Consider the following 115,343-nt stretch of genomic DNA (forward strand, 5'->3'; position numbering starts at 1 on the left):
TTTTGATCTTTGAAAACTGAACGAACCAACCAGTACGTCAAAACATTTCTTCTTTATAGAAGAGATTTGAAACAAAGCACATTCGGTGTGCAAATGAGCAAGTCAAACTTAACTTTTATGGAGAGTTTGATCCTGGCTCAGGACGAACGCTGGCGGCGTGCCTAATACATGCAAGTCGAGCGCGGGAAGCGAGCGGATCCCTTCGGGGTGAAGCTCGTGGAACGAGCGGCGGACGGGTGAGTAACACGTGGGCAACCTGCCTGTAAGATCGGAATAACCCCGGGAAACCGGGGCTAATGCCGGGTAATACTTTCTTTCGCATGAAGGAAAGTTGAAAGATGGCTTCTCGCTATCACTTACAGATGGGCCCGCGGCGCATTAGCTAGTTGGTGAGGTAACGGCTCACCAAGGCGACGATGCGTAGCCGACCTGAGAGGGTGATCGGCCACACTGGGACTGAGACACGGCCCAGACTCCTACGGGAGGCAGCAGTAGGGAATCTTCCGCAATGGACGAAAGTCTGACGGAGCAACGCCGCGTGAACGATGAAGGTCTTCGGATCGTAAAGTTCTGTTGTTAGGGAAGAACAAGTACCGTGCGAATAGAGCGGTACCTTGACGGTACCTAACGAGGAAGCCCCGGCTAACTACGTGCCAGCAGCCGCGGTAATACGTAGGGGGCAAGCGTTGTCCGGAATTATTGGGCGTAAAGCGCGCGCAGGCGGTTCCTTAAGTCTGATGTGAAAGCCCACGGCTCAACCGTGGAGGGTCATTGGAAACTGGGGAACTTGAGGACAGAAGAGGAGAGTGGAATTCCACGTGTAGCGGTGAAATGCGTAGATATGTGGAGGAACACCAGTGGCGAAGGCGACTCTCTGGTCTGTTTCTGACGCTGAGGTGCGAAAGCGTGGGTAGCAAACAGGATTAGATACCCTGGTAGTCCACGCCGTAAACGATGAGTGCTAGGTGTTAGGGGGCTTCCACCCCTTAGTGCTGAAGTTAACGCATTAAGCACTCCGCCTGGGGAGTACGGCCGCAAGGCTGAAACTCAAAGGAATTGACGGGGGCCCGCACAAGCGGTGGAGCATGTGGTTTAATTCGAAGCAACGCGAAGAACCTTACCAGGTCTTGACATCCTTGGACCTCCCTAGAGATAGGGATTTCCCTTCGGGGACCAAGTGACAGGTGGTGCATGGTTGTCGTCAGCTCGTGTCGTGAGATGTTGGGTTAAGTCCCGCAACGAGCGCAACCCCTAATCTTAGTTGCCAGCATTCAGTTGGGCACTCTAAGGTGACTGCCGGTGACAAACCGGAGGAAGGCGGGGATGACGTCAAATCATCATGCCCCTTATGACCTGGGCTACACACGTGCTACAATGGATGGTACAAAGGGCAGCGAAGCCGCGAGGTGTAGCAAATCCCATAAAACCATTCTCAGTTCGGATTGCAGGCTGCAACTCGCCTGCATGAAGCCGGAATCGCTAGTAATCGCGGATCAGCATGCCGCGGTGAATACGTTCCCGGGCCTTGTACACACCGCCCGTCACACCACGAGAGTTGGCAACACCCGAAGTCGGTGAGGTAACCTTTATGGAGCCAGCCGCCGAAGGTGGGGCCAATGATTGGGGTGAAGTCGTAACAAGGTAGCCGTATCGGAAGGTGCGGCTGGATCACCTCCTTTCTAAGGATATTACGGAAACGTACTGTGTTGGTTGTTCAGTTTTGAGAGATCAAAGAATCTTTCAACTTGTGAACCTTGAAAACTGGATAAGGAATCATTGTTTCATCTAACGATGAGGCAATTGATGACAAGACATCTAATTGAAATTGTAAACGTCTTTTCACGAAGATAGTTAAGTGAATAAGGGCGCACGGTGGATGCCTTGGTACTAGGAGCCGATGAAGGACGGGACTAACACCGATATGCTCCGGCGAGCCGTAAGTAGGCTTTGAACCGGAGATTTCCGAATGGGGAAACCCGCTGTTCGTAATGGGACAGCATCCTATACTGAATCCATAGGTATAGGAAGGCACACCCGGGGAACTGAAACATCTAAGTACCCGGAGGAAGAGAAAGCAAATGCGATTTCCCAAGTAGCGGCGAGCGAAACGGAATCAGCCCAAACCAGAAAGCTTGCTTTCTGGGGTTGTAGGACACTCCATTGGAGTTACCAAAGAGAAAGATAGATGAATCGATCTGGAACGATCAGCCAGAGCAGGTAACAGCCCTGTAGTCGAAATCTTTCTCTCTCCGGAGTGGATCCTGAGTACGGCGGAACACGAGGAATTCCGTCGGAATCCGGGAGGACCATCTCCCAAGGCTAAATACTCCCTAGTGACCGATAGTGAACCAGTACCGTGAGGGAAAGGTGAAAAGCACCCCGGAAGGGGAGTGAAAGAGAACCTGAAACCGTGTGCCTACAAGTAGTCGGAGCCCGTTAATGGGTGACGGCGTGCCTTTTGTAGAATGAACCGGCGAGTTACGACCGTATGCGAGGTTAAGCAGCAGAAGCGGAGCCGCAGCGAAAGCGAGTCTGAATAGGGCGAGTGAGTATGCGGTCGTAGACCCGAAACCGTGTGATCTACCCATGTCCAGGGTGAAGGTCAGGTAACACTGACTGGAGGCCCGAACCCACGTAAGTTGAAAATTACGGGGATGAGGTGTGGGTAGGGGTGAAATGCCAATCGAACACGGAGATAGCTGGTTCTCTCCGAAATAGCTTTAGGGCTAGCCTCAGAATAGAAAGTCATGGAGGTAGAGCACTGATTGGACGAGGGGCCCCTATCGGGTTACCGAATTCAGTCAAACTCCGAATGCCATCGACTTTGTTCTGGGAGTCAGACCGTGGGTGATAAGGTTCATGGTCGAGAGGGAAACAGCCCAGACCGCCAGCTAAGGTCCCAAAGTGTGTGTTAAGTGGAAAAGGATGTGGAGTTGCTTAGACAACCAGGATGTTGGCTTAGAAGCAGCCATCATTCAAAGAGTGCGTAATAGCTCACTGGTCGAGTGACTCTGCGCCGAAAATGTACCGGGGCTAAACACACCACCGAAGCTGCGGATTGATCTTATGATCAGTGGTAGGAGAGCGTTCTAAGGGCCGTGAAGTCAGACCGTAAGGACTGGTGGAGCGCTTAGAAGTGAGAATGCCGGTATGAGTAGCGAAAAAAGAGTGAGAATCTCTTTCACCGAATGCCTAAGGTTTCCTGAGGAAGGCTCGTCCTCTCAGGGTTAGTCGGGACCTAAGCCGAGGCCGAAAGGCGTAGGCGATGGACAACAGGTTGATATTCCTGTACCACCTCCTTTCCGTTTGAACGACGGGGGGACGCAGGAGGATAAGGAGAGCGCGCCACTGGATGTGCGCGTCCAAGCAGTGAGACGGTCGGATAGGCAAATCCGTCCGGCAACGTTGAGCTGTGATGGGGAGGGAAATATAGTACCGAAGCTCCTGAGTTCACACTGCCAAGAAAATCCTCTAGTGAGGAAAGAGGTGCCCGTACCGCAAACCGACACAGGTAGGCGAGGAGGGATCCTAAGGTGAGCGGGAGAACTCTCGTTAAGGAACTCGGCAAAATGACCCCGTAACTTCGGGAGAAGGGGTGCTCCTCTGCCGAGGAGCCGCAGTGAAAAGGCCCAAGCGACTGTTTACCAAAAACACAGGTCTCTGCGAAGCCGTAAGGCGAAGTATAGGGGCTGACACCTGCCCGGTGCTGGAAGGTTAAGGGGATGCGTTAGCTTATGCGAAGCGTTGAACCGAAGCCCCAGTAAACGGCGGCCGTAACTATAACGGTCCTAAGGTAGCGAAATTCCTTGTCGGGTAAGTTCCGACCCGCACGAAAGGTGCAACGACTTGGGCACTGTCTCAACGAGAGACCCGGTGAAATTATACTATGTGTGAAGATGCACATTACCCGCGACAGGACGGAAAGACCCCGTGGAGCTTTACTGTAGCCTGATATTGAATGTTGGTACAGCTTGTACAGGATAGGTAGGAGCCTTGGAAGCCGGAGCGCTAGCTTCGGTGGAGGCGCTGGTGGGATACTACCCTGGCTGTACGGACATTCTAACCCAGGACCGTGATCCGGTCCGGAGACAGTGTCAGGTGGGCAGTTTGACTGGGGCGGTCGCCTCCCAAAAGGTAACGGAGGCGCCCAAAGGTTCCCTCAGAATGGTTGGAAATCATTCGCAGAGTGTAAAGGCACAAGGGAGCTTGACTGCGAGACCTACAAGTCGAGCAGGGACGAAAGTCGGGCTTAGTGATCCGGCGGTTCCGCATGGAAGGGCCGTCGCTCAACGGATAAAAGCTACCCCGGGGATAACAGGCTTATCTCCCCCAAGAGTCCACATCGACGGGGAGGTTTGGCACCTCGATGTCGGCTCATCGCATCCTGGGGCTGTAGTCGGTCCCAAGGGTTGGGCTGTTCGCCCATTAAAGCGGTACGCGAGCTGGGTTCAGAACGTCGTGAGACAGTTCGGTCCCTATCCGTCGTGGGCGTTGGAAATTTGAAAGGAGCTGTCCTTAGTACGAGAGGACCGGGATGGACACACCGCTGGTGTACCAGTTGTTCCGCCAGGAGCATCGCTGGGTAGCTACGTGTGGTCGGGATAAGTGCTGAAAGCATCTAAGCATGAAGCCCCCCTTGAGATGAGATTTCCCTTTGCTTTAAGCAAATAAGATCCCTCAGAGACGATGAGGTTGATAGGTCCGAGGTGGAAGCGTGGTGACACGTGGAGCTGACGGATACTAATGGATCGATGACTTATCTATCGAAATGATAGTGTTCGTGAAAAGCGTTTCTTCAAAAAGATGTTTCCTTATCCAGTTTTGAGGGTTCACCTCAAACTTTATATTGATGTGGTGGTGAAGGCGAAGAGGTCACACCTGTTCCCATGCCGAACACAGCAGTTAAGCTCTTCAGCGCCGATGGTAGTCGGGTTTACCCCCGTGAGAGTAGGACGCCGCCACGTCATTTAGAAAACCTTCAGGATTATTCCTGGAGGTTTTTTTGTATGTGAACAGCTCGAAAGGAGGTCTTTTTTGTTGGTAATATCAACATTAAATGTTAACCAAACCTTTAAATATATAAAACTTCTTTTTTATGATATGGACGTATAAAGTTGATAGATTGGGTGATACTAAAAGTAATGAAGTAGTGATGAAGGAGAGGAGGGGGATGTATGAGCCGGAAAGATCAGTGCAGCATATGTGAAAAAGAAACAGAAAAGGGAATTTATCTATTAAGAGTCTTTATTTGCGAACAGTGCGAGGACGAAATGATTGAGACTCCTGCTGATGATCCGAGGTATGAGTATTTTGTAAAGCGTATGGCAAAAGCTCATCGTTCAATGATTCCATCTTGAATGAAACAAGTTTAGCAGCTGTGAAGAATACACATCCACCCTCCGTATGAGGGTGGATTTTTTATATGGATCTCTGGCATTGCTTGTATAGAGGTTTTTAGGTACGCTTGAACATGGAAGAAGGTGTTTCCAATGAAACATACGTATGCGCCTCTGTACGAAGCGCTAAAACAAAATAAAAAGCAGGACCCTATATCTTTCCATGTGCCCGGTCACAAATATGGAAAAGTATTTGATAGAAAATACCACGAAGGATTCCGTTCTACATTAGAATTGGATGCTACTGAAGTGGAAGGACTGGATGATCTCCACGCACCTGAGGGCGTGATCAAAGAAGCACAGCAGATGGCCCGTGAGTTTTTTAATAGTGATCATACTTTCTTTCTAGTCAATGGCACGACCGTCGGTAATTTAGCTATGATCTTATCTGCCTGCCGGCCCGGAGAAAAAATGATTGTGCAGCGCAATTGCCATAAATCCGTCCTGAATGGAATCGAACTTGCTGGGGCTTCTCCTATTTTTATTTCTCCCAGGTTCGAAAAAGAAACGGGAAGTCACAGCCTTATGTGTGCAGAAGATATCGAACAGGCATTGAATGATCACCCTGACTGTAAAGCAGTGTTTTTAACCTATCCCGATTATTTTGGAAGAACATACGATCTAGAGAAGATTTCAAATGTCGTCCATAAGCGCAGCATTCCATTGTTAGTGGACGAAGCGCATGGTGTGCATTTCCACTTGGGCTCTCCTTTTCCTCCATCTGCCCTTGCTTTAGGAGCAGATGGTGTGGCTCAATCCGCTCATAAAATGGCACCAGCGATGACCATGGCCTCTTATCTCCATATCCATGGGAACCGTTTGAACTTGGGCAGAATCCGTCACTATTTGCAGATACTTCAGTCCAGCAGTCCTTCCTATCCTTTAATGGCAAGTCTGGATGTAGCCCGTGCCTATTTGGCTTCCTGGGACGATTCGGATAAGGAACGATTGGTTGATTTTATTGAACAGGTAACCTCGTTATTTTTATCCTATCATCATTGGAACGTAACAACGACGAATGATCCGCTGAAGCTGATTTTAGAAGTGGATAAAGGAGAGGGCTTTTATTATGCATCAGCTCTTGAGTCTGTTGGAATTGTACCCGAGCTTGCTACGACGGACCAAGTGTTATTGGTGTTTGGGCTTGCTCCAAGTCTGGATGTCTCCCAATTGGAAGAACGGCTCAAGACCTTGGATTCCCAATTAAAAAAGAAACCGAACCGTGCTACAATAATAAAGGATTCCATACAGTTCCCGGCTGTTCAGGAGCTGGCATACAGCTACTCCCACATGCAGAGACTGGACGTAGAAAAGGTCAATTGGCAAGAAGCTGCAGGTTGTGTAGCAGCTGAAGCGATTATTCCTTATCCTCCCGGGATTCCTTTCATTATGAAGGGAGAACGTATGGATGAGAAACGGATCGATCAAGTGCTCGCTTTAATGGATCAGGGGGCACATTTTCAAAATACAGGCATGGACGAAGGAGTTCTTGTTTTTAAAGGAGAATAGATTGTGAAAGGTTTGTTTGTAAGTTTCGAAGGTGGAGATGGAGCGGGTAAGTCATCCATTTTACGTGAGGTTGGCAAGGAATTAAGGGAACATGGGTATCCCGTCCTTGAAACGAGGGAACCCGGTGGTATACGTATTGCGGAGAAGATTAGAGAAGTGATTCTTGATCCTTCCCATACAGAAATGGATGGAAGAACAGAGGCTCTGCTTTATGCGGCCGCACGCAGGCAGCACCTAGTAGAGAAAGTCATTCCTGCATTAAAAGAAGGAAAAATCGTTCTCTGCGATCGCTTTTTAGATTCGAGTCTTGCCTACCAGGGTGCCGCCCGGGGGCTTGGCATGGAGGAAGTGTTTAACATTAATGCCTTTGCTATTGATGATTATATGCCGGACATAACACTTCTATTTGATATTAAGCCGGAAAGAGGACTTGAAAGAATTGCTGAAAACCAAGGAAGAGAAAAAAATCGTCTTGACCTTGAACATATTGACTTTCACCAGAAAGTTTACGAAGCATATCACCAATTGGCTTCCCAGAATAAGGAACGCATACAGGTGATCAATGCCGACCAGGATTTTGATTTGGTGAGGCAGGAGGCTTCCCGTGTTCTGCATGCCTATTTGACGTCATAACTATCGGCCGATTTGTTATAATAGGAGAAAACACCCAACAGGAGGGTATAATGGCATGAAAATGATCATTGCGGTCGTTCAGGATAAAGATAGCAGCCGATTGACGGATGCCTTAGCTGAAAATGACTTCAAAACGACGAAACTATCGACAACGGGTGGTTTCTTAAGAGAGGGAAATACGACCTTCATGATCGGTTGCGGTGATGATGAAGTGGATGATGCTCTCGATATCATTAGAGACAACTGCAGCCAGCGTGAACAGATGGTCGCCCCGATCTCGCCTATGGGAGGCAATGCAGATTCTTACATTCCAAAACCAGTAAAGGTCGAGGTAGGAGGAGCCACTGTTTTCATCTTGCCGGTAGATTCCTTTTTTCAGTTTTAACTCAGAAGGGGTGCAAGTATGAAAATCAGTCAGGACATACGGACACAGATGGACGGTACGAAAAAACAGACCCCTCATCAGATGAATGGAAAGCCGGGTTTCGATGCGATGGTTCAATCCCAAAGTCGAAAACTTCAGGAAGCTCAATTGAACCGGCTGATGGAAAGTATCACGGCTCAGGGGGAGCGGGTAGCAAGGGCAAGGTCTTTCCGTGACCTAGCCAAATACAAACGTCTCATAAAAGACTTTGTGAAAGAATCTGTTCAATATGGGATGAATTTAAAACACTCTCATAGTTGGAACGCTCAAGGGCAGACCCGTAAATTGACGATTGTGGAGTCGGTTGATGAGAAGCTTGCTGATCTTACAGAAGCCGTGATGGATCAGGAAAAGCGGACAGTCGATTTGCTTGGACTAATTGGTGAAATTAAGGGTTTGCTCATTAATTTATACACGTAAGGACGGAAGTAGTATGCAGACTTGGACACAAATGAAAGACATTCAGCCCCTTGCTGCTCAAATGCTCATGAACAGTTTTAAAAAGGGGCGGATTTCACATGCCTATTTGTTCCAGGGAAACCGGGGAACAGGAAAACGGGAGATGAGCATCCTGTTTGCAAAAAGTATTTTCTGTAAACACCGGGACGGAGCAGAACCTTGTCAAAATTGCAGGGACTGCAAGCGAATTGATTCAGGGAATCATCCCGACCTGCACTGGATCGAGCCTGAGGGACAGTCGATCAAAAAGGAACAGATCCTCCATTTACAAAAAGAATTTACGTATACAGGTCTTGAGTCAAACCGAAAAGTTTACATTATTGTAGATGCAGACAAGATGACTGTCAATGCTTCCAACCGGTTGCTGAAATTTCTTGAGGAACCTAGTCAGCAGACCACGGCGATGTTACTCACGGAAAGTGGACCGACCATTCTCGATACGATCCGATCCCGGTGTCAACTGCTTGCGTTTCAACCGTTGAACGCTGTACGGATAAGGGAAAGGCTTGTCGAAGAAAATGTTTCAGAGTCGAACGCCCGGCTTCTATCAGCGTTAACGAATAATTTGACAGAAGCACTGGCCATGAATGAAGATGAGTGGTTTGCGAATGTGCGAAAACTAGTGATACAATTAATTGAAGTGCTTCAAAATAAACCAAATGAAGGACTTTTGTTTATCAACCATCAGTGGATGCCTCATTTTAAAGAACGAACGCAGCTGCAGCGTGGTCTGGATGTACTTATGCTCTGGTATCAGGACATTATTAACCAACTTTTGGACCGGGAAGAATCAATTATCTTCATAAAAGAGAGAGAAAAGCTGAACCAGGCGGCCATGCGATGGTCAAGACAGTCGGCAGCGCGCAGTTTGAAGGATATTCTTGAGGCGAAACGAAAGATAAATCAAAATGTCCATCCTAATTTAGTGATGGAACAACTTACCCTTCAACTACAGAGGTGATGATCGAATGATCGAAGTTGTAGGTGTCCGATTTAAGCAGGCGGGTAAGGTATATTATTTCGATCCGGGGGGACTGCGGATGACGACCGATGATTATGTCATCGTCGAAACCGTACGCGGGATCGAATTCGGAAAAGTTGTCATTGCTAACAAATCCATAGATGAAGAAGACGTTGTTTTACCTCTTAAAAAAGTCATCCGTATGGCAGATGATAAAGATAAAGTGACGGTGGATGAAAACAAAGACAACGCCGCAGAAGCTTACCGGGTTTGCGAAAAGAAAATCCGTGAACATAAATTGGACATGAATCTTGTGGATGTCGAATATACGTTTGATCGTAACAAAGTCATCTTCTACTTTACAGCAGATGGCCGCGTGGACTTCCGTACCTTAGTTAAAGATCTTGCATCAGTTTTCAAGACGAGGATTGAACTGCGCCAGATTGGTGTCAGGGACGAGGCAAAAATGCTCGGAGGAATCGGTCCATGTGGACGAATGCTTTGCTGTTCAACGTTTTTAGGTGATTTCGAACCTGTTTCAATAAAAATGGCCAAGGATCAAAATCTATCCTTGAACCCAGCGAAAATATCAGGCCTTTGCGGCCGCTTAATGTGTTGTCTCAAGTATGAAAATGATGATTATGAAAATGCGAAGAAAGAGCTTCCTGACCTCGGCGAGAGCATTGCAACATCTTTCGGTAAAGGAAAAGTTGTCGGCCTGAACATGTTGGAGCGTATGGTGCAGATTGAATTCCGCGACCAGGAACGTGTCCTTGAGTATTCTCTTCAGGAGCTGATCGATGAGGGAGTTCTTCAAACCGAAGCCTCAGAATAAAGGGTGGAGTCGAGCGTGAACAAGAAAGCCATATTTGAACAAGTATCCCATTTTGAAAGTCAGATCGGTGAGCTTTATGAACAGCTTGGCGATTTGAAAAAACAGCTGGCTTACCTTTTAGAGGAAAACCAGCATTTATCGCTTGAAAATCATCACTTGCGACAACGGTTGGAGAAAGAGAATGAAAAAGAGCAGTCTTCCCAGGATTCCAAACAGGACAAAGGAGCAGTCGTCGGTGAAGGCTATGATAATCTCGCGAGGCTTTACGAAGAAGGTTTTCACATTTGCAACCTCCATTTTGGAAGTCCAAGAGATGAAGATTGTCTCTTTTGCTTATCTTTCTTGAACAAAAAGAAATAATTCCAGGTCCAAGCCTTTCCTTGCTCGTCCGAGGAAGGGCTCTCTTTATATCAAACGGGGGTTGTGGAATATATATGTAGAGGAAGACGGGGGACATAAGTTCCGTGAAGGTTTAAGTGGACGAGGGCCGGAAGATTATCACGGAATTTTCTTTGTTGCATGTTCCATGGCAGCTTTCTGAATATTAATGATGCTCTGTACGAGCAATCGTGCAGTAAGGCATCGTTCCTCTACCAGTAGTATGAGTTCTGGGAAACTGCGAGATTCCTGCGGGTATAGAGTTTCAGATGAGACCCCGATGAGCGGAGATCGAGGGAACTCAACAACGGTTTCCAAGCACTCATTCCGCTATATATGAGCAACGAAACCGCCAAAGTAAAGAAAGGTAAGGTACCGTACCGGAGAATTTCACGGAAGAAAGGAACGCAGAAATGGTTCAATTATATGGAGATGAACGAATTGATTTTTTATTAGCGAAAGAGAATATGCGGATTATACAGAGCCCGAGTGTGTTTGCCTTTTCATTAGATGCTGTATTGCTCGCTGACTTTACCTACGTGCCTAAAACACGAGGCAAAATTCTTGATTTATGTACCGGAAACGGTGTGGTGCCGCTATTTTTATCTACACGGTCCAAGGTCCCGATCACAGGCGTTGAAATCCAGGAGCGGCTTTACAATATGGCTATGCGAAACATTCAGTTGAATCAACTGGAAGATCAATTGGATATGATTCGAGGAGATCTAAAAGATATGCCTGCCTATTATGGCAATGATAAATTTGATCTTGTCACATGCAACCCTCCGTATTTTCCAACACCAAAAGCGGACGAACAAAATTTGAATGAGCATTTGGCAATCGCCAGGCATGAGATTCACTGCAGCTTGGAAGATGTCATAGAGTCATGTAGCCGCCTAGCAAAATCAGGGGGGAAGGTATCCATGGTCCATCGTCCTGAACGCCTGGTTGAAATTATCCAGTTATTCAAGACATACAAGCTGGAGCCGAAACGGATGAGGCTCGTCTATCCGAAAGAAGGAAAAGAGGCGAATATTCTGCTGATTGAAGGTGTGCGGGATGGAAAACCAGGTTTAAAAATCCTTCCCCCATTGTACGCGCTCACACCAGAGGATGAATACACGGGTGAATTAAGGGAAATTCTTTATGGAGAATAACCATTATGTGTACATGCTCAAATGTAAGGACGATACGCTCTATACCGGTTATACGAATGATTTAGAGGCTAGATTGGAAAAACATCGGAGCGGAAAAGGCGCGAAGTATACGAGAGGAAGAGGTCCGCTCCTGCTGGAAGCTTTTGCGATTTATCGTACCAAATCCGAGGCCCTTCAGCAGGAGTACCGTTTGAAACGAATGACACGTAAGGAAAAAGAGCGTTGGATTGAACGAAATAAGGAAGGGGTGAGCACGAATGAATGTACAAAAGAGTTTTATGAGTCATGATCGGGGGACATTATATATCGTACCTACCCCTATAGGTAATTTGGAGGATATGACTTTCCGGGCCGTCCATACATTGAAAGAAGTGGAGATCATCGGGGCCGAGGATACACGGAATTCCAAAAAACTGCTCAACCATTTTGAAATTTCTACACACCTTGTCAGTTACCATGAACATAATAAGCACACGAAAGGCCCGGAACTAATAGAGAAACTACTGAATGGACAGAATATCGCAATCGTCAGTGATGCCGGGATGCCGGGCATTTCAGATCCAGGTACTGACCTCGTTCAAAGAGCTGTAGAAGTAGAGGTCCCGGTCGTTGTTCTTCCTGGAGCGAATGCAGCTTTGCCTGCTCTTGCAGGTTCAGGGCTGCCGACAGAAGAGTTTTATTTTTATGGGTTCCTTCCAAGGAAAAAGAAAGATCGTGCGGCTGTGTTGGAGGACCTTCAATCGATTCGAGCCACGTTAATTTTTTATGAATCCCCTCATCGGTTGAAGGAAATGCTGGCTCATGTCTACGATGTTTTTGGAAATCGAAGAGCTTCCTTAGTCCGGGAACTTTCGAAACGTTATGAGGAATATGTCAGGGGAACAGTGGGAGATTTAGTCGATTGGGCTCAGACTGAACAAGTCCGTGGAGAGTTCTGTGTCGTCATTGAAGGTTCTGATGAAGTGGAGTCGAAGGATCATCAGTGGTGGGCTGAACTTTCTGTCGTTGATCATGTCGATCATTATGTAGAAAGCGACGGCATGAAGAACAAAGATGCCATCAAACAAGCGGCGCTGGACAGGAAAATTCCGAAGCGGGAGGTTTATCAAGCTTATCATGTAGAGGAATAAGACGTTGAAAAAACCCCTTACTGTCAGGCCTGTGAACAGTAAGGGGTTGCTTAACATATGTCTTTTCTCTCGTGAAACCAGTCAATCGTCTCTTTTTTTATTTATCTCTAATCTAATATTATTTAAGGTTGTCTTGTAATTCGTGAAGGAGCATCTGTGCGCCTTCCTTGCTTAGGACAAGATTGCCATTTGCCAGTTTCATATTCTCATCAGAAACTTCCCCTGTGACATGGCAAGTCATGTTGGGCTTATATTTCTTTAGAACGATGCGGTCGTCGTCCACATAAATCTCCAACGCGTCCTTTTCGTTAATTCCTAGTGTGCGTCGAAGTTCGATCGGAATCACCACGCGACCGAGCTCGTCCACTTTACGTACAATGCCTGTAGATTTCATTTTTCTGTCTCCCCTCAATCAAAAGTTTTCTGTCATGTTTCGACATATGTCTCGACAATATAGTACCAACCATTCCCAGACGTGTCAATTACTTAAAAAGGGGTATGAATTTCCAATTCCACATACTGGTGCAGGTATTTAAAATGGGTGAGGGAAGCTTTTGACCCAGGCCTCTTCACCGTTCACCCTAATCCTTTCATCCCAGATATGGTTGGTTTATCCAACCTATCTATATACATTTTATTTTACCAGAGTATTTACAGATGTGAAATCTAATGTTTGGTTATTTTGACAGTTTTACGTAAAATTCGGTATATTTTAATGTTAGGAATGGAAATAAAGGAGATAAATCGCTAGAATGATACCATGACCTTTTATGGCTGATGGTATAAAGATATTGAGGAGGGAACAGGATGCCTGAGGAAAAAAATACATTTTATATAACAACACCTATCTATTATCCTAGTGGTAATTTGCATATTGGACATGCATACACGACTGTAGCGGGCGACGCAATGGCGCGGTATAAACGCTTGAGAGGCTACGATGTCATGTATTTGACCGGAACGGATGAGCATGGCCAGAGATCCAGCGCAAGGCAGAAGAGAAGGGGGTAACCCCGCAAGCTTATGTGGATGATATCGTGAGCGGGATCAAACAGTTATGGGATAAACTTGATATTTCCTATGACGATTTCATTCGTACAACAGAAGACCGCCACAAAGCAGTCGTTGAAAAGATTTTTGATTACTTGATGAAAAAAGGCGACATTTATCTAGACGAATATGAAGGATGGTACTGTACACCGTGTGAATCCTTCTTCACAGAACGTCAACTTGAGGACGGGCGCTGTCCGGACTGCGGCGGAGAAGTGGAGAAAGTTAAAGAGGAATCTTACTTTTTCAAAATGAGCAATTATGTTGATCAATTGCTTGAGTTCTATGAAAAGAATCCAACATTCATTCAACCGGAAAGCCGTAAAAATGAAATGATCAATAATTTCATCAAACCAGGACTTGAAGACTTGGCGGTCTCCCGGACGACCTTTGACTGGGGTGTCGGCGTACCTGGTAATGAAAAGCATGTCATTTACGTTTGGATCGATGCATTAAGTAACTACATCACAGCGCTCGGTTACGAAAGTGATGATGATTCCAAATATCAGAAGTATTGGCCGGCAGATGTACAGCTGGTCGGGAAAGAAATCGTTCGGTTCCATACCATTTATTGGCCGATTATGCTGATGGCTCTGGATCTTCCTCTGCCGAAGCAAGTATTTGCTCATGGCTGGATATTGATGAAAGATGGAAAGATGTCCAAATCGAAAGGCAATGTTGTAGATCCTGTCCAGCTTAGTGATCGCTATGGACTCGATGCCCTGCGTTATTATCTGCTTCGTGAAGTTCCATTCGGCTCTGACGGCGTCTTCACACCAGAAGCATTCGTGGAACGGACGAATTACGATCTGGCCAATGACCTTGGAAACTTACTGAATCGAACGGTTGCCATGATCAGCAAATATTTCGATGGGCATATTCCAGCGTTAGCGCTTGGTGAAGATGAATTCGACCAAAGCCTTGAACAGCTTGCGCAAGAAACGAGAATTTCTGTGGAAGACTCGCTTGAGAACATGGAATTCTCAGTGGCGCTTGCCGACCTTTGGAAATTCATAAGCCGTACGAACAAGTATATTGACGAAACACAGCCGTGGGTACTTGCGAAAGATGAGAATCAAAAAGAACGTCTGGGCAATGTGATGGCTCATCTGGCTGAGTCGCTGCGTCAAACGGCCGTTATGCTGCAGCCATTCCTGACTCAGACTCCTGGGCGTATCTTCCAGCAGCTTGGGATTACGGAAGATGAGCATAAATCATGGGAGAGCCTCAGCCAATTCGGAATTATTCCTGCAGGCACTGCTGTCCAGAAAGACCAGCCGATTTTCCCTCGTCTCGATGCTGGGGAGGAAACACAGATCATCAAAGATATGATGAAGAAATCGGCTCCTCAACAGGAAGAAAAAAAAGAAGAGAAAAAGGATGAAGCGGAAGAAGTAACGATCGACGACTTCATGAAGCTGGATTTCCGAGTAGCTGAAGTATTAAAAGTGGATAAGGTGAAAAAGGCAGACAAACTGTTGAAAATCCAGTTGGATCTCGGGTATGAACAGCGACAAGTTATTTCCGGCATTGCTGAACATTATACGCCCGATGATCTTGTTGGCCGAAAAGTCATTTGTGTAGCCAACCTGAAACCGGTCAAACTTCGTGGTGAAAGGTCTGAAGGGATGATATTAGCGGGAGAAGATGACAAAGGACTGTCTCTTGCCTCTGTGGATCAGACCTTGAGCAATGGTACGAAAGTGAAATAACACCTACAAAAAAGGGAAGGCTCTCCATAGTGCTTTCCCTTTTTTTAAATGACAGCTTTAACATAGTCTGAATTAAGAAATGTAGTAAAGGTGGGAAATGGAATGTTATTTGATACACATGTGCACTTGAATGCTGATCAATTTGATGAGGACCTTGAAGAAACGATTGCAAGAGCTCAGGAAGCAGGCGTACAGTATATGACGGTCGTAGGATTTGACCGGAAGACGATTCCGAAAGCTCTGGATATTGCTGAAACTCATGAGAATATTTATGCTGCCGTAGGATGGCACCCTGTTGACGCAATAGATATGACGGAAGAGGACCTTCATTGGATCGAGGAATTGTCCGGACACCCTAAAGTTGTAGCGCTTGGGGAAATGGGACTCGACTACCACTGGGATAAATCACCGAAAGATGTCCAAAAAGAAGTGTTCAAAAAGCAGATCCAGCTTGCTAAAAAGGTGAAAATGCCGATCATTATTCATAACCGGGAAGCTACCGATGATATTGTGGATATTCTTAGAGAAGAAAATGCAGCTGAAGTAGGGGGCATTATGCATTGTTACAGTGGTCCTGTGGAAACGGCTATAGAGTGTATAGAGATGAACTTTATGATTTCGCTAGGAGGACCTGTCACATTTAAAAATGCAAAATTACCGAAAGAAGTAGCAAAAGCTGTGGATATGGACCACTTGCTGATAGAAACCGACTGCCCATTTCTGGCCCCTCATCCGAATCGCGGTAAAAGAAATGAGCCTGCTTACGTGAAGCTTGTAGCAGAGCAGATCGCTGAACTGAAGGGGCTTACCTTTGAGGAAGTCAGTGAAAAGACGACCTCGAATGCTCTCGAATTCTTTGGAATCCAGTCGTCATCCTGAGAATTTTGGAAGGTTTATTACAAAACCTATCCAATTGTATGGGAACTGTAACATGTTTGTTATGTTAATTGACTAGGTAAAATTGCATAATAGAGGAGTCGGTGATGGTCAGACTGACTCCTCTATTTTTTATGGCAGAGGATTCATTTGACACGGGTTTGTCACTTGACTACAATAAAACGCGTGCTTTAGAAAGGAGGCCAAAGGATGAAAATAGGAAAAATGTTAAAATCAGCCATTAGTCACATGATGGTATGGGCAACTGTGATTGCCGTCCTATGCATCGCCTTTTTAGTAACCGTTTCGTATGAAGCCACAAAAGCTTCTGTTCAAGTGACGCAGAATGGGCAAAAAGAACTGATACGCACTCATGCTAATACTATTGAAGAATTATTATCAGAGCTCGATGTCACTGTCCAACAACATGATGAATTATCCCATAAGTTATCCGATCAGGTTGAATATGGAATGGATGTAACCTACATAGCATCTAAGTCTATTAATCTAGCCATTGATCGTAACCATACAGAAGAATATTTCACAACAGCCTCTACAGTAGGAGAGTTCTTTGACCAGGAAGGTCTTGAGTTTAAAGAACGGGATCAGGTTTCTCATGATCCGGATACACCGGTTGAGGAAGGCATGGATATAGAGATTCAAAAGGCTTTCCAAGTCACGGTCAATGACGGTGGAGATTCTGAGAAGGTCTGGACGACCGCCTCTACAGTTGAAGAGCTGATGGAAGAAGAAGACATCACCTTAAACGAACTGGATGAGTTGAACCTAAGTAAAGAAGATGAACTTACTTCAGAGGACAAGGTCACGATTACAAGGGTAGAAAAGGTGACCGATATTGTGGAAGAAGAAGTGGACTTTACGGTTGAAACGAAAAAAGACGATGATTTACCGAAGGGTGAAAAGAAAGTCGTTTCCAGTGGGGAAAAAGGGTTGATTACGAAAGAATACGAAGTCATTTTAAAAAATGGTGAAGAAACAAGCCGGGAATTGATGGAAGAAACTGTTGAAAAAGAAAGCAGGACAGAAGTGGTAGCACTTGGTACTAAAGTAGAGAAAAAAGCAGTAGCTTCTGCATCTGCATCTCCCAGCTCAAGCTCATCAAACTCAAGCTCTTCAAGCCAGGCTTCTACGACAGTATCAAGGAACGACACGAGCGGAGCAAAGACATTGTATATGCATGCGACTGCCTATACGGCTAACTGTTCCGGATGTTCAGGCATTACAGCGACGGGGATCAACTTGAAAGCGAACCCGAATAAGAAAGTCGTAGCAGTAGACCCGAGTGTCATACCGCTAGGAAGTAGAGTTTGGGTGGAAGGCTATGGATATGCTGTTGCTGGTGATACCGGAGGAGCCATTAATGGGAATCGCATCGACTTGTTCGTCCCATCTAAAAGTGCAGCTCTTAAGTTCGGATCCCGCAATGTAAAAGTAAAAATATTGGATTAATCAAGACAGCAGAGGATGGATTCCTCTGCTTTTTTCCGTGTATATACTCGTGGTATGCTATGAAGAGATAAGCAGGGAAGGCAACAGGAGGAAACGACGTGAAAATAAAAGAAGTGATTGTTGTGGAAGGGAAAGACGATACAGCCCGGATAAAAACAGCCGTAGACGCAGATACCATTGAGACGAATGGTTCTGCTGTTGATGAAGATGTCCTTGAGCAAATCAAACATGCCCAGTCTAAACGAGGGGTGATCATTTTTACGGACCCTGATTATCCAGGAGAGCGGATCCGGCATATCGTAAGCCAGCATGTACCGGAATGCAAGCATGCTTTTTTACCGAAGGATCAGGCCCGTGCCAAATATGACAAAGGAATCGGGATTGAGCACGCATCGACGGCCGCTATCAAGGAAGCTTTGTCAGCGGTTTATGAGCTTATGGATTTGGAAGAAGGCGAAATCGCCAAATCTGATCTCGTCGATTTTGGTCTTATAGGAGGGCCGAAAGCGTCTAAGCGTCGCGAGCGATTAGGGCGCACTCTCAAAATCGGCAAAACTAATGGAAAGCAGTTGTTGAAACGATTGAACATGTTCCACATTACATTCGACCAGTTAAAAGAAGTGATGGACCAGATAATACAGGAGGAAAGAGATGAACAGTAAAGCCGTAGCTACACCGACAAGAACAAAAGAAATATTGCAGACTTATGGATTCTCCTTTAAAAAGAGCCTCGGACAAAACTTTTTAATCGACGTAAATATCTTGAAAAACATCATAGCAGAGGCGGGGATCGATCGATCGGCAAGTGCTATAGAGATCGGACCAGGAATCGGGGCTTTGACGGAGCAGCTGGCTCAACACGCAGACCGTGTAGTGGCTTTTGAGATTGACCAGCGGCTGCTTCCGATTTTGGAAGAAACCCTCGGGGACTATGACAATGTGGAGGTCATTAATCAGGATATTCTTAAAGCGGATGTGTCACGTGTGATCGCTGACCATTTTAAACCTGGTCAACCGGTTCGCGTCGTAGCCAACCTTCCTTACTACATTACGACGCCTATACTGATGAAGCTTTTGATGGATCGACTACCGATCGACAGCATCACAGTCATGATCCAGAAAGAAGTGGCCGATCGGATGGCTGCGGAACCGAATACAAAAAGTTATGGTTCACTGTCGATTGCTGTTCAATATTACACAGAGGCAGATGTGGTTCTGAACGTACCTAAGACCGTGTTTATGCCTCAGCCAAATGTGGATTCATCCGTTCTGCACTTGAAAATGAGACAGCACCCCCCTGTAAAAGTCTCTGACGAAGAGTACTTCTTTGACATCGTCAAAGCGACGTTCGGTCAGCGTAGAAAAACATTAATGAATAACCTAGCCCGTCATTTTAAAGGTCAGATGGATAAAGAAGAGCTAAGGAATCGTCTGGAAAAGGTCGAAATTGATCCTTCCAGGCGTGGAGAATCCTTGTCTATGCAGGAGTTTGCAGATTTAGCCAACGTTTTGTATAAGTAACGGGTTTTAGACACAAAGCCCATGCTCACACATACACTACAGTAGTGTATAGAGTGAGGTGGGGAAGTGATGATATCAAGTGGAGATCTTGTAACGCGAAAATCCTATCAGCACGACATCATTTTTCGAGTGAAAACAGAGAAGGGACCGCTCTTAAAGTTGATGGGCGAACACGTACGACTTGAGGCCGACGCCCCTCTTGATGACCTTGAAAAGGTGACCGGAGCTGAATATCACCGCCGTAAAAGTGAAGTCGATGAAAAGGAAGCTTATTCCTACCGATTGTTTCGTCAGGATTACAGGCTCCTTAGAGAAAAAAGAGAAGCTGAAGCAGGGAGCGGATATACGAATGAAAAAGAAACAAATTACTTTCAAATACCGCCCCGCATTCTTCATATAGATGGAGATCCGTTATTTTTAAAAAAATGCATAGCTTTGTATGAACAGTTGGGGCTTCAAGTTCATGGACAATACCTGCATGAAAAAGAAATGCCGAATCAAGTCCTGTCTCTAATCGATAAGGTGCATCCGGAAATTGTGGTTTTAACAGGGCACGATTCCTACTCCAAGGCGAAAGGTACCGTTAGAGAGTTGGAGTCTTATCGTCATTCCAAGTATTTTGTAGAAGCCGTCAGAAATATTAGGAGAAAATACCCGAATTTCGATCAAATGGTGATCTTCGCAGGTGCCTGCCAATCCCACTTTGAATCAATTATACGGGCAGGAGCGAACTTTGCGAGTTCCCCGGCCAGGGTCAATATTCACGCCATCGATCCAGTTTATGTGGCGGCGCGTGTGGCCTATACTTCATTTATGGATCATATTAACATTTGGGAAGTCATCCGCAATACTGTAAGCGGAGAAGACGGCCTTGGAGGGATGAAACCAAAGGATTGCTCCGCATCGGGATGCCCTACACTGAAAACCAAACAGAAGATACAATTAAAGAACCATGAAAAAGGCCGTCATATTACCATGACGGCCTTTTTCATAGTTCTTCAACGAAACGGCAGGATTGTTGAAGACTCCGTTTCGAGAGGGTTCGGGGTTTTTTATCGGGTGGGGTGCCAGGGGTGGCTGGGAAGCTACTCGCTTTCCTGTGGGGAGTGCCGAGCTTCCTCGGGATACACCCAAGGGGATATCGCCGGTCTCCTTTCTCCCACGGGAGTCTCCCAGCTTCCCAATCCCCCCATTCCAAGAGGGGGGAAACGAACCCCTTTACTAAAGTTGGAGGGTCTTCCACTACCCCGATTGTGTAGGCATAAAACGCTATGTATCAAGATTTCCGGGGTCAAGTACCTTGGCTTGGGCGTAGGTTCCTTAGTAATCTCACCAAATAGAATAGCTGATGATTCATGAAGTGGTTTCGAGACACTGATATAGCCAAGGGGCTGCGAGTCATCCCCCCAACCCCTAACTACCGCACAAACATCCCGAAAATGAGTCTTCAAGAAAAAGGAGCTTTAGTGATAGAGGTTGTATGTAAAAGGGGCGTAACAAAATGAAAAAAGCTTACATACTTTTCCTCGAAATGGATATGCTAACCAGGACCAATTATTTATATCATTCTGTTGCATTGTGAATGATCAATTGGTATAATTAATAATTTTATTTGACTTTGTCCCAGGTCTGTGATATTCTAATATACAGTGAGGTGGAGTGCAGTGGCTAAAACGTTAGTAGAAATCAAGCAATCCCTTGAAGGGCAAATTGGTAAACGCCTAACTTTGAAAGCAAACGGCGGACGCCGTAAAACAATCGAGCGATCCGGTGTACTGGCAGAGACATACCCTGCTGTTTTCATTGTAGAGCTGGATCAAGAAGAAAATGCTTTTGAACGTGTATCTTACAGCTATGCAGATGTACTTACAGAAACAGTCGAATTGAACTTCGATGACCTACAGACTATGGCACTTGAGCAGTGAACCTACCGTTTGCTGCTTTTTTATTTTGTCTACAAAGATCAATATCATTCACATAACTGAAGAAGGAATCATTACCATCCTTACATACAACTCCCTTGCTTGTCCGTTTCATGTTTCGCACATACTAACGATGTCGTAGCTTTGGTGAAAGCGAAAGGAGCTGAGGACGATGGGACGTAAGCGCAGCATGATGTCCGATTCGTTTAAAGAAGAGATCGCGAAAGAACTTGGGTTTTACGACAAGGTTGAAAAAGACGGATGGGGCGGCATTTCTGGGCGGGATGCCGGCAATATGGTAAAACGAGCAATTCAAATGGCAGAAGAACAAATGGTGAAGAACCAAAAGTAAAACTTTTCCCCTGGCGCTTTTTGCTCCAGGGGCTTTTTCCTTTCCTGCGCAACCCCACCTCTTCCTGTCAAATATGGTACAATGCTTTCAGAATCATAGGAAAAAGAGGTGCTTGCATGCAGATACTTGAAAAAGCTCCTGCTAAAATCAATTTGTCCCTTGATGTTTTACATAAACGTCCGGATGGATTTCATGAGGTAGAGATGGTCATGACGACTGTGGATCTTGCTGATCGCATTGAATTGACCCTCCTCTCTGAAGATGAAATCAAAGTGGAGTCTGAAAGCCGCTTTGTGCCGAATGATGAGCGTAACCTGGCTTACCGGGCGGCTCAATTGTTGAAGGAACGTCTTGGCGTCCGTCAGGGAGTGAAGATTTTTATTGAAAAGAACATTCCAGTGGCTGCTGGACTTGCCGGTGGAAGCAGTGATGCTGCAGCTGTTTTAAGAGGTGTTAACCGGCTGTGGGAGTTGGGGTTGAGTCTTGATGAACTCGCAGAACTCGGAGCGGAAATTGGTTCTGATGTTTCTTTTTGTGTGTTCGGCGGAACGGCTCTGGCAACCGGACGTGGGGAAAAAATTCATCACTTGCCTGCTCCACCCCCGTGCTGGGTCGTTCTTTCAAAGCCGACGCTTGGGGTATCCACTCAATCGGTTTACAAGAGCCTTGTACTGAAGGAAGCTGACCACCCGGAAACAAAAGCGATGGTCAAGGCCTTGAATGAAGGAAACTACCATGACATTTGCAGGAATGTAGGGAATACCCTCGAAGGTGTGACGCTCAAGATGCATGAAGAGGTCGGACAAATTAAAGAACAGATGAAGCATGCAGGAGCGGACGCTGTCCTTATGAGCGGAAGCGGACCTACCGTCTTTTCTTTAGTGGAACACGACGCCCGTGCCCAAAGGATTTATAACAGCCTGAAAGGTTTTTGTACGGAAGTTTACATGGTCCGGATGCTCGGATATCGAGAATCACTTGATAAATAACGTACGAATTTGTTATATTTAATGAAAACATTCGGATTTAGAGGTGTCTTTTTATGAAAAGAAGCGAAAGACTTGTCGCCATGACTCATTATATTCTGGATCGACCACGAGAACTGATCTCCCTTCCATTTTTCTCTGAGAAATACGATGCTGCCAAATCTTCCATCAGTGAAGATTTAGGAATTATTAATAAGATGTTTAAACACGAAGGGATTGGCTATTTGGAAACGATCTCCGGAGCCGCAGGGGGCGTAAAGTACATTCCTGCCTTTTCGAAAGAAGAAAGCTACCGGTTCGTGGAAGAGTTATGTGGAAAGCTGCAGGACCCCGCGCGTCTTCTACCGGGCGGCTACTTGTTTATGAGTGATTTGCTTGGGGACCCTGAAACCACTAGGAATATCGGCAAGTTATTCGCTTCTGCTTTTCGTGATCGAGATATTGACGTTGTCATGACGGTGGCAACGAAAGGAATCCCATTGGCTTATGCAGTCGCCTCTTACTTAAATGTCCCGGTTGTCATTGCAAGGAGAGACCCGAAAATCTCTGAAGGGTCGACGGTAAGTATCAATTATGTCTCCGGTTCGACCAGGAAGATTCAAACGATGGTTTTGACTAAGAGGTCGCTTCCTCAAGGATCGAGAGTATGCATCATTGATGACTTTATGAAGGCAGGCGGAACGATCAATGGGATGCGTAACTTATTGATGGAGTTCGATGCTGAATTAGCAGGAATCGGTGTTCTTGCTGAAGCGGAAGATGAAGAGGAAGAACGCGTTGTCGATGATTATTTGTCGGTCGTACAAATTATGAATGCTGACGAACGCCATTCTTCCATCGAAGTACGCCCAGGAAACTTATTGGAGAATATTTGAAATATAAGATAAGAATGGAAGAAAGCCCTCATCCTTTTGTATGAGGGCTTTCTTCATGTTTTTTTCTCGAATATACAGAATGATAAAAAATTTTTAGAAAAATTAGCAGGAATTTTTGCCGTTTTGTGGAATTTGTCTTACATAAGTTCTTTTGTATAAAAGGTGGTGAATTTAATGGAAGTAACTGACGTAAGACTGCGACGCGTGAATACCGATGGAAGAATGCGAGCAATTGCTTCTATTACCTTGGACCAGGAGTTTGTTGTCCATGACATACGGGTGATTGATGGCAACAATGGGTTGTTCGTGGCGATGCCGAGCAAGCGGACTCCGGATGGGGAGTTCCGGGATATTGCACACCCGATAAATTCAGGTACTCGTGGAAAGATCCAGGATGCTGTACTTGAAGCTTATCACCGTGCTGGTGATGAGGAAGAAGCTGAGGTGGAATTCGAAGAAGCCGGCGCTTCCTAATACTTACGCACAACAAGAGTCTAACCGAACCTGGTTAGGCTCTTTTTTTAGTGGAAGATGAAGGTGAATTTCCCATCCATGTTCCTCCCCTAAATGTTGAAATACACGTTGTATTGAGATATGATTCAAAGTGGATATTTAGGATGGAGGTACGTTCATGACTAATCGATATGCTGTCGTTCTAGCCGCTGGTCAAGGCACCCGCATGAAATCGAAACTTTACAAAGTTTTGCATCCAGTTTGTGGGAAGCCGATGGTCCAGCATGTTGTCGACCAGTTGAATACATTGGATTTGCAGGAATTGATTACGGTTGTAGGTTTTGGTGCTGAAAAGGTTCAGGACCAGCTTGGTGAAGATAGTCATTATGTCATCCAGGAAGAACAATTGGGAACAGGCCACGCTGTTTTGCAGGCGGATGATATTTTGGCAGATAAAGACGGAACGACTGTTGTCGTTTGTGGAGATACGCCATTGTTAACAGGAGAAACCCTTCAAAAACTTCTGGATCATCATGATGCAGAAGGGGCGAAAGCAACGATTCTGACGGCGCATGCCCAAGACCCTCACGGATATGGACGTGTTATTCGTGGCGGAAATGGACAAGTGGAACGCATCGTTGAGCAAAAAGATGCTTCTGAAGGAGAACAGGCCATCCAGGAAATTAACACAGGGACGTATTGCTTCGATAATGCAATGTTGTTTGATGCTCTTCAAAACGTTTCCAATGATAACGTTCAGGGTGAATACTACCTGCCGGATGTCGTTGAAATTTTGAAGGATCAGGGAGAAACCATTAGTGCCTATCAAACGCCTGAGTTTTCCGAATCTCTTGGGGTCAATGATCGTGTGGCATTATCCAAAGCGGAAAAACTCATGAAACAACGGATTAACGAGCAACATATGAGAAATGGAGTTACGCTGGTTGATCCCGAACAGACATACATTGGACCTGATGTGACTATTGGAAGAGATGTTGTCATTTATCCTGGCAGTGTAATAGAAGGACAGACGGTCGTTGAAGAGGATTCGGTCATCGGACCTCATTCGACCATTACCAATTGTCACGTGGGGAGTGGAACGGTCATCAAGCAAAGTGTTGCCGCAGATAGTAAAATCGGTGCGCGTGTCCAGGTCGGTCCTTTTGCGCACATCCGCCCTCAATCCGACCTTGGCGACGAAGTGAAAGTTGGAAACTTTGTTGAAGTGAAGAAAGCGTCCTTCGGCAATGGAAGTAAAGCTTCCCACCTCAGCTATATCGGAGATGCTGAAGTCGGTACAGGCGTCAACATTGGTTGTGGAACGATTACCGTCAACTACGATGGAGAGAACAAGCACCTGACGACCATTGAAGATGATGCGTTTATCGGCTGCAATTCAAATTTGATTGCTCCCGTAACCGTAGGAAAAGGATCTTATGTAGCGGCAGGGTCTACCATCAATAAAGATGTCCCGTCAGAGGCTTTATCGATCGCCCGTTCCCGCCAGACGAACAAAGAAGGCTACGCAACTAAAATGAAATCGATCAAAAAAGATTAACGGAGGGTTCCATCCATGTCTACTGGATATAAGGATTCAAAACTTAAAGTATTCTCACTCAACTCAAATCCTGAATTAGCGAAAGAAATTGCTGATAATATCGGAGTCGAGCTAGGTAAATGTACAGTCACTAGCTTCAGTGACGGAGAGATTCAAATCAACATCGAAGAAAGTATCCGTGGTTGTGATGTGTATGTTGTCCAATCCACATGTGAACCTGTTAATCAACACATCATGGAACTCCTCATCATGATCGATGCATTAAAGCGCGCATCTGCAAAATCGATCAACATTGTTATGCCTTATTACGGGTATGCACGTCAAGATAGAAAAGCACGTGCCCGTGAACCGATTACTGCGAAACTAATCGCTGATCTACTGGAAACAGCAGGAGCGTCCCGTGTCTTGATGCTTGACCTTCACGCGCCACAGATTCAAGGGTTCTTCAATCTTCCAATCGACCACCTTGTCGGTGTCCCGATTCTTTCCGACTACTTTGAGGAAAAGAATTTTGATGATGTTGTTGTTGTCTCTCCAGACCACGGGGGAGTAACACGTGCTCGTAAGATGGCTGACCGTCTGAAAGCACCGATCGCGATTATTGATAAGCGTCGGCCACGTCCGAACGTCGCAGAAGTGATGAATATCGTCGGGAACATTGAAGGGAAAACAGCGATTTTGATTGATGACATCATTGATACGGCAGGCACGATCACTCTTGCTGCGAATGCGCTTGTTGAAAATGGTGCGAAAGAAGTATTCGCGTGCTGTACACACCCTGTGCTGTCCGGTCCTGCCATCGAACGTATTGACAATTCTAAAATTAAAGAGCTTGTGGTTACAAACACGATTCCACTTGGCGAAGAGAAATCAAGCGGGAAGATTACAGAGCTGTCTGTAGCCGGTTTGATCAGTGAAGCTATTATCCGTGTTCATGAACGTCAATCCATTAGTATTTTATTTGATTAATTTTGAATAAGCAGGTTTAACTCTTGTTTTTAACGGGAAACTGAATAAATGATTGGTAAATTACTGGAGGTTGATTAATTTGGCTATTACATTAAAAGCAAATCAAAGAGAAAATCTCAAGCAATCTGTCACCCGTGATATTCGACTGGAAGGAAACATTCCAAGTGTCGTATACGGGAAGGATAAAGAACCGATCACGGTTGCTGTTAACAGCATAGAGTTACTTAAAACCGTTCGTGATGAAGGTAAGAACGCGATCATCTCTCTTGATATTGAGGGGAAAGACACAGTAGATGTCATGCTTCATGAATATCAGGTTGATCCATTGAAAGATGAATTGATTCATGCAGATTTCTATATTGTAAACATGTCCGAAGAAATGGACGTAGAAGTTCCTGTGCGCTTGGAAGGAGAAGCAGCAGGAAGCAAAGAGGGCGGTGTCGTTCAGCAGCCGCTTTACGACTTGGCTGTACGTGCGAAGCCTCGTGAAATACCGGAAGAAATCGTTCTGGATATTTCAGAACTGAACATTGGTGACAGCATTATGGTGAGCGACCTGAAAGAAGGCCGTAATTACGAGATTACCGAAGATGAAAATACAACGATCGTCTCTGTTACTCCTCCGGAAGAAATGCCGGAAGAGGAACCTGAGGCAGACACTGATGCTGAACCTGAAGTGATTAATGAAAAATCAGAGGATGCAGAAGAAGAAGAGACCCAAGAAAAAGAATAGTAATCGTTGTATGAAAGGGGCGTGGCCGTGTAGGCCCGCCCTTTTTAATCGTTTGATCACTAAACCTGTCCGATGTCATAAGTCCACCGACTGTTGTAAAGGTCTTTACTGCTGTCGGTAGGCTTATGATTTTGTTATACGCATTTCTTATTCTGGTTTAATCCTTTCGCTTAAGGGGATGGTATAAATGGATGAAGGTTTGGAACGATCTTCTTAATATTGGAACGCATTCTGACATCTTTCCGCGTGTCAATTTGATATAATGAATCAATAGTAAAATGAAAGTAAAGGAAGTTATGTATGAAGTGTATTGTTGGCCTTGGGAATCCAGGGAAAAAGTATGAGGAAACACGCCATAATATTGGTTTTATGATTATAGATGAACTAGCTTCGCGAAATCATTGGTCGCTCAGCCAGAAGAAATTCCATGGGTTATTCACAATGGAACGTTTCAATGGCGAAAAGGTTATTCTTCTGAAACCCCAGACGTACATGAATTTATCAGGTAATTCCTTAAAGCCTTTGATGGAATTTTATGATATTGACCTGGAAGATGTATTAGTGGTTTATGACGATTTGGATCTTCCGCCAGGGAAAATCCGGTTACGTAAAAAAGGTGGGCATGGAGGCCATAACGGGATCCGCAGTATCATTGATCAATTAGGAACGAAGGAATTCAAACGTCTCAGGGTAGGCGTTGGGCGTCCGGAAGGCTCAAAAACAGTCATTGATCATGTGCTGGGCGGTTTTTCTATAGATGAACAACCTGCCGTTGAAGAAAGTGTCAATTATGCAGTAAAAGCATGTGAATCGTGGATAGAGCGCCCGTTTAACGAAGTGATGAATGATTTTAACGTAAAATGACCAGTGGAATGGGGTCGTATAACAGACCCTGATGACGGCAAAACTATGTACCATCAACCCTTCGAGGAGGATGGAAATGAAAATACGATACTTTTGCCGTCATTGTGAAAATCAAGTCGGAGAATTGGATGCTGCGCATGTGGATGTGTCTCAGCTGGGCTTTGATATTTTGAACGATCAGGACCAGGAGCAAATGGTTCATATGACAGCGAGCGGCAATATGGACATTCGGACCATTTGCGACTCGTGCAAAGAATCATTAGACGACAATCCACATTACCATGAGCTAGATTTTTTTATACAGTAAATCTTGATTTCTGAAGGTTGCAGAAATCTGGGTGGTGGAGGAATTCGTTATGCAAGGAATTAAGGATTATTTATTGCCACAGGATGATATTCATTCTGTTATTGAAGGTTTCAAAACTGGAATGAATGAACAGATGGTGGCCGGTCTGTCCGGTGCTTCAAGAAGTTTGATGATATCCCTGCTTCAAGAGTCGTTGGAACGGCCGGTCATTATTGTGACTCATCAACTGATCCAAGCTCAACAACTGTATGACGATATGCAGGAATTGAGCGAGGCGGATCACGTCCATCTTTATCCGGTCAATGAATTGATCGCATCGGAAATTGCCGTGGCGAGCCCTGAGCTTAGGAGTCAGCGGATCGACGCGTTGAGTCAATGGCTGTCGCAGGAAAAAGGGATTCTTATTGCACCTGTGGCTGCATTGAAGCGAATGATGCCACCGAAAGCGTACTGGGAGCAAAGTCAGCTCCCTTTTCGTGTTGGGGAAGAAATCAATCTTGATGAATACTTAGAACGCATGGTAAACATGGGTTATGAACGGACGGAGATGGTAGCGACGCCCGGAGAATTCTCTGTGCGAGGGGGGATCATGGATATCTATCCTCTTACAGCTGAGTTTCCGTATAGAATCGAATTGTTCGATACAGAAGTGGATTCAATTCGGACCTTTGATTCTGAAAGCCAGCGCTCCCATCAAAAGTTGGATTCTGTCCTGATTGGACCAGCGACAGAGCTCCTGCTGAAAGATGAGGACTTTGCAAGAGCTCATGACCGTCTGGAAAATGCGCTCAGCCATTCTTTGAAAAAATTGACCAAACAAGAGGCGAAAGAAACGCTGGCCCGCGTAGTAGAACACGATTTAGATCTTTTGAAAGCGAAAGAACATTTTCAGGAAATATATAAATACATCGGATACTTTTATGAAGAACCTGTCAGTCTATTAGACTACCTCCCTGAAACCGGACTCGTCATTCTTGATGAAATGAGCCGGATTCAGGAAACGGCCAACCGTCTCGATCAGGAAGAAGCGGAATGGCACAACAGCATGTTGGAAGCTAATCAGGCGGTAAGGAACCTGAACATATCTTTTGATTGGCAGGATGCCTGGATGAAAATTGAGCACCCACGCCTTTATCTTTCTGTGTTCATGAGGCATATTCCGAACACGCAGCCGGAGAATATCGTTAACCTATCCAGCAGGCAGATGCAGCAGTTCCATGGTCAAATGAACCTTTTAAAAAATGAAATGGATCGCTGGGAGAAGCAGGATTATTCGGTGGTTATACTAGCTCCGGATGAAAAGAGAAAATCAAAAATTGAAGGGGTTCTTCAGGATTACGACATGGAAGCTGTCGTAGCCGAAGGCGATGTAAAGCTGCCTTTGGTGAAGCCTACGATTATTACAGGAAATATAAGCCACGGATTCGAGTGGCCGATGCATAAGCTTGCGGTTATGACAGAAAATGAGCTGTTCAAGAAGCGGACGGCAAAACCGAAGCGTAAACAAAAGATGTCCAATGCTGAACGGATTAAAAATTACCAAGAGTTGAAAGTGGGCGATTATGTTGTCCACGCAAGCCACGGAATTGGTAAGTATTTAGGAATTGAAACCTTGAAGATGGGCGGGAACCATAAGGACTTCCTTATGGTGAATTATTCTGGTAACGATAAGCTGTATGTTCCGATTGATCAGATCGATCTGATTCAGAAATATGTAGGGTCTGAAGGGAAAGAGCCGAAAGTCTATAAGCTTGGCGGCAGTGAGTGGAAAAAGGTAAAAAGCAGAGTTCAGTCGTCTGTCGAGGATATTGCCGACGACTTAATCCAGCTTTACGCGGAACGCGAAGCTTCTAAAGGTTATGCGTTCAGTGAAGATGGGGAGATGCAAAAGGACTTTGAGGCTGCTTTTCCATACGAAGAAACCGAAGACCAAATCCGCTGTATCGAGGAAATCAAAGCGGATATGGAACGTGTGCGCCCAATGGACCGGCTCCTTTGTGGAGATGTTGGTTATGGAAAGACGGAAGTCGCAATACGGGCAGCATTCAAAGCAATTGTTGAAGGTAAACAGGTAGCGCTGCTTGTACCGACTACGATTCTGGCTCAACAGCATTTTGAAACCCTTCAGGAGCGTTTTCAGGGCTTTGGAATCAACATCGGACTAATGAGCAGATTTCGAACAAAAAAACAGCAGAAAGAAACGACTGACCGGTTGAGGAAAGGTCTAGTTGATGTGGTCGTAGGGACGCACCGGATCTTATCCAAAGATATGCAGTTTAAGGATTTAGGTTTACTCATTGTCGATGAAGAACAACGTTTTGGAGTGAAACATAAAGAGAAAATCAAGCAACTGAAAAACAACGTGGATGTACTGACCTTGACAGCAACGCCGATTCCAAGGACACTCCATATGTCCATGCTGGGTGTTCGTGATTTGTCGGTCATTGAAACGCCACCGGCCAACCGTTTTCCGATCCAGACGTATGTGCTGGAATACAATCCGATCTTTTTAAGGGAAGCTGTGGAAAGGGAAATGGCCCGCGGCGGGCAGATATTCTTCCTGTTTAACCGTGTAGAAAATATTGAGCGTATGGCTCAGCAGATTGCTGAACTCGTCCCTGAAGCCAGAGTCACTTTTGCCCATGGGCAGATGAATGAAACAGAGCTTGAGAATGTGATGTTCTCTTTCCTTGAAGGCGAATTTGACGTGCTTGTCAGTACGACAATTATCGAGACAGGTGTGGATATTCCAAATGTGAATACGCTCATCGTTTACGATGCGGATCGCATGGGGCTCAGCCAGCTGTATCAGCTGCGTGGCCGGGTAGGCAGGTCTAACCGGGTGGCTTATGCGTATTTCACGTATCAGAAGGACAAAGTATTAACAGAAGTTGCCGAAAAGCGTCTGCAGGCGATTAAGGAGTTCACTGAATTAGGTTCAGGGTTCAAAATCGCTATGCGGGACCTGTCCATCCGTGGAGCCGGAAATTTGTTAGGGTCCCAGCAGCACGGATATATTGATTCTGTCGGTTTCGATATGTATTCTCAGATGTTGAAGGATGCGATCGAAGCGAAGAGGCAAGGGAAGGAACCGGAACAGGTCCAGCCGTTCCAGCCAGAGCTTGATTTAATGCTCGATGCGTATATCCCGGATGAATATATCACAGACGAAAAACAGAAAATTGATATGTATAAAATGTTCCAGGCGATTGAGGATGATGAAGATATCCGGGATTTACGTGATGAACTGATTGACAGGTTTGGGGATTACCCTCAGGAAGTCGAGAACTTGTTCCGCGTGTCTGCGATCCGCCTGCAAGCGAAGCGTTCGAGAATCGAAAATGTCACAGAGAAGAAGAAGAAACTCGAATTGTTGATGGAGTCTGAACAAAGTCAGCAAATTGATGGCACTAAATTGTTCGAATTTGCTAATCGATATGGACGGATGGTCCAGCTTGGCACCGAAGATTCACAATTGAAAGTGACCTTTACATGGGACCGTAAGACCGAATTCAAACGATATGAGCTTGTCGAAGAGTTTATTAGTAAGCTCCCTGAGATGATGAGACAGGTGACCACAGCATAAAGAAACCTCATCCCTTCCGAGGGATGAGGTTTCTTTAATTGTGGAGACAAACATATATTTCGGCTCCTTCCTATAAGCTCACCGTGTCTAAGCGGTCGCCTCCACATCCGGTGAAGTCCAGTTCCGGTGCCTAGCTTCTCGAGGTCATATGCAAATCATCATTGTGAGGAAAAAGCACCTCACAAAAGATGTTTCGCATATGCTTGTCGAAGCTATCCAAGGCACCTCCACATTCCAAATCGTCCAGTTCCGGCTCCCAGACACTCGAGACATAAGTCAATCCACTCCATGGAGAAAGAGCACTCCATTACGTGTCTTGTCTTATGCTTGTCGTGTCTAAGCGGTCGCTTCCACATCCGGTGAAGTCCAGTTCCGGTGCCTAGCTTCTCGAGGTCATATGCAAATCATCATTGTGAGGAAAAAGCACCTCACAAAAGATGTTTCGCATATGCTTGTCGAAGCTATCCAAGGCACCTCCACATTCCAAGTTTACATTTTTTATGAAAAAATCCATCCAAAGGGTGTATAGGTTTTTATTGCTGTATCCATACTATCTTTAATCACCCGCTTGTTCTGCTTGCGCTTCAACAGGAATAGATAGGCAGTCATCACAGAAAAGGAGGCAGCATATAGAATGAAAGCAACTGGTATTGTTCGCCGTATTGATGATTTAGGACGTGTTGTTATTCCGAAAGAGATCCGTCGTACGCTGAGGATCCGTGAAGGGGATCCTTTAGAAATCTTTGTAGACCGTGAAGGTGAAGTAATTCTGAAAAAGTATTCACCTATCAGCGAGTTGGGTGATTTTGCAAAAGAATACGCAGAAGCGCTCAGTGAGTCTTTAGAAGCTCCTGTGTTGATATGCGATCGTGATGAGTATATAGCGGTGGCGGGAAGTGCGAAGAAAGAATATATGAATCGTTCCATCGGTTCGAAAATTGAAGAGGTTATGGATGCGAGGTCCATGTCATTTGAGAAGCATCCGGATCCGGTAGAATTGATCCGGGGACAGGAAGAAGATGTGATCTCATATCTTATTTATCCTATCATTGCGCAAGGGGATCCCATCGGCTGCGTCGTCGCCTTCAATAAAGAAGGCTCTCCATTGGAAGACGGAGTCGCTAAAGCTGTACAGACAGCTGCCAGTTTTTTAGCCAAACAAATGGAGTAGCAAGCAAGGTCAGGTCCGGGCGGGTAAGGGATCTGGCCTTTTCTTATGATATAATGAATGTTCTGAATACATATAAATTAGAAAGGGTCCGTTATGGCCAAACTACGTTCACGCTCTGTTCTGAAAGGAGCATTTTTATTAACATTATCCGGGTTGATCAGCAAGGTCATCAGCGCGGGATATCGAGTTCCGCTGCAAAATATGACCGGAGATCTCGGTTTCTACATCTACCAGCAAGTCTATCCCATCCTTGGGATTGCATTGATCTTAGCGCTGTACGGTTTTCCTGCAGCCATTTCTAAAATCGTTTCAGACATTGGAGAAGAGGACGCTTCTCTGTCTGTCCCATCCTTTTTCCTGCCCGTGTTCTTTTGGGTCATGCTTTCGTCCGGGGTTATCTTTGTAACAGGCTTCCTATTTTCTCCATGGATTGCTTCCACCATGGGAGATGAACAATTAGCACCTTCTCTTCAAACGGCCTTTTCAGCATTTTTGTTTGTCCCCTTTGTTTCCGTCCTTCGTGGCGTGTTTCAAGGACAGAACGACATGGCTCCTACGGCTGTATCCCAGATTGTGGAACAAGTGGTCAGAGTAGGGGTGATCATCAGTTCCGCCATTTTAATCCTGAAGGGGGCCGACATCTATAGTATTGGAATTGGAGCATCCATCGGATCGATGACAGGGTCCGCTGCTGCTTTTATATGGTTGTTCTATTGGCTGATGAAAAGACAGAGCATGTGGACGTGGAAGCGTTGGGAAACCAAACGGTCCTATAAACAGACCATTTTTCTTCATGGAACGCTGATTTGTTTGAACTATATGCTGCTGCTATCACTTCAGCTCGTCGATGCTTTCACATTGGTTCCTTTACTTCAACAAGCCGGGATCGCACTTGAAGACGCCCGGGTATGGAAAGGTGTATTTGATCGTGGCCAGCCGCTCATACAGCTTGGAACGGTCCTCGCATCTTCTTTGGCTCTTGCCCTTCTCCCTTCGGTGACAAGAATGAAGATGAAGGCTTCTCCGCAAAAAGTAAAGACATCCATTGAGCGGGCGGTGAAAATGACACTGATCCTCTCTGCTGGTGCAACCGCGGGGTTGATCTTCTTATTTCCATCTATCAACTTCTCTTTCTTTCAAGATGAGAGCGGAAGTGGTGAACTGAGGGTGTTAATGCTAGTCATCATCGGAAGTTCTTTATCCATTACACTGTCATCAATCCTGCAGGGGCTGGGGTATATGAAACAGACGGCCTTGACGATTGCCGGAGGGATCGTCGTGAAATGGATCGGGAATGCGATTCTGATTCCGGTCTTTGACCTGCACGGTGCTGCAGGGGCATCTGTGATGGCTGTGACTTTTGTTTTGATTGGAAATATCGTAATCTTAAGGAAAGAGGTTCCTTGGAGGAAATGGGGAATGCTTCCCTGGAAAGGGATTCTATTTTCGATTCTTGGAATGATGCTCGGTCTATGGATTGTCCAAATGCTTGCCTCCTCCATTTTCGATCTGGACGGGAGGCTTCCGGTCTTTATCTATACTTTGATCCTCACGGGCTGTGGGGCCTTCATTTATGCAGTTATTCTTCTTAGAGCAGGAAGCTTCACGGACGAAGAATTGAATCGTCTGCCTTTTCATAAGGTCGTAAGGAAACTTTTGCCGAAAGGAATGAATCAATGAACACCATAACAATCATCGGACTCGGGGCTGCCGATATGAACCAGCTCCCACTCGGTGTCTATCGCGAACTGACAAATCAACAAACCTCCCTTTATGCAAGAACGTTAGATCATCCAGTTATCGAGGAACTTGTGAAAGAGGGAGTGATGTTTGAAAGCTTTGATATGATTTATGAATCTCATGAGCAATTCGGAGAAGTTTATCAAGAAATCGTCACCCGTCTGCTTGATTTATCCGAAGAAAAGGATGTCTACTACGTTGTCCCTGGACACCCCATGCTTGCTGAGCGGACGGTCCAGCTGTTAATCCAGGAAAGAGATAAGGGAAACGTCGACCTTGATGTGAAAGGGGGACAAAGCTTCCTGGATGCTACATTTACAGCATTGGAAATCGACCCGATCGAAGGGTTTCAATTCGCAGACGCTACACACTTGAAACGGGAGGAGCTTCTGTATTTAAACCACCTGATCTTATGTCAGGTCTATGACTCTTTAATCGCTTCAGAAGTGAAATTGACACTGCTTGAGGATCTACCGGCCGATTACCCGGTTACGATCGTTACGGCTGCCGGGAGTGACCGGGAAGAAGTAAGGACTGTTCCCCTGGAAGAGTTGGATCGCTCGGTGGAAGTGAATAACTTAACGAGTGTTTATGTTCCACCGGTCAAAAAAGAAGCTCTTAATCATCAGTTCTTCCGTCTCAGAGAAGTAATCAAAATATTGAGAAGCCCGGAAGGCTGTCCATGGGACCGTAAGCAGACACATGAATCCTTGAGAAAGTACATGATCGAGGAAGCGTATGAATTCATTGATGCGGTTAACCGTATGGACGATGATCATATGGTAGAGGAGCTCGGAGACGTCCTGCTTCAGGTCATGCTCCACAGCCAAATCGGAGAAGATGAAGGATATTTCACAATTGATGACGTAATAGTATCGGTAACGGAAAAAATGATCCGCAGGCACCCTCATGTTTTTGGAGAGACGAAGGTAGGGTCTTCAGAGGAAGTCCTCTCGAACTGGGAAGCCATCAAAGCGGAGGAAAAGGGGGCGAAGCCGTCTTCCTTCCTTGATTCCGTCCCTGAAAGTTTCCCAGCACTTCTTCAGGCTGAAGAGTTGCAGAAAAAAGCTGCGAAAGTAGGCTTTGATTGGGACACCGCAGCCCCGGTCATTGATAAAGTGGAAGAAGAATGGCAGGAGTTCAAAGAAGCACGCACTTCCGGCAACCGCGAAGAAATGGAAAAAGAATTCGGAGACTGGTTGTTTGCGATGGCGAACCTCTCCAGGCATTTTAACATCAACAGTGAAAATGCCCTTCAGCGGACAAACCGGAAATTCAGGATGCGCCTATCTTCCATGGAAAAAGAAGCGGAGGCAGAAGGCCGTCAACTAAAGGATTATGATTTAGATTCATTAGAGGAATTATGGATAAAAGCGAAAGCAAAACTTAAAGGAGCGGAATGAACTATGCGTTTGGATAAGTTTCTGAAAATCTCCCGTTTGATCAAAAGACGTACGTTAGCTAAAGAAGTAGCTGACCAGGGACGTATCAGCATCAATGGAGCACAGAGTAAAGCGGCAAGCAACGTGGCCGTCGGGGATGAACTGACGATTCAGTTCGGACAGAAAGTTTTGACCATAGAAGTGAAATCATTGAAAGAGAACGTCACGAAGAATGAAGCGGCTTCCTTATATGAAATCAAAAAAGAAGAACCTGTAAATCAGTCGTAATGAGAACCACTGCCAATGGGGCAGTGGTTCTTCTTCATTCGTTCTGTAAATCATGATTTTTTAAGCGAGTCATTTCCCGTCATCTTTCACAAACCTTGTAACGAGGAAGGCACAGCATTATTCTAAAGTTCTAATCTTCTCGGTTTTCTCATAGCTTGTACTAGAGAAGGGGGCTGTGAAGAAATGGAAGGTTATGAGAAAAATCAGGGCATACGCAGTCAGCAACCGGCCGAACATAATGTGAAAGTATGGAATAGAAGAAATATAGAGATTTCCGGGGTGAAAGAGGTCGACAGCTTCGACAGCGAAGAATTTCTTCTCCAAACTTCGATGGGTTATCTTGTGATCCGTGGCCAGAATCTCCAAATGAAAAACCTGGATCTTGATTCCGGAGTGGTATCGATCAAAGGGAAGATGTATGAAATGACCTACTTGGACGAGCAACAAGGGGAGAAAGCTAAAGGTTTGTTTAGCAAGCTGTTCAAATGACCCTCACTACCCAGTTCGTCACCATCCTTGCCATGATTGGCGGAGGGATGTTCGTCGGAGCTTCTATGGACACCTTCGAGAGATTTTTTGGCAGGCGGAAAAAAAACTGGCTTGAAATTGTTTATCAGCTGTTCTTTTGGCTATTTCAAGCTGCTTTTCTCTTTTATTTATTGTATCTGGCTAATTATGGCGAGTTGAGGGCCTATGTTTTTGTTGCCGTTGTTTGCGGTTACGCTGCTTATCGTGCATTGTTTCAGAACCTTTACTTAAAAACGCTTGAAATGTGGATCCGGATTATGATGTCTGTCCTGCGTTTTTTGAAGAAGACGATCTATTATTTAATTTTTCTCCCCTCGAAATCCATCATTTTCCTTATTATTTCTTTACTTCTTGGCGTTTATAAGATACTTTTAAAGGGTATCATTATATTGTTTCTTGTCGTATTTTATCCAATTCGCCTGGTTTTTCGAATCATTTGGCGACTCCTGCCGAAAAACATGAAAAAATACTTAAGTGATTTAGCAGGGTTTTTGGATAAAATAAAGAATACAATGAACAATTGGATGAAACGAATTAAGAAGTAAAGGAGGCCTACTTTCATGGCAAAGAGACAAACGGAGTCTGTGGCACGCCTGGATTCTACATACATGCAGCACTACGATGCCTATATGGACAGACACCAACGCAAGAAAAAGCGCTTAGTCCGCCGTCTCGTTATGTTTGCCCTGTTAGTGTCGATTGTTGCTGGCTCCATGGTGTTTTATTCTATGAAACAACACTCCTTGTATGCAGATAAGCAGGAAAAGTATGAACAGTTGCAACAGGAGATGACCGCTTTGGAAAAAGAGGAAAAAGGTTTGGAACAGGAAATCGAGCTTCTTAAGGATGAAGAGTACGTACTGCAGATTGCAAGGACGAACTATTTCTTCTCGAAAGAAGGAGAAATTATCTTTAAAATGCCTAATGAGGACCCGTCTTATTGACACTCTTTTCAAAGCTTATATATAATATATAAGAAGATACTTTTTATCGAAAACTTAAGGAGGAGCATTTTTTTTATGTCAATTGAAGTAGGCAGCAAGCTGCAGGGTAAGGTAACAGGAATCACTAATTTCGGAGCGTTCGTTGAGCTTCCAGATGGAAAGACGGGTCTCGTTCACATTAGTGAAGTTGCCGACAACTATGTAAAAGATATTAATGAGCACTTAAGCCAGGGCGACCAGGTGGACGTGAAGGTCATTAATGTCGGAGATGATGGAAAGATTGGTCTTTCCATTAAGAAAGCAAAAGAGAACTACGGGCGTCGCCCACAAAAACCTCGTAAACCGGCTGAGTCATTTGAACAAAAGATGAACCGTTTTATAAAGGATAGTGACGAACGTCTGGCATCACTGAAGAAGCACACGGAATCCAAACGTGGAGGTCGAGGTGCTAAAAGAGGATAGCTTGCTGTCTAGGACAATGAGTAAAAGGTGCACGTCTTCATAAATAAAAAGCAGATCCATTACGGATCTGCTTTTTTGTATGCACTCATTTCTTCCGCTAAAGCTCCCGTTTGTGGAAGACTCAGCTTCGAGATGTTCCGGGGGTTCATTGCCTGGTTGAGCGTTAGGGGTGGTTGGGAAGCCACTCGCTTTCCTGCGGGGATGGCGGCAAGCCTCCTCGGACTTCGTCCTGTGGGGTCTCGCCAGCCCATCCATTCCCGCGGGAGTCTCGCAGCTTCCCAACCACCCCTTTCATAGTAAGGAGAAACGACCCCTATACCTAGAGGAATTGTTCCCTCTTCCCCATATTAAGGCAGGCATAAAGTGCTCTGTATCAAGCTTATAAAATCTGAATGCCTGCTGTGGAGAGGTTATATCATCTACTTTCCTCAGTCATTCAAGCTGATTGTTCCAGTAGTGATTTAGAGAATCTGCCATGGCAAAGGGGCGGAGGGGAATGGCGAGACTCCTGCGGGAAGAGAGTGCTTGGTGAGACCCCGCAAGGCGTTAGCCTGAGGAGGCTCACCGCGCTCCCGCGGAAAGCGAGTCATTCCCCGCAGCCCCTATCCACAACACAGAAGTCTCGAAATCAAGTCTTCAACAATCCTGCCATATTGTTTAATAAGTATAATATGTAAAATAAAGAAAAAAGTCGCGTCTCTTTATTAGAGACGCGACTTTTTTAGGACAAGAATGTTTCTGATGACCCGTACGGGATTCGAACCCGTGTTACCGCCGTGAAAGGGCGGTGTCTTAACCACTTGACCAACGGGCCGGTATGTACGAGAAAAATAATGGTAGCGGCGGAGGGGATCGAACCCCCGACCTCACGGGTATGAACCGTACGCTCTAGCCAGCTGAGCTACACCGCCATTTAGTTGATTGCTTTCTCTGAAGCAACAAAAAATATATTACACTATGATAAATAAAGTGTCAACAAGAAATAAAAATATCAGATAACTCTGTCTATTTCGCTAGGGAATGAGGCAGATATTTAGGAGGAAGGGGGTGCTGGTCAGGGATAATTTGTAGAAACGACCTTTCTTCTTGTGGAAACTATCGAAGTTTTTGTTTCTGCTCTCCTGTTGTTTTGACAAAATGCTTCTTCTGGGTGTGGTTTAATAGGTTTCACAAAGAAGGAGTGATAAAAATGTTAGGTACTGTATCAAAGCGAGAAAGTCGTCAATCCGCCGTCCGAGGATCTGGAATTGTGAAAGGGTTACAAAAGGCTTCATTCGGTACTTTTTCCTTCATGGCAAACAAAGGGGTCTTTCACATGGTGCTGGCCCTGTTACTTGGACGAGCGATCATATTATCATCAATGGCCCCTTTTGGAGTAGCGTTCGTTGCGGTGATCTGGTGGCTAAAGCGTCCGCTTGTGATACCCGTTACGATAATGATGGCTGCCGGGGCTTCTACATACAGCTACGGTCATGCGGGTTTTATTGTAGGGGCGTCGATGACTTTTTTGCTCTTAAGTCTGGGATTGCGCAAAACAAGTCACCCCCAGAAATGGCTGCCAATGGTCGCGTTACTCGCAAGCTTGATTCCGAGAACGGTGAGTCTTGCTTTGCTGGATCGCTGGCAGCTTTATGAACTTACTTTAATGGTGGCGGAAGGTGTACTGGCTTTTATCCTAGTACTCATCTTTATGCAGAGCATTCCGCTTTTAACACCTCAAAGATATCAACCTTCATTAACAAATGAAGAGATTGTCTGTTTGATTATACTACTTGCTTCTGTTTTGACAGGAATGATCGGCTGGCAGGTCCAAGGGGTCGCTGTCGTCGATATATTTGCCCGCTATCTCGTTATATTGATGGCCTATACGGCGGGGGCTGCGATCGGATCTACAGTCGGTGTCGTTACAGGACTGGTGCTAAGTTTATCCAATATGGACCATATTTATCAAATGAGCCTGCTCGCTTTCTCAGGCTTATTAGGGGGCTTGTTAAAAGAAGGGAAAAAAGCCGGGGTGAGCGCTGGACTCATCGTCGGGACCTTACTGATCGGGTTCTACGTAAATAATGGAGCCGGCCTGCCAGATTCGTTGTGGGCATCAGCCTGGGCGGTGGCTTTATTTATACTGACTCCCAACTCTTGGGTGAAGCAGTTATCAAGATATGTTCCGGGAACGGATGAACATCACTCGGAACAGCAAAAATACTTACAAAAAGTGCGGGACGTCACGGCCGTAAGGGTCGGGAAGTTTTCGGACGTTTTTCAGGCTTTATCGAAAAGTTTCACTCATTTAGAGTCTCCAAAGGAGGATAGTGGCGAAGCGGAGGAAGTGGATTATTTTTTAAGTCATGTCACGGAAAAAACCTGCCAATCATGTTTTAAGAAGGAAAAATGTTGGGTCAATCAGTTTGATGACACCCATAACTTAATGACGGATCTTATGCATGAATTGGATGAAAGAGGAGAACCGAGCCGTGTCATGAGAAAGAATGTGGATCAGCATTGCGTCAAACCGCAAAAGTTAATTGATACGATGAACCATGAATTATCTTTTTATCATGCTAATAAAGAGTTGAAGCGTCAAGTTCTGGAGAGCAGGAGGTTTGTAGCGGAACAGCTTCAGGGCGTTTCTGATGTCATGAATAATTTTGCTAACGAAATTGTGAAAGAACGTGAGCACCACGAGCACAAGGAACAGGTCATCTACCATGCCCTGGAACGGATGGGGATGGTTATTCAAAAATTAGAAATTTACTCCTTGGATGCAGGGAACATGGACTTGGAATTGATAGTGGAGATTGATAATTACCGAGGGGAAGGAGCGAAAATTATTGCACCGGTGTTATCGGATATTTTAGGAGAGACGATCGTTGTCACGATGGAGGAGATATCTCCGTATCCGAATGGACGGTGCTATTTATCATTTGGTTCTGCCAAACACTATTCCATCGAGTCCGGAGTTGCGCATGCAGCTAAGGGGGGCGGATTCGTTTCAGGAGACAGCTTTACGATGATGGAACTGGGAAGGGGGAAATATGCATTAGCCATTAGTGATGGGATGGGTAACGGGGAACGTGCTCATGAGGAAAGTATGGAAACGTTGAGGCTGTTAAAACAGATTCTTCAGTCGGGGATCCAGGAGTCTGTAGCGATTCAGTCCATCAATTCCATATTATCGTTAAGAACGAATGATGAAATCTTTTCAACGTTGGACTTAGCTGTGATTGATCTGCATCAGGCTACTTCCAAGTTCATTAAGGTCGGCAGCACGCCGAGCTATATAAAACGGGGAGATAAAATTTTCACGATTGAGGCCGGTAACCTCCCGATGGGTATTATCCCGGATGTGGATGTTGATATGAGGAGTGAGCAATTGAAGGCGGGCGACTTCCTGATCATGATGAGTGATGGCATTTTGGAAGGTCCGAAACAGATCGGCAACGTGGATATGTGGCTCAAGCGGAAAATCAGGGAAATTTCTGAGGATGATCCGCAGGTGATGGCCGATCTTTTATTGGAAGAGGTGATACGGACTCAATCGGGCACGATTGTTGATGATATGACGATTATCGTGGCGCGGATTGATCATTATATGCCGGAGTGGACCTCCATTCCTTCCGTGAAAAAAGAGGCCTGAATGTAGTATAGAATTCCTCCTTTTCGGCGATGATGGAAGCAACGAATCAGGAGGGATATGTACAATGAAACCAGGCCGACTAAAGCAGATTCTTTTATTGACGGATGGATGCTCGAACCATGGAGAAGACCCTGTCGTTGTCGCAGCGCTTGCGAGAAACCAGGGGATAACGGTCAATGTGATTGGCGTTCTTGACGATCGGCAAAGCGGCAAGCCACAAGGGCTTGAAGAAGTAGAATCGATTGCTGAGGCAGGTGGAGGCGTCAGTCAAATTGTATATCAGAAAAGTTTGTCCCAAACCGTGCAAATGGTGACGAGACAGGCCATGACCCAGACGATTCAAGGGGTTGTAAATAAAGAATTACAAGAAATACTCGGAAAAAAACAGACCATTGAAGAACTTCCTCCGGAGCAGCGGGGAGAAGTAGTGGAGGTGGTGGATGAACTCGGAGAGTCCTGCGATCTTGAGGTGCTGGTCCTTGTAGATACAAGTGCAAGTATGCATCACAAGCTTCCTACGGTGAAGGAGGCGCTATTCGATTTGTCTCTCAGTTTGAATGCGAGAACAGGAACGAACCGATTCAGCGTCTATGCTTTTCCTGATCCTAAGAAGATTATTAAAAAAATGGTGGAATGGACACCTGAACTGGGCGAAATACATGGCATCTTCTCGAAGTTGAACAGTGGAGGGTATACACCGACGGGTCCTGCTTTGAAAGAAGCGCTTTATGCGTTCGCAGGTAAACCCCTTCTGGACCAATGGAGAAACGAGGAAGATCCATATGAAGAAACAGGTTTTTGACTTATCCCCTGGAAGTCGAGTAACCGGTAAATGGAGCGGTTGTGTTTATACCATCATCAGAAAAATAGGTGCGGGTGCCTGTGGAACTGTTTTTTTATGTCGTTCCCATCAAGGGGATACGTGTGCCCTCAAATTGGGAGAAGACAGTTCCAGAATGATGTTGGAAGTGAATATGCTCAAAAAGTTCAGTAAGGTCCAAGGGGTGAAACTTGGGCCTTCTTTTGTTGACGTTGATGACTGGGTGGACCGTTCAGGGAAAACCTATCCTTTTTACGTGATGGAATATGTTGACGGCGTACCTTTCGCTCAATTCTTAAAAGGGAAATCTAAGGACTGGATTGGTTTATTGGCTGTCCAGCTACTGACGGATCTAGAAAATCTTCATGAAGCGGGATTTGTTTTTGGAGATTTGAAGACGGAGAATTTATTGATTTCTGAATCCAAGGTGCGCTGGATTGATGTGGGAGGGGTCACGCCTGTTGGGAGAGCGATTAAAGAATACACAGAATTTTACGATCGCGGCTATTGGAATATGGGCTCCAGGAGAGCGGACCCTTCTTATGACCTTTTTGCTGTTACGATGATCATGGTGGAAATGGGCCAGGACAAGAAGTTTTTCAAAGGGAGTCATCCTCAAAAGACGTTGGAAAATAAATTGAATTCATCTCAAGCCCTGAAACCCTACCGACGTGTCATCCAACAATGCTGGAAGGGAAACATACGTAGTGCAGCGGACATGAAAGCCGGTCTATCTGCTATTCTTTTGAAGCGGAAGAATCCCTCACCACCCCACCGCCTTACTCGAAGACGTCATAATAAAACAGAAAATGCGGAACTTACTTTATTTACGGTAGCTTCAGGAATATTTTTCACGGTGTCGATTGTAAGCTTCTTTTTTTAAGCTTTTCATTGCATAAGCTTCTTTGATATGAAAATGTAGAAATAAGTACCTTATCTTTTGAAGTGATTGGGAATAGTGATACGATAGAGAGAGATTCTGACAGAAACAAGGGGGAAACACCTGATGCATCATGCTGTCCATACATTCATCTCCAAACACCGGATGATCGATCCGTATCAGACAGTATTGGTCGCTGTATCGGGCGGACCGGATTCGGTCGCTTTACTGCATCTGTTATCCCGGATGAAAGAAAGGTTATCCCTTCGAATCATCGCTCTTTCTGTCGACCATCAACTACGGGGCAGAGAATCCGAAGCAGACCTTCATTTTGTCGAGAGGGTTTGTCGTGAATGGGGAGTTGAATTTGTTGGAACTTCCTTAGATGTACCCTCTTACAAACGAGAACATCAGAAGGGTACACAGGAAGCCGCAAGAGAGTTGAGGTATGCTTTTTTTGAAAAGATGATGGACCACTACGAAGCGGATGCTCTCGCGATGGGACACCATGGAGACGATCAGGCGGAAACAATAGTGATGCAGCTCATGCGTAATGCTCGCCCTGCATCTGTTCAGGGAATACCAGCTGTACGCCCTTTTGCTTGTGGCAAAATCATTCGTCCATTTCTTATCGTTTCGAAAAGCCAAATCGCTGCTTACCTTGAGCAGCAGTCATTGGAAGTAAGGATGGATCCATCCAATAAGGACACCGCATATACGCGCAATGCCGTCCGGCAGTACATATTGCCTTACATGAAAGAGAGTAACCCTCAATTTCATAAGCATTTGCAAGGATGGAGCGAAAGAGTGAGAGAGGAAAGAGCATACATAAATGAGCAGGCTCAGAAAGTATTGGAAACTGTCCATTTTTCCTCAAATGTTGAGAAATTCGTACAATTTTCAAAACGAACTTTCAAAACATTCCCGCTTGCTTTACAAAGGACTGCCTTTCATCTAATATTGAACTATCTGTATGTGAAGCAAAACGAAGACATTTCTTACTTGCATGAAGAAATGTTCATGAACCTGTTGAATGATGAAAAACCGAATGTTTCTCTCGACTTTCCGGGAGGATTGAAGATCATCCGTGCCTACGATGAGGTCACCTTTTCCTTTGCGAAGGAAGAAGAGCTTAAAAGATATACCTATATCCTGGATGCCGGGGAGGTTCTTCAACTTCCGGATGGATCGGAAATTCGTGCGGATTGGGTTCGTGGAGAACATAAAGCGGACCGTTATACGTATATATGTGATTCCCATCACGTAGAGCTCCCTCTAGTCGTTCGTACGAGACAGAATGGGGATCGGATGCGTCCCACGGGGATGAACGGGTCGAAAAAAGTAAAAGATATTTTTATCGATCAAAAAATCCCTGCAGCTCTGCGAAACACATGGCCAATCGTTACGGATCAGTCAGGAGAAATCCTCTGGGTCGTAGGTTTGAAAAAAGGCGGGGAACGTAAGGACCTTTCATCAGGTACATGGCTTCGGTTACATTATAATGACAAAGCAGACACGTAGGAGGAGCAATCATGCATAACGAAATTGAAAAGGTCCTGATTTCCGAAGAAGAAATCCAGGCGAAGTGTAAAGAGCTGGGAGCAGAGTTAGCCAACGAATATCACGATCGTTTCCCTTTGGCGATCGGGGTGTTGAAAGGAGCTCTTCCATTCATGAACGATCTTCTGAAACGCATGGAAACACACCTGGAGATGGATTTCATGGATGTTTCAAGCTATCACGGAGGTATGGAATCTTCGGGAGAAGTCAAAATTGTTAAAGACCTGGACACGAAAGTGGAAGGTCGAGACATTTTGATTATTGAAGACATTATCGACAGTGGTCGAACACTTGCCTATCTTGTCGATTTGTTCAAATACCGTAAAGCGAAGTCGATCAAAATCGTAACATTACTCGATAAGCCGACAGGTCGCAGTGCGGATATCAAAGCGGATACCGTCGGATTTGAAGTTCCTGATGAGTTTGTGGTTGGATACGGTTTGGATTATGACGAGAAATACCGTAACCTTCCTTATGTGGGAGTGTTGAAGCCTGAAGTTTATGGAGGCTGAAAATCAACTGGCAGGTCTACGTTTGAAAGTGTTTATGTCAAGGGTAATTAGTTGTGTCGTCCGTTTTTGTTATGGTAGTATTTACTATAGTTTTTCTCGTTTGGGAGGAGGTAGGCAATGAACCGGATCTTTCGTAACACCATATTTTACTTACTTATCTTCCTCGTGGTTATCGGCGTGGTCGGTCTATTCCGAGGTCAAGGTGATCCGCAAACAGAATATAATGTGAACGAATTCTACAATAAATTGAATGGTGGAGAAATCCAGGAGATGACGATTCAGCCTGTAAACGGGGTGATTCGTGTCACTGGTACAGAACAAGGAGCTGGAGAAGGCGAAACTTTCGTAGCTCAGCTTCCGGCGAACGATGAAGTGATATCTCAAATCACAGAGACAGCTCAGGAACAGAGTAATTTGACTGTTGAACAAGAAGAGCAGCCAAGTGCATGGGTGACTTTTCTAACGTCCATTATTCCGTTCGTCATTATCTTCATCTTGTTCTTCTTCTTGCTTAACCAGGCGCAGGGCGGCGGAAGTCGTGTCATGAACTTTGGTAAGAGTAAGGCGAAGATGTACTCTGAAGAGAAGAAGAAAGTACGCTTCAAAGATGTAGCAGGTGCAGATGAAGAGAAACAGGAGCTTGTAGAAGTCGTTGACTTCCTTAAAGATCCTCGTAAATTCTCTGCTGTAGGTGCTCGTATTCCGAAGGGTGTCCTGTTAGTTGGACCTCCAGGTACAGGTAAAACATTGCTGGCACGTGCGGTAGCTGGTGAAGCAGGCGTTCCATTCTTCTCCATCAGTGGTTCCGATTTCGTTGAAATGTTTGTCGGTGTCGGTGCATCCCGTGTACGTGATTTATTTGAAAATGCTAAAAAGAACGCACCAGGAATCATCTTCATTGATGAGATTGATGCGGTAGGTCGTCAGCGTGGAGCTGGTCTTGGCGGCGGTCACGATGAGCGTGAACAGACGCTGAACCAATTACTCGTTGAAATGGATGGTTTCGGGGTTAATGAAGGAATCATTATCATTGCTGCGACCAACAGACCTGATATTCTTGATCCTGCGCTTCTTCGCCCTGGTCGTTTTGACCGGCAAATTACAGTGGATCGTCCAGATGTCAAAGGCCGTGAAGCAGTACTTGCTGTACATGCGAAGAACAAACCGCTTTCTGAGAATGTTGACTTGAAGACGATTGCGCTCCGTACACCAGGCTTCTCTGGTGCCGACTTGGAGAACTTGTTGAACGAAGCAGCACTTGTAGCTGCTCGTGGAGACAAGAAGAAAGTCGATATGGATGACGTCGATGAAGCGATTGACCGCGTAATCGCAGGTCCTGCCAAGAAGAGTCGTGTCATTTCTAAGAAAGAACGTGATATCGTTGCCCACCATGAAAGTGGACACACGGTCATCGGTATGGTGCTTGATGATGCGGACATGGTTCATAAAGTTACGATTGTTCCCCGCGGACAGGCTGGCGGTTATGCTGTCATGCTTCCGAAAGAAGATCGTTACTTCATGACGAAACCTGAATTGTTCGATAAGATCACAGGACTGCTCGGCGGTCGTGTTGCCGAAGAAATCATCTTCGGTGAAGTAAGTACCGGTGCACACAATGACTTCCAACGTGCAACAAGTATTGCTCGGAAGATGGTTACTGAATATGGAATGAGTGAAAAGCTTGGACCTCTTCAATTCGGTTCGAACTCTGGCGGTCAAGTCTTCCTTGGACGAGATATCCAGAACGAACAGAATTATAGTGACCAAATCGCTTATGAAATTGATCAGGAAGTGAAGAACTTTATTCAGTATTGTTATGATCGTGCGAAAACGATCCTTACTGAAAACAAAGATAAGCTTGAATTGATTGCGAAGACATTGTTGGATGTTGAAACACTTGATGCAACTCAAATCCGCTCTCTCTTTGATAAAGGTCGTCTTCCGACTGATGAAGAACTTGAAGAAATCGCACGTAAACACAATGCGAAAATCAAGAACAACACATCATCCGACAATGAAGATGTTCGTGTAACCATTCAGTCCAAAGATGATGAACAAACAGAAGAAGCAGATACACCAGAAGAAACAACAGAAGAAACGAAAGAAGATGGCCCTTCTGATTCAGAGGATCGCCGTTCTTAAGTTTTATGCTTCAAAGCCGCACCCCACCCTATATTGGGAGGTGTGGCTTTTTCTGTGTCAGGAAAGAGCGAAAGGCAGGGGTGTTGTGATATGATGGTAGCCGAAGGAAATGACACGGGAGGCTTCATGTATGAATTTTGTCCTTGATGTGGGAAATACCAATACTGTGTTAGGTGTATTTGAAAATAATGCTTTGAAATATCAATGGAGAATAAAAACCGATCGCCATAAAACAGAAGACGAGTTCGGAATGTTGATCAAGTCACTTTTTGATCATGAAGGGCTGAGCTTTGATGATATGGATGGTGTGATAATATCTTCAGTTGTACCACCCATCATGTTTGCACTGGACCGGATGTCACGTTATTACTTTAAGAAGCAGCCAATGATCATCGGTGAAGGAATGGTAGACCACGGCTTGCCTATGAAATATCCGAACCCGAGTGAAATCGGAGCCGATCGAGTAGTGAATGCTGTGGGGGCAATTGATGAGTATCCACTGCCTTTAATTATCATAGACTTTGGCACAGCTACGACTTATTGTTATATTAATGCTGAAGGTGAGTATTTGGGAGGGGCTATAGCTCCCGGGGTTAATATCTCAATGGAAGCTCTTTATGCGAAGGCGGCTAAACTCCCTAAAATTGAAATCAAAAGTCCGGAGCATGTGATCGGTCAAAGTACCGTCGAAGCGATGCAATCAGGCGTTTACTATGGATATGTAGGTCAGGTGGATGAAGTTGTGCGTCGAATGAAAGAGACCTCCGAACAAACCCCGACCGTCATCGCTACTGGAGGACTGGCAAACCTCATTGCCGGTCAATCCAGGACGATCGATCATGTAGATCCATATTTGACGTTGAAAGGTCTTCATAAGATCTATCAAAGGAACAAAGAGAAAAAAGCATTTAAAGGAGAATGAATAGCATGTCAGATTATTTAGTACGTGCCTTAGGTTTCGACGGACAAGTCAGAGCGTATGCGGTTCAGTCAACAGAAACAGTAGAAGAGGCGAGACGCAGACAAGATACTTGGGCAACGACGTCAGCAGCACTAGGACGTACGCTGACCATCAGCGGGATGATGGGAGCTATGCTTAAAGGAGAAGATAAACTTACAGTGAAAATAGAAGGCAATGGTCCAGCCGGCGCCATAATTGCGGATGCTAATTCCAAAGGGGAAGTCCGCGGATATATTAAAAACCCCCATGTCGACTTTGAATCCAATGCACAAGGGAAGTTGGACGTTGCACGTGCTGTAGGTACCCAAGGAACATTGAGCATTGTGAAAGATTTAGGAATGAAAGATCATTTCACTGGCCAGGTACCTCTTGTGTCAGGTGAGATCAGTGAGGATTTCACCTACTACTTTGCGAATTCTGAGCAAGTGCCTTCAGCTGTTGGAGCAGGTGTGCTTGTCGACACGGATTACTCCATCCTTGCTGCCGGCGGCTTTATAATCCAAATGTTACCAGGAGCGGATGAGGAGACGACGAGCCAGATTGAAAAAAGGTTATCTGAAATGCCTGCGATTTCCTCCCTCGTACGCGATGGTAAAACACCTGAAGAGATTCTGCACACGGTACTCGGAGAAGATAACGTACGATTCCTTGATACGATGCCGCTCAAATTCCAATGTCATTGCTCACGTGAACGTGTGGAAATGGCGATTTCAAGCCTTGGTAATGATGAAATTGATCGTATGATTACGGAAGATCACGGAGCAGAAGCAAAGTGCCACTTCTGTAATGAAGACTACCAGTTCAATGTAGAAGAACTTAAAGAACTGCAATCTCAAGATACGGACTCTCCTTCATAATAAAGTCAATGACAGATAGGATAAAAAAAGGCGGAACGGACGTTTCGTCTTTTTCTCTATCATCCTTATGATTGAAATGTTTGACAATTATCATCTTATTCAGTACATTAGGTTTAAATCCTATTAAAATACTTGGTTTTGGGAGTGAGTGTGTTGAGAATCGTAAATAACGTCAGCGAATTAGTCGGTCAAACGCCATTGGTCAAATTGAACGGAAGTGCGGAAGAAGACAGTGCGGATATTTATCTTAAACTGGAATATATGAATCCAGGGAGCTCCGTGAAAGATCGTATCGCCCTCTCCATGATCGAAGAAGCTGAAAAAGATGGCAGCTTGAAAGAAGGAGATACAATCGTAGAGCCGACGAGCGGGAACACAGGAATTGGTTTAGCTATGATCGCAGCTGCTAAAGGCTACAAAGCGGTTCTTGTCATGCCTGATACCATGAGTCAGGAACGTCGCAATCTTCTTCGTGCCTATGGAGCAGAACTTGTACTAACTCCAGGAAGTGAAGGGATGAAAGGCGCCATTAAAAAGGCTGCTGAACTTCAGGAGCAGAAAGGTTATTTCATGCCTCAACAATTTAATAACGAAGCGAATCCACTCGTTCATGAAAAAACCACTGGTCCTGAGATTGTCGAGCAGATGGGAGATCAGCTGGACGCATTTATTGCTGGGATCGGAACGGGCGGCACGATTACGGGGGCCGGTAAGGTGTTAAAGGAAAAGTACCCGGACATTAAAATTTACGCCATTGAACCAGAAGAGTCTCCTGTCTTATCTGGTGGAGACCCTGGCCCTCACAAAATTCAGGGAATCGGAGCAGGATTTGTTCCTGGCATCCTGAATACGGAGATTTATGATGAAGTCGTTCAAGTAACGAAAGAAGATTCTTTCGAAGCTGCCAGAGAAGCTGCCAGAAAGGACGGAATACTAGGTGGAATTTCTTCCGGTTCTGCGATTCATGTAGCAAAACAGGTAGCTAAAAAGCTTGGTAAAGGTAAGAAAGTAGTCGCGGTCATTCCGAGTAATGGTGAGCGTTATCTATCTACACCTCTATACCAATTTGAAGAAGAATAAAATGAAAGAACTGCACCCTTCCTGGGTGCAGTTCTTTTATTTGGAGAAAAACCGGCGGTATGTGATAGAAATTTTGAAATGATGTAAGATAGGGGAAGAGAATGTTGGAAACGAGGGAGATACATGTTTACGGAATGGAAAACTTCTAAAGGAACTTATGATTTAACGAAACAAACGCTTGTTATGGGAATTCTTAATATTACGCCGGACTCTTTCTCTGATGGGGGACTTTACTTTGATCTCGACCAGGCGGTGAAACAGGCGGAGACGATGGTTGAGCAGGGGGCACACATTATTGATATCGGGGGTGAATCCACACGTCCGGGTCATGAACCTGTATCTGAGAAGGAAGAGCTCACTCGAGTCCTTCCTGTCATAAAGGCTGTAGCTGATGCAGTTGAGGTCCCGATCTCCATCGACACGTATAAATCAGGAGTAGCTGAGAAGGCCATTCAGGAAGGAGCCTCCATTATCAATGATGTATGGGGCGGGTGGAAAGACCCCGGGATTTTAGAAGTGGCAGCTGCGCATGACGTCCCGATCGTTTTAACTCATAACCGGGCGGACAGTGATTACTTGTCCTTGATGAATGATTTGAAAAAAGATCTGAAGCAACGGATAAAGGCGGCAGTAGATGCTGGTGTGAACGATCATAACATCATCCTCGACCCTGGCATTGGCTTTGCGAAAACGCAAGCTCAAAACTTAGAAGTGATGCGAAACCTTAGTGATCTGCAGGAACTCGGCTACCCCGTCCTACTCGGCACTTCCAGGAAGTCTTTTATAGGGACTGCCCTGGATCTACCCAAAGGGGAACGGATGGAAGGAACCGGAGCTACTGTTTGTTATGGGGTATCCCAGGGCGTACAAATAGTTAGGGTGCATGATGTACAACCAATCGCCCGAATGACGAGAATGATGGATGTAATGATTGGAAAGGGTGAATAAATTGGATAAAATCTATGTGAACCAAATGGAGTTCTGGGGGTATCACGGGCTCTTTCCTGAAGAGAATAAACTAGGCCAGCGTTTTTATGTAGATCTTGAACTGGAATTGGATCTTAAGCCTGCGGCTGAATCTGATGATATGATGAAATCCATCGATTACGGTGCTATATATGAAGTGACAAAAAGCATCGTAGAAGGAGAGCATCATAAGCTGGTAGAAACAGTGGCCGAAAAAATTGCAAATGGACTATTCGCTGAATTTCCTCGATTAGAGGGTGTCCTGGTGAAAGTTTATAAACCTGATCCTCCAATTCCCGGGCACTATAAGTCCGTTGCCATTGAAATCTACCGGAGACCGCACGCATGAACACGGCGTATATAGCACTAGGTTCAAACATATCCCCGCGGGAAACTTTTTTGGAGGACTCTCTATCTCTGTTGGAAGAACACGAGCAGATCCAACTCCTGAAGAAGTCTGCGGTATATGAGACAGCCCCTGTCGGATATACCGAGCAAAATGACTTCTTGAATATGGCTGTGCAGGTGGACACGACTTTCTCTCCCTTCCGATTGTTAGAGTATTGCCAGAAAATTGAGCAGGAACTGGGCAGAAAAAGAGTGATAAAGTGGGGACCGCGTACGATTGATCTTGATATCCTCCTTTACAATCAAGTGATGATGGAAGAGGAAACGCTAACGATCCCCCACCCTCATATGCATGAACGGGCTTTTGTAATGGTGCCATTAGCTGATGTGGACCCACATGCTTATCTTCCTCATTTACAACAGAAAGCAGGAGAAGTTCTAGGGCTACTTCCTTCCGAAGAAGTGAGGAGTATGAGGGAGTGGGGAAGAGTTTAATATCCTGTCTAAAAGAATCCTGTGCAAAGGGGCGAATACCTTTTCGTGGAAAATACATGCCGCCTTTGGCTTTCAATATTGACACGGTCATGGGACTTTTTTATACTAAACGATAGTTAGATGCTGCCAGTGCCTTTGCTGGCAGTTTTTGTTATTGTAACGGTAACTACCCAAAAAGACCAGGGAATGGAGTGATAGCAATGACAGAAGAACTCAATGAACATATGCGGGTGCGTCGCGATAAGATGAACACTCACCGTGACCAGGGCGTTGATCCATTCGGTGATAAATTCGACCGCACAGATTATGCTCAAGATTTAATAGAAAAGTATGATGAATATACAAAAGAGGAATTAGAAGAAAAACAGTTCCCAGCAACAATTGCCGGACGGATTATGACAAAGCGTGGAAAAGGAAAAGCAGGTTTTGCCCATATTCAGGACTTGACTGGACAAATTCAACTTTACGTCCGTAAAGATGAAATCGGAGAAGAAGCTTACGATAACTTATTCAAATCTGCGGATTTGGGAGATATCGTCGGGGTTTCAGGAGTAATGTTCAAGACAAATGTTGGAGAACTTTCCGTTAAAGCATCTGACTACCAGTTACTTACGAAGTCTCTTCGACCGCTTCCTGAAAAGTTCCACGGTCTGCAAGATGTTGAACAACGCTACCGCCAGCGTTATTTGGACCTCATAACAAACCCGGACAGCCGAGATACATTTGTTCTGCGTAGTAAAATCATTCAATCGATGCGCCGTTACTTGGACGGACTTGGTTTCTTAGAAGTAGAAACGCCTTTGATGCACGGCATCGCCGGTGGTGCTTCTGCCCGTCCTTTCATTACACACCACAATGCCCTGGATATGCAGTTGTATATGCGTATCGCGATCGAACTTCATTTAAAACGTCTAATCGTTGGTGGTTTGGAAAAAGTGTATGAGATTGGACGCGTATTCCGTAATGAAGGTATTTCTACTCGTCATAATCCTGAGTTTACAATGATTGAACTATATGAAGCATACGCAGACTACCATGACATCATGAATTTGACGGAAAATATGGTGGCCCACATTGCAAAAGAAGTTCTTGGTTCTACAAAAGTTTCCTACAATGAACAGGAAATTGATTTGGAACCTGAGTGGACCCGTCTTCATATGGTTGATGCTATTAAAGAAGAAACAGGCGTAGATTTCTGGGAGCAGATGTCTGATGAACGTGCGAAGGAACTCGCGAAAGAACATGGCATTGACATTAAAGACACGATGACTTTCGGTCATATCGTAAATGAATTCTTCGAACAGACTGTAGAAGAGAAGCTTATTCAACCTACCTTCATTTATGGGCATCCGACAGAAATTTCCCCTCTGGCGAAAAAGAACACAGAGGATGCAAGATTCACAGACCGTTTCGAATTGTTCATTGTTGGACGCGAACATGCAAATGCATTCTCTGAGTTAAATGACCCGATTGATCAAAGAGAACGGTTCGAAGCTCAGTTGAAAGAAAGAGAAGAAGGAAACGATGAAGCACATATGATGGACGATGACTTCTTGGAAGCACTTGAATACGGAATGCCTCCAACAGGTGGACTTGGAATCGGCATTGATCGTTTAGTTATGCTTCTGACAGATTCACCATCTATTCGTGACGTTTTATTGTTCCCGCAGATGAGAAACAGAGAATCTTAAGATAACAATCCCTCCGGAGAAACCCGGGGGGATTGTTTTTTAGTCCATTGAAACGATCTTATGGGGAAAGTAATAATTTGAATTATCTTTTTACAGAAAAACTATTGCGTGGTTGGAATAGCCATGGTATATTATTATTTGTCGCGTTAAGAGAGCGGCAAGCCGCAACGGCTTAACAAAATAAATCATTAAAAAGTTGTTGACGAAAACAACCGAAAATGATATATTAATTAAGTCGCTGTTTTGAAGCGGCAAACAACATTTTGATCTTTGAAAACTGAACGAACCAACCAGTACGTCAAAACATTTCTTCTTTTATAGAAGAGATTTGAAACAAAGCACATTCGGTGTGCAAATGAGCAAGTCAAACTTAACTTTTATGGAGAGTTTGATCCTGGCTCAGGACGAACGCTGGCGGCGTGCCTAATACATGCAAGTCGAGCGCGGGAAGCGAGTGGATCCCTTCGGGGTGAAGCTCGTGGAACGAGCGGCGGACGGGTGAGTAACACGTGGGCAACCTGCCTGTAAGATCGGAATAACCCCGGGAAACCGGGGCTAATGCCGGGTAATACTTTCTTTCGCATGAAGGGAAGTTGAAAGATGGCTTCTTGCTATCACTTACAGATGGGCCCGCGGCGCATTAGCTAGTTGGTGAGGTAACGGCTCACCAAGGCGACGATGCGTAGCCGACCTGAGAGGGTGATCGGCCACACTGGGACTGAGACACGGCCCAGACTCCTACGGGAGGCAGCAGTAGGGAATCTTCCGCAATGGACGAAAGTCTGACGGAGCAACGCCGCGTGAACGATGAAGGTCTTCGGATCGTAAAGTTCTGTTGTTAGGGAAGAACAAGTACCGTGCGAATAGAGCGGTACCTTGACGGTACCTAACGAGGAAGCCCCGGCTAACTACGTGCCAGCAGCCGCGGTAATACGTAGGGGGCAAGCGTTGTCCGGAATTATTGGGCGTAAAGCGCGCGCAGGCGGTTCCTTAAGTCTGATGTGAAAGCCCACGGCTCAACCGTGGAGGGTCATTGGAAACTGGGGAACTTGAGGACAGAAGAGGAGAGTGGAATTCCACGTGTAGCGGTGAAATGCGTAGATATGTGGAGGAACACCAGTGGCGAAGGCGACTCTCTGGTCTGTTTCTGACGCTGAGGTGCGAAAGCGTGGGTAGCAAACAGGATTAGATACCCTGGTAGTCCACGCCGTAAACGATGAGTGCTAGGTGTTAGGGGGCTTCCACCCCTTAGTGCTGAAGTTAACGCATTAAGCACTCCGCCTGGGGAGTACGGCCGCAAGGCTGAAACTCAAAGGAATTGACGGGGGCCCGCACAAGCGGTGGAGCATGTGGTTTAATTCGAAGCAACGCGAAGAACCTTACCAGGTCTTGACATCCTTGGACCTCCCTAGAGATAGGGATTTCCCTTCGGGGACCAAGTGACAGGTGGTGCATGGTTGTCGTCAGCTCGTGTCGTGAGATGTTGGGTTAAGTCCCGCAACGAGCGCAACCCCTAATCTTAGTTGCCAGCATTCAGTTGGGCACTCTAAGGTGACTGCCGGTGACAAACCGGAGGAAGGCGGGGATGACGTCAAATCATCATGCCCCTTATGACCTGGGCTACACACGTGCTACAATGGATGGTACAAAGGGCAGCGAAGCCGCGAGGTGTAGCAAATCCCATAAAACCATTCTCAGTTCGGATTGCAGGCTGCAACTCGCCTGCATGAAGCCGGAATCGCTAGTAATCGCGGATCAGCATGCCGCGGTGAATACGTTCCCGGGCCTTGTACACACCGCCCGTCACACCACGAGAGTTGGCAACACCCGAAGTCGGTGAGGTAACCTTTTTGGAGCCAGCCGCCGAAGGTGGGGCCAATGATTGGGGTGAAGTCGTAACAAGGTAGCCGTATCGGAAGGTGCGGCTGGATCACCTCCTTTCTAAGGATATTACGGAAACGTACTGTGTTGGTTGTTCAGTTTTGAGAGATCAAAGAATCTTTCAACTTGTGAACCTTGAAAACTGGATAAGGAATCATTGTTTCATCTAACGATGAGGCAATTGATGACAAGACATCTAATTGAAATTGTAAACGTCTTTTCACGAAGATAGTTAAGTGAATAAGGGCGCACGGTGGATGCCTTGGTACTAGGAGCCGATGAAGGACGGGACTAACACCGATATGCTCCGGCGAGCCGTAAGTAGGCTTTGACCCGGAGATTTCCGAATGGGGAAACCCGCTGTTCGTAATGGGACAGCATCCTATACTGAATCCATAGGTATAGGAAGGCACACCCGGGGAACTGAAACATCTAAGTACCCGGAGGAAGAGAAAGCAAATGCGATTTCCCAAGTAGCGGCGAGCGAAACGGAATCAGCCCAAACCAGAAAGCTTGCTTTCTGGGGTTGTAGGACACTCCATTGGAGTTACCAAAGAGAAAGATAGATGAATCGATCTGGAACGATCAGCCAGAGCAGGTAACAGCCCTGTAGTCGAAATCTTTCTCTCTCCGGAGTGGATCCTGAGTACGGCGGAACACGAGGAATTCCGTCGGAATCCGGGAGGACCATCTCCCAAGGCTAAATACTCCCTAGTGACCGATAGTGAACCAGTACCGTGAGGGAAAGGTGAAAAGCACCCCGGAAGGGGAGTGAAAGAGAACCTGAAACCGTGTGCCTACAAGTAGTCGGAGCCCGTTAATGGGTGACGGCGTGCCTTTTGTAGAATGAACCGGCGAGTTACGACCGTATGCGAGGTTAAGCAGCAGAAGCGGAGCCGCAGCGAAAGCGAGTCTGAATAGGGCGAGTGAGTATGCGGTCGTAGACCCGAAACCGTGTGATCTACCCATGTCCAGGGTGAAGGTCAGGTAACACTGACTGGAGGCCCGAACCCACGTAAGTTGAAAATTACGGGGATGAGGTGTGGGTAGGGGTGAAATGCCAATCGAACACGGAGATAGCTGGTTCTCTCCGAAATAGCTTTAGGGCTAGCCTCAGAATAGAAAGTCATGGAGGTAGAGCACTGATTGGACGAGGGGCCCCTATCGGGTTACCGAATTCAGTCAAACTCCGAATGCCATCGACTTTGTTCTGGGAGTCAGACCGTGGGTGATAAGGTTCATGGTCGAGAGGGAAACAGCCCAGACCGCCAGCTAAGGTCCCAAAGTGTGTGTTAAGTGGAAAAGGATGTGGAGTTGCTTAGACAACCAGGATGTTGGCTTAGAAGCAGCCATCATTCAAAGAGTGCGTAATAGCTCACTGGTCGAGTGACTCTGCGCCGAAAATGTACCGGGGCTAAACACACCACCGAAGCTGCGGATTGATCTTATGATCAGTGGTAGGAGAGCGTTCTAAGGGCCGTGAAGTCAGACCGTAAGGACTGGTGGAGCGCTTAGAAGTGAGAATGCCGGTATGAGTAGCGAAAAAAGAGTGAGAATCTCTTTCACCGAATGCCTAAGGTTTCCTGAGGAAGGCTCGTCCTCTCAGGGTTAGTCGGGACCTAAGCCGAGGCCGAAAGGCGTAGGCGATGGACAACAGGTTGATATTCCTGTACCACCTCCTTTCCGTTTGAACGACGGGGGGACGCAGGAGGATAAGGAGAGCGCGCCACTGGATGTGCGCGTCCAAGCAGTGAGACGGTCGGATAGGCAAATCCGTCCGGCAACGTTGAGCTGTGATGGGGAGGGAAATATAGTACCGAAGCTCCTGAGTTCACACTGCCAAGAAAATCCTCTAGTGAGGAAAGAGGTGCCCGTACCGCAAACCGACACAGGTAGGCGAGGAGAGGATCCTAAGGTGAGCGGGAGAACTCTCGTTAAGGAACTCGGCAAAATGACCCCGTAACTTCGGGAGAAGGGGTGCTCCTCTGCCGAGGAGCCGCAGTGAAAAGGCCCAAGCGACTGTTTACCAAAAACACAGGTCTCTGCGAAGCCGTAAGGCGAAGTATAGGGGCTGACACCTGCCCGGTGCTGGAAGGTTAAGGGGATGCGTTAGCTTATGCGAAGCGTTGAACCGAAGCCCCAGTAAACGGCGGCCGTAACTATAACGGTCCTAAGGTAGCGAAATTCCTTGTCGGGTAAGTTCCGACCCGCACGAAAGGTGCAACGACTTGGGCACTGTCTCAACGAGAGACCCGGTGAAATTATACTATGTGTGAAGATGCACATTACCCGCGACAGGACGGAAAGACCCCGTGGAGCTTTACTGTAGCCTGATATTGAATGTTGGTACAGCTTGTACAGGATAGGTAGGAGCCTTAGAAGCCGGAGCGCTAGCTTCGGTGGAGGCGCTGGTGGGATACTACCCTGGCTGTACGGACATTCTAACCCAGGACCGTGATCCGGTCCGGAGACAGTGTCAGGTGGGCAGTTTGACTGGGGCGGTCGCCTCCCAAAAGGTAACGGAGGCGCCCAAAGGTTCCCTCAGAATGGTTGGAAATCATTCGCAGAGTGTAAAGGCACAAGGGAGCTTGACTGCGAGACCTACAAGTCGAGCAGGGACGAAAGTCGGGCTTAGTGATCCGGCGGTTCCGCATGGAAGGGCCGTCGCTCAACGGATAAAAGCTACCCCGGGGATAACAGGCTTATCTCCCCCAAGAGTCCACATCGACGGGGAGGTTTGGCACCTCGATGTCGGCTCATCGCATCCTGGGGCTGTAGTCGGTCCCAAGGGTTGGGCTGTTCGCCCATTAAAGCGGTACGCGAGCTGGGTTCAGAACGTCGTGAGACAGTTCGGTCCCTATCCGTCGTGGGCGTTGGAAATTTGAAAGGAGCTGTCCTTAGTACGAGAGGACCGGGATGGACACACCGCTGGTGTACCAGTTGTTCCGCCAGGAGCATCGCTGGGTAGCTACGTGTGGTCGGGATAAGTGCTGAAAGCATCTAAGCATGAAGCCCCCCTTGAGATGAGATTTCCCTTTGCTTTAAGCAAATAAGATCCCTCAGAGACGATGAGGTTGATAGGTCCGAGGTGGAAGCGTGGTGACACGTGGAGCTGACGGATACTAATGGATCGATGACTTATCTATCGAAATGATAGTGTTCGTGAAAAGCGTTTCTTCAAAAAGATGTTTCCTTATCCAGTTTTGAGGGTTTTCAAAAAAACTTGAAATTAACCCTTGAAATTTTGCTCAAAGGACAATATAATATATCTTGTCCTTGAAAAAAGGTTTGGTGGTGAAGGCGAAGAGGTCACACCTGTTCCCATGCCGAACACAGCAGTTAAGCTCTTCAGCGCCGATGGTAGTCGGGTTTACCCCCGTGAGAGTAGGACGCTGCCAAGCCTTGATCTTAATTTCATATTAATCCGGAGGATTAGCTCAGCTGGGAGAGCACTTGCCTTACAAGCAAGGGGTCGCAGGTTCGAACCCTGCATCCTCCACCATTTCTTATCAAGTTAGCCGGCCTAGCTCAACTGGCAGAGCAACTGATTTGTAATCAGTAGGTTGGGGGTTCAAGTCCTCTGGCCGGCACCATTAGTTGCCGTCGCTGACTGATATTGATATGAGCCATTAGCTCAGCTGGTAGAGCATCTGACTTTTAATCAGAGGGTCGAAGGTTCGAATCCTTCATGGCTCACCATTCATTTGCGGGTGTGGTGGAATTGGCAGACACGCTAGATTTAGGATCTAGTGCTTCACGGCGTGGGGGTTCAAGTCCCTCCACCCGCACTTTATGCGGAAGTAGTTCAGTGGTAGAACACCACCTTGCCAAGGTGGGGGTCGCGGGTTCGAATCCCGTCTTCCGCTCCAAATTACAACCAAGCTACTTAATATTAACACCAACGTTTAACATAAAACTTGCCAGGCCGGGGTGGCGGAATTGGCAGACGCACAGGACTTAAAATCCTGCGGTGGGTTTCCACCGTGCCGGTTCGAGTCCGGCCCTCGGCACCATAAACAAATATGCGCCCGTAGCTCAATTGGATAGAGCGTCTGACTACGGATCAGAAGGTTAGGGGTTCGACTCCTCTCGGGCGCGCCATTATAACGGGAAGTAGCTCAGCTTGGTAGAGCACTTGGTTTGGGACCAAGGGGTCGCAGGTTCGAATCCTGTCTTCCCGACCATCCCTAAAATAATGGGGCCTTAGCTCAGCTGGGAGAGCGCCTGCTTTGCACGCAGGAGGTCAGCGGTTCGATCCCGCTAGGCTCCACCAATTATCTTTATTTGATCTTTGAAAACTGAACGAACCAACCAGTACGTCAAAACATTTCTTCTTTATAGAAGAGATTTGAAACAAAGCACATTCGGTGTGCAAATGAGCAAGTCAAACTTAACTTTTATGGAGAGTTTGATCCTGGCTCAGGACGAACGCTGGCGGCGTGCCTAATACATGCAAGTCGAGCGCGGGAAGCGAGTGGATCCCTTCGGGGTGAAGCTCGTGGAACGAGCGGCGGACGGGTGAGTAACACGTGGGCAACCTGCCTGTAAGATCGGAATAACCCCGGGAAACCGGGGCTAATGCCGGGTAATACTTTCTTTCGCATGAAGGAAAGTTGAAAGATGGCTTCTCGCTATCACTTACAGATGGGCCCGCGGCGCATTAGCTAGTTGGTGAGGTAACGGCTCACCAAGGCGACGATGCGTAGCCGACCTGAGAGGGTGATCGGCCACACTGGGACTGAGACACGGCCCAGACTCCTACGGGAGGCAGCAGTAGGGAATCTTCCGCAATGGACGAAAGTCTGACGGAGCAACGCCGCGTGAACGATGAAGGTCTTCGGATCGTAAAGTTCTGTTGTTAGGGAAGAACAAGTACCGTGCGAATAGAGCGGTACCTTGACGGTACCTAACGAGGAAGCCCCGGCTAACTACGTGCCAGCAGCCGCGGTAATACGTAGGGGGCAAGCGTTGTCCGGAATTATTGGGCGTAAAGCGCGCGCAGGCGGTTCCTTAAGTCTGATGTGAAAGCCCACGGCTCAACCGTGGAGGGTCATTGGAAACTGGGGAACTTGAGGACAGAAGAGGAGAGTGGAATTCCACGTGTAGCGGTGAAATGCGTAGATATGTGGAGGAACACCAGTGGCGAAGGCGACTCTCTGGTCTGTTTCTGACGCTGAGGTGCGAAAGCGTGGGTAGCAAACAGGATTAGATACCCTGGTAGTCCACGCCGTAAACGATGAGTGCTAGGTGTTAGGGGGCTTCCACCCCTTAGTGCTGAAGTTAACGCATTAAGCACTCCGCCTGGGGAGTACGGCCGCAAGGCTGAAACTCAAAGGAATTGACGGGGGCCCGCACAAGCGGTGGAGCATGTGGTTTAATTCGAAGCAACGCGAAGAACCTTACCAGGTCTTGACATCCTTGGACCTCCCTAGAGATAGGGATTTCCCTTCGGGGACCAAGTGACAGGTGGTGCATGGTTGTCGTCAGCTCGTGTCGTGAGATGTTGGGTTAAGTCCCGCAACGAGCGCAACCCCTAATCTTAGTTGCCAGCATTCAGTTGGGCACTCTAAGGTGACTGCCGGTGACAAACCGGAGGAAGGCGGGGATGACGTCAAATCATCATGCCCCTTATGACCTGGGCTACACACGTGCTACAATGGATGGTACAAAGGGCAGCGAAGCCGCGAGGTGTAGCAAATCCCATAAAACCATTCTCAGTTCGGATTGCAGGCTGCAACTCGCCTGCATGAAGCCGGAATCGCTAGTAATCGCGGATCAGCATGCCGCGGTGAATACGTTCCCGGGCCTTGTACACACCGCCCGTCACACCACGAGAGTTGGCAACACCCGAAGTCGGTGAGGTAACCTTTTTGGAGCCAGCCGCCGAAGGTGGGGCCAATGATTGGGGTGAAGTCGTAACAAGGTAGCCGTATCGGAAGGTGCGGCTGGATCACCTCCTTTCTAAGGATATTACGGAAACGTACTGTGTTGGTTGTTCAGTTTTGAGAGATCAAACGATCTTTCAACTTGTGAACCTTGAAAACTGGATAAGGAATCATTGTTTCATCTAACGATGAGGCAATTGATGACAAGACATCTAATTGAAATTGTAAACGTCTTTTCACGAAGATAGTTAAGTGAATAAGGGCGCACGGTGGATGCCTTGGTACTAGGAGCCGATGAAGGACGGGACTAACACCGATATGCTCCGGCGAGCCGTAAGTAGGCTTTGAACCGGAGATTTCCGAATGGGGAAACCCGCTGTTCGTAATGGGACAGCATCCTATACTGAATCCATAGGTATAGGAAGGCACACCCGGGGAACTGAAACATCTAAGTACCCGGAGGAAGAGAAAGCAAACGCGATTTCCCAAGTAGCGGCGAGCGAAACGGAATCAGCCCAAACCAGAAAGCTTGCTTTCTGGGGTTGTAGGACACTCCATTGGAGTTACCAAAGAGGAAGATAGGCGAATCGATCTGGAACGATCAGCCAGAGCAGGTAACAGCCCTGTAGTCGAAATCTTTCTCTCTCCGGAGTGGATCCTGAGTACGGCGGAACACGAGGAATTCCGTCGGAATCCGGGAGGACCATCTCCCAAGGCTAAATACTCCCTAGTGACCGATAGTGAACCAGTACCGTGAGGGAAAGGTGAAAAGCACCCCGGAAGGGGAGTGAAAGAGAACCTGAAACCGTGTGCCTACAAGTAGTCGGAGCCCGTTAATGGGTGACGGCGTGCCTTTTGTAGAATGAACCGGCGAGTTACGACCGTATGCGAGGTTAAGCAGCAGAAGCGGAGCCGCAGCGAAAGCGAGTCTGAATAGGGCGAGTGAGTATGCGGTCGTAGACCCGAAACCGTGTGATCTACCCATGTCCAGGGTGAAGGTCAGGTAACACTGACTGGAGGCCCGAACCCACGTAAGTTGAAAATTACGGGGATGAGGTGTGGGTAGGGGTGAAATGCCAATCGAACACGGAGATAGCTGGTTCTCTCCGAAATAGCTTTAGGGCTAGCCTCAGAATAGAAAGTCATGGAGGTAGAGCACTGATTGGACGAGGGGCCCCTATCGGGTTACCGAATTCAGTCAAACTCCGAATGCCATCGACTTTGTTCTGGGAGTCAGACCGTGGGTGATAAGGTTCATGGTCGAGAGGGAAACAGCCCAGACCGCCAGCTAAGGTCCCAAAGTGTGTGTTAAGTGGAAAAGGATGTGGAGTTGCTTAGACAACCAGGATGTTGGCTTAGAAGCAGCCATCATTCAAAGAGTGCGTAATAGCTCACTGGTCGAGTGACTCTGCGCCGAAAATGTACCGGGGCTAAACACACCACCGAAGCTGCGGATTGATCTTATGATCAGTGGTAGGAGAGCGTTCTAAGGGCCGTGAAGTCAGACCGTAAGGACTGGTGGAGCGCTTAGAAGTGAGAATGCCGGTATGAGTAGCGAAAAAAGAGTGAGAATCTCTTTCACCGAATGCCTAAGGTTTCCTGAGGAAGGCTCGTCCTCTCAGGGTTAGTCGGGACCTAAGCCGAGGCCGAAAGGCGTAGGCGATGGACAACAGGTTGATATTCCTGTACCACCTCCTTTCCGTTTGAACGACGGGGGGACGCAGGAGGATAAGGAGAGCGCGCCACTGGATGTGCGCGTCCAAGCAGTGAGACGGTCGGATAGGCAAATCCGTCCGGCAACGTTGAGCTGTGATGGGGAGGGAAATAAAGTACCGAAGCTCCTGAGTTCACACTGCCAAGAAAATCCTCTAGTGAGGAAAGAGGTGCCCGTACCGCAAACCGACACAGGTAGGCGAGGAGAGGATCCAAAGGTGAGCGGGAGAACTCTCGTTAAGGAACTCGGCAAAATGACCCCGTAACTTCGGGAGAAGGGGTGCTCCTCTGCCGAGGAGCCGCAGTGAAAAGGCCCAAGCGACTGTTTACCAAAAACACAGGTCTCTGCGAAGCCGTAAGGCGAAGTATAGGGGCTGACACCTGCCCGGTGCTGGAAGGTTAAGGGAATGCGTTAGCTTATGCGAAGCGTTGAACCGAAGCCCCAGTAAACGGCGGCCGTAACTATAACGGTCCTAAGGTAGCGAAATTCCTTGTCGGGTAAGTTCCGACCCGCACGAAAGGTGCAACGACTTGGGCACTGTCTCAACGAGAGACCCGGTGAAATTATACTATGTGTGAAGATGCACATTACCCGCGACAGGACGGAAAGACCCCGTGGAGCTTTACTGTAGCCTGATATTGAATGTTGGTACAGCTTGTACAGGATAGGTAGGAGCCTTGGAAGCCGGAGCGCTAGCTTCGGTGGAGGCGCTGGTGGGATACTACCCTGGCTGTACGGACATTCTAACCCAGGACCGTGATCCGGTCCGGAGACAGTGTCAGGTGGGCAGTTTGACTGGGGCGGTCGCCTCCCAAAAGGTAACGGAGGCGCCCAAAGGTTCCCTCAGAATGGTTGGAAATCATTCGCAGAGTGTAAAGGCACAAGGGAGCTTGACTGCGAGACCTACAAGTCGAGCAGGGACGAAAGTCGGGCTTAGTGATCCGGCGGTTCCGCATGGAAGGGCCGTCGCTCAACGGATAAAAGCTACCCCGGGGATAACAGGCTTATCTCCCCCAAGAGTCCACATCGACGGGGAGGTTTGGCACCTCGATGTCGGCTCATCGCATCCTGGGGCTGTAGTCGGTCCCAAGGGTTGGGCTGTTCGCCCATTAAAGCGGTACGCGAGCTGGGTTCAGAACGTCGTGAGACAGTTCGGTCCCTATCCGTCGTGGGCGTTGGAAATTTGAAAGGAGCTGTCCTTAGTACGAGAGGACCGGGATGGACACACCGCTGGTGTACCAGTTGTTCCGCCAGGAGCATCGCTGGGTAGCTACGTGTGGTCGGGATAAGTGCTGAAAGCATCTAAGCATGAAGCCCCCCTTGAGATGAGATTTCCCTTTGCTTTAAGCAAATAAGATCCCTCAGAGACGATGAGGTTGATAGGTCCGAGGTGGAAGCGTGGTGACACGTGGAGCTGACGGATACTAATGGATCGATGACTTATCTATCGAAATGATAGTGTTCGTGAAAAGCGTTTCTTCAAAAGATGTTTCCTTATCCAGTTTTGAGGGTTCACCTCAAACTTTATATTGATGTGGTGGTGAAGGCGAAGAGGTCACACCTGTTCCCATGCCGAACACAGCAGTTAAGCTCTTCAGCGCCGATGGTAGTCGGGTTTACCCCCGTGAGAGTAGGACGCCGCCACATTATTTCAAAGAACCAGGAGATTATTCTTCTGGTTTTTTTCTATATTAACTCTCATAGACATATAGAAAGGAGGGATAGGTTGAACTGGTCTTACTTTTTTCACGATGAGATCCTTTTATTTGTATTTCGGTTATTTTTTGCCCTCATTCTTTCCGGCCTCATTGGATTTGAAAGAGAAGTCAAAAACCATTCGGCAGGATTCCGCACCCACATTCTTGTAGGTGTTGGGGCATGTATGATGATGCTCCTGTCTTTATACGGGTTTGAATCCTTTATTGATCAATATGAACAAGTTCGATTCGATCCCGCACGTATTCCTTCGTACGTCATTAGCGGAATTGGTTTCCTGGGGGCCGGAACGATTATCGTCAACGGAATGACCATCCGTGGGTTGACCACCGCCGCTTCGATTTGGACAGTAGCTGGAATTGGGCTCGTAGTTGGTGCTGGTATGTATGATGTGGCAACGGTTACTACAATCTTTGTACTCATGAGCTTAGTATTTTTAAATAAGATAGAGAAAGAAAAGTTCAATGGTAACCGGAGAAACATATATCAAGTGACGATTAGTAAAGATGCCCCTGTAAATCATGTGCTGACTGTTTTTGAACAGATGAAGCTGGATGTTCGAAAGATCGACATCGTAGCTTTAGATCAAGAACAAAAAAAGGTCGTGGTCGAATTGAATAAAGGTCAAAAATATGATCGGTCACATCTTTTGGAACGTCTATCTTTGATAGATGGTGTAGAAAAATGTGGACATCAATACTAACCAGCTGTACAGATGACTCTGTGCAGCTTTTTTGTTTTATTTCATGATGAATCGGGGAAACATAGAAGATGTAATTCTTCTAAAACAAACAAGTTGCATGACAAAAGAAAATGAGTATAATAAAATTAAAGTCAAAGATAGTCAAAGTCAAAAGAGGGGGAGGGAGCATGAGGAATATCTCTGATGTTATTGAAGACTACCTGAAGGAGATCTTGGATCAAAACCGGTATCAGGCCATTGAAATCAAGCGTAGTGAATTAGCTGAAAAATTCGATTGTGTACCTTCTCAAATCAATTATGTGATTAAAACGCGATTTACTGTGGAAAAAGGATATATAGTGGAAAGTAAAAGAGGTGGCGGCGGCTATATCCGTATCAGCCGTATTCAACACCGAAAAGGTTCAGAGATGATTGAAGAAGTGATGGAATTGATCAATCCCCATGTATCTCAATCCAAAGCCATAGATATTCTTGAACGGCTGGTAGACTATGAGATCATCACGGATCGTGAAAGCAAATTGATGGCGAGTGTCATTGACCGTGATGTACTTGCTTTTTCTTTACCGCTTCGAGATGAAGTACGCGCGCGTATAATGACAGCCATGTTATTTACTCTTAAATATAAATGTTAAATGGAGAAGGGAGAGATTCATATGGAGTGTCAGGAATGTCATAAGCGTCCTGCTACCGTCCATCTGACTCAAGTGGTCAATGGCCAGAAGTCTGAAATCCATGTATGTGAGCAATGTGCGAAAGACAATGGATACATGAATTATGGAGAAGAAAACTTTACATTGAATGATCTCCTTTCAGGTCTGTTCCATTCCGAAGGACCTTCTCCTTTAAAAGGGAACAACCCACAATCTTATACGCAAAAGCCAAAACTGAAATGTCCGAACTGCGGGCTGAGCTACGAAGAGTTTGCAAGGATCGGAAAGTTTGGGTGTGCCGCCTGCTATAAAACTTTCGATGATCGATTAAACCCGATTTTACGTCGAGTTCACAGCGGAAACACAAGTCACGATGGAAAGATTCCGAAGCGTGAAGGTGGCAACCTGCACCTGAAGAGAGAAGTGGAAGAACATAAAACTAATCTTCGACAATTAATTGAGCAGGAAGAATTCGAAGAGGCAGCGAAAGTTAGAGATAAGATCAGATCTTTAGAAAACAAGCTGCATCGTGGCGAGGATGGTGAAGAGTAATGTCATTACAGAAATTCATGAATGAAGCAATCAGTCCATGGATGAAGCAGGAAGGGCCGGACAGCGATATTGTCCTAAGCAGCCGGATACGACTTGCTCGGAATTTTTCACAACATCCTTTTCCGATTATTGCAACTAAGGAAACTCTGGAAGAAGTTCTGAGGTTTTTCCAACAGGAATTTCAACAGAAATCATTCCGGGATTATGAAGACTTCGAACTGATCCAGATGAAAGATTTGCAGCCTGTGGAAAAAAGGGTCCTGGTGGAAAAACATTTAATCAGCCCGCATCTGGCTGAGAAAGCAGAGAAATCAGCTTCGCTCATTTCACAAAATGAGCAGGTTTCCATCATGATTAATGAGGAAGATCATATCCGCATACAGTTGTATTTCCCGGGCTTTCAACTGGATCAGGCACTTGAACAGGCGAGTCAACTGGATGATTGGCTTGAGGAAAAAGTGGATTATGCTTTTGATGAGAGGCGAGGCTATTTGACGTCATGCCCGACTAATGTGGGTACCGGCATGAGGGCTTCCGTTATGATGCATCTCCCTGCACTGTCCATGACCAGTCAAATCAATCGGATGACGCCTGCGATCAACCAGCTTGGGCTGGTGGTGAGAGGGATTTATGGAGAAGGCAGTGAGGCACTCGGTAATATTTATCAAATATCCAATCAGATGACCCTTGGTAAATCGGAGGAGGATATTGTTGAGGATCTACACAGTGTCGTCAAACAGCTGATTGAACAAGAGCGGAAGGCCCGGGAGGCTTTGATGGCTCGATCCAGCATCCATTTGGAAGACCGTATCTTTCGTTCCTATGGTGTTTTGACCCATAGTCGAATCATAGAATCTAAGGAGGCGGCGAAATGCCTTTCTGACCTGAGACTGGGCATTGATCTAGGATTCATCGATCATATCCCGCGAACGATATTGAACGAATTGATGGTTCTTACACAGCCGGGATTTTTACAACAATACGCCAAAGCTACTCTATCCCCGGATGAAAGGGATGTTAGAAGAGCTTCCCTGATCCGAGAAAGACTTCAATTAGAAAATGAAGAATAATGTTAGGAGGGAATGTCCATGATGTTTGGGCGATTCACAGAAAGAGCACAAAAAGTATTGGCACTTGCACAAGAAGAAGCTGTTCGTTTAGGACATAATAACATTGGTACAGAGCACATTCTCCTAGGATTGGTCAGTGAAGGGGAAGGAATTGCAGCTAAAGCTTTAACAGCTTTAGGTCTTGAATCTTCCAAGATTCAGCAGGAAGTTGAAAAATTGATCGGCAAGGGAGAGAAAGTTTCCCAGACGATTCATTATACGCCACGTGCGAAAAAAGTCATCGAGTTGTCCATGGATGAAGCTCGTAAACTAGGACACTCCTATGTGGGCACTGAACACATTCTCTTAGGATTGATCCGTGAAGGAGAAGGGGTCGCTGCACGAGTACTGAATAATCTCGGTGTAAGCTTGAATAAAGCCCGTCAGCAAGTCTTGCAGCTTCTCGGGAACAATGAGTCTACAGGTGGACAAAATCGCCGTGGAGGTGGAGCAGGAGCCCAGGCTGCCAATGCCAATACCCCGACGCTTGATTCCCTTGCACGTGACCTTACAGCGATTGCAAAAGAAGGCAATATAGATCCTGTCATTGGGAGAAGTAAGGAAATTGAACGTGTGATCCAGGTATTAAGCCGCCGCACGAAAAACAACCCTGTCCTCGTAGGTGAGCCGGGTGTTGGTAAGACGGCGATTGCAGAAGGTTTGGCCCAGCAAATTATGAATAATGAAGTTCCGGAAATCCTTCGCGACAAACGCGTCATGACACTTGATATGGGAACTGTTGTTGCAGGTACGAAATATCGTGGTGAATTCGAAGACCGCTTGAAAAAGGTCATGGAAGAAATTCGTCAGGCAGGGAACATCATCCTGTTTATCGATGAACTTCACACATTGATCGGTGCAGGTGGGGCAGAAGGAGCAATCGATGCTTCCAACATCCTTAAACCTTCACTTGCCCGAGGAGAACTGCAATGTATCGGTGCGACCACTCTGGATGAATACCGCAAGTACATTGAAAAAGATGCTGCTCTTGAGCGTCGTTTCCAACCGATCCAAGTGGATGAACCAAATCTTGATGAATCCATCCAGATTTTACAAGGTCTTCGTGATCGATATGAAGCTCACCACCGTGTGACGATTACAGACGACTCCATCGAATCAGCGGTCCGCTTCTCTGATCGTTACATCACTGACCGTTTCCTACCGGATAAAGCGATTGATTTGATTGATGAAGCGGCATCCAAAGTCCGTCTTCGTTCTTATACAGCTCCACCAAATCTAAAAGAGCTTGAGCAGAAGCTTGAAGAAGTCCGGAAAGAGAAGGATGCTGCTGTTCAAAGTCAGGAATTTGAAAAAGCTGCTTCCTTACGAGACAGCGAACAACGCTTGAGAGATGAATTGGAGCAAACAAAAGATGAGTGGAAGGAAAAACAGGGGCAGGAGGACTCCGAAGTTACCGTTGAAGATATTGCATCTGTAGTATCCACTTGGACGGGAGTACCGGTTTCCAAGATGACGAAAGATGAGAGTGAGCGCCTCCTTCACCTTGAAGACACGCTTCACAATCGTGTCATCGGTCAGGAAGAAGCGGTTAAAGCGATCTCTAAAGCTATCCGCCGTGCCCGTGCCGGTCTTAAAGATCCGAAGCGTCCAATCGGTTCCTTCATTTTCCTTGGACCTACAGGTGTCGGTAAGACAGAACTTGCCCGCGCGCTTGCAGAAAGCATGTTCGGTGAAGAAGATGCAATGATTCGAATCGACATGTCCGAGTATATGGAGAAACACAGTACGTCCCGTCTAGTCGGTTCACCTCCTGGTTATGTCGGCTATGATGAAGGAGGACAATTAACAGAGAAAGTCCGTAACAAACCATACTCTGTTGTACTCCTTGATGAAATCGAAAAAGCGCACCCTGAAGTATTCAACATTTTACTTCAAGTCCTTGAAGATGGTCGTCTGACGGATTCGAAAGGTCGCGTTGTTGATTTCCGTAACACCGTACTGATCATGACATCGAACGTCGGTGCTCAGGAATTGAAGCAAAACAAATATGTCGGCTTCTCCATGGGAGATACCGATCAGGATTATAAAGACATGAAGTCTAAAGTGACAGATGCTCTGAAGAAAGCTTTCCGTCCAGAATTCTTGAACCGTATTGATGAAACGATCGTGTTTCACTCCCTGGAGAGAAAACACATGAAAGATATCGTAACATTGATGGTCGAGGAACTGCGGAAACGCTTGAAGGAACAAGAAATCGACTTCGTCTTGTCCGATGCTGCGATCCAGCATATTGCCGAATCTGGATTCGACCCTGAATACGGAGCACGTCCATTGCGTCGCTCCATTCAGAAGAACGTCGAAGACCTGCTCTCCGAAGAACTCTTGAAAGAGAATATTGCAAAAGGGCAGAGTGTGAAAATCGAAATTGATGACGATAAGAATTTTGTCGTCCACACGCAGCAAGAGTCTACAAATTAAATAGAGGCGTGGGTGTATGACAGACTGGTATCACGAGTGAATGAACGGGTGGGGAGGACCTCTTTCTTCTACATCACAGGTTTCATTCATATAGTGAACAGAGCCTGACAAGAAAAATCGGAAGGGTTTACCTTCCGATTTTTTTCATCTTCCGCTATCCTTTTTATTAGGGTTGATTTAATACAAATGATATGAGTGTGAAACTCATTCACAATCTTTTTCGTATAGAATATTAGAAATAAGGAGCGCGATAATCTTGGCAAAGAGAAAAACGAAGTTTGTTTGCCAGGAATGTGGGTATGAAACACCTAAATGGATGGGGAAATGTCCAGGGTGTAATCAATGGAACACCCTTGTCGAAGAAATGACGGCTGCCCCGTCGAGTTCAAGACATGTGTTTCAAACAAGCTCCACTTCCGCAACAACGAAACCAGAAAAGATTACACAGATAAAATCTCAAAAAGAGCCTCGTATGCCGACAGATATGCCTGAATTCAACAGGGTTTTAGGTGGCGGTATTGTGGCTGGTTCTTTAGTTTTGATCGGCGGGAATGCGGGAATCGGTAAATCCACACTGCTGCTTCAAGTATCTGCGCAAATTGCAAAAAAAGATTTTCCTGTCCTCTACATATCAGGAGAGGAGTCTTCCAGGCAGACGAAGCTCCGGGCTGAACGATTAGACATCACTTCGGATGAGCTCTATGTCCTGTCCGAAACGAACCTCCAGGATGTTATCACTCAAATTGAGACGATTGATCCAAAATTCGTCGTTATTGACTCGATTCAGACGATTTTCAAGGAAGATGTCACGTCTGCCCCAGGGAGTGTTTCACAAGTAAGAGAGTGTACCAGTCAACTGATGAGAATTGCTAAAAGTAAGGGTATTCCTATTTTTATTGTGGGGCATGTTACGAAGGAAGGTTCGATTGCCGGTCCGCGTCTTCTCGAGCATATGGTCGATGCTGTTCTTTATTTTGAAGGGGAACGCCATCACACGTTCAGAATTTTAAGAAGTGTGAAGAACCGTTTTGGAAGCACCCATGAAATGGGAATATTCGAAATGAAGGAGAAAGGCCTGGAGGAAGTGCTAAATCCTTCGGAGATCTTCCTTGAAGAACGATCCCAAGGGGCAGCAGGCTCTATTGTTGTCGCCTCTATGGAAGGGACAAGGCCGGTGCTTGTAGAAATCCAGGCGCTCATCTCTCCAACCGCCTATGGAAATCCACGACGGATGGCTACAGGTCTTGATAACAGCCGAGTCCCATTGTTAATGGCCGTTTTGGAAAAGAGGGCAGGGCTTCTTCTTCAAAATCAGGATGCCTATGTGAAGGTCGCTGGTGGTGTGAAGTTGGATGAGCCGGCGATTGACTTGGCTGTTGCAATCAGCATCGCTTCTAGTTTTAGGAATCAGTCTTCGAATGGAGATGATGTCGTCGTTGGTGAAGTCGGCTTAACGGGGGAAATTCGTAGAGTGGCCCGCATTGAGCAGAGAGTTCAGGAAGCGGCGAAGCTTGGGTTTAAACGAGTGATCATACCGAAGAAGAACATGGATGGGTGGACGCCTCCATCCCAAATCGAAGTCATTGGTGTCAGTACCGTACAGGAGGCAATGAAGGTTACACTGGGGGATTCATAATGGAATGGCATGAAATCAAAGAACATGGAATTGGGGAAATTCTTCAGCTGGTGGCCCCAGGGACGCCACTGCGGGATGGCATAGATAATGTCCTGCGTGCAAAGACAGGTGGATTAATTGTGCTCGGGTATGGGGAGCATATGCGGGACCTTGTGGATGGTGGGTTTCAAATCCAATCTGATTTCACCCCTGCCCACCTTTACGAACTGGCAAAAATGGATGGAGCCCTGATTCTGAATGATGAGGGGACTCGCATCTTATTTGCAAATGCACAGTTGATGCCTGACCCGGACATCCTGTCTACGGAGACGGGGATGCGGCACCGGACGGCGGAACGTGTGGCGAAACAGACAGGCGCCCTCGTGATCGCAATTTCTCAGCGTCGAAATGTGATTACGTTGTATAAAGGGTCCCTGAGATATTCTCTGAAAGATATAGGCGTCATTTTGACAAAAGCTAATCAGGCGATTCAGACGCTTGAGAAGTATAAAAATGTCCTGGATCAGAGCGTAACGAACCTTGGAGCGATGGAATTTGAAAATATGGTCTCCTTCTCAGAAGTTGTCCAAGTCGTCCATCGTATTGAAATGGTGCTCCGGACCAAAACGGAGATTTTGAACTATGTCAATGAACTGGGCACCGAAGGTCGGTTGATTCAGCTGCAGTTGACAGAACTGGTCTCGAATATCGAAGGCGAGGCCGCATTGCTGCTGCGTGACTACAGTAAACGTCCGGATTATGAACCATATTATATCTTGAGAAAAATGCAGGAGGTCACCAATACGGAACTGCTATCAGACGAACAAGTGTTGAAGTTAATGGGTTATTCACCAAGCACCAAGATGTCTGATCCCATCGTCCCAAGAGGTTACAGGATTCTAAGCCGTATCCCGAGACTGCCGGTTCTGATCATCGAACATTTGGTGGAAGATTTCGGGACATTGGAAAAGTTGATTCAAGCCTCTCCTAAAGAGCTTGTTGAAGTTGATGGGGTCGGCGAGGTCCGGGCTATGAAAATACGAGATGGATTGGATCGTATACAAGAACAACTGTTCGTAGACCGGCACATATAAGAATATTGACTTATTTGTGAACAATGTGATATGATAATTTGTTTGATCGTTGACTTAATTTGGAAGTTGTGCTAAGTTAAAAACCATCATTCCTTTTTTATATGGTTAATGGTTCTCAGGTTTGGTCATACTGTGTTTGAGGAGGTGAATACAAGTGCTTAAACGTATTGTACAGTTGTTTATTGTCATAACCGGCGGAACAATCGGGTACCTCTATTTTCCAGAGCTGTTCACAGCCATGGGTCTGACTTGGCAGAATTGGATGCAATCTGTCCTTGGGGCCGTACTAGGAGCACTTATATTATTTTTATTAACTTTTTGGATTGTGGATTATATTGTCGATTTTTTAAGGTGGGTGGAAGATACCCTTGTCCGGGCCCCTGTAGCGGATCTGCTTTTTGGTAGTCTCGGCCTTATTGTCGGGTTGATCATCGCTTACTTGATCAACATCCCTGTACAAGATATCCAGATTCAAGTAGTTAACCAGGTTGTGCCGATCTTTTTAACGTTTTTATTAGGTTATTTCGGCTTCCAGGTAGGTTTTAAACGGAAAGATGAATTTTTGAATATGGTTTCAAAGAAAGAGAAGAAGTTGGAAGAATCTCAAGAAGAATCTACTGTAGACCCTGCATTAGTTCCTAAACGTAAGATCTTGGATACGAGTGTGATCATTGATGGACGTATTGCAGACATTTGTGACACGCATTTCCTTGAAGGAACGATCGTCATTCCTCAGTTTGTTTTGGAAGAACTTCAGCATATTGCCGATTCTTCAGATGGATTGAAGCGGAATCGTGGTCGTCGAGGCTTGGATGTATTAAACCGTCTCCAAAAGGACCTTCCAGTAAATGTTGAAATTTACGAAGGGGATTTTGAAGAGATACAGGAAGTGGACAGTAAGTTAGTGAAGCTTGCCAAAGTCATGGACGGAATTGTCGTGACGAATGACTTTAACTTGAATAAAGTTTGTGAGTTTCAAAATGTTCAAGTCTTGAATATTAATGACCTTGCGAATGCTGTTAAACCTGTCGTTCTTCCAGGGGAAGAAATGACTATTCAAGTCATTAAGGACGGGAAGGAACAGAATCAGGGAGTGGCTTACCTGGATGACGGAACAATGATCGTCGTAGAAGAAGGGAAAGACTTCATCGGCAAGACGATTGAAGTTGTCGTTACGAGCGTACTGCAGACATCTGCCGGGCGCATGATCTTTGCTAAGCCGAAATCACTTGAAAAAGCCTTGTAAAAACGGTATAAACAAATAGAGAATGACAAAAGTGATAACTGTGTGTTATCGCTTTTGTTGTTTTAGGAACGTATTAACGAACGTGGGATGGATACGAATGAAAAAATATACAGCGATTATACTTGCAGCAGGGCAGGGGAAAAGAATGCTCGCTGGACGTAATAAGCAGTTCCTGAATATCGGCGACCGCCCGTTGATTTGTCATACGCTATCTGTTTTTGATGAGGATGATTGGTGTGATGAACTGGTCTTAGTAACCAACGAACGGGAGCGGTCTCAGATGGAGGACCTGCTCAACGAATATCCGCTTCATCAAGAGGTTTCCTTAGTCGATGGCGGGGCAGAGCGGCAAGATAGTGTCTTTGCCGGGTTGAAAGCTGTTCGAAACAGGGATCTTCCTGTGTTTATTCATGATGGGGCTCGTCCATTCGTACAGCACGAACGCTTGCATGAATTGGCTGTGACAGCCAGTGAAAAAGATGCTGCTCTATTGGCTGTCCGTGTAACGGATACAATTAAACAAAAATCAGATCAGCATTTGGAAACATTGGATAGAAGCACGCTATGGGCGGCTCAGACCCCACAGGCCTTTTCTTTTGAATTGATTTATGGGGCGCATGAACAAGCAAACAAAAGCAGATACTACGGCACAGATGATGCATCTCTTGTAGAGCGTTTGGGGAAGGAAGTGGCGATTGTCGAAGGAAGCTATGATAATATCAAGCTGACGAATCCCGAAGACTTACATAAAGCCAATTCTTACTTCGATAACCAACATAAAGGAAAGGTGGAGGATGGCCCTATGTTTCGTGTCGGCCAAGGGTTTGATGTGCACCAATTGACAGAAGGAAGGCCGTGTATCATCGGAGGAATTGAAATCCCATACGAAAAGGGGCTCCTGGGTCATTCAGACGCCGATGTCCTGCTTCATACCATTGCGGATGCTTGTCTTGGAGCGGTGGGCGAAGGAGATATCGGCAAACATTTTCCTGATACGGACCCTGCCTTTAAAGGGGCAGACTCTGGTAAACTGTTGCAGCATGTATGGGATATTGTGAGAGAGCGCGGATATGAGCTTGGAAATATGGATTGTACAGTGATCGCCCAAGCCCCTAAGATGGCGCCTTACATTGAAAAGATCCGTGAAAACATCGCATCTCTCCTTAAGGTAGAGGCAGGAAGGATTAATATCAAAGCGACGACTACTGAAAAACTTGGCTTCACTGGACGTAAAGAAGGAGTCGCTGCTCAGGCGGTTGTCCTTTTGCAAAATAATCAACATTCCTAGATAAAAAATGATAAAATAAGTCAAGGATATAGACCGGAATCAGAAAGGGGAACAATTATGTCAAACGAAGTAAGGGTGCGTTATGCACCAAGTCCGACGGGCCATCTTCACATCGGGAATGCGAGGACAGCCTTGTTCAACTACCTTTATGCTAAAAATGCAGGTGGGAAAATGATTATTCGTATCGAGGATACGGATGAAAAGCGTAATGTCGAGGGTGGCGAAAAGAGTCAGCTCGACTATTTGAGGTGGCTTGGAATTGAATGGGAAGAAAGTGCGGAAAAAGGTGGCGAGTATGGTCCCTATCGTCAAATGGAGCGTTTGGACATCTACAAAAAATACGTAGATGAACTGATGGAACGCGGGCTCGCATACAAATGCTACATGACAGCAGAAGAGCTTGAAGCCGAGCGTGAAGCGCAGATGGCAAGAGGGGAAGCTCCTAAGTATTCAGGTGCTCACCGTGACCTTTCAGAAGAACAAATCACAGCCTTTGAAGCGGAAGGGCGCGAACCGAGTATTCGTATCCGGGTGCCTGAGAATCATACGTACACATTCAACGATATCGTCCGTGATGATATCACGTTTGAATCCAGTGATTTCGGAGACTGGGTCATCGTTAAGAAAAATGGCACGCCTACGTACAATTTCGCGGTAGCTATTGATGACTATCTGATGAAGATCACTCACGTCCTTCGTGGAGAAGAGCATATCTCCAATACACCGAAGCAAATGATGGTGTATGAAGCGTTTGGATGGGAACCACCAAAATTTGGTCATATGACGTTGATTCTTAATGAAGAGCGTAAAAAATTGAGCAAACGTGATGAGCATATTCTTCAGTTCATTGAACAGTACAAGAACCTCGGTTACTTGCCGGAAGCTCTATTCAATTTCATTACTCTACTAGGGTGGTCCCCTGTTGGCGAAGAAGAAATCTTCACACAGGATCAACTTATCGATATCTTTGATGCAGACAGACTGTCAACGTCTCCAGCCGTCTTTGACCCTGCGAAGTTAAAGTGGATGAACAACCAGTATATTAAAGCTTCTGAGCTGGACCGGGTCGTTGATCTTGCCCTTCCACACCTCATCGAAGCCGGACGTCTTTCTTCTGAGATGAGTGAGAATGATCGCCAGTGGGCGCGTGAGTTGATCAGCCTGTATCAGGAACAATTAAGCTACGGGGCAGAAATTGTAGAGTTGACGGAATTGTTCTTCAAACAGGAAATCCAGTATGATGAAGCGGCTATGGAAGTCCTTGAAGGAGAGCAGGTACCGGAAGTGCTGGAAACGTTCAAGAAAAACCTTCATGAATTGGACGAGTTCACACCTGAAAACATTAAAAAGCAAATCAAAGCGGTACAAAAAGAGACAGGCCATAAAGGGAAGAAATTGTTTATGCCTGTACGTGTAGCGACTACAGGTCAAACACATGGACCAGAACTTCCGAATGCCATACACCTGCTGGGCATCGAGACAGTGACCGTCCGTTTGAATGATGTATTAAGCAAGTTGCAAGCTTAATTCGTTCACAAGCGGGAAAGAATATCATATAGTAGAGATACCTATACGAAACGTTGATGAGGAGAAGTAAAAGGCATAACTCTTCCCCAGAGAGAATCACCATGGCTGGAAGTGATTCGAAGAGGAACCTTTGAAATGCACCTCGGAGTCTTTGGCTGAACGAAGAAGTATGCCGGAGCGGGTACCTTCCGTTATCAAGGGCGAAGCGGGGAGAATCTAAATAGCTGATCCCAAGCAGAGTGGAACCACGCTGAACGCGTCTCTGTGCCATTGGCACAGGGGCGCGTTTTTTATGTCAGGGGGAAGCTTTCATTACAAGGAGGGGAGCAAGTATGGGGCTGTTCAAAATGTTCAAAGAAGATGTCGATGTGGTGTTCGACCAAGATCCTGCTGCTCGTTCATATATAGAGGTGATTCTGACGTATTCAGGGTTGCACGCGATATGGGCTCACCGGGTGGCCCATGCTTGTCACAAGCGGAAGTTCTTCTTCCTCGCCCGGCTCATTTCTCAATGGAGCCGATTCTTGACAGGCATAGAAATCCACCCTGGAGCTAAGATCGGCCGACGCTTTTTCATCGACCATGGCATGGGGGTCGTCATTGGGGAAACGTGTGAAATCGGAGATAATGTGACGATTTTCCAAGGAGTGACACTAGGAGGGACAGGGAAGGAAAAAGGAAAGAGGCATCCGACTCTGCTGGATAACTCTCTAGTTGCCACTGGGGCTAAAGTGCTTGGTTCAATCACAATCGGTGAACATTCGAAAGTGGGAGCCGGGTCCGTAGTCCTTCACGATGTCCCGAACAATTCGACCGTTGTAGGAATACCTGGCCACGTCGTGATTCAAGACGGCAAGAAAGTCCAGAAAAATCTGGACCATCATAAACTTCCCGACCCTGTTTATGATCGGCTGGATGAGATGGAGAAAGAAATGGCGGATCTACGCAGACAATTGAACGAAGAAAAAGGAGTGAAGCAACATGGCGATTAATATATACAACACACTGACCAGAAAAAAAGAACCGTTCCAACCGCTGGAAGAAGGAAAAGTGAAAATGTACGTGTGCGGGCCGACGGTATACAACTATATCCATATTGGGAATGCAAGACCTGCCATCGTTTTCGATACGGTGAGGAGATATTTTGAATATAGAGGATATGATGTGCATTATGTTCTCAACTTCACGGATGTCGATGACAAACTGATCAAAGCAGCGAATGAGATGGGTGAAGGGGTTACAGATATAGCCAACCGCTTCATCACCGCTTACAAAGAAGATGTGGGCGCGCTTGGTGTTAAGGAAGCGGTAGATCACCCCCGTGTTACCGAAAACATGGATGAAATCATCCAGTTCATTCAAGGGTTGATTGATAAAGGGCATGCCTATGAAGCTAAGGGAGATGTGTACTTCCGCACCCGCTCTTTCGATCAATATGGCAAGCTTTCTCACCAGTCCATTGATGAACTTCAGTCGGGTTCCAGAATTGAGGTTGGGGATAAAAAAGAAGACCCGCTCGATTTCACTCTTTGGAAAGATGCTAAAGAAGGTGAGATTACTTGGGATAGCCCGTGGGGAAGCGGCCGTCCGGGCTGGCATATCGAATGTTCAGCCATGGCGAAGAAGTACCTCGGTGAAACGATTGATATCCACGCTGGTGGTCAGGATTTAACATTCCCGCACCATGAAAATGAGATCGCCCAGTCTGAATGTCATAACGGAGAGTCTTTTGCTAATTACTGGATGCACAATGGCTATATTAATATCGAAAATGAAAAAATGTCCAAATCACTTGGAAACTTCATCCTTGCTCATGACTTAGTGAAAAAACACGATCCCCAGGTAATCAGGTTTTTCATGTTGAGCGTACAGTATCGTCATCCCATCAACTTCAGTGATGAACTATTAAAAGGTGCAAAAAGCAGCTTTGACCGGATTAAGAATGCTTATGAAAATATCCAGCATCGGAAAGAGTCCGCGATGAGCCTGGAAACAGACGTAAGCGATTGGTTCGACCGATTAGAAAGCTTCAAAAATCAATTCATTAAAGAAATGGATGATGATTTTAACACGGCTAACGCTATTTCTGTACTGTTTGATTTAACGAAAACAGCGAACTTATATCTACAGGAAGATCAGACTCACGAAAAAGTATTGAGCGCTTTTGAGGAATTGTTTGAGGAATTGACTGCTGTCCTTGGCATTCAGCTGAAGGTGCAGGTGGAATTGCTGGATGAGGAAGTTGATGCCCTGATTGAAGAACGGAAGCAGGCAAGAAAAGACCGTAACTTTGAACGTGCTGACCAAATTCGTGATGAGCTGAAAGAGCGCAACATCATTCTTGAGGATACTTCCCAGGGTACAAGATGGAAGCGGGGTTAGAACAATGTCGATGGCTAATGTGAAGCAGATGAAAAGTCTCGCCCTTGCCTATATGGGTGATTCTGTATATGAATTATACGTGAGACAGCACCTCCTGGAAAAAGGGGAAGTGAAGCCTCAGCATCTTCACCAGGCAGCTATTCAGTTCGTGTCGGCCGTCTCTCAGGCGTTCGTAGTTAACAGGTGGCAGGAAGAAGGTTTGTTGACAGAAGAAGAGGAAGCGGTACTCAGGAGAGGGAGGAACGCCAAGTCCGGTTCTGTCCCCAAGAACACCAATGTTCAAACCTATCGCTACTCTACAGCGTTTGAAGCCGTGCTTGGCTTCTTGTATTTATCGGGACAAACCGAGCGGCTGGAAAGGTTGATTGAACATGCCATCAAAACAGTAGAAGAAAGGAGTGGAGCATGATGAATGGAGAGTGGATCATAGGAAAGAATCCTGTTCAGGAAGCAATCAGGGCAGGGAGGCCGATCAATAAAGTGATGGTGTCCGACCAACTGCAGCACCAGGCTTACAAGAAACTTGAGCAGCTTGCCAAAGAACAGGGACTTCTCGTACAAAAAGTTCCGAAGAAGAAAATCGATCAGCTCGTTGATGGAAATCATCAGGGGGTCATTGCATCGGTCGCTGCGTATGAATATAGTGATTTAGAAGATTTATTTGCTAAAGCAGAAGAAAAGGACGAGCCTCCATTTTTTATTATTTGCGACGAAATTGAAGATCCGCACAATCTTGGATCTATTCTGCGAACAGCGGATGCTGCGGGGGCCCACGGAGTTATTATACCGAAGAGGCGCTCTGTTTCTCTAACCGCCACGGTAGCCAAAACTTCAACAGGGGCCATCGAGTATATCCCTGTGGCGCGGGTGACTAACCTTGCCCGGACGATTGATGAATTGAAAGAACGGTTTGTGTGGGTAGTCGGAACCGATGCAGTTGGTACGGAAGACTACCGGAAGCTTGATGGAAAAATGCCGATCGCTCTTGTTATTGGTAGTGAAGGTCGGGGAATGAGCCGCCTTACGAAAGATAAATGTGATTGGACGGTCAGTCTCCCGATGGCTGGAGAAGTGACTTCGTTGAATGCGTCCGTGGCTGCTTCCCTGTTGATGTACGAAGTCTACAGGAAGCGCCATCCGTTAGGGGAGTAATGGATGAACGTCTTAATCGTTGATGGTTATAATATGATCGGGGCCTGGCCGGAATTGAAGAAACTCAAAGAGAAAGATCTCGGGCAGGCCCGGAATTTCTCATTGAAATGTTGGCAGAGTATCAGTCTTATACCGGGGACCGGATTATGGTTGTTTTTGATGCGTATCATGTCCGTGGGCTCGAAAAAAAACATAAAAATTACAAAGTTGAAGTTATTTTTACAAAAGAAAATGAAACCGCTGATGAACGGATTGAAAAATTAGCTGGAACCTTGAATGATGTACGTACTCAAGTGTATGTAGCGACATCGGATTATGCCGAACAACGAACGATTTTCGGGCAAGGGGCCTTTCGAAAATCCGCCAGAGAGCTGTATATTGAAGTGAAAAACATTGAAAACCAAATCGAGAAAGATGTCGAAAGCCAGAACCAGTATTCTTATCAATCAAAGATTCCAATTAATAAAGAGGTGAGGGAACTCTTTGAGAAATGGCGGCGAGGAGATAAATAATTCTGACAACTTGTTGACGCTTTTCAGAATCGTACTGTATAATATTGCTATATTGAGGTAGCACGGTCGGAGGGATCCTGTGTGAGCATCTTACAAACGGAGAAAAGCACCAACGATTTGGATCTTAGTAAGCTTGAAGACGAAGAAGTCGTTGAACGGATTAATCAAGGACAGGTCCAGGCGCTTGATTACTTGATTAATAAGTACAAGAATTTCGTGCGCGCGAAAGCTCGGACTTACTTTCTTATTGGCGCAGACCGGGAAGATATCGTCCAGGAAGGGATGATCGGTCTTTATAAAGCCATCCGAGATTATAGAGAGGGTAAGTTATCCTCGTTCAAAGCTTTTGCAGAATTATGTGTCACCCGTCAAATTATTACCGCGATCAAAACCGCCACAAGACAGAAGCATATCCCGTTGAATTCCTACGTATCATTGGACAAGCCTATTTATGATGAAGAATCAGACCGGACATTACTCGATGTCATTGCTGGTTCGAAAGCGATCGACCCGCAAGAATTGATTGTTAATAAAGAGAAGTTCTCGGACATGGAAGAGAAGATGTCGGAACTGTTAAGTGATTTAGAGAAAAAAGTGCTGACCCTCTACTTGGACGGACGTTCCTATCAGGAGATATCGGTCGAGCTCGATCGACACGTGAAATCTATTGATAACGCTTTACAACGCGTGAAGAGAAAGCTTGAAAAATACTTGGAAATCAATGAAATCACTCTATAAATGCCGGATTGACAGGCATCGGTAAGAGTGCTACATTTAGTGAGTATGTGTAAACCTCTCTAGATTGAGGTGACGGATATTGAGGAAAAAAGTCATATTAGCTTGTACAGAATGTTTAAGTCGGAATTATAGTTCATATATAAATCGATCCAACCAATCCGAACGTCTTGAAGTCCGCAAGTTTTGTAAAAAATGCGGAGCGCATACTTTACATCGCGAGACAAAATAGAGAAGGAAGCCAGTTGGCGCAAGTTTGGGGGTATTACAGCATGTTTAAGTTCTTCAAGAATGTAGCGCGAGAGATGAAGAAGGTGAGCTGGCCAAAAGGTCAGGAACTATCGAAGTATACGATCACCGTTCTATTAACTGTCGCATTCGTAGCTGTATTCTTCGCTATTGTAGATCTTGGGATATCCCAGGTCCTTGAACTCATTGCTCAAGAATAGTAGAGTGGATTTTATGCTATAATAGGAGATAGACTTACAAAAACCCGTTCTGCGGGTTTTTTCATGTTGGAGTAATATTCATCAACTCTAGTATAAGGGAGGGAAGGGCAAGCACTTGTCCTGCGAATATGGAAAAAAGATGGTATGTAGTGCACACGTACTCAGGTTATGAGAACAAAGTTAAAACAAACCTTGAGAAACGCGTAGAATCAATGGGAATGGAAGATAAGATCTTCCGTGTCCTTGTTCCCGAGGACGAAGAAACAGAAATTAAGAACGGCAAGAGGAAAGTGGCGAAGAAAAAAGTCTTCCCAGGCTATGTCCTCGCTGAAATGGTCATGACGGATGATTCCTGGTACGTAGTGAGGAACACGCCGGGAGTGACCGGCTTCGTAGGTTCTACAGGTTCGGGCTCTAAACCGATTCCTTTACTTCCGGAAGAAGTCGAAACCGTGCTTAAGCGTATGGGTATGAACGAGCAGCCGAAAGCAGAGGTTGACTTCGAGGTGAAGGAAAGTGTTAAAGTAACAGACGGACCTTTCGCAAACTTCACAGGATCCATTGAATATATTGATACGGACAAGCAGAAAGTGAAAGTCCACGTGAATATGTTCGGGCGTGAGACGCCGGTAGAGTTAGACTTTACTCAAATAGAAAAATTATAAAATTCATCTCTCCCCTTGCATATTAGAGATAAAGATGCTAGAATTTTTATGTTCTATATGCGCCCCCACGAGGGCGATTGCGTAGATACGCAATGAGTGGGAGGGGTTGAACCCTATTACCACATCACGGACTTTAAGGAGGTGTGTCTCGTGGCTAAAAAAGTTATTAATGTTGTAAAGCTTCAGATTCCTGCAGGTAAAGCGAACCCAGCACCGCCGGTTGGACCAGCACTAGGTCAGGCAGGTATTAACATCATGGGATTCTGTAAGGAATTCAACGCTCGTACACAGGAACAAGCTGGTACGATCATTCCAGTAGAAATCACGGTTTATGAGGACCGTTCCTTTACATTCGTTACGAAAACTCCACCAGCTGCTGTTCTTCTTAAGAAAGCGGCAGGAGTTGAATCAGGTTCCGGTGAGCCGAACCGTAACAAAGTAGCTTCTGTTAAACGCGACCAAGTACGCGAAATCGCAGAAACTAAAATGCCTGATTTGAACGCTGCTGACGTTGAAGCTGCAATGCGCATGGTTGAAGGTACAGCGCGCAGTATGGGAATCACAATCGAAGATTAATCCCACAGCGTCATTTGGAGATAGGAGAAGGTTGCGGAAATGGAGCTTGTGACTCTTTCGCAACCTTTATTCGTGGGAGGAAAATCCGTTAAAACCACAACGAGGAGGAAATTAATAATGGCTAAGAAAACGAAAAAACAACAAGAGCTAGCGAAGCTTGTTGATCGTACGAAAGCTTATGATGTGCAGGAAGCCATCAAGCTTGTAAAAGAAACTGCAAAAGCGAACTTTGACGAAACTGTCGAAGCAGCATTCCGTCTGGGTGTAGACCCTAAGAAAGCGGACCAACAGATCCGTGGCGCAATGGTGCTTCCACACGGTACAGGTAAATCTCAGCGTGTGCTTGTTTTCGCTAAAGGTGATAAAGCGAAAGAAGCAGAAGCAGCAGGAGCTGACTACGTAGGTGAGCAAGACCTAATCAACAAAATCAACCAAGGTTGGTTCGAGTTTGATGTTGTAGTAGCCACACCTGACATGATGGCTGAAGTTGGTAAGCTTGGTCGTGTACTAGGACCAAAAGGTCTTATGCCGAACCCTAAAACAGGTACAGTGACATTCGAAGTAGAAAAAGCTGTTAACGAAATCAAAGCTGGTAAAGTAGAATACCGCGTTGATAAAGCGGCTAACATCCACGTTCCAATCGGAAAAGCATCTTTCGATGAGGAAAAGCTGGCTGAAAACTTCGCAGCAATCACTGATACACTTGTTAAAGCGAAGCCACAAGCATCTAAGGGAACTTATATGCGTAACGCTGCTGTTTCATCCACGATGGGACCTGGAATCAAAGTAGACGTTTCTAGTTACACGAAGTAATAAAAAGTGTTGACTTTCCGTTATCTATCTTATATACTAGGTAGCGTTGTATAAATGAATACGTTATACCGTAGACAGCAGGTGCGGACTTCCGCTTAAAAACCTGCCGAGGTGTGTGATATAAATAGAGCAGCGCAATCTGCCCTGTTCTATGAAACACCTCCATGTCTACATGGAGGTGTTCTTTATGAGTAAAACCTTCGAACGGTATGATGAAAAGTCAATAGGAGGTGGAACAATGAGCAGTGTTATCGAACAGAAGAAACAGGTTGTATCTGACTTGGCTGAGAAGTTCCGCAACAGTAAATCTGCAGTCGTTGTAGATTACCGCGGACTTGATGTAGCAGAAGTTACAGAACTTCGTTCTCAGCTTCGTGAAGCAGGCGTCGATTTCAAAGTGTACAAAAACACAATGGTCCGTCGTGCTGCTGATGAAGTGGAACTATCTGATCTTAACGAAGTCCTACAAGGACCAACAGCTGTCGCTTTCCATGAGGAAGACGCAGTCGTTGCGGCTAAAGTATTGAACAACTTCGCTAAAGATCACGAAAACCTTGAGATCAAAGGTGGAGTAGTAGAAGGTCAGGTAGCAACTCTTGAGCAACTTCAAGAACTTGCAAACCTTCCAAACTACGAAGGTCTTGTATCTATGTTCCTAAGCGTACTACAAGCGCCTATCCGCAACTTCGCATATGCAACGCAGGCGATCGCGGATCAAAAAGAAGAAGAAAGCGCGTAAGTTAGCGTTCGTTTAAACTATAACAACAAAAACTAAGGAGGAAATTTCTCATGTCTAACGAACAAATTATCGAAGCGATTAAAGAAATGTCTGTTCTTGAGCTTAACGACCTAGTTAAAGCAATTGAAGAAGAATTTGGTGTATCTGCTGCAGCTCCAGTAGCTGTCGGTGGCCCTGCTGCAGGTGGCGAAGCTGCTGAAGAGCAAACTGAATTCGACGTAGTACTAGAATCTGCTGGATCTTCTAAGATCAAAGTAGTTAAAGCAGTACGTGAAATCACAGGTGCTGGTCTTAAAGACGCGAAAGAAATGGTTGATGGCGCTCCAGCAAAAATCAAAGAAGCTGTTTCTAAAGAAGAAGCTGAAGAGATCAAGTCTCAGCTTGAAGAAGCAGGCGCAACTGTCGAAGTTAAGTAAGAGAATGTTTAAAGTAAAGCTCGCTGATTTATCGGCGGGCTTTCTTTTTCTTAATAGGCAAAAAGGTTTCTTGTTTGCAGTTATTGAAGAACGCATACAGCTCTGCAAGCTCTAACCCTTGCTATTCAATAGATGAAAAAGAAGGTGTTCGGATTATGTCGGAACATTATTACTCTAAAAAAACAACGACAAGCAGTGATGAAAAGACGTGGGATTTCGAATTGCTTGGACATATGTTCACATTCACCACGGACAATGCCGTTTTTTCTAAGAAGGAAGTAGATTTCGGTTCCCGTCTTATGATTGATACCTTTCAAGAGCCGGGCATCAAAGGGGACTTCCTTGATTTAGGTTGCGGTTATGGACCGGTAGGCTTGTCATTGGCGAAGATGTTTGTAAATCGCCATGTAGTCATGGTTGATGTCAATGAGCGCGCATTGGGTCTTGCGGAGAGAAATGCTGTGAGTAATGCTGTGTCGAATGTGACGATACAAGAAAGTGATCGTTTACAAGGAATCAAAGATCGCGAATTTGCAGCCATTCTTACCAACCCGCCATCCGCGCCGGGAAACAAGTCGTCCATTTAATGTTTGAAGAAGCGAAGCATGCACTCCTTGACGAAGGGGAATTATGGGTCGTTATTCAAAAGAAACAAGGGGCGCCATCGGCAAAAGCAAAACTCGAAGAATTGTTTGGGAATGTTGAGGTCGTTGTAAAGCAGAAGGGGTATTATATCCTGAAGGCTAAAAAGTTTGACTAGCCCTACTACTTGTGCTAGTATTGAAAAATGCCAATATATTCGAAGTCTGTCAAGTCTTTTTTTATAAAGTTGAATAAAAAATTGATAGATGGTCAGAATGGTAAAATCGAACACCGAAAGTAAATGAGGTTTTTATGTATGAAAAGCCTTTTTCTTTTTTGTCTAACGTTAGAGAGAAATGAAGAATCACCATTCGTTAAACGACGAATGTTTAAATAGTGCTTGTGGCAAGATCAACCGCAAGCCTGTTCGGCATGTCTTGCCGGACCCTTTTTTCGTTATTAAAATGCTTGATTTGAGGGGTGAATCAGTTGACAGGTCAACTAGTTCAGTATGGACGACACCGCCAGCGCAGAAGTTATGCACGCATCAGTGAGGTATTAGAGTTACCGAACTTGATTGAAATTCAAACCGCTTCCTATGATTGGTTCTTAGAAGAAGGTTTGAAGGAAATGTTTCAGGATATTTCCCCAATCGAAGATTTCACAGGTAATTTATCATTGGAATTCGTGGATTACAGCCTTGGCGAACCAAAGTATCCAGTCGATGAGTCAAAGGATCGCGATGTAACATATAACGCACCACTTCGTGTGAAAGTACGTCTCTTAAATAATGAGACGGGAGAAGTGAAAGAGCAGGAAGTATTCATGGGAGACTTCCCACTTATGACAGACACAGGTACCTTTGTAATTAACGGTGCCGAACGTGTTATCGTTTCCCAGCTTGTTCGTTCTCCTAGCGTGTACTTTAACAAGAAGATTGATAAGAATGGTAAGAGAGGTTACACAGCTACCGTCATCCCGAACCGCGGAGCGTGGCTTGAGTTCGAAACAGATGCAAAAGATGTTGTACATGTCCGCATCGACCGTACTCGTAAGTTGCCGATCACCGTGCTATTACGTGCTTTAGGATTCGGAACCGACCAGGAGATCATTGATCTTATTGGTGATAACGAATACTTGAAGAATACGTTGGAAAAAGACAATACGGAAAACACAGAGAAAGCACTGCTTGAAATCTACGAGCGTCTACGCCCTGGTGAGCCGCCGACAGTAGAAAATGCAAAAAGCCTGCTTGTTTCCCGTTTCTTCGATCCGAAACGCTATGACCTAGCTCGTGTCGGTCGTTATAAAATGAATAAAAAACTTCACATCAAAGATCGTTTGTTCAACCAGACATTGGCAGAAACGCTGGTAGACGAAGAAACAGGCGAAGTGATCGCTGAAAAAGGGGACAAGATTGATCGTCGCCTATTGAATAAGCTGATCCCTCACTTTGATGATGAAGAAGGTACTTTGAGTGAAGAAACGTTGGACCCGGCAGATGGTGTCCTTGAAGATCCTATTCAGGTTCAGTCAGTCAAGATCGTTGACCCAACCGATCCTGAAGGTGAACGTTCCATTAACGTTATCGGTAATGCCAACATTGACCGTGACGTGAAGAACATTACACCTGCGGATATCCTTTCTTCCATCAGCTATTTCTTTAACTTGCTGCATGATGTAGGTGGAACGGACGATATCGACCACCTCGGTAACCGCCGTCTGCGTTCTGTAGGTGAACTTCTTCAGAACCAATTCCGTATCGGTCTATCCCGTATGGAGCGTGTGGTTCGTGAGCGTATGTCGATTCAAGACACATCCTCCATTACACCGCAGCAATTGATCAATATCCGCCCGGTTATTGCATCGATCAAAGAATTCTTCGGAAGCTCACAGCTTTCTCAGTTCATGGACCAGACGAACCCACTGGCTGAATTGACGCACAAACGTCGTCTTTCTGCATTAGGGCCTGGTGGTTTGACTCGTGAGCGCGCAGGTTTCGAAGTTCGTGACGTACACTACTCCCACTACGGTCGTATGTGTCCAATCGAAACGCCGGAAGGCCCGAACATCGGTTTGATCAACTCCCTTTCTTCTTATGCGAAAGTGAATGAGTTTGGTTTCATCGAAACCCCTTACCGTCGTGTTGATCCTGACACGAACAAAGTAACAGCTCAGATCGACTATCTGACCGCAGATGAAGAGGATAACTATGTAGTTGCACAGGCGAACGCTAAATTGGAAGATGACGGAGCCTTCACGGATGAAGAAGTTATCGCTCGTTTCCGTGGTGAGAACACCGTTGTTAGTCGTGACCGTATCGACTACATGGACGTTTCACCGAAGCAGGTTGTATCTGCAGCGACCGCATGTATTCCTTTCCTAGAGAACGATGACTCCAACCGTTCCTTGATGGGTGCGAACATGCAGCGTCAAGCAGTACCATTGCTCAAACCTGATGCACCGCTTGTCGGTACAGGTATGGAGTATGTGTCTGGTAAAGACTCTGGTGCTGCGGTTATCTGTAGACACGAAGGAGTCGTTGAGCGTGTAGAAGCGAAAGAAGTGCGCGTGCGCCGCATTTCTGAAGTGGATGGTAAAGAGGTTGAGGGAGACCTTGATCGTTACCGTCTGCAGAAATTCATCCGCTCCAACCAGGGAAGCTGCTACAACCAGCGCCCGATCGTTTCTAAAGGCGATCGCGTGAAGCAAGGGGAAATTCTTGCCGATGGACCTTCCATGGACATGGGTGAACTGGCCCTGGGTCAAAACCCGCTTGTCGCCTTCATGACATGGGATGGATATAACTATGAGGACGCTATCATCATGAGTGAACGTCTCGTTAAAGACGATGTGTATACGTCCATTCATATTGAAGAATATGAATCTGAAGCACGTGACACGAAACTTGGACCGGAAGAAATCACCCGCGACATTCCTAATGTTGGTGAAGATGCTCTTCGCGACTTGGACGATCGTGGAATTATTCGCGTAGGTGCTGAAGTAAGTGATGGAGACCTGCTCGTTGGTAAAGTTACGCCAAAAGGTGTGACAGAACTATCTGCAGAAGAACGCCTTCTTCATGCGATCTTCGGTGAAAAAGCCCGCGAAGTCCGTGACACTTCCTTGCGTGTGCCGCACGGTGCAGGCGGAATTGTCCTTGATGTCAAGATCTTCAATCGTGAAGATGGTGACGAACTTCCTCCAGGTGTGAACCAGTTGATCCGCGTTTATATCGTTCAGAAACGTAAGATTTCTGAAGGGGATAAGATGGCTGGACGTCACGGGAACAAAGGTGTTATTTCTAAGATTCTTCCAGAAGAAGATATGCCTTTCCTTCCGGATGGTACACCAGTCGATATTATGTTGAACCCGCTTGGTGTTCCATCGCGTATGAACATCGGACAGGTATTGGAGTTGCACATGGGTATGGCTGCTCGTTTGATGGGCGAAAGAATCGCTACTCCAGTATTCGACGGTGCTCGCGAGGAAGACGTTTGGGAAACACTTCAGGAAGCAGGCATGGCTCGTGATGCGAAAACGATCCTTTACGATGGTCGTACAGGTGATCCTTTCGATAACCGTGTGTCTGTTGGTGTCATGTATATGATCAAACTTGCTCACATGGTAGATGACAAGCTTCACGCTCGTTCTACGGGACCATACTCCCTTGTAACGCAACAGCCGCTGGGTGGTAAAGCACAGTTCGGTGGACAGCGTTTCGGTGAGATGGAGGTATGGGCTCTTGAAGCATACGGCGCTGCTTATACGCTTCAAGAAATCCTTACAGTTAAATCAGATGATGTCGTCGGACGTGTGAAAACGTACGAGGCGATTGTTAAAGGAGATAACGTTCCTGAACCAGGCGTTCCTGAATCATTCAAGGTATTGATCAAGGAGCTTCAGAGTCTGGGTATGGATGTGAAAATCCTGTCTGGTGATGAGCAAGAGATCGAAATGCGTGATATCGAAGAAGAGCAAACCAAAGAATCCGAGAATTTGAACTTAGACGATTAAGATAGAAACACTGCTGTTGCTCGTGTTCTAAGCTTAGGGAAACCTGGATACTAAAAGGGAGGTAGGCCCCTTGCTAGATGTAAATAACTTTGAGTATATGAAAATAGGCCTCGCTTCACCGGATAAGATTCGTTCTTGGTCCTACGGTGAGGTCAAAAAGCCAGAAACCATCAACTATCGTACGTTGAAACCAGAAAAAGACGGTCTTTTCTGCGAGCGAATCTTCGGCCCGCAGAAAGACTGGGAATGTCACTGTGGAAAATATAAACGCGTCCGCTACAAAGGCGTCGTTTGTGACCGTTGTGGCGTAGAAGTAACAAAGGCGAAAGTACGCCGTGAGCGCATGGGGCACCTGGAACTAGCTGCCCCTGTCTCTCACATCTGGTACTTCAAAGGTATTCCGAGCCGTATGGGTCTTGTGTTGGATATGTCTCCAAGAGCCTTGGAGGAAGTGATCTATTTCGCAGCCTATATTGTTACGGAACCAGGAGAGACGGCTCTAGAGAAGAAGCAACTGCTTTCTGAAAAAGAGTACCGCTCCTACCGTGAGAAGTTCGGACAAGGCTTCCAAGCAGCTATGGGCGCTGAAGCTATTCGTAAACTTCTATTTGACATTGACTTGGATGGTGAAGTGGATACGTTGAAAGAAGAGCTGAAGACGGCTCAAGGTCAACGTCGTACGCGTGCCATCAAACGTCTTGAAGTATTGGAATCCTTCCGTAACTCAGGGAACGATCCTTCCTGGATGATTCTTGATGTACTACCTGTCATCCCACCGGAACTTCGTCCGATGGTTCAATTAGACGGTGGACGTTTTGCAACATCCGACTTGAACGACTTGTATCGTCGTGTAATCAACCGTAACAACCGCTTGAAGCGTTTGTTGGATCTGGGTGCACCGACAATCATCGTTCAAAACGAGAAGCGTATGCTGCAGGAAGCTGTCGATGCCTTGATTGACAATGGTCGTCGCGGCCGTCCTGTTACAGGACCAGGGAACCGACCGCTTAAATCCCTTTCTCACATGTTGAAAGGTAAGCAAGGACGTTTCCGCCAGAACTTGCTAGGTAAGCGTGTCGACTACTCCGGACGTTCTGTTATCGTCGTAGGTCCATCCTTGAAGATGTACCAGTGTGGTCTTCCGAAAGAAATGGCCCTTGAATTGTTCAAACCATTCGTTATGAAAGAACTCGTATCCCGAGGTCTTGCCCATAACATTAAATCAGCGAAGCGTAAGATCGAGCGTGTGCACCACGAAGTGTGGGATGTCCTTGAAGATGTCATCAAAGAACACCCGGTCCTACTCAACCGTGCACCAACATTGCACCGCTTGGGTATCCAGGCCTTTGAACCGACTCTTGTTGAAGGTCGTGCCATTCGTCTGCACCCGCTTGTATGTACCGCATACAACGCCGACTTCGACGGAGACCAAATGGCCGTACACGTGCCACTATCCTCAGAAGCTCAGGCAGAGGCGCGTATTTTGATGCTTGCTGCTCAAAACATCCTTAACCCTAAGGATGGTAAGCCGGTCGTTACACCTTCCCAGGACATGGTATTAGGTAACTACTACCTGACTCTTGAGAGAGAAGGCGCGATTGGTGAAGGTATGTTCTTCAAAGACTTGAACGAAGCTTTGATGGCATATCAAAACGGCTATGCCCACCTGCACACCCGTGTAGCTGTTCAGGCTAGCTCTTTGAATAACGAAACATTTACTGAAAAGCAGAATCAGCAGCTTCTACTGACTTCAGTAGGTAAGTTGATTTTCAACGAAATGCTGCCGAATTCGTTCCCTTATATCAATGAACCGACGAAAGAGAACCTGGAAATCAAAACTCCTGATCACTACTTCATTGAGAAGGGTACAGATATCCGTGAAGAGTTCTCTAAACGCGAGGAAGTTTCTCCGTTCAAGAAAGGAATCCTAGGGGATATCATTGCTGAAGTGTTTAAGCGTTTCTCTATCAGTGAAACCTCCAAAATGCTTGACCGCATGAAGGACCTTGGATTTGCTTACTCTACGAAGGCAGGTATTACAGTTGGTGTATCCGACGTTGTCGTACTTCCAGAGAAGCAGGAAATCCTTGATGAAGCCCAGGAGAAAGTTGATAAAGTCTTAAAACAGTTCCGTCGTGGACTAATTACAGAAGAAGAGCGTTATGATCGCGTCATCGAAATATGGTCAGCGGCTAAAGACGATATTCAGAACCGTCTGATGAAGTCCTTGAACCCGCGTAACCCGATCTTCATGATGAGTGATTCCGGTGCCCGTGGTAACGCCTCTAACTTTACGCAGCTTGCCGGTATGCGTGGTCTGATGGCCAACCCGGCTGGACGAATCATCGAACTTCCGATCAAGTCCAGTTTCCGTGAAGGTTTGACAGTACTTGAATACTTCATCTCTACTCACGGTGCACGTAAAGGACTTGCTGATACAGCCCTTAAGACAGCCGACTCTGGTTACTTGACTCGTCGTCTGGTAGACGTCGCCCAGGATGTTATTGTACGTGAAGATGACTGTGGAACAGACCGCGGTCTTCCGGTAGCTGCATTGACAGAAGGCACAGAAGTGGTAGAACCATTAATCGATCGTTTGATTGGACGTACGGCATTCCAGACAGTGAAACACCCTGAAAATGACTTTGTTCTTGTAGAAAGAAACGAAGTCATTTCCGAAGATGTCGCTCGACAAATCGTCGAAGCCGGCATTGAGGAAATTGTCATTCGTACGGCATTCACTTGTAATACGAAGCACGGCGTATGTAAGAAATGTTATGGCCGCAACCTCGCTACTGGTGACGAGGTTGAAGTTGGTGAAGCTGTTGGAATTATCGCAGCTCAATCCATCGGTGAGCCAGGTACTCAGCTTACAATGCGTACCTTCCACACAGGTGGTGTTGCCGGAGATGATATCACACAGGGTCTTCCGCGTATCCAGGAGATCGTGGAAGCACGTAATCCGAAAGGACAGGCTGTCATCACGGAAATCGATGGTACTGTACACGAAATCAATGAAGTCAAAGAGAAGCAAGAAATCGTTGTTCAAGGTGCTGTAGAATCACGTTCTTACACGGCTCCTTATGGTGCCCGTATGAAAGTAACGGTCGGCGATGAAGTGAAAGCTGGTGAACCTCTGACTGAAGGTTCCATCGACCCTAAAGAATTGCTTACCGTACAAGGTCTTGACGGCGTACAGGAATATCTCCTTAAAGAAGTACAGAAAGTTTACCGTATGCAGGGTGTTGAAATCTCTGATAAGCACGTGGAAGTCATGGTCCGCCAGATGCTTCGTAAAGTACGTGTTCTCGATTCTGGTGACACAGATGTACTTCCAGGTTCTCTTCTTGAAATCCACCAATTCAAAGAGGCGAACCAAAAAGCGCTTATGGAAGGCGGCCAGCCGGCTGTCGGCCGACCGGTCATCCTTGGTATTACGAAAGCATCTCTTGAAACAGACAGCTTCCTTTCCGCCGCATCCTTCCAGGAGACAACACGTGTCCTGACAGATGCTGCAATCAAAGGTAAGCGTGATGAATTGCTAGGATTGAAAGAAAATGTTATCATCGGTAAGCTTGTTCCTGCTGGTACTGGTATGACCCGCTACCGCAAAATCCAAGCACAATCCGAACAGCAAAATCAAGAGGTTCCAGAAGCCACGGAAGAAGTCACACATTCTTAAAATAAAGAAGTAGATGTTAACAAGGTGTAAAATTAAAGGAAGCATCAAAAAAACTCACCCGGATGCAGTTGACATGCATTTGGGTGAGTGATAATATAATCAAGGTGCTTCCATTTATCCTTGTTACTTTGGAGGATATGAAGATGTCTTATGAAAAAGTAGCACAGGCTAAATCCGATATAATTATTGGAACCAAACAAACACTGAAAGCCATGAAAAATGGTGAGGTGGTTGAAGTCATAACGGCTGACGATGCAGATCAGACGATGACAGTTAAAGTAGCTAAACTGGCCCAACAACTAAACATTCCTCACACACGGGTGCCATCTATGAAGGAGCTCGGGAATGCATGTGGTATTGATGTTGGTGCGGCTACAGTGGCGATAAAGCAATAAAGTTTTGGCGTCTTACGCGAAAGCTTTGTTTTTTGCCTTTTTATGAACCACCTGGATGTGTGGTATTAAGAAATACGAAGGGAGGATACAAAAATGCCAACGATTAACCAATTGGTACGCAAAGGACGCGTGAGCAAAACAAAGCAAACGAACTCTCCAGCTTTGAACAAAGGTTATAACAGCTATAAAAAGCGTATGACTGATCTTTCTTCTCCACAAAAACGTGGAGTTTGCACACGTGTTGGTACAATGACACCTAAGAAACCGAACTCTGCCTTACGTAAGTATGCACGTGTTCGTCTAACTAACCAGCTAGAGGTTAACGCGTATATCCCTGGTGAAGGTCACAACCTTCAAGAGCACAGTGTTGTTCTTGTCCGTGGCGGTAAAGTTAAAGACTTGCCAGGTGTACGTTATACTGTTGTACGTGGTGCTCTTGACACAGCAAGTGTTGATGGCCGTATGCAAGGTCGTTCCAAATACGGTACGAAAAAACCTAAAGCTAAAAAATAATCGATATGAGAATATCGCTTAAATACAAACAACCAAGAAGGGAGGGGAACATATGCCACGTAAAGGTCCAGTAGCTAAACGTGATGTGTTACCAGATCCGATGTACAACTCTAAGCTTGTTACTCGCTTGATCAACCAAATCATGGTTGACGGTCAGCGCGGAAAAGCTCAAAAGATTCTATACAAAGCTTTTGAACTTGTTCAAGAGCGCAGCGGAAACGAAGCGATGGAAGCTTTTGATGAAGCTATGAAGAACGTTATGCCTGTATTGGAAGTACGCGCTCGTCGTGTAGGTGGTTCCAACTACCAGGTACCTGTTGAAGTTCGTCCAGAACGTCGTCAGGCTCTAGGTTTGCGCTTTATCGTTAACTATGCTCGTCTACGCGGGGAGAAAACGATGGAAGAGCGCTTGGCTAACGAAATTCTAGATGCAGCTAACAACACAGGTGCATCAGTGAAGCGTCGCGAAGAAATGCACAAAATGGCGGAAGCGAACAAAGCATTCGCTCACTATCGCTGGTAATCACCAAAAAAATAAAGGTTCAAACAGGAAGGAGAAAGATGCATGGCTAGAGAGTTCTCCTTGGAAAAGACTCGGAATATCGGGGTAATGGCTCACATCGATGCTGGTAAAACAACAGCGACAGAGCGTATTCTTTTCTATACAGGACGTATCCACAAAATTGGTGAAACTCACGAAGGAGCTTCCCAAATGGACTGGATGGAGCAGGAACAGGAGCGCGGTATCACAATCACTTCCGCCGCAACGACTGCTCAGTGGAAAGGTCACCGTATCAACATCATCGATACTCCTGGACACGTAGACTTCACTGTTGAAGTTGAACGTTCCCTGCGTGTACTTGATGGTTCCGTAGCTGTCCTTGACGCACAATCTGGTGTTGAGCCTCAAACAGAAACTGTTTGGCGCCAAGCTACGACATACGGTGTTCCACGTATTGTCTTCATTAACAAAATGGATAAAATCGGAGCTGACTTCATCTACTCCCTAGGCACATTGCAAGACCGCCTTGGAGCAAATGCGGCAGCTGTTCAACTTCCTGTCGGTGCGGAAGATGAGTTCGAAGGAATCATCGACCTAGTAACGATGGAAGCATACTACTACATGGACGACTTGGGAACACGTGCTGAAGCACGCCCGATTCCTGACGACTACAAAGATCAAGCTGAAGAGTACCGTGGCAAGCTTGTTGAAGCTGTTGCAGAACTTGATGAAGACTTGATGATGCAGTATCTAGAGGGAGAAGAAATCACAAACGAACAGCTTAAGGACGCGATCCGTAAAGCTACTCTAAGTGTTGAATTCTACCCGGTATTCTGTGGATCTGCCTTCAAGAACAAAGGGGTTCAACTTCTAATTGATGGCGTTATCGATTATCTGCCATCACCTCTAGATGTACCTCCAATTGAAGGTCATGTCCCACAAACGGAAGAAGATGTTGTACGTAAGCCTGACGACAACGAGCCTTTCTCTGCATTGGCATTTAAAGTCGCTACAGACCCTTATGTAGGTAAACTGACATTCTTCCGCGTATACTCCGGTACTTTGAGTGCTGGTTCTTACGTGAAAAACTCCACGAAAGACAAGCGTGAGCGTGTAGGTCGTATCCTGCAAATGCACGCAAACTCTCGTGAAGAGATCTCCACTGTATACGCAGGGGATATCGCTGGTGCGGTAGGACTTAAAGATACAGGTACGGGTGATACACTATGTGACGAAAAGAGTCTTGTTATTCTTGAGTCCATGGAATTCCCTGATCCAGTAATTTCTGTTGCTATCGAGCCTAAATCTAAAGCTGACCAAGATAAGATGTCCATCGCTCTTGGTAAACTAGCTGAAGAGGATCCAACGTTCCAAACTGAAACGAACGTAGAAACCGGCCAAACGATCATCGCAGGTATGGGTGAGCTTCACCTAGACATCATCGTTGACCGTCTGAAGCGTGAGTTCAAAGTTGAAGCGAACATTGGTGCTCCACAAGTGGCTTACCGTGAAACATTCCGTGGTAGCGCCCAAGTGGAAGGTAAGTTCGTACGTCAATCCGGTGGTCGTGGACAATTCGGTCACGTATGGGTTGAATTCGAACCTAACGAAGAAGGCGCTGGTTTTGAATTCGTCAACAAGATTGTCGGTGGTGTTGTACCACGTGAATACATTCCATCCGTAGAGCAGGGTATTAAAGAATCTATGGAAAACGGAGTATTGGCTGGCTACCCTATGGTAGACATCAAGGCGACTCTATATGATGGTTCTTACCACGATGTCGACTCCAACGAAATGGCCTTTAAAGTTGCCGCTTCCATGGCACTTAAAGAGGCTAAAAACAAGTGTAAGCCTGTTCTACTTGAACCTATGATGAAAGTAGAAGTTGTTATTCCTGAAGAATACATGGGCGACATCATGGGTGACGTAACTTCCCGTCGTGGACGTGTTGAAGGTATGGAAACTCGTGGTAATGCACAAGTGGTTAAAGCATTCGTTCCATTATCTGAAATGTTCGGTTATGCAACAGCGTTGCGTTCCAACACTCAAGGCCGTGGTACGTACACTATGCACTTCGACCACTATGAAGAAGTTCCGAAGAGCATCTCTGAGGAAATCATCAAGAAAAATGCTGGTGAATAATTGATTTTTTAGACGAGTTAAAGTATAACTTGTAATGTAAGCTTAGGAGTAACATCTGCTTGCTCCTGAGCTGCAATATAAATCTTTAAAACCAAATTTGTTACTTATCTAAAGGAGGAAATATACAATGGGTAAAGAAAAATTTGACCGGTCCAAGTCCCACGTAAACATTGGTACAATTGGACACGTTGACCACGGTAAAACAACTCTAACTGCAGCGATCACTACAGTTCTTCACAAGAAATCTGGTTCTGGTGAAGCAATGGCATACGACATGATCGACGGTGCTCCAGAAGAGCGTGAGCGTGGAATCACAATCTCCACTGCACACGTTGAGTACGAAACTGAATCTCGTCACTATGCACACGTTGACTGCCCAGGTCACGCGGACTACGTTAAGAACATGATCACTGGTGCTGCTCAAATGGACGGCGCGATCCTAGTTGTATCTGCAGCTGACGGTCCAATGCCACAAACTCGTGAGCACATCCTACTTTCTAAAAACGTAGGTGTACCAGCTATCGTTGTATTCTTGAACAAAGTTGACATGGTAGACGACGAAGAGCTTCTTGAACTAGTAGAAATGGAAGTTCGCGATCTTCTATCTGAGTACGACTTCGATGGTGATGACGTACCAGTAGTAAGTGGTTCTGCTCTTAAAGCTCTTGAAGGTGAAGAGAAGTACGAGCAAGCAATCTATGACCTAATGGACGCTGTTGACGAGTATGTTCCAACTCCAGACCGTGACACTGACAAGCCATTCATGATGCCAGTTGAGGACGTATTCTCTATCACTGGTCGTGGTACAGTAGCAACTGGTCGTGTTGAGCGTGGACAAGTTAAAGTCGGTGACGAAATCGAAATCATCGGTATGGCTGAAGAGTCCAGCAAAACTACAGTAACTGGTGTTGAAATGTTCCGTAAGCTTCTAGATTACGCTGAAGCTGGCGACAACATCGGTGCACTTCTTCGTGGTGTAAACCGTGAAGACATCAACCGTGGTCAAGTACTAGCTAAGCCTGGTTCAATTACACCACACACAAACTTCAAAGCTGAAGTTTATGTACTAGCTAAAGATGAAGGTGGACGTCACACTCCATTCTTCTCTAACTACCGCCCACAGTTCTACTTCCGTACTACGGACGTAACTGGTGTTATTCAACTTCCTGAAGGCGTAGAAATGGTTATGCCTGGGGACAACGTTGAAATGACTGTAGAACTTATCTCTCCAATCGCGATTGAGGACGGAACTCGTTTCTCCATTCGTGAAGGTGGACGTACAGTAGGTTCTGGCGTAGTATCTGAAATCACTAAATAATTTCAGTACTTCGAATAAATGGAGCAACAGCTTTTCAGCTGTTGCTCTTTTTTTGGTTTTTGAAAGGCAGGAGGAATGTAATCCTTTTTTATAAAATTCGTCCTCTTCCATGAAAACATTTACTTATGTATGTAGAAGAAGGGTCAATCTGAAGTTTATTAATGCAGAATATATGGTTGAATTTCTTCGCGTGTGATTATGGAAGAAGTTTCGAACTAAATCAGCACATTCTTTACAAAGGACCGGTTGATAATGATCGTAAGATTTGTTTAAATGGACAATGGATTTCATAGAGAAGAACTTATACAGTTGCAAAAGTGATGATTACAGGGATTCCCCTTGAAAAATATGCGATACGTTAGTATAATGTTTTAAGTGTCCGTAATGAAAAGAATTTATGGATTTATCCTTGCAATGAGCGCATTTCTTCTATATAATGAGTAATGTTGGTCATAAAAGGCGATGAAGCGAAAGGTTGTTGATACACCCGGCCCCTTTGCCATGGCTGGTGTTCAAGTTTTTTCGCGGAGAATGTCTATTTCAAAAAATGGGCGAAGAAGGAGGGAAAATAATGGCAAAAGAGAAAATTCGTATTCGTTTAAAGGCGTATGATCACAGAGTACTTGATCAGTCCGCAGAAAAGATCGTTGATACTGCGAAGCGTTCCGGAGCTGATGTGTCTGGTCCGATTCCGCTTCCAACAGAGCGTTCTATCTATACAGTACTTCGTGCAACTCACAAGTATAAAGATGCTCGTGAGCAGTTCGAAATGCGCACTCACAAACGTCTAATCGACATTGTTAATCCAACACCACAGACTGTTGATTCACTCATGCGTTTGGATCTACCATCTGGTGTGGATATCGAAATCAAACTATAAATAAATCGTTAAGATAATAGGAGGTGTAACGGATGACGAAAGGAATCTTAGGACGCAAAGTCGGCATGACTCAAATTTTCTCTGAAAATGGTGAGTTGATCCCAGTAACAGTCGTTCAGGCTGAGCCAAACGTTGTTCTTCAAATGAAAACAATGGAAAACGACGGTTACGAAGCGATTCAACTAGGTTTTGCTGATGAGAAGTCAAATCGCTTGAAGAAAGCTGCTCAAGGGCACGCTGAAAAAGCAAGCACAACACCTAAGCGCTACGTTCGTGAATTCCGTAATTCTAACCTTGATGGCTATGAACTTGGTCAAGAGGTTAAAGTTGATATTTTTGAAGCTGGTGACGTAATTGATGTTACAGGAACATCCAAAGGTAAAGGTTTCCAGGGTGCCATCAAGCGCCATAACCAATCTACTGGACCTAAAACCCACGGTTCCCGTTTCCACCGTCGTTCCGGTTCTATGGGACAAGGTGCTGACCCATCTAAGGTCTTCAAAGGCAAAGGTCTTGCAGGACAAATGGGTGGCGAAACTGTAACTCTACAAAACCTTGAAGTAGTTAAAGTGGACGCTGAGCGTAATTTGCTACTGATCAAAGGTAATGTACCAGGTGCGAAAAAATCTTACGTTAAGATTTCAAGTGCAATTAAGGCTAGCAAATAATAAACGAAGGGAGGATATGTCATGCCTAAAGTAGCACTATTAAACCAAAGCGGTTCTAATGTTGGTGAAATCGAACTTAATGAATCTGTTTTTGGGATTGAACCTAATACTCACGTATTACACGAAACTGTGTTGATGCAGCGCGCGAATCTTCGCCAAGGCACACACAAAGTAAAAGGACGTTCTGAAGTTAGTGGCGGTGGACGCAAGCCATGGCGCCAAAAAGGTACAGGTCGTGCGCGTCAAGGATCCATTCGCTCTCCACAATGGGTTGGCGGCGGAACTGTATTCGGCCCAACACCACGCAGCTACAGCTATACAATGCCTAGAAAAGTCCGTCGTTTGGCACTTCAGTCTGCTTTCTCTTCTAAAGTGAAAGAAGACAACATCATTGTTCTTGAGAGCCTTTCTTTGGATGCTCCGAAAACAAAAGAGGTTGTAAACATTCTGAAGGCATTGGATGTTAACGAAAAAGCATTGATCGTAACTGCAGATGCAGATGAAAACGTTGCTCTTTCTTCTAACAACATCCCTACAGTGAATAGTCTTCCTGTAGACCAAGTAAGTGTGTTGGATTTGCTGACGCATGACAAGCTGATCCTTACTAAGGAAGCAGCTGAAAAAGCAGGGGAGGTGCTCTCATAATGAAAGAACCACGCGATATCATCAAGCGCCCTGTCATTACTGAACATTCTGCTGATCTTATGGGAGAAAAGAAATATACGTTTGAAGTTAGCACGAAAGCTAACAAAACTGAAATTAAAAAAGCAGTTGAAGAAATCTTTGGTGTTCAAGTTGCTTCTGTCAACACAATGAACCTTAAAGGTAAATTCAAGCGTATGGGTCGTTACGGCGGCTATCGTTCTGATCGTAAGAAAGCAGTTATCACTTTGACTCAGGACAGCGAAGAACTAGAAATCTTCGAAGCATAAAAATAAAGAATTGAAATAAGAAGGAGGGAAATAAAGATGGCGATTAAAAAGTTTAGACCAATTACTAACGGTCGTCGACACATGTCAGTATCTGATTTCGCTGAAATTACAACTGACAAACCTGAACGCTCCCTTATCGCGCCACTTCACAAAAAAGGTGGACGTAACAACCAGGGTAAGCTGACAGTTCGTCATCAGGGCGGAGGCCATAAGCGTCATTATCGTATTATCGACTTTAAGCGTGACAAAGATGGAATACCTGGACGCGTTGCTACAGTTGAATACGATCCAAACCGCTCCGCTAACATTGCACTAATCAATTATGTTGATGGTGAAAAACGTTACATCCTAGCTCCAAAAGGTGTTAAGGTTGGAACGGAAATTCTTTCTGGTGAAGGTGCAGATATCAAACCAGGTAACGCCCTTCAGTTGAAAGACATTCCAGTTGGTACAGTTGTACACAACGTTGAGCTTAAACCAGGACGCGGAGGACAGCTTGTCCGTTCTGCAGGTGCTTCTGCACAAATCCTTGGTCGCGAAGAAAAATACACGCTTGTACGTCTTACTTCCGGTGAAGTTCGTTTGGTACTAAGCACTTGCCGTGCAACAATCGGTCAAGTTGGTAACCTTGAACACGAACTAATCAGCGTAGGTAAAGCCGGACGTTCTCGTTGGAAAGGTAAGCGCCCTACAGTACGTGGTTCCGTAATGAACCCTAGTGATCACCCACACGGTGGTGGTGAAGGACGCGCACCAATCGGTATGCCATCTCCAGTATCTCCATGGGGTAAACCAACTCTTGGATACAAAACGAGAAAACGCAACAAGCCGTCTGATAAATATATCGTGCGTAGACGCGGTAAAAAATAACGGGATTGTCGGGCGGGCAATAACACCCGTCTCTCAATCGCGAAGGGAGGTTTATTCATGGGCCGCAGCCTGAAAAAAGGACCTTTTGTAGATGATCATTTAATGAAAAAAGTCGAGAAGTTGAACGAAGATAATAAACAGCAGGTCGTAAAGACTTGGTCTCGCCGTTCTACGATATTCCCAAACTTCGTCGGACACACAATTGCCGTTTATGACGGTCGTAAGCACGTACCAGTATATGTGACAGAAGACATGGTTGGTCACAAACTAGGTGAATTCGCGCCATCCCGTACGTTCAAGGGACACTCTGGCGACGATAAGAAAACAAAACGCTAATATAGAGAGGAGGCACTCTAATGCAAGCTAAAGCAGTTGCTAAAACCGTTCGTATCGCTCCTCGTAAAGCTCGTTTGGTAATTGATTTAATTCGAGGAAAAAACGTTGGTGAAGCTCTAGCTACACTACGTCTAACACAGCGTGGCGCATCTCCGGTTGTTGAGAAACTTCTTAACTCCGCGATCGCTAACGCAGAACACAACTATGAAATGGACCCGGAAAACCTATACGTTTCCGAAGCGTTTGTAAACGAAGGGGTAACTCTTAAACGTTTCCGCCCTCGTGCAATGGGCCGCGCAAGCCAAATTAACAAACGCACAAGCCACATTACAGTGGTCGTATCAGAAAAAAAGGAGGGATAATCAGTGGGTCAAAAAATTAATCCGGTAGGTCTTCGTATCGGCGTCATCCGCGATTGGGAATCCAAGTGGTACGCTGGCAAAGACTATGCAGACTTGTTACATGAAGACATTAAGATTCGTGAATATGTTGAAAATCGTCTTAAAGATGCTGCTCTTTCTACGGTAGAAATCGAACGTGCAGCAAACCGTGTAAACATTACTGTGCACACAGCTAAGCCAGGAATGGTTATCGGTAAAGGCGGTTCTGAAGTAGAAGCACTTCGTAAAGCTCTAAACCAACTAACTGGTAAACGCGTTCACATCAACATCGTTGAAGTGAAGAAGCCAGACCTTGACGCTACTCTTGTAGCTGACAATATCGCACGTCAATTGGAAAACCGTGTATCTTTCCGTCGTGCTCAGAAACAAACTATCCAACGCGCTATGCGTGCAGGAGCTAAAGGTATTCGTACCCAAGTATCTGGTCGTCTAGGTGGCGCGGATATCGCTCGTGCTGAATATTACAGTGAAGGAACAGTACCACTTCACACACTTCGTGCAGACATCGATTACGGAACTGCAGAAGCTGACACCACTTACGGTAAACTTGGTGTTAAAGTGTGGATTTATCGTGGAGAAGTCCTTCCAACTAAAACTGACAAGTAAGGAAGGGGGAAAAGCATTATGTTAATGCCTAAACGTGTAAAATATCGTCGTCAACATCGTACAAGCTTGAAAGGCCGTGCAAAAGGCGGTACTGAAGTAGCTTTCGGTGAGTATGGTTTGCAAGCAATCGATCCTGCATGGATCACAGCCCGCCAAATCGAGGCAGCGCGTATCGCGATGACTCGTTACATGAAGCGTGGCGGTAAAGTTTGGATCAAAATCTTCCCTGACAAGCCTTATACTGCTAAGCCCCTAGAAGTTCGAATGGGTTCCGGTAAAGGTGCTCCAGAAGGTTTCGTAGCTGTAGTGAAACCAGGGAAAATCATGTTCGAAATCGCAGGTGTATCTGAAGAGGTTGCACGCGAAGCGTTGCGTCTTGCTTCTCACAAACTGCCGATTCGTACGAAATTCGTAAAACGTGAAGAAATTGGTGGTGAAATCAATGAAGGCTAATGAAATCCGTGAATTAACCACTGCCGAAATTGAACAAAAAGTTAAGTCTCTTAAAGAAGAACTTTTCAACCTACGCTTCCAATTGGCAACAGGTCAACTTGAGAACACTGCACGCATCCGTGAAGTTCGCAAGTCTATCGCACGCATGAAGACTGTTGCTCGTGAACGTGAGCTAGGCGTAAATAACTAATAGATGAGAGGAGGTCACCCTCACATGACTGAACGTAATAATCGTAAAGTTTATACTGGCCGTGTCGTATCTGACAAAATGGATAAAACCATTACTGTACTAGTAGAAACTTATAAGTTCCACAAACTTTACGGCAAGCGCGTAAAGTATTCCAAAAAGTTCAAAGCGCATGACGAAAACAACCAAGCGAAAAACGGCGACATCGTAAGCATCATGGAAACTCGTCCATTGTCTGCTTCTAAGCGTTTCCGTCTTCTAGAAGTTGTTGAAGAGTCTGTCATTATCTAAATAAAGTTCGCTCGGATTTAATCCGAAGGGAGGTTACATGGTATGATTCAACAGGAATCTCGTCTAAAAGTCGCTGATAACTCTGGTGCACGTGAAATCCAAACGATTAAAGTATTGGGTGGATCCGGCCGTAAAACAGCTAACATTGGTGATATCATCACTGCTACTGTGAAACAGGCAACACCAGGGGGCGTTGTTAAAAAAGGTGAAGTTGTAAAAGCTGTTATCGTACGTTCTAAGAGTGGAGTACGCCGTAAAGATGGTTCTTACATCCGTTTTGATGAAAACGCAGCAGTAATCGTTCGTGATGACAAAGGACCACGCGGTACTCGTATCTTTGGACCGGTAGCTCGTGAACTTCGTGATGCTAAATTCATGAAGATTGTATCTCTAGCTCCAGAAGTATTATAAAAGCCTGATAGAATGCCTTGTTAAGGAGGTGCGCGAAGAATGCACGTAAAAAAAGGTGATAAAGTAATGGTCATTACTGGTAAGGATAAAGGCAAACAAGGAACGGTCCTTGAAGCTTATCCGAAAAAAGATCGTGTTCTTGTTGAAGGCGTGAACGAAGTTAAAAAGCACGCGAAGCCTTCTCAGGAGAACCCACAAGGTGGAATCCTAACACAAGAAGCTGCGATCCACGTATCCAACGTAATGCCAATCGATCCTAAGACTGGTGAACCGACACGTGTTGGTTACAAAGTTGAAGACGGTAAGAAAGTTCGTATCGCGAAAAAATCTGGTGAAGCACTAGATAAATAAGCCATACAAGAAAGGAGGGCCACACGATGAACGAACTAAAGAAACAATATCAAGAAGAAGTTGTTCCATCTTTGATGAACAAATTTGAATATGATTCCATCATGCAGACACCGAAAGTTGACAAAATCGTTGTCAACATGGGTGTTGGTGACGCTGTTCAAAACGCGAAAGCACTTGATACAGCTGTTGAAGAACTGACATTGATCACTGGTCAAAAACCAGTTATCACGAAAGCGAAGAAATCAATTGCAGGATTCCGCCTACGTGAAGGTATGCCAATCGGTGCGAAGGTTACACTTCGTGGAGAGCGTATGTACCAATTCCTCCAGAAGCTGATCGCCGTATCTCTACCACGTGTGCGTGACTTCCGTGGTATTTCTAAGAAAGCCTTCGACGGCCGTGGAAACTACACACTTGGTGTTAAAGAACAATTGATTTTCCCAGAGATCGATTACGATAAAGTAAACAAAGTGCGTGGTATGGATATCGTTATTGTCACTACTGCTGACTCTGACGAAGAAGCACGTGAACTTCTAGCTCAGTTCGGTATGCCGTTCCAAAAATAATGAGCTAACTATAAGGAGGGAAAATAGTGGCTAAAAAATCAATGGTCGCGAAGCAACAGCGTAAACAAAAGTACGAAGTACGCGAATACACGCGTTGTGAACGCTGCGGACGTCCGCACTCCGTACTTCGTAAGTTTAAGCTTTGCCGTATTTGTTTCCGTGAACTTGCATATAAAGGTCAAATCCCTGGTGTCAAAAAAGCCAGCTGGTAAACCCGAAACAGGGAAGGAGGTTAATGAGTTATGACAATGACAGATCCAATTGCAGATATGCTGACACGTATTCGTAACGCTAACATGGTGCGTCACGAGAAGCTTGAGCTACCAGCTTCAAACGTAAAGAAAGAAATCGCTGATATCCTTAAGCGTGAAGGTTTTGTACGTGACTATGAATTTGTTGAAGACAACAAACAAGGTGTCCTTCGCATTTTCCTTAAGTACGGTCAAAACAACGAGCGTGTAATTTCTGGTGTGAAACGTATCAGTAAGCCAGGTCTTCGTGTCTACGCTAACGCTGAAGAACTTCCGAAAGTTCTTAACGGTCTAGGTGTAGCCGTCGTATCCACATCAAAAGGTGTATTGACAGATAAAGAAGCTCGTGAACAAGCCATCGGTGGCGAAGTTCTAGCTTACATCTGGTAAAAAAACAGAACAGACAGGAGGTGCAAAACTATGTCTCGCGTAGGTTTAAAATCACTTGAAATTCCTGAAGGTGTAGAGATCATCCAGGATAACAACACGATTACAGTTAAAGGTCCTAAAGGGGAACTTACTCGTACGTTCCACAAGGACATCACAGTTAAAGTTGAGGACAACGTTCTTACTGTAGCTCGTCCGAGCGACCACAAAGAACACCGTGCTCTTCACGGAACTACACGCAGCCTGATCGGTAACATGGTTGAAGGTGTTTCCAAAGGTTTCGAGAAAAGCCTTGAAATCATCGGTGTAGGTTATCGTGCGCAGAAACAGGGACAAAACGTTGTAATCAACGCTGGTTACTCCCACCCTGTTGAAGTTGAAAACCGTGAAGGAATCGAAATCGAAGTTCCTTCAAACACGAAAGTTACAGTAAAAGGTATTGACAAAGAACTAGTTGGTGCTGTTGCTGCTAACATCCGTGCAATCCGTCCTCCAGAGCCTTATAAAGGTAAAGGAATTCGCTACGAAGGCGAACATGTACGCAGAAAAGAAGGTAAAACAGCTAAGTAAGGTTCCTAGCTAACGTATAGAAAGGAGTGACCCTGATGATCACGAAGGCAGATAAAAATGTCGTACGTAAAAAGCGTCATGCGCGCGTTCGTAAGAATGTCTTTGGCACCGCTGAACGCCCACGCTTGAACGTATACCGCTCGAACAAACACATTTATGCTCAGCTAATCAACGACGAAAGCCAAGTAACAGTAGCGAGTGCGTCTACTGTAGACAATGACTTCAACCTTGATGTTACTGGCAATGTAGAGGCTGCTCAGAAAGTCGGTGAATTGGTAGCTAAGCGCGCGATCGACAACGGTTTTAAAGTTGTTGTATTCGACCGTGGAGGTTACTTGTATCATGGACGTGTGAAAGCACTAGCTGAAGCCGCTCGCGAAGCCGGCCTAGAATTTTAATAGTTAAAGGAGGGACATAAATGATTACAAACATCGACCCTAACAAACTTGATCTTGAAGAACGCGTAGTTACCATCAACCGTGTAGCTAAAGTAGTTAAAGGTGGACGTCGTTTCCGTTTTGCTGCTTTGGTTGTAGTTGGAGATAAAAACGGTCACGTCGGTTTCGGAACAGGGAAAGCCCAAGAGGTACCGGAAGCGATCAAGAAGGCCATTGACGATGCTAAGAAAAATCTAATCACAGTACCAGTGAAGAACACGACTATCCCACACGAAATCAACGGACGTTTTGGTGCAGGTAACATTCTTATGAAGCCAGCAGCAGAAGGTACTGGAGTTATCGCTGGTGGACCTGTCCGTGCGGTACTTGAGCTTGCAGGTGTTCAAGACATCCTATCTAAGTCTCTTGGTTCTAACACACCGATCAACATGGTACGTGCTACAATCACTGGACTTAGCGAGCTTAAGCGTGCAGAAGATGTCGCTAAACTTCGTGGTAAGTCAGTAGAAGAACTGTAGGATAAGGAGGGAAATAAAATGGCTAAACAGTTAGAAATTACCCTCACGCGTAGTGTTATTGGTAGACCGCAGGATCAGCGCTCTACTGTCAAGGCGCTAGGTCTGAACAAGATCCGTCAAACTGTCGTACTTGAAGATAACCCAGCGATCCGAGGTATGGCTAATAAGGTGTCTCACCTGGTATCCGTTAAAGAAGTATAATTCTACAAAAGATATAAGGAGGTGCAACGCATGAAACTGCATGAACTAAAGCCTGCTAAAGGTACTCGTAAAGAACGTAACCGCGTAGGTCGTGGTATGGCATCTGGTAACGGTAAAACTTCCGGACGTGGCCACAAAGGTCAAGGCCAGCGTTCAGGAAGCAAAACACGCCCAGGTTTCGAGGGTGGTCAAATGCCACTTTTCCAACGTTTGCCTAAGCGTGGTTTCACTAACGTTCACCGTAAGGAATTTGCGATTATCAACCTTGATGCACTGAATCGTTTCGAAGAAGGCACAGAGGTTACTCCTGAGCTATTGCTTGAGTCTGGTGTGGTAAGCAACCAAAAAGCCGGCATCAAAGTACTAGCTAAAGGTTCAATCGAGAAAAAACTTACAGTGAAAGCTCACAAGTTCTCTGCTTCCGCAAAAGAAGCAATTGAAGCAGCGGGCGGTCAAACTGAGGTGATTTAATGTTCCGGACAATCTCCAATTTTATGCGCGTGGGTGATATTCGACGGAAGATCATCTTCACTTTGTTGATGCTTATCGTATTTCGCCTTGGAACATTCATCCCGGTTCCTTTCACTAACAGAGAAGCCATCAATTTCATGGATGAACAGAATGCGTTCGGATTTCTGAACACATTCGGAGGCGGGGCATTACAAAACTTCTCCATTTTTGCTATGGGGATCATGCCCTATATTACTGCCTCCATCATCATGCAATTACTTCAGATGGACGTCGTTCCCAAATTTGCGGAATGGAAGAAACAAGGTGAAGTCGGCCGTCGAAAATTAGCTCAGTTTACCCGCTATGGAACGATCGTGCTCGCTTTCATTCAAGCCATTGGCATGTCTATAGGTTTTAACGCTCTGGCAGGCGGTCAATTGATTGCTGATCCAGGGTTTGGGAAATTCTTAATCATTGCTCTTGTCTTGACTGGCGGTACTGCGTTTCTTATGTGGCTTGGTGAGCAGATCACCGAACACGGTGTTGGAAATGGTATTTCCATTCTAATCTTTGCTGGAATCGTTGCTGCGATCCCGACTGGTGTGAACCAATTGTATGATCAATATATTTCCGGAGCCGGAGAAGAATTGTTCATCAACCTGGTGATCATTGCTCTGATTGCACTTGTTATTGTCGCGGTTGTTGTGGGTGTTATCTTCATCCAACAAGCCCTTCGTAAGATTCCGATTCAATATGCAAAACGGTTAGTCAACCGTTCGCCAGTAGGTGGGCATTCCACTCACTTACCACTAAAAGTGAATGCAGCAGGAGTCATCCCGGTAATCTTTGCGATTTCATTCATTATCGCGCCGAGAACCGTCGCTGGACTTTTTGAGAACAGTGAAGTCGCCTCTGTCATTCAATATATATTTGATTATCAGAACTGGCCTGGAATGATTATCTATGTTGCTCTAATCATTGCCTTCACTTATTTCTATACATTTGTTCAGGTTAATCCGGAGCAAATGGCTGAAAACTTGAAGAAGCAAGGCGGATATATCCCGGGGATTCGTCCTGGTGCCAATACGGAAACGTATTTGACACGCGTGATGTACCGATTGACATTCGTAGGTTCCATTTTCCTTGCAGCTGTCTCCATCCTTCCGATCATCTTGGGTTCTGCAGCCCAGCTGCCGCCAAGCATCCAAATCGGAGGTACCGGTCTGCTCATCGTTGTAGGGGTTGCCCTGCAGATTATGAAGCAACTGGAAAGCCAGCTTGTGAAGCGCCACTATCAAGGATTCATTAAATAATTAGTGTTAAGCTAATGAAAAAATGAGAGCGAGGGGAACACGTTGAATTTAATTCTGATGGGTCTCCCTGGTGCCGGTAAAGGTACTCAGGCTGAGAAGATAGTCGAAAAATATGACATCCCTCATATCTCAACTGGAGATATGTTCCGATTAGCTATCAAAGAAGGAACAACACTTGGTGTAGAAGCCAAATCATATATGGACAAAGGTGAACTGGTTCCGGATGAAGTGACCATCGGAATCGTTCGCGAACGTCTTAGCAAGCCCGATTGTCAAAAAGGATTCCTACTTGATGGTTTTCCTCGGACAATCGCCCAAGCAGAAGCCCTTGAGAACTTGTTGACTGATATGAAAGAATCGTTGGATTACGTTCTTCATATCGACGTTCCTAAGGAGCAACTCATCGAGCGTCTGACTGGACGACGCATCTGCCCGACATGCGGTGCAACCTATCACGTGGTGTTCAACCCGCCGAAAGAAGACGGGAAATGCGATCACGATGGCTCCGAGTTGATTCAACGCGAAGACGATCAGCCTGAAACCGTAAGAAAGCGCCTTGAGGTCAATGTGGAACAATCCCAACCTCTACTTGATTTCTACCAGGATAAAGGCTATTTGGTATCATTCGAAGGTGATAAAGATATCAACGAAGTATTCCAAGACATCGATCAAAAGCTGGGAGAACTGGCTAAATGATTATTTGTAAGACTCCACGGGAATTAGATATTATGCGGGAAGCAGGGCGGATTGTCGCCTTGACGCACCAAAAGCTTGAGAAAAGCATCCAACCAGGTATAACAACTGGAGAATTGGATAAGATTGCTGATGAATTCATACGCAGTATGGATGCAATCCCATCTTTTAAAGGTTATAATGGATTCCGTGGAAGCATCTGTGCATCTGTCAACGAAGAACTCGTTCACGGCATTCCTGGAGACAGGGTGTTGAACGAAGGTGATATTATCAGCATCGATATTGGTGCCAAATATAAAGGCTATCACGGTGATTCAGCATGGACGTATCCAGTGGGAACCGTCGATGAAGAATCCATGGAACTGCTGAGAGTTACGGAGCAGTCATTGTTCAAAGGACTTGATGAAGCAAAGCCGGGTGAACGCCTTTCAAATATATCTCATGCGATCCAGAGCTACGTTGAGCCGGAAGGCTTTACAATTGTGAGGGAATACGTCGGACACGGAGTCGGGCAGGAGCTTCATGAGGATCCTCAAATTCCTCATTACGGCCCTCCGAACAAAGGTCCACGCCTCAAGCCTGGCATGGTATTGGCCGTAGAACCGATGGTGAACGCAGGCTCTCGCTATGTGAAGACGCTGGGCGACCATTGGACGGTAGTTACTCAAGACGGCAAAAGGTGCGCTCACTTCGAGCATACCATTGCAATTACGGATGAAGGATATGAAATCCTCACAAAATCCTAAATGAAGGTGATCGTTTTTGAACGAATCTGAGTCGAGTCCGCGAATAGGTCAAATTGTTCGTATTGTGCAGGGGCGTGAGGCAGGACAGTACGCGGTAGTGATCGATGTGCTGGATGGCCGCTTTGTGCTGCTTGCCGACGGAGAGAAACGTAAGTATGATCGACCAAAGAAAAAGAATTTGCAACATGTTGAGCTTATGGATTTCGTCTCTCCGGAAGTCCAGGACAGCCTTCTGGAAACTGGTCGTGTCACAAATGGCAAGCTTCGATTTGCCGTATCAAAATATGTCAATGAAGCAGTGACTGATTTGAAGAAGGGAGATCAACTCGATGGCGAAAGACGATGTAATTGAAGTAGAAGGGACCGTCGTTGAAACCTTACCGAATGCGCAGTTCAAGGTTGAACTTGAGAACGGTCACTCCGTTTTAGCTCACGTGTCCGGTAAAATTCGCATGCACTTCATTCGAATCTTACCAGGAGACAAGGTAACGGTAGAACTTTCCCCTTATGACTTAACTAAAGGACGTATTACGTACCGTTATAAATAAAACTCCGATCTTAAAGGAGGTATGGATGATGAAGGTAAGGCCTTCTGTAAAACCAATTTGCGAAAAATGCAAAGTCATCAAACGTAAAGGTAAAGTCATGGTTATCTGTGAAAACCCTAAGCATAAACAAAAACAAGGTTAAAATTGAAGGAGGTGCACGTAACTTATGGCACGTATTTCAGGTGTAGATATTCCTCGTGATAAGCGAGTAGTCGTATCCCTAACTTACGTTTACGGTATCGGTAAATCCCTTGCCAAAGACGTACTAGCTGAAGCTGGCGTTTCTGAAGATACTCGCGTTCGCGACCTTACAGAAGACGAACTAGGTAAAATCCGTAAAGCAGTGGAACAACACAACACGGAAGGTGACCTTCGCCGTGAGAACTCTCTTAACATCAAGCGTTTGATCGAGATCGGTTCTTACCGCGGAATCCGTCACCGTCGTGGACTTCCACTTCGTGGACAAAAGACAAAAAACAACTCTCGTACACGTAAAGGCCCACGTCGTACCGTGGCTAACAAACGTAAATAATAAGCAACACAAAGGAGGTAAGCTAACTATATGGCACGTAAAGGAAACACTCGTAGTCGTAAACGTCGCGTGAAAAAGAATATAGAGACCGGTGTCGCGCACATCCGCTCTACTTTCAACAACACAATCGTAACGATCACTGATGTTCAAGGTAACGTTCTTGCATGGAGCAGTGCTGGATCCCTTGGTTTTAAAGGTTCCCGTAAATCTACTCCATTCGCTGCTCAAATGGCTTCTGAAGCTGCGGCGAAAGACGCTATGGACAACGGTATGAAAACTCTTGAAGTAACAGTAAAAGGCCCTGGTGCTGGTCGTGAAGCAGCGATTCGCTCTCTGCAGGCAGCAGGTCTTGAAATTACGGCAATCCGTGACGTAACTCCAGTACCACACAATGGTTGCCGCCCACCAAAACGTCGTCGCGTATAATAGTTCTGAATAGAATTTGTCACCCTGTCTATAATGGGTTATGATAGCTTTTATCAGCACCGCCGTAGACAGAGAAAATATGCAGTTGTCTTTTTATCGGGACTGCCTACCTGAGGAATTTCGGTTAGACCTATTGTCTAACCGGGGTTTCGACGTTTTGAAGGAGGGTTTAGTGTAAATGATCGAAATTGAAAAGCCAAAGATTGAAACGGTCGAGATCAGCGATGAGTCTACTTTTGGTAAGTTCGTCGTAGAACCGCTTGAGCGTGGGTATGGTACAACTCTAGGGAACTCCTTGCGTCGTATCCTATTATCCTCACTTCCCGGCTCTGCTGTCACATCAGTTCAAATTGACGGTGTACTTCATGAATTCTCAACGATTGAAGGTGTCGTCGAAGACGTAACCACAGTCATTCTGAATCTGAAGAAACTAGCTTTGAAGGTTTACTCTGACGAAGAGAAGACCTTGGAGATTGATGTACAGGGTGAAGGAAAAGTTACAGCGGCTGACATTACGCACGACAGTGATGTAGAAGTACTGAATCCAGATCTTCACATTGCAACATTAGACAGCAACTCCAGCTTCCGTGCTCGTATTACAGCAGAACGCGGCCGAGGATATCGTCCGGCTGAAGGAAACAACCATGAGGATCAACCAATCGGCGTCATTCCAGTGGACTCTATCTTTACGCCTGTATCCCGTGTAACGTATCAAGTAGAGAACACTAGAATCGGTCAAACATCTAACTTTGATAAGTTGACGTTGGATGTATGGACGGATGGCAGCATTCGTCCGGAAGAAGCGATCTCTCTTGGGGCTAAAATCTATATGGAACACCTCAACATCTTTGTAGGCCTGACAGATGAAGCTCAAAAAGCTGAAATCATGGTCGAAAAAGAAGAGGACCAAAAAGAGAAAGTTCTTGAAATGACAATCGAAGAACTTGACCTTTCTGTCCGTTCTTACAACTGCTTGAAGCGCGCGGGCATTAACACCGTGCAGGAACTTGCGAATAAGTCTGAAGAAGACATGATGAAGGTTCGTAACCTTGGTCGCAAGTCACTTGAAGAAGTGAAGCATAAGTTGGATGAACTGGGATTAGGTCTAAGGAAAGACGATTAATAGATAGAACACATCTAAGAGATTCAGATAAGGGAGGGATTATCAATGGCTAGAAAACTAGGACGTACAACGGATCAGCGTATGGCGCTACTTCGCAACTTAGCGACAGACTTGATCATCCATGAACGTTTGGAAACAACAGAAGCTAAAGCGAAAGAGCTTAAGTCTGTTGTAGAAAAAATGATTACACTAGGGAAACGCGGCGATTTACATGCCCGTCGTCAAGCTGAATCATTCCTTTACAATGCGCAGGCAGATGAAGAAGGAGAGCAAACAGCTTTGCAAAAGCTATTCTCTGACATCGGCCCCCGCTATGAAGACCGTCAAGGTGGTTACACTCGCGTGCTTAAGCTAGGCGAGCGTAAAGGTGATGGAGCGAAAATGGCGATCATTGAACTAGTTTAATGAATACCATGAGGGTAAAAGGGCAGGACTGAATCTCATTACGAGGTTACATCCAGCCCTTTTTTTATATCCAATTATAAGAATGCCTTGTACAAATTGCGTCGTTAGATAGTTAACGACGCAATCGAGGAATGGGAAATGGTGTCGTATTTCCTGGGAAATAGTCAGTGGAGCAGAGGAGGAACACAGATGGGAGAGAGACAAGTCGAGTTTCGTCATGTATCTTTTAGATATCAGGAAG

110 protein-coding genes, 11 tRNA genes, 9 rRNA genes, 3 pseudogenes and 2 other annotated features (1 of these 135 running past the window's edge) are annotated in these 115,343 nt (G+C 45.8%); of the genes and pseudogenes, 130 read left to right on the forward strand and 3 right to left on the reverse strand.

Going from position 1 to position 115,343, the window contains the following annotated elements:
- The first annotated feature begins 114 nt into the window (after positions 1 to 114).
- The 14 genes from ACXADE_RS00005 (at position 115) to rsmI (ending at position 12,882) form a co-directional block, all read left to right on the forward strand.
- Positions 115 to 1,679: ribosomal RNA gene (locus ACXADE_RS00005) — 16S ribosomal RNA — on the forward strand.
- A gap of 170 nt (positions 1,680 to 1,849) precedes the next feature.
- Positions 1,850 to 4,764, forward strand: a 23S ribosomal RNA gene (locus tag ACXADE_RS00010).
- An 86-nt stretch (positions 4,765 to 4,850) separates the two neighbouring features.
- Positions 4,851 to 4,964: ribosomal RNA gene (gene rrf / locus ACXADE_RS00015) — 5S ribosomal RNA — on the forward strand.
- Together the 16S, 23S and 5S rRNA genes form the textbook arrangement of a ribosomal RNA operon.
- 210 nt (positions 4,965 to 5,174) lie before the next feature.
- On the forward strand, positions 5,175 to 5,357 hold the full coding sequence (locus ACXADE_RS00020; protein ID WP_474978527.1) for a sigma factor G inhibitor Gin: 183 nt from the start codon (positions 5,175 to 5,177) through the stop codon (positions 5,355 to 5,357).
- Between the two features lie 132 nt (positions 5,358 to 5,489).
- The gene (locus tag ACXADE_RS00025; RefSeq protein WP_474978528.1) at positions 5,490 to 6,905 is read left to right on the forward strand and encodes an aminotransferase class I/II-fold pyridoxal phosphate-dependent enzyme; all 1,416 of its coding nucleotides are present in this window, start codon (positions 5,490 to 5,492) and stop codon (positions 6,903 to 6,905) included.
- 3 nt (positions 6,906 to 6,908) lie between these two features.
- Positions 6,909 to 7,538, forward strand: coding sequence for a dTMP kinase (gene tmk / locus ACXADE_RS00030; RefSeq protein WP_474978529.1), 630 nt, complete (start codon positions 6,909 to 6,911; stop codon positions 7,536 to 7,538).
- Positions 7,539 to 7,593: 55 nt separating this feature from the next.
- Positions 7,594 to 7,923 (forward strand): cyclic-di-AMP receptor, encoded by a 330-nt coding sequence (locus tag ACXADE_RS00035; RefSeq protein ID WP_474978530.1) that lies wholly within the window; start codon positions 7,594 to 7,596, stop codon positions 7,921 to 7,923.
- Between the two features lie 18 nt (positions 7,924 to 7,941).
- The gene (locus tag ACXADE_RS00040) at positions 7,942 to 8,382 is read left to right on the forward strand and encodes a YaaR family protein (protein ID WP_474978531.1); all 441 of its coding nucleotides are present in this window, start codon (positions 7,942 to 7,944) and stop codon (positions 8,380 to 8,382) included.
- A 13-nt stretch (positions 8,383 to 8,395) separates the two neighbouring features.
- Complete coding sequence (gene holB / locus ACXADE_RS00045; protein WP_474978532.1) at positions 8,396 to 9,382, forward strand: DNA polymerase III subunit delta'; 987 nt, start codon at positions 8,396 to 8,398, stop codon at positions 9,380 to 9,382.
- Positions 9,383 to 9,389: 7 nt separating this feature from the next.
- On the forward strand, positions 9,390 to 10,217 hold the full coding sequence (locus ACXADE_RS00050; protein WP_146818746.1) for a PSP1 domain-containing protein: 828 nt from the start codon (positions 9,390 to 9,392) through the stop codon (positions 10,215 to 10,217).
- A 15-nt stretch (positions 10,218 to 10,232) separates the two neighbouring features.
- Positions 10,233 to 10,577, forward strand: coding sequence for a DNA replication initiation control protein YabA (gene yabA, locus ACXADE_RS00055; protein ID WP_474978533.1), 345 nt, complete (start codon positions 10,233 to 10,235; stop codon positions 10,575 to 10,577).
- A gap of 431 nt (positions 10,578 to 11,008) precedes the next feature.
- Entirely contained in the window at positions 11,009 to 11,752 is a 744-nt protein-coding gene (locus ACXADE_RS00060) for a tRNA1(Val) (adenine(37)-N6)-methyltransferase (RefSeq protein WP_474978534.1), read from the forward strand.
- Positions 11,742 to 12,041 (forward strand): GIY-YIG nuclease family protein, encoded by a 300-nt coding sequence (locus tag ACXADE_RS00065; protein ID WP_474978535.1) that lies wholly within the window; start codon positions 11,742 to 11,744, stop codon positions 12,039 to 12,041. The genes ACXADE_RS00060 and ACXADE_RS00065 overlap by 11 nt, the downstream gene beginning before the upstream one ends.
- Positions 12,010 to 12,882: a 16S rRNA (cytidine(1402)-2'-O)-methyltransferase gene (rsmI, locus tag ACXADE_RS00070; RefSeq protein ID WP_474978536.1), complete on the forward strand. Its 873-nt coding sequence runs from the start codon at positions 12,010 to 12,012 to the stop codon at positions 12,880 to 12,882. The genes ACXADE_RS00065 and rsmI overlap by 32 nt, the downstream gene beginning before the upstream one ends.
- A gap of 118 nt (positions 12,883 to 13,000) precedes the next feature.
- Here the strand turns inward: rsmI and ACXADE_RS00075 are convergent, their stop codons facing one another.
- Positions 13,001 to 13,276: an AbrB/MazE/SpoVT family DNA-binding domain-containing protein gene (locus tag ACXADE_RS00075; RefSeq protein WP_474978537.1), complete on the reverse strand. Its 276-nt coding sequence runs from the start codon at positions 13,274 to 13,276 to the stop codon at positions 13,001 to 13,003.
- A gap of 413 nt (positions 13,277 to 13,689) precedes the next feature.
- Here ACXADE_RS00075 and metG point away from each other — a divergent pair.
- The 25 genes and pseudogenes from metG to ACXADE_RS00200 all read left to right on the forward strand — a co-directional run bounded on the left by metG (position 13,690) and on the right by ACXADE_RS00200 (position 38,631).
- Positions 13,690 to 15,644 (forward strand): annotated as a pseudogene (metG, locus tag ACXADE_RS00080) (methionine--tRNA ligase).
- Positions 15,645 to 15,746: 102 nt separating this feature from the next.
- Positions 15,747 to 16,523, forward strand: coding sequence for a TatD family hydrolase (locus ACXADE_RS00085; protein ID WP_474978538.1), 777 nt, complete (start codon positions 15,747 to 15,749; stop codon positions 16,521 to 16,523).
- Between the two features lie 207 nt (positions 16,524 to 16,730).
- Positions 16,731 to 17,990 (forward strand): ubiquitin-like domain-containing protein, encoded by a 1,260-nt coding sequence (locus ACXADE_RS00090; protein WP_474978539.1) that lies wholly within the window; start codon positions 16,731 to 16,733, stop codon positions 17,988 to 17,990.
- A 98-nt stretch (positions 17,991 to 18,088) separates the two neighbouring features.
- Positions 18,089 to 18,652: a ribonuclease M5 gene (gene rnmV / locus ACXADE_RS00095; RefSeq protein ID WP_474978540.1), complete on the forward strand. Its 564-nt coding sequence runs from the start codon at positions 18,089 to 18,091 to the stop codon at positions 18,650 to 18,652.
- Positions 18,642 to 19,511: a 16S rRNA (adenine(1518)-N(6)/adenine(1519)-N(6))-dimethyltransferase RsmA gene (rsmA, locus tag ACXADE_RS00100; RefSeq protein WP_474978541.1), complete on the forward strand. Its 870-nt coding sequence runs from the start codon at positions 18,642 to 18,644 to the stop codon at positions 19,509 to 19,511. The genes rnmV and rsmA overlap by 11 nt, the downstream gene beginning before the upstream one ends.
- Positions 19,512 to 19,580: 69 nt before the next feature.
- A complete protein-coding gene (yabG, locus tag ACXADE_RS00105; protein WP_474978542.1) occupies positions 19,581 to 20,870 on the forward strand; it encodes a sporulation peptidase YabG in 1,290 nt (429 codons plus the stop codon).
- A 305-nt stretch (positions 20,871 to 21,175) separates the two neighbouring features.
- Positions 21,176 to 21,436, forward strand: a complete 261-nt coding sequence (veg, locus tag ACXADE_RS00110) for a biofilm formation stimulator Veg (protein ID WP_035511778.1) — start codon at positions 21,176 to 21,178, stop codon at positions 21,434 to 21,436.
- 169 nt (positions 21,437 to 21,605) lie between these two features.
- Positions 21,606 to 21,785, forward strand: coding sequence for a small, acid-soluble spore protein, alpha/beta type (locus tag ACXADE_RS00115; RefSeq protein WP_474978543.1), 180 nt, complete (start codon positions 21,606 to 21,608; stop codon positions 21,783 to 21,785).
- Between the two features lie 116 nt (positions 21,786 to 21,901).
- On the forward strand, positions 21,902 to 22,774 hold the full coding sequence (gene ispE, locus ACXADE_RS00120) for a 4-(cytidine 5'-diphospho)-2-C-methyl-D-erythritol kinase (protein ID WP_474978544.1): 873 nt from the start codon (positions 21,902 to 21,904) through the stop codon (positions 22,772 to 22,774).
- Between the two features lie 53 nt (positions 22,775 to 22,827).
- On the forward strand, positions 22,828 to 23,646 hold the full coding sequence (gene purR / locus ACXADE_RS00125; RefSeq protein ID WP_474978545.1) for a pur operon repressor: 819 nt from the start codon (positions 22,828 to 22,830) through the stop codon (positions 23,644 to 23,646).
- A gap of 174 nt (positions 23,647 to 23,820) precedes the next feature.
- Positions 23,821 to 24,120 carry a septation regulator SpoVG gene (gene spoVG / locus ACXADE_RS00130; RefSeq protein WP_075038302.1) on the forward strand — a complete coding sequence of 100 codons (300 nt, stop codon included), beginning with the start codon at positions 23,821 to 23,823 and terminating at the stop codon, positions 24,118 to 24,120.
- 157 nt (positions 24,121 to 24,277) lie between these two features.
- On the forward strand, positions 24,278 to 25,657 hold the full coding sequence (glmU, locus tag ACXADE_RS00135; RefSeq protein ID WP_474978546.1) for a bifunctional UDP-N-acetylglucosamine diphosphorylase/glucosamine-1-phosphate N-acetyltransferase GlmU: 1,380 nt from the start codon (positions 24,278 to 24,280) through the stop codon (positions 25,655 to 25,657).
- Positions 25,658 to 25,672: 15 nt separating this feature from the next.
- Positions 25,673 to 26,626 (forward strand): ribose-phosphate diphosphokinase, encoded by a 954-nt coding sequence (locus ACXADE_RS00140; RefSeq protein WP_474978547.1) that lies wholly within the window; start codon positions 25,673 to 25,675, stop codon positions 26,624 to 26,626.
- Between the two features lie 79 nt (positions 26,627 to 26,705).
- Complete coding sequence (locus tag ACXADE_RS00145; protein WP_474978548.1) at positions 26,706 to 27,359, forward strand: 50S ribosomal protein L25/general stress protein Ctc; 654 nt, start codon at positions 26,706 to 26,708, stop codon at positions 27,357 to 27,359.
- Between the two features lie 300 nt (positions 27,360 to 27,659).
- Entirely contained in the window at positions 27,660 to 28,223 is a 564-nt protein-coding gene (gene pth, locus ACXADE_RS00150; RefSeq protein WP_474978549.1) for an aminoacyl-tRNA hydrolase, read from the forward strand.
- 76 nt (positions 28,224 to 28,299) lie between these two features.
- Positions 28,300 to 28,530 (forward strand): anti-sigma-F factor Fin, encoded by a 231-nt coding sequence (locus ACXADE_RS00155; RefSeq protein ID WP_474978550.1) that lies wholly within the window; start codon positions 28,300 to 28,302, stop codon positions 28,528 to 28,530.
- A gap of 49 nt (positions 28,531 to 28,579) precedes the next feature.
- Positions 28,580 to 32,116 (forward strand): transcription-repair coupling factor, encoded by a 3,537-nt coding sequence (mfd, locus tag ACXADE_RS00160; protein WP_474978551.1) that lies wholly within the window; start codon positions 28,580 to 28,582, stop codon positions 32,114 to 32,116.
- 634 nt (positions 32,117 to 32,750) lie between these two features.
- A complete protein-coding gene (spoVT, locus tag ACXADE_RS00165) occupies positions 32,751 to 33,287 on the forward strand; it encodes a stage V sporulation protein T (RefSeq protein ID WP_474978552.1) in 537 nt (178 codons plus the stop codon).
- A 93-nt stretch (positions 33,288 to 33,380) separates the two neighbouring features.
- Positions 33,381 to 34,967, forward strand: a complete 1,587-nt coding sequence (locus tag ACXADE_RS00170) for a putative polysaccharide biosynthesis protein (RefSeq protein ID WP_474978553.1) — start codon at positions 33,381 to 33,383, stop codon at positions 34,965 to 34,967.
- Positions 34,964 to 36,430 (forward strand): bifunctional methyltransferase/pyrophosphohydrolase YabN, encoded by a 1,467-nt coding sequence (gene yabN, locus ACXADE_RS00175; protein ID WP_474978554.1) that lies wholly within the window; start codon positions 34,964 to 34,966, stop codon positions 36,428 to 36,430. The genes ACXADE_RS00170 and yabN overlap by 4 nt, the downstream gene beginning before the upstream one ends.
- 3 nt (positions 36,431 to 36,433) lie before the next feature.
- Complete coding sequence (locus ACXADE_RS00180) at positions 36,434 to 36,697, forward strand: RNA-binding S4 domain-containing protein (protein ID WP_474978555.1); 264 nt, start codon at positions 36,434 to 36,436, stop codon at positions 36,695 to 36,697.
- A 183-nt stretch (positions 36,698 to 36,880) separates the two neighbouring features.
- Complete coding sequence (yabP, locus tag ACXADE_RS00185) at positions 36,881 to 37,186, forward strand: sporulation protein YabP (protein ID WP_474978556.1); 306 nt, start codon at positions 36,881 to 36,883, stop codon at positions 37,184 to 37,186.
- A complete protein-coding gene (gene yabQ, locus ACXADE_RS00190; RefSeq protein ID WP_474978557.1) occupies positions 37,183 to 37,770 on the forward strand; it encodes a spore cortex biosynthesis protein YabQ in 588 nt (195 codons plus the stop codon). The genes yabP and yabQ overlap by 4 nt, the downstream gene beginning before the upstream one ends.
- Before the next feature lie 15 nt (positions 37,771 to 37,785).
- Complete coding sequence (locus ACXADE_RS00195) at positions 37,786 to 38,169, forward strand: FtsB family cell division protein (RefSeq protein ID WP_474978558.1); 384 nt, start codon at positions 37,786 to 37,788, stop codon at positions 38,167 to 38,169.
- Positions 38,170 to 38,244: 75 nt separating this feature from the next.
- Positions 38,245 to 38,631, forward strand: coding sequence for a S1 domain-containing RNA-binding protein (locus tag ACXADE_RS00200; RefSeq protein WP_089654586.1), 387 nt, complete (start codon positions 38,245 to 38,247; stop codon positions 38,629 to 38,631).
- A gap of 742 nt (positions 38,632 to 39,373) precedes the next feature.
- Here the strand turns inward: ACXADE_RS00200 and ACXADE_RS00205 are convergent.
- Positions 39,374 to 39,445: transfer RNA gene (locus tag ACXADE_RS00205), tRNA-Glu, on the reverse strand.
- A 20-nt stretch (positions 39,446 to 39,465) separates the two neighbouring features.
- Positions 39,466 to 39,542: transfer RNA gene (locus tag ACXADE_RS00210), tRNA-Met, on the reverse strand.
- Positions 39,543 to 39,820: 278 nt separating this feature from the next.
- On the opposite strand from ACXADE_RS00210, the gene spoIIE reads away from it, so the two are divergent.
- The 91 genes and pseudogenes from spoIIE to ACXADE_RS00665 form a co-directional block, all read left to right on the forward strand.
- Entirely contained in the window at positions 39,821 to 42,268 is a 2,448-nt protein-coding gene (spoIIE, locus tag ACXADE_RS00215) for a stage II sporulation protein E (protein ID WP_474978559.1), read from the forward strand.
- Positions 42,269 to 42,332: 64 nt separating this feature from the next.
- Positions 42,333 to 43,070, forward strand: a complete 738-nt coding sequence (locus ACXADE_RS00220) for a vWA domain-containing protein (RefSeq protein WP_474978560.1) — start codon at positions 42,333 to 42,335, stop codon at positions 43,068 to 43,070.
- Positions 43,051 to 43,971 carry a serine/threonine protein kinase gene (locus tag ACXADE_RS00225; RefSeq protein WP_474978561.1) on the forward strand — a complete coding sequence of 307 codons (921 nt, stop codon included), beginning with the start codon at positions 43,051 to 43,053 and terminating at the stop codon, positions 43,969 to 43,971. The genes ACXADE_RS00220 and ACXADE_RS00225 overlap by 20 nt, the downstream gene beginning before the upstream one ends.
- 123 nt (positions 43,972 to 44,094) lie before the next feature.
- Complete coding sequence (tilS, locus tag ACXADE_RS00230) at positions 44,095 to 45,489, forward strand: tRNA lysidine(34) synthetase TilS (protein ID WP_474978562.1); 1,395 nt, start codon at positions 44,095 to 44,097, stop codon at positions 45,487 to 45,489.
- A gap of 11 nt (positions 45,490 to 45,500) precedes the next feature.
- Complete coding sequence (gene hpt / locus ACXADE_RS00235) at positions 45,501 to 46,040, forward strand: hypoxanthine phosphoribosyltransferase (protein ID WP_474978563.1); 540 nt, start codon at positions 45,501 to 45,503, stop codon at positions 46,038 to 46,040.
- A 117-nt stretch (positions 46,041 to 46,157) separates the two neighbouring features.
- Positions 46,158 to 48,182 (forward strand): ATP-dependent zinc metalloprotease FtsH, encoded by a 2,025-nt coding sequence (gene ftsH, locus ACXADE_RS00240; RefSeq protein ID WP_474978564.1) that lies wholly within the window; start codon positions 46,158 to 46,160, stop codon positions 48,180 to 48,182.
- Positions 48,183 to 48,312: 130 nt separating this feature from the next.
- On the forward strand, positions 48,313 to 49,104 hold the full coding sequence (locus tag ACXADE_RS00245) for a type III pantothenate kinase (RefSeq protein ID WP_474978565.1): 792 nt from the start codon (positions 48,313 to 48,315) through the stop codon (positions 49,102 to 49,104).
- Positions 49,105 to 49,109: 5 nt separating this feature from the next.
- Positions 49,110 to 50,000, forward strand: coding sequence for an Hsp33 family molecular chaperone HslO (hslO, locus tag ACXADE_RS00250; protein WP_474978566.1), 891 nt, complete (start codon positions 49,110 to 49,112; stop codon positions 49,998 to 50,000).
- 153 nt (positions 50,001 to 50,153) lie between these two features.
- Positions 50,154 to 51,080, forward strand: a complete 927-nt coding sequence (gene cysK, locus ACXADE_RS00255) for a cysteine synthase A (protein WP_474978567.1) — start codon at positions 50,154 to 50,156, stop codon at positions 51,078 to 51,080.
- Positions 51,081 to 51,203: 123 nt separating this feature from the next.
- Positions 51,204 to 52,028 carry a dihydropteroate synthase gene (folP, locus tag ACXADE_RS00260; protein ID WP_474978568.1) on the forward strand — a complete coding sequence of 275 codons (825 nt, stop codon included), beginning with the start codon at positions 51,204 to 51,206 and terminating at the stop codon, positions 52,026 to 52,028.
- A gap of 1 nt (position 52,029) precedes the next feature.
- Positions 52,030 to 52,395 carry a dihydroneopterin aldolase gene (gene folB / locus ACXADE_RS00265; protein WP_474978569.1) on the forward strand — a complete coding sequence of 122 codons (366 nt, stop codon included), beginning with the start codon at positions 52,030 to 52,032 and terminating at the stop codon, positions 52,393 to 52,395.
- Positions 52,392 to 52,889 (forward strand): 2-amino-4-hydroxy-6-hydroxymethyldihydropteridine diphosphokinase, encoded by a 498-nt coding sequence (gene folK / locus ACXADE_RS00270; RefSeq protein ID WP_474978570.1) that lies wholly within the window; start codon positions 52,392 to 52,394, stop codon positions 52,887 to 52,889. Before folB ends, folK begins: the two co-directional genes overlap by 4 nt.
- 200 nt (positions 52,890 to 53,089) lie before the next feature.
- Positions 53,090 to 54,580: a lysine--tRNA ligase gene (gene lysS, locus ACXADE_RS00275; protein ID WP_474978571.1), complete on the forward strand. Its 1,491-nt coding sequence runs from the start codon at positions 53,090 to 53,092 to the stop codon at positions 54,578 to 54,580.
- A 376-nt stretch (positions 54,581 to 54,956) separates the two neighbouring features.
- Positions 54,957 to 56,521 (forward strand): 16S ribosomal RNA (locus ACXADE_RS00280).
- Positions 56,522 to 56,691: 170 nt separating this feature from the next.
- Positions 56,692 to 59,607, forward strand: a 23S ribosomal RNA gene (locus ACXADE_RS00285).
- A 141-nt stretch (positions 59,608 to 59,748) separates the two neighbouring features.
- Positions 59,749 to 59,862, forward strand: a 5S ribosomal RNA gene (rrf, locus tag ACXADE_RS00290).
- A 25-nt stretch (positions 59,863 to 59,887) separates the two neighbouring features.
- Positions 59,888 to 59,963 (forward strand) — tRNA-Val (locus tag ACXADE_RS00295).
- A gap of 15 nt (positions 59,964 to 59,978) precedes the next feature.
- A tRNA-Thr gene (locus ACXADE_RS00300) sits at positions 59,979 to 60,054 on the forward strand.
- A 30-nt stretch (positions 60,055 to 60,084) separates the two neighbouring features.
- Positions 60,085 to 60,160 (forward strand) — tRNA-Lys (locus tag ACXADE_RS00305).
- Positions 60,161 to 60,167: 7 nt separating this feature from the next.
- Positions 60,168 to 60,249 (forward strand) — tRNA-Leu (locus tag ACXADE_RS00310).
- 6 nt (positions 60,250 to 60,255) lie between these two features.
- Positions 60,256 to 60,330, forward strand: a tRNA-Gly gene (locus ACXADE_RS00315).
- A gap of 55 nt (positions 60,331 to 60,385) precedes the next feature.
- Positions 60,386 to 60,474 (forward strand) — tRNA-Leu (locus ACXADE_RS00320).
- Between the two features lie 11 nt (positions 60,475 to 60,485).
- Positions 60,486 to 60,562, forward strand: a tRNA-Arg gene (locus ACXADE_RS00325).
- 6 nt (positions 60,563 to 60,568) lie between these two features.
- Positions 60,569 to 60,645, forward strand: a tRNA-Pro gene (locus tag ACXADE_RS00330).
- A gap of 13 nt (positions 60,646 to 60,658) precedes the next feature.
- Positions 60,659 to 60,734, forward strand: a tRNA-Ala gene (locus ACXADE_RS00335).
- 123 nt (positions 60,735 to 60,857) lie between these two features.
- A 16S ribosomal RNA gene (locus tag ACXADE_RS00340) occupies positions 60,858 to 62,422 on the forward strand.
- 170 nt (positions 62,423 to 62,592) lie between these two features.
- Positions 62,593 to 65,508 (forward strand): 23S ribosomal RNA (locus ACXADE_RS00345).
- Positions 65,509 to 65,593: 85 nt separating this feature from the next.
- A 5S ribosomal RNA gene (gene rrf, locus ACXADE_RS00350) occupies positions 65,594 to 65,707 on the forward strand.
- A 79-nt stretch (positions 65,708 to 65,786) separates the two neighbouring features.
- Positions 65,787 to 66,479, forward strand: coding sequence for an MgtC/SapB family protein (locus tag ACXADE_RS00355; protein ID WP_474978572.1), 693 nt, complete (start codon positions 65,787 to 65,789; stop codon positions 66,477 to 66,479).
- A gap of 167 nt (positions 66,480 to 66,646) precedes the next feature.
- Positions 66,647 to 67,111, forward strand: coding sequence for a CtsR family transcriptional regulator (locus tag ACXADE_RS00360; protein ID WP_474978573.1), 465 nt, complete (start codon positions 66,647 to 66,649; stop codon positions 67,109 to 67,111).
- 21 nt (positions 67,112 to 67,132) lie between these two features.
- Positions 67,133 to 67,681: a UvrB/UvrC motif-containing protein gene (locus ACXADE_RS00365; RefSeq protein ID WP_474978574.1), complete on the forward strand. Its 549-nt coding sequence runs from the start codon at positions 67,133 to 67,135 to the stop codon at positions 67,679 to 67,681.
- Positions 67,681 to 68,751, forward strand: a complete 1,071-nt coding sequence (locus tag ACXADE_RS00370; RefSeq protein WP_474978575.1) for a protein arginine kinase — start codon at positions 67,681 to 67,683, stop codon at positions 68,749 to 68,751. The genes ACXADE_RS00365 and ACXADE_RS00370 overlap by 1 nt, the downstream gene beginning before the upstream one ends.
- An 18-nt stretch (positions 68,752 to 68,769) precedes the next feature.
- Entirely contained in the window at positions 68,770 to 71,229 is a 2,460-nt protein-coding gene (clpC, locus tag ACXADE_RS00375) for an ATP-dependent protease ATP-binding subunit ClpC (protein WP_474978576.1), read from the forward strand.
- 256 nt (positions 71,230 to 71,485) lie between these two features.
- Positions 71,486 to 72,865 (forward strand): DNA repair protein RadA, encoded by a 1,380-nt coding sequence (gene radA, locus ACXADE_RS00380; RefSeq protein WP_474978577.1) that lies wholly within the window; start codon positions 71,486 to 71,488, stop codon positions 72,863 to 72,865.
- On the forward strand, positions 72,865 to 73,938 hold the full coding sequence (gene disA, locus ACXADE_RS00385) for a DNA integrity scanning diadenylate cyclase DisA (RefSeq protein WP_474978578.1): 1,074 nt from the start codon (positions 72,865 to 72,867) through the stop codon (positions 73,936 to 73,938). The genes radA and disA overlap by 1 nt, the downstream gene beginning before the upstream one ends.
- 154 nt (positions 73,939 to 74,092) lie before the next feature.
- Positions 74,093 to 75,184: a PIN/TRAM domain-containing protein gene (locus tag ACXADE_RS00390; RefSeq protein ID WP_474978579.1), complete on the forward strand. Its 1,092-nt coding sequence runs from the start codon at positions 74,093 to 74,095 to the stop codon at positions 75,182 to 75,184.
- Positions 75,185 to 75,281: 97 nt separating this feature from the next.
- The gene (locus tag ACXADE_RS00395; RefSeq protein WP_474978580.1) at positions 75,282 to 76,472 is read left to right on the forward strand and encodes a bifunctional 2-C-methyl-D-erythritol 4-phosphate cytidylyltransferase/2-C-methyl-D-erythritol 2,4-cyclodiphosphate synthase; all 1,191 of its coding nucleotides are present in this window, start codon (positions 75,282 to 75,284) and stop codon (positions 76,470 to 76,472) included.
- 57 nt (positions 76,473 to 76,529) lie between these two features.
- Complete coding sequence (gene gltX / locus ACXADE_RS00400) at positions 76,530 to 77,999, forward strand: glutamate--tRNA ligase (protein WP_474978581.1); 1,470 nt, start codon at positions 76,530 to 76,532, stop codon at positions 77,997 to 77,999.
- A 44-nt stretch (positions 78,000 to 78,043) separates the two neighbouring features.
- Positions 78,044 to 78,266: a binding site (T-box leader), on the forward strand.
- A 65-nt stretch (positions 78,267 to 78,331) separates the two neighbouring features.
- Positions 78,332 to 78,991, forward strand: a complete 660-nt coding sequence (gene cysE / locus ACXADE_RS00405; RefSeq protein WP_474978582.1) for a serine O-acetyltransferase — start codon at positions 78,332 to 78,334, stop codon at positions 78,989 to 78,991.
- Positions 78,981 to 80,381, forward strand: a complete 1,401-nt coding sequence (cysS, locus tag ACXADE_RS00410; RefSeq protein ID WP_474978583.1) for a cysteine--tRNA ligase — start codon at positions 78,981 to 78,983, stop codon at positions 80,379 to 80,381. Before cysE ends, cysS begins: the two co-directional genes overlap by 11 nt.
- Before the next feature lie 4 nt (positions 80,382 to 80,385).
- On the forward strand, positions 80,386 to 80,790 hold the full coding sequence (locus ACXADE_RS00415) for a Mini-ribonuclease 3 (RefSeq protein WP_474978584.1): 405 nt from the start codon (positions 80,386 to 80,388) through the stop codon (positions 80,788 to 80,790).
- Positions 80,790 to 81,533, forward strand: coding sequence for a 23S rRNA (guanosine(2251)-2'-O)-methyltransferase RlmB (gene rlmB / locus ACXADE_RS00420; protein ID WP_474978585.1), 744 nt, complete (start codon positions 80,790 to 80,792; stop codon positions 81,531 to 81,533). Before ACXADE_RS00415 ends, rlmB begins: the two co-directional genes overlap by 1 nt.
- Positions 81,534 to 81,536: 3 nt before the next feature.
- Positions 81,537 to 82,045 (forward strand): annotated as a pseudogene (locus ACXADE_RS00425) (NYN domain-containing protein).
- An 81-nt stretch (positions 82,046 to 82,126) separates the two neighbouring features.
- Positions 82,127 to 82,783 carry an RNA polymerase sporulation sigma factor SigH gene (gene sigH / locus ACXADE_RS00430; protein WP_474978586.1) on the forward strand — a complete coding sequence of 219 codons (657 nt, stop codon included), beginning with the start codon at positions 82,127 to 82,129 and terminating at the stop codon, positions 82,781 to 82,783.
- 79 nt (positions 82,784 to 82,862) lie between these two features.
- Positions 82,863 to 83,012 carry a 50S ribosomal protein L33 gene (gene rpmG, locus ACXADE_RS00435; protein WP_474978587.1) on the forward strand — a complete coding sequence of 50 codons (150 nt, stop codon included), beginning with the start codon at positions 82,863 to 82,865 and terminating at the stop codon, positions 83,010 to 83,012.
- Positions 83,013 to 83,052: 40 nt separating this feature from the next.
- Entirely contained in the window at positions 83,053 to 83,229 is a 177-nt protein-coding gene (gene secE, locus ACXADE_RS00440; RefSeq protein ID WP_474978588.1) for a preprotein translocase subunit SecE, read from the forward strand.
- A gap of 128 nt (positions 83,230 to 83,357) precedes the next feature.
- Positions 83,358 to 83,894 (forward strand): transcription termination/antitermination protein NusG, encoded by a 537-nt coding sequence (nusG, locus tag ACXADE_RS00445; protein WP_089654446.1) that lies wholly within the window; start codon positions 83,358 to 83,360, stop codon positions 83,892 to 83,894.
- Positions 83,895 to 84,044: 150 nt separating this feature from the next.
- Positions 84,045 to 84,470 carry a 50S ribosomal protein L11 gene (gene rplK, locus ACXADE_RS00450; protein WP_035511717.1) on the forward strand — a complete coding sequence of 142 codons (426 nt, stop codon included), beginning with the start codon at positions 84,045 to 84,047 and terminating at the stop codon, positions 84,468 to 84,470.
- 117 nt (positions 84,471 to 84,587) lie between these two features.
- A complete protein-coding gene (gene rplA, locus ACXADE_RS00455) occupies positions 84,588 to 85,283 on the forward strand; it encodes a 50S ribosomal protein L1 (RefSeq protein ID WP_474978589.1) in 696 nt (231 codons plus the stop codon).
- Between the two features lie 50 nt (positions 85,284 to 85,333).
- Positions 85,334 to 85,480, forward strand: a sequence feature (ribosomal protein L10 leader region).
- Positions 85,481 to 85,521: 41 nt separating this feature from the next.
- On the forward strand, positions 85,522 to 86,022 hold the full coding sequence (gene rplJ, locus ACXADE_RS00460; protein ID WP_474982167.1) for a 50S ribosomal protein L10: 501 nt from the start codon (positions 85,522 to 85,524) through the stop codon (positions 86,020 to 86,022).
- A gap of 50 nt (positions 86,023 to 86,072) precedes the next feature.
- Positions 86,073 to 86,438, forward strand: a complete 366-nt coding sequence (gene rplL / locus ACXADE_RS00465) for a 50S ribosomal protein L7/L12 (protein WP_474978590.1) — start codon at positions 86,073 to 86,075, stop codon at positions 86,436 to 86,438.
- A gap of 155 nt (positions 86,439 to 86,593) precedes the next feature.
- Positions 86,594 to 87,198: pseudogene (locus ACXADE_RS00470) on the forward strand (class I SAM-dependent methyltransferase).
- A 311-nt stretch (positions 87,199 to 87,509) separates the two neighbouring features.
- Positions 87,510 to 91,037, forward strand: coding sequence for a DNA-directed RNA polymerase subunit beta (rpoB, locus tag ACXADE_RS00475; RefSeq protein ID WP_474978591.1), 3,528 nt, complete (start codon positions 87,510 to 87,512; stop codon positions 91,035 to 91,037).
- Positions 91,038 to 91,107: 70 nt separating this feature from the next.
- On the forward strand, positions 91,108 to 94,719 hold the full coding sequence (rpoC, locus tag ACXADE_RS00480) for a DNA-directed RNA polymerase subunit beta' (RefSeq protein WP_474978592.1): 3,612 nt from the start codon (positions 91,108 to 91,110) through the stop codon (positions 94,717 to 94,719).
- A 143-nt stretch (positions 94,720 to 94,862) separates the two neighbouring features.
- Positions 94,863 to 95,114, forward strand: a complete 252-nt coding sequence (locus ACXADE_RS00485) for a 50S ribosomal protein L7ae-like protein (RefSeq protein WP_474978593.1) — start codon at positions 94,863 to 94,865, stop codon at positions 95,112 to 95,114.
- A 93-nt stretch (positions 95,115 to 95,207) separates the two neighbouring features.
- A complete protein-coding gene (gene rpsL / locus ACXADE_RS00490; protein WP_474978594.1) occupies positions 95,208 to 95,627 on the forward strand; it encodes a 30S ribosomal protein S12 in 420 nt (139 codons plus the stop codon).
- Between the two features lie 52 nt (positions 95,628 to 95,679).
- Positions 95,680 to 96,150, forward strand: a complete 471-nt coding sequence (rpsG, locus tag ACXADE_RS00495) for a 30S ribosomal protein S7 (protein WP_474978595.1) — start codon at positions 95,680 to 95,682, stop codon at positions 96,148 to 96,150.
- Between the two features lie 42 nt (positions 96,151 to 96,192).
- Positions 96,193 to 98,271 carry an elongation factor G gene (gene fusA / locus ACXADE_RS00500; RefSeq protein ID WP_474978596.1) on the forward strand — a complete coding sequence of 693 codons (2,079 nt, stop codon included), beginning with the start codon at positions 96,193 to 96,195 and terminating at the stop codon, positions 98,269 to 98,271.
- Between the two features lie 127 nt (positions 98,272 to 98,398).
- On the forward strand, positions 98,399 to 99,589 hold the full coding sequence (gene tuf, locus ACXADE_RS00505; RefSeq protein ID WP_474978597.1) for an elongation factor Tu: 1,191 nt from the start codon (positions 98,399 to 98,401) through the stop codon (positions 99,587 to 99,589).
- Between the two features lie 571 nt (positions 99,590 to 100,160).
- Entirely contained in the window at positions 100,161 to 100,469 is a 309-nt protein-coding gene (gene rpsJ / locus ACXADE_RS00510) for a 30S ribosomal protein S10 (RefSeq protein ID WP_474978598.1), read from the forward strand.
- Positions 100,470 to 100,501: 32 nt separating this feature from the next.
- Positions 100,502 to 101,137: a 50S ribosomal protein L3 gene (gene rplC, locus ACXADE_RS00515; protein WP_474978599.1), complete on the forward strand. Its 636-nt coding sequence runs from the start codon at positions 100,502 to 100,504 to the stop codon at positions 101,135 to 101,137.
- A gap of 21 nt (positions 101,138 to 101,158) precedes the next feature.
- Positions 101,159 to 101,782: a 50S ribosomal protein L4 gene (gene rplD / locus ACXADE_RS00520; protein ID WP_474978600.1), complete on the forward strand. Its 624-nt coding sequence runs from the start codon at positions 101,159 to 101,161 to the stop codon at positions 101,780 to 101,782.
- Positions 101,782 to 102,069 carry a 50S ribosomal protein L23 gene (gene rplW / locus ACXADE_RS00525; protein ID WP_474978601.1) on the forward strand — a complete coding sequence of 96 codons (288 nt, stop codon included), beginning with the start codon at positions 101,782 to 101,784 and terminating at the stop codon, positions 102,067 to 102,069. The genes rplD and rplW overlap by 1 nt, the downstream gene beginning before the upstream one ends.
- A 36-nt stretch (positions 102,070 to 102,105) precedes the next feature.
- Entirely contained in the window at positions 102,106 to 102,939 is an 834-nt protein-coding gene (gene rplB / locus ACXADE_RS00530) for a 50S ribosomal protein L2 (protein ID WP_474978602.1), read from the forward strand.
- 57 nt (positions 102,940 to 102,996) lie between these two features.
- Positions 102,997 to 103,275, forward strand: coding sequence for a 30S ribosomal protein S19 (rpsS, locus tag ACXADE_RS00535; RefSeq protein ID WP_035511685.1), 279 nt, complete (start codon positions 102,997 to 102,999; stop codon positions 103,273 to 103,275).
- Between the two features lie 20 nt (positions 103,276 to 103,295).
- Positions 103,296 to 103,637 carry a 50S ribosomal protein L22 gene (gene rplV, locus ACXADE_RS00540; protein ID WP_035511684.1) on the forward strand — a complete coding sequence of 114 codons (342 nt, stop codon included), beginning with the start codon at positions 103,296 to 103,298 and terminating at the stop codon, positions 103,635 to 103,637.
- Positions 103,638 to 103,640: 3 nt separating this feature from the next.
- Positions 103,641 to 104,282, forward strand: a complete 642-nt coding sequence (gene rpsC / locus ACXADE_RS00545) for a 30S ribosomal protein S3 (protein ID WP_035511682.1) — start codon at positions 103,641 to 103,643, stop codon at positions 104,280 to 104,282.
- 18 nt (positions 104,283 to 104,300) lie between these two features.
- Positions 104,301 to 104,735: a 50S ribosomal protein L16 gene (gene rplP, locus ACXADE_RS00550; protein WP_027953416.1), complete on the forward strand. Its 435-nt coding sequence runs from the start codon at positions 104,301 to 104,303 to the stop codon at positions 104,733 to 104,735.
- A complete protein-coding gene (rpmC, locus tag ACXADE_RS00555) occupies positions 104,725 to 104,925 on the forward strand; it encodes a 50S ribosomal protein L29 (protein ID WP_008636054.1) in 201 nt (66 codons plus the stop codon). Before rplP ends, rpmC begins: the two co-directional genes overlap by 11 nt.
- A 24-nt stretch (positions 104,926 to 104,949) precedes the next feature.
- Positions 104,950 to 105,213, forward strand: a complete 264-nt coding sequence (rpsQ, locus tag ACXADE_RS00560; RefSeq protein ID WP_035511679.1) for a 30S ribosomal protein S17 — start codon at positions 104,950 to 104,952, stop codon at positions 105,211 to 105,213.
- Positions 105,214 to 105,255: 42 nt separating this feature from the next.
- Entirely contained in the window at positions 105,256 to 105,624 is a 369-nt protein-coding gene (gene rplN / locus ACXADE_RS00565; protein ID WP_035511677.1) for a 50S ribosomal protein L14, read from the forward strand.
- Positions 105,625 to 105,663: 39 nt separating this feature from the next.
- On the forward strand, positions 105,664 to 105,975 hold the full coding sequence (gene rplX / locus ACXADE_RS00570; RefSeq protein ID WP_075038175.1) for a 50S ribosomal protein L24: 312 nt from the start codon (positions 105,664 to 105,666) through the stop codon (positions 105,973 to 105,975).
- A gap of 26 nt (positions 105,976 to 106,001) precedes the next feature.
- Entirely contained in the window at positions 106,002 to 106,541 is a 540-nt protein-coding gene (gene rplE / locus ACXADE_RS00575; RefSeq protein WP_474978603.1) for a 50S ribosomal protein L5, read from the forward strand.
- A gap of 26 nt (positions 106,542 to 106,567) precedes the next feature.
- Entirely contained in the window at positions 106,568 to 106,753 is a 186-nt protein-coding gene (locus ACXADE_RS00580; RefSeq protein WP_027953410.1) for a type Z 30S ribosomal protein S14, read from the forward strand.
- A 30-nt stretch (positions 106,754 to 106,783) separates the two neighbouring features.
- On the forward strand, positions 106,784 to 107,182 hold the full coding sequence (rpsH, locus tag ACXADE_RS00585) for a 30S ribosomal protein S8 (RefSeq protein WP_035511672.1): 399 nt from the start codon (positions 106,784 to 106,786) through the stop codon (positions 107,180 to 107,182).
- A 30-nt stretch (positions 107,183 to 107,212) separates the two neighbouring features.
- Positions 107,213 to 107,749: a 50S ribosomal protein L6 gene (gene rplF / locus ACXADE_RS00590; protein ID WP_474978604.1), complete on the forward strand. Its 537-nt coding sequence runs from the start codon at positions 107,213 to 107,215 to the stop codon at positions 107,747 to 107,749.
- A gap of 35 nt (positions 107,750 to 107,784) precedes the next feature.
- Positions 107,785 to 108,147 (forward strand): 50S ribosomal protein L18, encoded by a 363-nt coding sequence (gene rplR / locus ACXADE_RS00595; RefSeq protein ID WP_474978605.1) that lies wholly within the window; start codon positions 107,785 to 107,787, stop codon positions 108,145 to 108,147.
- 23 nt (positions 108,148 to 108,170) lie between these two features.
- Positions 108,171 to 108,665, forward strand: coding sequence for a 30S ribosomal protein S5 (gene rpsE / locus ACXADE_RS00600; protein WP_326315280.1), 495 nt, complete (start codon positions 108,171 to 108,173; stop codon positions 108,663 to 108,665).
- 18 nt (positions 108,666 to 108,683) lie between these two features.
- The gene (rpmD, locus tag ACXADE_RS00605; RefSeq protein WP_089654426.1) at positions 108,684 to 108,866 is read left to right on the forward strand and encodes a 50S ribosomal protein L30; all 183 of its coding nucleotides are present in this window, start codon (positions 108,684 to 108,686) and stop codon (positions 108,864 to 108,866) included.
- Between the two features lie 30 nt (positions 108,867 to 108,896).
- Positions 108,897 to 109,337 carry a 50S ribosomal protein L15 gene (rplO, locus tag ACXADE_RS00610; protein ID WP_089654425.1) on the forward strand — a complete coding sequence of 147 codons (441 nt, stop codon included), beginning with the start codon at positions 108,897 to 108,899 and terminating at the stop codon, positions 109,335 to 109,337.
- Positions 109,337 to 110,629, forward strand: coding sequence for a preprotein translocase subunit SecY (gene secY, locus ACXADE_RS00615; RefSeq protein WP_474978606.1), 1,293 nt, complete (start codon positions 109,337 to 109,339; stop codon positions 110,627 to 110,629). The genes rplO and secY overlap by 1 nt, the downstream gene beginning before the upstream one ends.
- Positions 110,630 to 110,671: 42 nt before the next feature.
- On the forward strand, positions 110,672 to 111,325 hold the full coding sequence (locus tag ACXADE_RS00620) for an adenylate kinase (RefSeq protein ID WP_474978607.1): 654 nt from the start codon (positions 110,672 to 110,674) through the stop codon (positions 111,323 to 111,325).
- Positions 111,322 to 112,068 (forward strand): type I methionyl aminopeptidase, encoded by a 747-nt coding sequence (map, locus tag ACXADE_RS00625; RefSeq protein ID WP_474978608.1) that lies wholly within the window; start codon positions 111,322 to 111,324, stop codon positions 112,066 to 112,068. Before ACXADE_RS00620 ends, map begins: the two co-directional genes overlap by 4 nt.
- A gap of 16 nt (positions 112,069 to 112,084) precedes the next feature.
- Entirely contained in the window at positions 112,085 to 112,420 is a 336-nt protein-coding gene (locus ACXADE_RS00630; RefSeq protein WP_474978609.1) for a KOW motif-containing protein, read from the forward strand.
- A complete protein-coding gene (gene infA / locus ACXADE_RS00635) occupies positions 112,398 to 112,616 on the forward strand; it encodes a translation initiation factor IF-1 (protein ID WP_008636026.1) in 219 nt (72 codons plus the stop codon). The genes ACXADE_RS00630 and infA overlap by 23 nt, the downstream gene beginning before the upstream one ends.
- A gap of 28 nt (positions 112,617 to 112,644) precedes the next feature.
- On the forward strand, positions 112,645 to 112,758 hold the full coding sequence (gene rpmJ / locus ACXADE_RS00640; protein WP_002509257.1) for a 50S ribosomal protein L36: 114 nt from the start codon (positions 112,645 to 112,647) through the stop codon (positions 112,756 to 112,758).
- A 24-nt stretch (positions 112,759 to 112,782) separates the two neighbouring features.
- The gene (gene rpsM, locus ACXADE_RS00645) at positions 112,783 to 113,148 is read left to right on the forward strand and encodes a 30S ribosomal protein S13 (protein ID WP_474978610.1); all 366 of its coding nucleotides are present in this window, start codon (positions 112,783 to 112,785) and stop codon (positions 113,146 to 113,148) included.
- Positions 113,149 to 113,178: 30 nt separating this feature from the next.
- Positions 113,179 to 113,574, forward strand: a complete 396-nt coding sequence (rpsK, locus tag ACXADE_RS00650) for a 30S ribosomal protein S11 (protein ID WP_474978611.1) — start codon at positions 113,179 to 113,181, stop codon at positions 113,572 to 113,574.
- Positions 113,575 to 113,752: 178 nt separating this feature from the next.
- Positions 113,753 to 114,697, forward strand: coding sequence for a DNA-directed RNA polymerase subunit alpha (locus ACXADE_RS00655; RefSeq protein WP_089654419.1), 945 nt, complete (start codon positions 113,753 to 113,755; stop codon positions 114,695 to 114,697).
- A gap of 45 nt (positions 114,698 to 114,742) precedes the next feature.
- Positions 114,743 to 115,102 carry a 50S ribosomal protein L17 gene (rplQ, locus tag ACXADE_RS00660; protein WP_146818453.1) on the forward strand — a complete coding sequence of 120 codons (360 nt, stop codon included), beginning with the start codon at positions 114,743 to 114,745 and terminating at the stop codon, positions 115,100 to 115,102.
- 189 nt (positions 115,103 to 115,291) lie between these two features.
- Positions 115,292 to 115,343, forward strand: partial view of an energy-coupling factor ABC transporter ATP-binding protein gene (locus tag ACXADE_RS00665; RefSeq protein ID WP_474978612.1) — the 5' portion only. 788 nt of this gene lie beyond the right edge of the window; the window shows 52 of its 840 coding nt (coding positions 1-52); the start codon lies at positions 115,292 to 115,294; its stop codon lies beyond the right edge, outside the window.

Source organism: Halobacillus sp. ABR2_026, from assembly GCF_056158545.1.

Coding starts and splice junctions, on each gene's coding strand:
- rplB (WP_474978602.1), top strand. CDS start 102,106: ATGGCGATTAAAAAGTTTAGACCAATTACTAACGGTCGTCGACACATG.
- spoVT (WP_474978552.1), top strand. CDS start 32,751: ATGAAAGCAACTGGTATTGTTCGCCGTATTGATGATTTAGGACGTGTT.
- pth (WP_474978549.1), top strand. CDS start 27,660: ATGAAGTGTATTGTTGGCCTTGGGAATCCAGGGAAAAAGTATGAGGAA.
- secY (WP_474978606.1), top strand. CDS start 109,337: ATGTTCCGGACAATCTCCAATTTTATGCGCGTGGGTGATATTCGACGG.
- ACXADE_RS00365 (WP_474978574.1), top strand. CDS start 67,133: ATGGAGTGTCAGGAATGTCATAAGCGTCCTGCTACCGTCCATCTGACT.
- ACXADE_RS00020 (WP_474978527.1), top strand. CDS start 5,175: ATGAGCCGGAAAGATCAGTGCAGCATATGTGAAAAAGAAACAGAAAAG.
- rplA (WP_474978589.1), top strand. CDS start 84,588: ATGGCTAAGAAAACGAAAAAACAACAAGAGCTAGCGAAGCTTGTTGAT.
- ACXADE_RS00655 (WP_089654419.1), top strand. CDS start 113,753: ATGATCGAAATTGAAAAGCCAAAGATTGAAACGGTCGAGATCAGCGAT.
- rpmJ (WP_002509257.1), top strand. CDS start 112,645: ATGAAGGTAAGGCCTTCTGTAAAACCAATTTGCGAAAAATGCAAAGTC.
- rplW (WP_474978601.1), top strand. CDS start 101,782: ATGAAAGAACCACGCGATATCATCAAGCGCCCTGTCATTACTGAACAT.
- ACXADE_RS00245 (WP_474978565.1), top strand. CDS start 48,313: ATGAATTTTGTCCTTGATGTGGGAAATACCAATACTGTGTTAGGTGTA.
- hpt (WP_474978563.1), top strand. CDS start 45,501: ATGCATAACGAAATTGAAAAGGTCCTGATTTCCGAAGAAGAAATCCAG.
- fusA (WP_474978596.1), top strand. CDS start 96,193: ATGGCTAGAGAGTTCTCCTTGGAAAAGACTCGGAATATCGGGGTAATG.
- clpC (WP_474978576.1), top strand. CDS start 68,770: ATGATGTTTGGGCGATTCACAGAAAGAGCACAAAAAGTATTGGCACTT.
- rplQ (WP_146818453.1), top strand. CDS start 114,743: ATGGCTAGAAAACTAGGACGTACAACGGATCAGCGTATGGCGCTACTT.
- ACXADE_RS00090 (WP_474978539.1), top strand. CDS start 16,731: ATGAAAATAGGAAAAATGTTAAAATCAGCCATTAGTCACATGATGGTA.
- tuf (WP_474978597.1), top strand. CDS start 98,399: ATGGGTAAAGAAAAATTTGACCGGTCCAAGTCCCACGTAAACATTGGT.
- rpsH (WP_035511672.1), top strand. CDS start 106,784: ATGACAATGACAGATCCAATTGCAGATATGCTGACACGTATTCGTAAC.
- gltX (WP_474978581.1), top strand. CDS start 76,530: ATGTCAAACGAAGTAAGGGTGCGTTATGCACCAAGTCCGACGGGCCAT.
- ACXADE_RS00075 (WP_474978537.1), bottom strand. CDS start 13,276: ATGAAATCTACAGGCATTGTACGTAAAGTGGACGAGCTCGGTCGCGTG.
- ACXADE_RS00195 (WP_474978558.1), top strand. CDS start 37,786: ATGGCAAAGAGACAAACGGAGTCTGTGGCACGCCTGGATTCTACATAC.
- ACXADE_RS00485 (WP_474978593.1), top strand. CDS start 94,863: ATGTCTTATGAAAAAGTAGCACAGGCTAAATCCGATATAATTATTGGA.
- infA (WP_008636026.1), top strand. CDS start 112,398: ATGGCGAAAGACGATGTAATTGAAGTAGAAGGGACCGTCGTTGAAACC.
- ACXADE_RS00060 (WP_474978534.1), top strand. CDS start 11,009: ATGGTTCAATTATATGGAGATGAACGAATTGATTTTTTATTAGCGAAA.
- rplO (WP_089654425.1), top strand. CDS start 108,897: ATGAAACTGCATGAACTAAAGCCTGCTAAAGGTACTCGTAAAGAACGT.
- ACXADE_RS00025 (WP_474978528.1), top strand. CDS start 5,490: ATGAAACATACGTATGCGCCTCTGTACGAAGCGCTAAAACAAAATAAA.
- rpsQ (WP_035511679.1), top strand. CDS start 104,950: ATGACTGAACGTAATAATCGTAAAGTTTATACTGGCCGTGTCGTATCT.
- ACXADE_RS00395 (WP_474978580.1), top strand. CDS start 75,282: ATGAAAAAATATACAGCGATTATACTTGCAGCAGGGCAGGGGAAAAGA.
- disA (WP_474978578.1), top strand. CDS start 72,865: ATGGAATGGCATGAAATCAAAGAACATGGAATTGGGGAAATTCTTCAG.
- ACXADE_RS00050 (WP_146818746.1), top strand. CDS start 9,390: ATGATCGAAGTTGTAGGTGTCCGATTTAAGCAGGCGGGTAAGGTATAT.
- ACXADE_RS00040 (WP_474978531.1), top strand. CDS start 7,942: ATGAAAATCAGTCAGGACATACGGACACAGATGGACGGTACGAAAAAA.
- rplR (WP_474978605.1), top strand. CDS start 107,785: ATGATCACGAAGGCAGATAAAAATGTCGTACGTAAAAAGCGTCATGCG.
- folK (WP_474978570.1), top strand. CDS start 52,392: ATGAACACGGCGTATATAGCACTAGGTTCAAACATATCCCCGCGGGAA.
- secE (WP_474978588.1), top strand. CDS start 83,053: ATGTTTAAGTTCTTCAAGAATGTAGCGCGAGAGATGAAGAAGGTGAGC.
- rsmA (WP_474978541.1), top strand. CDS start 18,642: ATGAACAGTAAAGCCGTAGCTACACCGACAAGAACAAAAGAAATATTG.
- rplL (WP_474978590.1), top strand. CDS start 86,073: ATGTCTAACGAACAAATTATCGAAGCGATTAAAGAAATGTCTGTTCTT.
- yabN (WP_474978554.1), top strand. CDS start 34,964: ATGAACACCATAACAATCATCGGACTCGGGGCTGCCGATATGAACCAG.
- rpsG (WP_474978595.1), top strand. CDS start 95,680: ATGCCACGTAAAGGTCCAGTAGCTAAACGTGATGTGTTACCAGATCCG.
- rpsM (WP_474978610.1), top strand. CDS start 112,783: ATGGCACGTATTTCAGGTGTAGATATTCCTCGTGATAAGCGAGTAGTC.
- ftsH (WP_474978564.1), top strand. CDS start 46,158: ATGAACCGGATCTTTCGTAACACCATATTTTACTTACTTATCTTCCTC.
- ACXADE_RS00220 (WP_474978560.1), top strand. CDS start 42,333: ATGAAACCAGGCCGACTAAAGCAGATTCTTTTATTGACGGATGGATGC.
- ACXADE_RS00200 (WP_089654586.1), top strand. CDS start 38,245: ATGTCAATTGAAGTAGGCAGCAAGCTGCAGGGTAAGGTAACAGGAATC.
- cysE (WP_474978582.1), top strand. CDS start 78,332: ATGGGGCTGTTCAAAATGTTCAAAGAAGATGTCGATGTGGTGTTCGAC.
- ispE (WP_474978544.1), top strand. CDS start 21,902: ATGCAGATACTTGAAAAAGCTCCTGCTAAAATCAATTTGTCCCTTGAT.
- rplE (WP_474978603.1), top strand. CDS start 106,002: ATGAACGAACTAAAGAAACAATATCAAGAAGAAGTTGTTCCATCTTTG.
- yabG (WP_474978542.1), top strand. CDS start 19,581: ATGATATCAAGTGGAGATCTTGTAACGCGAAAATCCTATCAGCACGAC.
- spoVG (WP_075038302.1), top strand. CDS start 23,821: ATGGAAGTAACTGACGTAAGACTGCGACGCGTGAATACCGATGGAAGA.
- ACXADE_RS00155 (WP_474978550.1), top strand. CDS start 28,300: ATGAAAATACGATACTTTTGCCGTCATTGTGAAAATCAAGTCGGAGAA.
- rpmC (WP_008636054.1), top strand. CDS start 104,725: ATGAAGGCTAATGAAATCCGTGAATTAACCACTGCCGAAATTGAACAA.
- ACXADE_RS00360 (WP_474978573.1), top strand. CDS start 66,647: ATGAGGAATATCTCTGATGTTATTGAAGACTACCTGAAGGAGATCTTG.
- rplN (WP_035511677.1), top strand. CDS start 105,256: ATGATTCAACAGGAATCTCGTCTAAAAGTCGCTGATAACTCTGGTGCA.
- ACXADE_RS00415 (WP_474978584.1), top strand. CDS start 80,386: ATGTCGATGGCTAATGTGAAGCAGATGAAAAGTCTCGCCCTTGCCTAT.
- rplD (WP_474978600.1), top strand. CDS start 101,159: ATGCCTAAAGTAGCACTATTAAACCAAAGCGGTTCTAATGTTGGTGAA.
- ACXADE_RS00225 (WP_474978561.1), top strand. CDS start 43,051: ATGAAGAAACAGGTTTTTGACTTATCCCCTGGAAGTCGAGTAACCGGT.
- tilS (WP_474978562.1), top strand. CDS start 44,095: ATGCATCATGCTGTCCATACATTCATCTCCAAACACCGGATGATCGAT.
- map (WP_474978608.1), top strand. CDS start 111,322: ATGATTATTTGTAAGACTCCACGGGAATTAGATATTATGCGGGAAGCA.
- lysS (WP_474978571.1), top strand. CDS start 53,090: ATGACAGAAGAACTCAATGAACATATGCGGGTGCGTCGCGATAAGATG.
- glmU (WP_474978546.1), top strand. CDS start 24,278: ATGACTAATCGATATGCTGTCGTTCTAGCCGCTGGTCAAGGCACCCGC.
- rpmD (WP_089654426.1), top strand. CDS start 108,684: ATGGCTAAACAGTTAGAAATTACCCTCACGCGTAGTGTTATTGGTAGA.
- rlmB (WP_474978585.1), top strand. CDS start 80,790: ATGAATGGAGAGTGGATCATAGGAAAGAATCCTGTTCAGGAAGCAATC.
- cysS (WP_474978583.1), top strand. CDS start 78,981: ATGGCGATTAATATATACAACACACTGACCAGAAAAAAAGAACCGTTC.
- yabP (WP_474978556.1), top strand. CDS start 36,881: ATGGAAGGTTATGAGAAAAATCAGGGCATACGCAGTCAGCAACCGGCC.
- ACXADE_RS00085 (WP_474978538.1), top strand. CDS start 15,747: ATGTTATTTGATACACATGTGCACTTGAATGCTGATCAATTTGATGAG.
- ACXADE_RS00035 (WP_474978530.1), top strand. CDS start 7,594: ATGAAAATGATCATTGCGGTCGTTCAGGATAAAGATAGCAGCCGATTG.
- rpsS (WP_035511685.1), top strand. CDS start 102,997: ATGGGCCGCAGCCTGAAAAAAGGACCTTTTGTAGATGATCATTTAATG.
- rplJ (WP_474982167.1), top strand. CDS start 85,522: ATGAGCAGTGTTATCGAACAGAAGAAACAGGTTGTATCTGACTTGGCT.
- purR (WP_474978545.1), top strand. CDS start 22,828: ATGAAAAGAAGCGAAAGACTTGTCGCCATGACTCATTATATTCTGGAT.
- ACXADE_RS00140 (WP_474978547.1), top strand. CDS start 25,673: ATGTCTACTGGATATAAGGATTCAAAACTTAAAGTATTCTCACTCAAC.
- ACXADE_RS00180 (WP_474978555.1), top strand. CDS start 36,434: ATGCGTTTGGATAAGTTTCTGAAAATCTCCCGTTTGATCAAAAGACGT.
- rpsJ (WP_474978598.1), top strand. CDS start 100,161: ATGGCAAAAGAGAAAATTCGTATTCGTTTAAAGGCGTATGATCACAGA.
- folP (WP_474978568.1), top strand. CDS start 51,204: ATGTTTACGGAATGGAAAACTTCTAAAGGAACTTATGATTTAACGAAA.
- rplP (WP_027953416.1), top strand. CDS start 104,301: ATGTTAATGCCTAAACGTGTAAAATATCGTCGTCAACATCGTACAAGC.
- rpsK (WP_474978611.1), top strand. CDS start 113,179: ATGGCACGTAAAGGAAACACTCGTAGTCGTAAACGTCGCGTGAAAAAG.
- spoIIE (WP_474978559.1), top strand. CDS start 39,821: ATGTTAGGTACTGTATCAAAGCGAGAAAGTCGTCAATCCGCCGTCCGA.
- nusG (WP_089654446.1), top strand. CDS start 83,358: ATGGAAAAAAGATGGTATGTAGTGCACACGTACTCAGGTTATGAGAAC.
- yabQ (WP_474978557.1), top strand. CDS start 37,183: ATGACCCTCACTACCCAGTTCGTCACCATCCTTGCCATGATTGGCGGA.
- rpsL (WP_474978594.1), top strand. CDS start 95,208: ATGCCAACGATTAACCAATTGGTACGCAAAGGACGCGTGAGCAAAACA.
- rplX (WP_075038175.1), top strand. CDS start 105,664: ATGCACGTAAAAAAAGGTGATAAAGTAATGGTCATTACTGGTAAGGAT.
- ACXADE_RS00370 (WP_474978575.1), top strand. CDS start 67,681: ATGTCATTACAGAAATTCATGAATGAAGCAATCAGTCCATGGATGAAG.
- rplF (WP_474978604.1), top strand. CDS start 107,213: ATGTCTCGCGTAGGTTTAAAATCACTTGAAATTCCTGAAGGTGTAGAG.
- ACXADE_RS00065 (WP_474978535.1), top strand. CDS start 11,742: ATGGAGAATAACCATTATGTGTACATGCTCAAATGTAAGGACGATACG.
- rplC (WP_474978599.1), top strand. CDS start 100,502: ATGACGAAAGGAATCTTAGGACGCAAAGTCGGCATGACTCAAATTTTC.
- rplV (WP_035511684.1), top strand. CDS start 103,296: ATGCAAGCTAAAGCAGTTGCTAAAACCGTTCGTATCGCTCCTCGTAAA.
- ACXADE_RS00170 (WP_474978553.1), top strand. CDS start 33,381: ATGGCCAAACTACGTTCACGCTCTGTTCTGAAAGGAGCATTTTTATTA.
- holB (WP_474978532.1), top strand. CDS start 8,396: ATGCAGACTTGGACACAAATGAAAGACATTCAGCCCCTTGCTGCTCAA.
- rsmI (WP_474978536.1), top strand. CDS start 12,010: ATGAATGTACAAAAGAGTTTTATGAGTCATGATCGGGGGACATTATAT.
- mfd (WP_474978551.1), top strand. CDS start 28,580: ATGCAAGGAATTAAGGATTATTTATTGCCACAGGATGATATTCATTCT.
- ACXADE_RS00115 (WP_474978543.1), top strand. CDS start 21,606: ATGGGACGTAAGCGCAGCATGATGTCCGATTCGTTTAAAGAAGAGATC.
- hslO (WP_474978566.1), top strand. CDS start 49,110: ATGTCAGATTATTTAGTACGTGCCTTAGGTTTCGACGGACAAGTCAGA.